The 115,343-nt window shown below is 60.8% G+C and carries 95 protein-coding genes and 4 pseudogenes; 46 read left to right on the forward strand and 53 right to left on the reverse strand.

What is annotated here, in order from left to right; genetic code table 11:
- The 4 genes from NMG70_RS26675 to NMG70_RS26685 form a co-directional block, all read right to left on the reverse strand.
- Positions 1-1,422: diguanylate cyclase domain-containing protein (locus NMG70_RS26675; RefSeq protein ID WP_254027269.1), on the reverse strand; the 1,422-nt coding region annotated here is incomplete at its 3' end.
- Between the two features lie 85 nt (positions 1,423-1,507).
- Entirely contained in the window at positions 1,508-1,726 is a 219-nt protein-coding gene (locus NMG70_RS33360) for a hypothetical protein (RefSeq protein ID WP_436798462.1), read from the reverse strand.
- 27 nt (positions 1,727-1,753) lie between these two features.
- Entirely contained in the window at positions 1,754-3,235 is a 1,482-nt protein-coding gene (locus NMG70_RS26680) for an ROK family protein (protein WP_254027270.1), read from the reverse strand.
- A 130-nt stretch (positions 3,236-3,365) separates the two neighbouring features.
- Positions 3,366-4,271 carry a tagatose-bisphosphate aldolase gene (locus NMG70_RS26685; RefSeq protein WP_254027271.1) on the reverse strand — a complete coding sequence of 302 codons (906 nt, stop codon included), beginning with the start codon at positions 4,269-4,271 and terminating at the stop codon, positions 3,366-3,368.
- Positions 4,272-4,555: 284 nt separating this feature from the next.
- On the opposite strand from NMG70_RS26685, the gene NMG70_RS26690 reads away from it, so the two are divergent.
- The 5 genes from NMG70_RS26690 (at position 4,556) to NMG70_RS26710 (ending at position 9,179) form a co-directional block, all read left to right on the forward strand.
- Positions 4,556-5,461: a sugar-binding transcriptional regulator gene (locus NMG70_RS26690; protein ID WP_254027272.1), complete on the forward strand. Its 906-nt coding sequence runs from the start codon at positions 4,556-4,558 to the stop codon at positions 5,459-5,461.
- 466 nt (positions 5,462-5,927) lie between these two features.
- Positions 5,928-6,908, forward strand: coding sequence for an ABC transporter substrate-binding protein (locus NMG70_RS26695; RefSeq protein WP_254027273.1), 981 nt, complete (start codon positions 5,928-5,930; stop codon positions 6,906-6,908).
- Positions 6,909-7,004: 96 nt separating this feature from the next.
- Positions 7,005-8,057: an ABC transporter permease subunit gene (locus NMG70_RS26700; protein ID WP_254027274.1), complete on the forward strand. Its 1,053-nt coding sequence runs from the start codon at positions 7,005-7,007 to the stop codon at positions 8,055-8,057.
- Positions 8,050-8,805 (forward strand): ATP-binding cassette domain-containing protein, encoded by a 756-nt coding sequence (locus NMG70_RS26705; protein ID WP_254027275.1) that lies wholly within the window; start codon positions 8,050-8,052, stop codon positions 8,803-8,805. Before NMG70_RS26700 ends, NMG70_RS26705 begins: the two co-directional genes overlap by 8 nt.
- Before the next feature lie 17 nt (positions 8,806-8,822).
- Positions 8,823-9,179 (forward strand): aldehyde dehydrogenase family protein, encoded by a 357-nt coding sequence (locus tag NMG70_RS26710; RefSeq protein WP_436798466.1) that lies wholly within the window; start codon positions 8,823-8,825, stop codon positions 9,177-9,179.
- Positions 9,180-9,275: 96 nt separating this feature from the next.
- Here NMG70_RS26710 and NMG70_RS26715 read toward each other — a convergent pair whose 3' ends face one another.
- From NMG70_RS26715 to NMG70_RS33060, 12 genes are all read right to left on the reverse strand, one after another.
- A complete protein-coding gene (locus NMG70_RS26715) occupies positions 9,276-9,686 on the reverse strand; it encodes a cupin domain-containing protein (RefSeq protein ID WP_254027276.1) in 411 nt (136 codons plus the stop codon).
- A 12-nt stretch (positions 9,687-9,698) separates the two neighbouring features.
- On the reverse strand, positions 9,699-11,096 hold the full coding sequence (locus NMG70_RS26720) for an NAD-dependent succinate-semialdehyde dehydrogenase (protein WP_254027277.1): 1,398 nt from the start codon (positions 11,094-11,096) through the stop codon (positions 9,699-9,701).
- Positions 11,097-11,153: 57 nt separating this feature from the next.
- On the reverse strand, positions 11,154-11,627 hold the full coding sequence (gene rraA / locus NMG70_RS26725) for a ribonuclease E activity regulator RraA (protein ID WP_254027278.1): 474 nt from the start codon (positions 11,625-11,627) through the stop codon (positions 11,154-11,156).
- A 7-nt stretch (positions 11,628-11,634) separates the two neighbouring features.
- Entirely contained in the window at positions 11,635-12,273 is a 639-nt protein-coding gene (gene otnC / locus NMG70_RS26730) for a 3-oxo-tetronate 4-phosphate decarboxylase (RefSeq protein ID WP_254027279.1), read from the reverse strand.
- Positions 12,270-13,541, reverse strand: coding sequence for a 3-oxo-tetronate kinase (gene otnK / locus NMG70_RS26735; protein ID WP_254027280.1), 1,272 nt, complete (start codon positions 13,539-13,541; stop codon positions 12,270-12,272). The genes otnC and otnK overlap by 4 nt, the downstream gene beginning before the upstream one ends.
- A 5-nt stretch (positions 13,542-13,546) precedes the next feature.
- Positions 13,547-14,170 carry an aspartate/glutamate racemase family protein gene (locus NMG70_RS26740; protein ID WP_436798463.1) on the reverse strand — a complete coding sequence of 208 codons (624 nt, stop codon included), beginning with the start codon at positions 14,168-14,170 and terminating at the stop codon, positions 13,547-13,549.
- Positions 14,171-14,304: 134 nt separating this feature from the next.
- A complete protein-coding gene (locus NMG70_RS26745) occupies positions 14,305-15,378 on the reverse strand; it encodes an ABC transporter ATP-binding protein (RefSeq protein WP_254027282.1) in 1,074 nt (357 codons plus the stop codon).
- Positions 15,371-17,056 carry an ABC transporter permease gene (locus NMG70_RS26750; protein WP_436798467.1) on the reverse strand — a complete coding sequence of 562 codons (1,686 nt, stop codon included), beginning with the start codon at positions 17,054-17,056 and terminating at the stop codon, positions 15,371-15,373. Before NMG70_RS26750 ends, NMG70_RS26745 begins: the two co-directional genes overlap by 8 nt.
- A 149-nt stretch (positions 17,057-17,205) precedes the next feature.
- Positions 17,206-18,291 carry an ABC transporter substrate-binding protein gene (locus NMG70_RS26755; protein ID WP_254027284.1) on the reverse strand — a complete coding sequence of 362 codons (1,086 nt, stop codon included), beginning with the start codon at positions 18,289-18,291 and terminating at the stop codon, positions 17,206-17,208.
- A 123-nt stretch (positions 18,292-18,414) separates the two neighbouring features.
- Positions 18,415-19,509 (reverse strand): isocitrate/isopropylmalate dehydrogenase family protein, encoded by a 1,095-nt coding sequence (locus tag NMG70_RS26760; RefSeq protein WP_254027285.1) that lies wholly within the window; start codon positions 19,507-19,509, stop codon positions 18,415-18,417.
- Positions 19,510-19,609: 100 nt separating this feature from the next.
- Entirely contained in the window at positions 19,610-20,527 is a 918-nt protein-coding gene (locus NMG70_RS26765; protein ID WP_254027286.1) for a GntR family transcriptional regulator, read from the reverse strand.
- A 510-nt stretch (positions 20,528-21,037) separates the two neighbouring features.
- Positions 21,038-21,223 carry a class I SAM-dependent methyltransferase gene (locus tag NMG70_RS33060; RefSeq protein WP_367185591.1) on the reverse strand — a complete coding sequence of 62 codons (186 nt, stop codon included), beginning with the start codon at positions 21,221-21,223 and terminating at the stop codon, positions 21,038-21,040.
- A 253-nt stretch (positions 21,224-21,476) separates the two neighbouring features.
- Between NMG70_RS33060 and acnA the strand changes: the two genes are divergently transcribed.
- A complete protein-coding gene (gene acnA, locus NMG70_RS26770) occupies positions 21,477-24,083 on the forward strand; it encodes an aconitate hydratase AcnA (RefSeq protein ID WP_254027287.1) in 2,607 nt (868 codons plus the stop codon).
- Between the two features lie 975 nt (positions 24,084-25,058).
- Complete coding sequence (locus tag NMG70_RS26775) at positions 25,059-25,298, forward strand: DUF768 domain-containing protein (protein WP_254027288.1); 240 nt, start codon at positions 25,059-25,061, stop codon at positions 25,296-25,298.
- Between the two features lie 92 nt (positions 25,299-25,390).
- Here NMG70_RS26775 and NMG70_RS26780 read toward each other — a convergent pair whose 3' ends face one another.
- Positions 25,391-26,524 (reverse strand): DmpA family aminopeptidase, encoded by a 1,134-nt coding sequence (locus tag NMG70_RS26780; protein ID WP_254027362.1) that lies wholly within the window; start codon positions 26,522-26,524, stop codon positions 25,391-25,393.
- Between the two features lie 9 nt (positions 26,525-26,533).
- Positions 26,534-28,099 carry an exodeoxyribonuclease VII large subunit gene (gene xseA / locus NMG70_RS26785; protein WP_254027289.1) on the reverse strand — a complete coding sequence of 522 codons (1,566 nt, stop codon included), beginning with the start codon at positions 28,097-28,099 and terminating at the stop codon, positions 26,534-26,536.
- 115 nt (positions 28,100-28,214) lie between these two features.
- On the opposite strand from xseA, the gene NMG70_RS26790 reads away from it, so the two are divergent.
- Positions 28,215-30,428, forward strand: coding sequence for a putative bifunctional diguanylate cyclase/phosphodiesterase (locus NMG70_RS26790; RefSeq protein ID WP_254027290.1), 2,214 nt, complete (start codon positions 28,215-28,217; stop codon positions 30,426-30,428).
- A gap of 3 nt (positions 30,429-30,431) precedes the next feature.
- Here NMG70_RS26790 and NMG70_RS26795 read toward each other — a convergent pair whose 3' ends face one another.
- Entirely contained in the window at positions 30,432-31,382 is a 951-nt protein-coding gene (locus NMG70_RS26795) for a LysR substrate-binding domain-containing protein (protein WP_254027291.1), read from the reverse strand.
- Between the two features lie 317 nt (positions 31,383-31,699).
- On the opposite strand from NMG70_RS26795, the gene NMG70_RS26800 reads away from it, so the two are divergent.
- A complete protein-coding gene (locus NMG70_RS26800) occupies positions 31,700-31,924 on the forward strand; it encodes a DUF1127 domain-containing protein (protein ID WP_254027292.1) in 225 nt (74 codons plus the stop codon).
- Between the two features lie 166 nt (positions 31,925-32,090).
- Here the strand turns inward: NMG70_RS26800 and NMG70_RS26805 are convergent, their stop codons facing one another.
- The 4 genes from NMG70_RS26805 to NMG70_RS26820 all read right to left on the reverse strand — a co-directional run bounded on the left by NMG70_RS26805 (position 32,091) and on the right by NMG70_RS26820 (position 36,070).
- Positions 32,091-32,969: a DUF937 domain-containing protein gene (locus NMG70_RS26805; protein ID WP_254027293.1), complete on the reverse strand. Its 879-nt coding sequence runs from the start codon at positions 32,967-32,969 to the stop codon at positions 32,091-32,093.
- A 119-nt stretch (positions 32,970-33,088) separates the two neighbouring features.
- Positions 33,089-34,462: a glutamate--cysteine ligase gene (locus NMG70_RS26810; RefSeq protein WP_254019352.1), complete on the reverse strand. Its 1,374-nt coding sequence runs from the start codon at positions 34,460-34,462 to the stop codon at positions 33,089-33,091.
- A gap of 149 nt (positions 34,463-34,611) precedes the next feature.
- On the reverse strand, positions 34,612-35,346 hold the full coding sequence (locus tag NMG70_RS26815) for a 16S rRNA (uracil(1498)-N(3))-methyltransferase (protein ID WP_254027294.1): 735 nt from the start codon (positions 35,344-35,346) through the stop codon (positions 34,612-34,614).
- Between the two features lie 31 nt (positions 35,347-35,377).
- A complete protein-coding gene (locus NMG70_RS26820; RefSeq protein ID WP_254027295.1) occupies positions 35,378-36,070 on the reverse strand; it encodes a hypothetical protein in 693 nt (230 codons plus the stop codon).
- Between the two features lie 87 nt (positions 36,071-36,157).
- On the opposite strand from NMG70_RS26820, the gene NMG70_RS26825 reads away from it, so the two are divergent.
- Together NMG70_RS26825 and NMG70_RS32715 are read left to right on the forward strand one after the other, a co-directional pair.
- A complete protein-coding gene (locus NMG70_RS26825; protein WP_254027363.1) occupies positions 36,158-36,856 on the forward strand; it encodes a type 1 glutamine amidotransferase in 699 nt (232 codons plus the stop codon).
- Between the two features lie 285 nt (positions 36,857-37,141).
- Positions 37,142-37,273 carry a hypothetical protein gene (locus tag NMG70_RS32715; RefSeq protein WP_280951093.1) on the forward strand — a complete coding sequence of 44 codons (132 nt, stop codon included), beginning with the start codon at positions 37,142-37,144 and terminating at the stop codon, positions 37,271-37,273.
- 26 nt (positions 37,274-37,299) lie between these two features.
- On the opposite strand, the gene NMG70_RS26830 is transcribed toward NMG70_RS32715, so the two are convergent.
- Genes NMG70_RS26830 through NMG70_RS26840 form a run of 3 tightly spaced genes read right to left on the reverse strand, consistent with a single transcriptional unit; the run spans position 37,300 to position 40,097 of the window.
- Positions 37,300-38,073 (reverse strand): metallophosphoesterase, encoded by a 774-nt coding sequence (locus NMG70_RS26830; RefSeq protein WP_254027364.1) that lies wholly within the window; start codon positions 38,071-38,073, stop codon positions 37,300-37,302.
- 28 nt (positions 38,074-38,101) lie between these two features.
- Positions 38,102-39,238 carry an alpha-hydroxy acid oxidase gene (locus tag NMG70_RS26835; protein WP_254027296.1) on the reverse strand — a complete coding sequence of 379 codons (1,137 nt, stop codon included), beginning with the start codon at positions 39,236-39,238 and terminating at the stop codon, positions 38,102-38,104.
- A 55-nt stretch (positions 39,239-39,293) separates the two neighbouring features.
- A complete protein-coding gene (locus NMG70_RS26840; RefSeq protein WP_254027297.1) occupies positions 39,294-40,097 on the reverse strand; it encodes a FadR/GntR family transcriptional regulator in 804 nt (267 codons plus the stop codon).
- 196 nt (positions 40,098-40,293) lie between these two features.
- Between NMG70_RS26840 and NMG70_RS26845 the strand changes: the two genes are divergently transcribed.
- From NMG70_RS26845 to glcF, 5 genes are all read left to right on the forward strand, one after another.
- Positions 40,294-41,616, forward strand: coding sequence for a DUF3422 family protein (locus NMG70_RS26845; protein WP_254027298.1), 1,323 nt, complete (start codon positions 40,294-40,296; stop codon positions 41,614-41,616).
- A 214-nt stretch (positions 41,617-41,830) separates the two neighbouring features.
- Positions 41,831-43,327, forward strand: a complete 1,497-nt coding sequence (locus NMG70_RS26850; RefSeq protein ID WP_254027299.1) for an FAD-linked oxidase C-terminal domain-containing protein — start codon at positions 41,831-41,833, stop codon at positions 43,325-43,327.
- 240 nt (positions 43,328-43,567) lie between these two features.
- Positions 43,568-44,824 (forward strand): FAD-binding protein, encoded by a 1,257-nt coding sequence (locus NMG70_RS26855; RefSeq protein ID WP_254027300.1) that lies wholly within the window; start codon positions 43,568-43,570, stop codon positions 44,822-44,824.
- Positions 44,821-45,222: a DUF4870 family protein gene (locus NMG70_RS26860; protein WP_254027301.1), complete on the forward strand. Its 402-nt coding sequence runs from the start codon at positions 44,821-44,823 to the stop codon at positions 45,220-45,222. The genes NMG70_RS26855 and NMG70_RS26860 overlap by 4 nt, the downstream gene beginning before the upstream one ends.
- A gap of 9 nt (positions 45,223-45,231) precedes the next feature.
- Positions 45,232-46,563 carry a glycolate oxidase subunit GlcF gene (gene glcF / locus NMG70_RS26865; RefSeq protein WP_254027302.1) on the forward strand — a complete coding sequence of 444 codons (1,332 nt, stop codon included), beginning with the start codon at positions 45,232-45,234 and terminating at the stop codon, positions 46,561-46,563.
- Positions 46,564-46,575: 12 nt separating this feature from the next.
- On the opposite strand, the gene NMG70_RS26870 is transcribed toward glcF, so the two are convergent.
- Together NMG70_RS26870 and NMG70_RS26875 are read right to left on the reverse strand one after the other, a co-directional pair.
- On the reverse strand, positions 46,576-47,496 hold the full coding sequence (locus NMG70_RS26870; RefSeq protein ID WP_254027303.1) for a bifunctional 5,10-methylenetetrahydrofolate dehydrogenase/5,10-methenyltetrahydrofolate cyclohydrolase: 921 nt from the start codon (positions 47,494-47,496) through the stop codon (positions 46,576-46,578).
- 265 nt (positions 47,497-47,761) lie between these two features.
- The gene (locus NMG70_RS26875; protein ID WP_254027304.1) at positions 47,762-48,508 is read right to left on the reverse strand and encodes a L,D-transpeptidase; all 747 of its coding nucleotides are present in this window, start codon (positions 48,506-48,508) and stop codon (positions 47,762-47,764) included.
- 211 nt (positions 48,509-48,719) lie between these two features.
- Here NMG70_RS26875 and NMG70_RS26880 point away from each other — a divergent pair, with 211 nt between their 5' ends.
- A complete protein-coding gene (locus NMG70_RS26880; protein WP_254027305.1) occupies positions 48,720-49,355 on the forward strand; it encodes a DNA-3-methyladenine glycosylase I in 636 nt (211 codons plus the stop codon).
- Between the two features lie 14 nt (positions 49,356-49,369).
- Here the strand turns inward: NMG70_RS26880 and NMG70_RS26885 are convergent, their stop codons facing one another.
- A complete protein-coding gene (locus tag NMG70_RS26885) occupies positions 49,370-49,624 on the reverse strand; it encodes a hypothetical protein (RefSeq protein ID WP_254027306.1) in 255 nt (84 codons plus the stop codon).
- Between the two features lie 445 nt (positions 49,625-50,069).
- Between NMG70_RS26885 and hisS the strand changes: the two genes are divergently transcribed.
- The 4 genes from hisS to NMG70_RS26905 all read left to right on the forward strand — a co-directional run bounded on the left by hisS (position 50,070) and on the right by NMG70_RS26905 (position 55,718).
- Entirely contained in the window at positions 50,070-51,650 is a 1,581-nt protein-coding gene (gene hisS, locus NMG70_RS26890; RefSeq protein ID WP_254027307.1) for a histidine--tRNA ligase, read from the forward strand.
- A 279-nt stretch (positions 51,651-51,929) separates the two neighbouring features.
- Entirely contained in the window at positions 51,930-53,051 is a 1,122-nt protein-coding gene (locus NMG70_RS26895; protein WP_254027308.1) for an ATP phosphoribosyltransferase regulatory subunit, read from the forward strand.
- Positions 53,048-53,749, forward strand: coding sequence for an ATP phosphoribosyltransferase (gene hisG, locus NMG70_RS26900; RefSeq protein ID WP_254027309.1), 702 nt, complete (start codon positions 53,048-53,050; stop codon positions 53,747-53,749). The genes NMG70_RS26895 and hisG overlap by 4 nt, the downstream gene beginning before the upstream one ends.
- A 196-nt stretch (positions 53,750-53,945) precedes the next feature.
- On the forward strand, positions 53,946-55,718 hold the full coding sequence (locus NMG70_RS26905) for an AMP-binding protein (RefSeq protein WP_254027310.1): 1,773 nt from the start codon (positions 53,946-53,948) through the stop codon (positions 55,716-55,718).
- Between the two features lie 255 nt (positions 55,719-55,973).
- On the opposite strand, the gene NMG70_RS26910 is transcribed toward NMG70_RS26905, so the two are convergent.
- The 4 genes from NMG70_RS26910 to NMG70_RS26925 form a co-directional block, all read right to left on the reverse strand.
- Positions 55,974-57,395 carry a TRAP transporter large permease gene (locus NMG70_RS26910; protein WP_254027311.1) on the reverse strand — a complete coding sequence of 474 codons (1,422 nt, stop codon included), beginning with the start codon at positions 57,393-57,395 and terminating at the stop codon, positions 55,974-55,976.
- Positions 57,392-58,039, reverse strand: coding sequence for a TRAP transporter small permease subunit (locus NMG70_RS26915; RefSeq protein WP_023800366.1), 648 nt, complete (start codon positions 58,037-58,039; stop codon positions 57,392-57,394). Before NMG70_RS26915 ends, NMG70_RS26910 begins: the two co-directional genes overlap by 4 nt.
- Before the next feature lie 69 nt (positions 58,040-58,108).
- A complete protein-coding gene (locus tag NMG70_RS26920; protein ID WP_077379547.1) occupies positions 58,109-59,239 on the reverse strand; it encodes a TRAP transporter substrate-binding protein in 1,131 nt (376 codons plus the stop codon).
- Between the two features lie 337 nt (positions 59,240-59,576).
- The gene (locus NMG70_RS26925) at positions 59,577-60,485 is read right to left on the reverse strand and encodes a hydrogen peroxide-inducible genes activator (protein WP_254027312.1); all 909 of its coding nucleotides are present in this window, start codon (positions 60,483-60,485) and stop codon (positions 59,577-59,579) included.
- A 161-nt stretch (positions 60,486-60,646) separates the two neighbouring features.
- Between NMG70_RS26925 and katG the strand changes: the two genes are divergently transcribed.
- Positions 60,647-62,842, forward strand: coding sequence for a catalase/peroxidase HPI (gene katG / locus NMG70_RS26930; RefSeq protein WP_254027313.1), 2,196 nt, complete (start codon positions 60,647-60,649; stop codon positions 62,840-62,842).
- A gap of 208 nt (positions 62,843-63,050) precedes the next feature.
- Here the strand turns inward: katG and NMG70_RS26935 are convergent, their stop codons facing one another.
- Positions 63,051-63,728 carry an MIP/aquaporin family protein gene (locus NMG70_RS26935; protein ID WP_254027314.1) on the reverse strand — a complete coding sequence of 226 codons (678 nt, stop codon included), beginning with the start codon at positions 63,726-63,728 and terminating at the stop codon, positions 63,051-63,053.
- Positions 63,729-64,020: 292 nt separating this feature from the next.
- Here NMG70_RS26935 and NMG70_RS26940 point away from each other — a divergent pair, with 292 nt between their 5' ends.
- The 5 genes from NMG70_RS26940 (at position 64,021) to NMG70_RS26960 (ending at position 69,724) form a co-directional block, all read left to right on the forward strand.
- Positions 64,021-65,310: an RsmB/NOP family class I SAM-dependent RNA methyltransferase gene (locus tag NMG70_RS26940; protein ID WP_254027315.1), complete on the forward strand. Its 1,290-nt coding sequence runs from the start codon at positions 64,021-64,023 to the stop codon at positions 65,308-65,310.
- Positions 65,311-65,407: 97 nt separating this feature from the next.
- Positions 65,408-65,866, forward strand: coding sequence for a PaaI family thioesterase (locus tag NMG70_RS26945; protein WP_254027316.1), 459 nt, complete (start codon positions 65,408-65,410; stop codon positions 65,864-65,866).
- Between the two features lie 4 nt (positions 65,867-65,870).
- Positions 65,871-66,536 (forward strand): 5'-methylthioadenosine/S-adenosylhomocysteine nucleosidase, encoded by a 666-nt coding sequence (locus NMG70_RS26950; RefSeq protein ID WP_254027317.1) that lies wholly within the window; start codon positions 65,871-65,873, stop codon positions 66,534-66,536.
- Between the two features lie 56 nt (positions 66,537-66,592).
- Positions 66,593-68,155 (forward strand): glutamine-hydrolyzing GMP synthase, encoded by a 1,563-nt coding sequence (guaA, locus tag NMG70_RS26955; protein WP_254027318.1) that lies wholly within the window; start codon positions 66,593-66,595, stop codon positions 68,153-68,155.
- A gap of 315 nt (positions 68,156-68,470) precedes the next feature.
- Positions 68,471-69,724, forward strand: a complete 1,254-nt coding sequence (locus NMG70_RS26960; RefSeq protein ID WP_254027319.1) for a tyrosine-type recombinase/integrase — start codon at positions 68,471-68,473, stop codon at positions 69,722-69,724.
- Here NMG70_RS26960 and NMG70_RS26965 read toward each other — a convergent pair.
- The 4 genes from NMG70_RS26965 to NMG70_RS26980 form a co-directional block, all read right to left on the reverse strand.
- Positions 69,705-70,055 (reverse strand): helix-turn-helix transcriptional regulator, encoded by a 351-nt coding sequence (locus tag NMG70_RS26965; protein ID WP_436798464.1) that lies wholly within the window; start codon positions 70,053-70,055, stop codon positions 69,705-69,707. The genes NMG70_RS26960 and NMG70_RS26965 overlap by 20 nt on opposite strands.
- 601 nt (positions 70,056-70,656) lie before the next feature.
- On the reverse strand, positions 70,657-70,725 hold the full coding sequence (locus NMG70_RS26970) for a hypothetical protein (RefSeq protein ID WP_254027366.1): 69 nt from the start codon (positions 70,723-70,725) through the stop codon (positions 70,657-70,659).
- A gap of 14 nt (positions 70,726-70,739) precedes the next feature.
- Positions 70,740-71,090 carry a hypothetical protein gene (locus NMG70_RS26975; protein ID WP_254027320.1) on the reverse strand — a complete coding sequence of 117 codons (351 nt, stop codon included), beginning with the start codon at positions 71,088-71,090 and terminating at the stop codon, positions 70,740-70,742.
- On the reverse strand, positions 71,084-71,347 hold the full coding sequence (locus tag NMG70_RS26980; RefSeq protein WP_254027321.1) for a hypothetical protein: 264 nt from the start codon (positions 71,345-71,347) through the stop codon (positions 71,084-71,086). The genes NMG70_RS26975 and NMG70_RS26980 overlap by 7 nt, the downstream gene beginning before the upstream one ends.
- Before the next feature lie 2 nt (positions 71,348-71,349).
- Here NMG70_RS26980 and NMG70_RS26985 point away from each other — a divergent pair.
- A pseudogene (locus tag NMG70_RS26985) lies at positions 71,350-71,523 on the forward strand (AAA family ATPase); the annotation flags it as partial.
- Between the two features lie 134 nt (positions 71,524-71,657).
- On the opposite strand, the gene NMG70_RS26990 reads toward NMG70_RS26985, so the two are convergent.
- Positions 71,658-72,413, reverse strand: a complete 756-nt coding sequence (locus NMG70_RS26990; protein ID WP_254027322.1) for a thermonuclease family protein — start codon at positions 72,411-72,413, stop codon at positions 71,658-71,660.
- Between the two features lie 1,098 nt (positions 72,414-73,511).
- Between NMG70_RS26990 and NMG70_RS26995 the strand changes: the two genes are divergently transcribed.
- The 3 genes from NMG70_RS26995 (at position 73,512) to NMG70_RS27005 (ending at position 76,855) form a co-directional block, all read left to right on the forward strand.
- Positions 73,512-73,895: a transposase gene (locus NMG70_RS26995; RefSeq protein ID WP_254027323.1), complete on the forward strand. Its 384-nt coding sequence runs from the start codon at positions 73,512-73,514 to the stop codon at positions 73,893-73,895.
- 78 nt (positions 73,896-73,973) lie between these two features.
- Positions 73,974-74,741, forward strand: a complete 768-nt coding sequence (locus NMG70_RS27000; protein WP_254027324.1) for a hypothetical protein — start codon at positions 73,974-73,976, stop codon at positions 74,739-74,741.
- On the forward strand, positions 74,738-76,855 hold the full coding sequence (locus NMG70_RS27005; protein WP_254027325.1) for a hypothetical protein: 2,118 nt from the start codon (positions 74,738-74,740) through the stop codon (positions 76,853-76,855). Before NMG70_RS27000 ends, NMG70_RS27005 begins: the two co-directional genes overlap by 4 nt.
- Before the next feature lie 138 nt (positions 76,856-76,993).
- Here NMG70_RS27005 and NMG70_RS27010 read toward each other — a convergent pair whose 3' ends face one another.
- The 4 genes and pseudogenes from NMG70_RS27010 to NMG70_RS33065 form a co-directional block, all read right to left on the reverse strand.
- Entirely contained in the window at positions 76,994-78,148 is a 1,155-nt protein-coding gene (locus NMG70_RS27010; protein ID WP_254027326.1) for a hypothetical protein, read from the reverse strand.
- Between the two features lie 29 nt (positions 78,149-78,177).
- Positions 78,178-79,233, reverse strand: coding sequence for a GNAT family N-acetyltransferase (locus NMG70_RS27015; RefSeq protein ID WP_254027327.1), 1,056 nt, complete (start codon positions 79,231-79,233; stop codon positions 78,178-78,180).
- Positions 79,234-79,346: 113 nt separating this feature from the next.
- A complete protein-coding gene (locus NMG70_RS27020) occupies positions 79,347-79,988 on the reverse strand; it encodes a hypothetical protein (protein ID WP_254027328.1) in 642 nt (213 codons plus the stop codon).
- Positions 79,989-80,000: 12 nt separating this feature from the next.
- A pseudogene (locus NMG70_RS33065) lies at positions 80,001-80,162 on the reverse strand (HNH endonuclease); the annotation flags it as partial.
- 122 nt (positions 80,163-80,284) lie between these two features.
- Between NMG70_RS33065 and NMG70_RS27025 the strand changes: the two are divergent.
- From NMG70_RS27025 to NMG70_RS27050, 6 genes are all read left to right on the forward strand, one after another.
- Entirely contained in the window at positions 80,285-81,076 is a 792-nt protein-coding gene (locus NMG70_RS27025) for a helix-turn-helix domain-containing protein (RefSeq protein ID WP_254027329.1), read from the forward strand.
- Entirely contained in the window at positions 81,051-82,589 is a 1,539-nt protein-coding gene (locus NMG70_RS27030) for a GNAT family N-acetyltransferase (protein WP_254027330.1), read from the forward strand. The genes NMG70_RS27025 and NMG70_RS27030 overlap by 26 nt, the downstream gene beginning before the upstream one ends.
- Before the next feature lie 1,004 nt (positions 82,590-83,593).
- Entirely contained in the window at positions 83,594-85,111 is a 1,518-nt protein-coding gene (locus NMG70_RS27035; protein WP_254027331.1) for a ComEC/Rec2 family competence protein, read from the forward strand.
- A gap of 1,322 nt (positions 85,112-86,433) precedes the next feature.
- The gene (locus NMG70_RS27040; protein WP_254027332.1) at positions 86,434-86,718 is read left to right on the forward strand and encodes a hypothetical protein; all 285 of its coding nucleotides are present in this window, start codon (positions 86,434-86,436) and stop codon (positions 86,716-86,718) included.
- 2,243 nt (positions 86,719-88,961) lie between these two features.
- Positions 88,962-89,981 (forward strand): 2-dehydropantoate 2-reductase, encoded by a 1,020-nt coding sequence (locus NMG70_RS27045; protein WP_254027333.1) that lies wholly within the window; start codon positions 88,962-88,964, stop codon positions 89,979-89,981.
- A gap of 167 nt (positions 89,982-90,148) precedes the next feature.
- Complete coding sequence (locus NMG70_RS27050; protein WP_254027334.1) at positions 90,149-90,922, forward strand: fumarylacetoacetate hydrolase family protein; 774 nt, start codon at positions 90,149-90,151, stop codon at positions 90,920-90,922.
- Positions 90,923-90,976: 54 nt separating this feature from the next.
- Here NMG70_RS27050 and sucD (NMG70_RS27055) read toward each other — a convergent pair whose 3' ends face one another.
- The 4 genes from sucD (NMG70_RS27055) to oxc form a co-directional block, all read right to left on the reverse strand.
- The gene (gene sucD, locus NMG70_RS27055) at positions 90,977-91,858 is read right to left on the reverse strand and encodes a succinate--CoA ligase subunit alpha (RefSeq protein WP_254020709.1); all 882 of its coding nucleotides are present in this window, start codon (positions 91,856-91,858) and stop codon (positions 90,977-90,979) included.
- Positions 91,855-93,036: an ADP-forming succinate--CoA ligase subunit beta gene (gene sucC, locus NMG70_RS27060; RefSeq protein ID WP_254027335.1), complete on the reverse strand. Its 1,182-nt coding sequence runs from the start codon at positions 93,034-93,036 to the stop codon at positions 91,855-91,857. Before sucC (NMG70_RS27060) ends, sucD (NMG70_RS27055) begins: the two co-directional genes overlap by 4 nt.
- A gap of 103 nt (positions 93,037-93,139) precedes the next feature.
- On the reverse strand, positions 93,140-94,414 hold the full coding sequence (gene frc / locus NMG70_RS27065) for a formyl-CoA transferase (RefSeq protein WP_254020711.1): 1,275 nt from the start codon (positions 94,412-94,414) through the stop codon (positions 93,140-93,142).
- An 11-nt stretch (positions 94,415-94,425) separates the two neighbouring features.
- Positions 94,426-96,165 carry an oxalyl-CoA decarboxylase gene (oxc, locus tag NMG70_RS27070; RefSeq protein ID WP_254027336.1) on the reverse strand — a complete coding sequence of 580 codons (1,740 nt, stop codon included), beginning with the start codon at positions 96,163-96,165 and terminating at the stop codon, positions 94,426-94,428.
- A 517-nt stretch (positions 96,166-96,682) separates the two neighbouring features.
- Here oxc and NMG70_RS27075 point away from each other — a divergent pair.
- The 8 genes from NMG70_RS27075 to NMG70_RS27110 all read left to right on the forward strand — a co-directional run bounded on the left by NMG70_RS27075 (position 96,683) and on the right by NMG70_RS27110 (position 105,921).
- Complete coding sequence (locus NMG70_RS27075) at positions 96,683-97,681, forward strand: Bug family tripartite tricarboxylate transporter substrate binding protein (protein ID WP_254027337.1); 999 nt, start codon at positions 96,683-96,685, stop codon at positions 97,679-97,681.
- Positions 97,682-97,766: 85 nt separating this feature from the next.
- Positions 97,767-98,324 carry a tripartite tricarboxylate transporter TctB family protein gene (locus tag NMG70_RS27080; RefSeq protein WP_254027338.1) on the forward strand — a complete coding sequence of 186 codons (558 nt, stop codon included), beginning with the start codon at positions 97,767-97,769 and terminating at the stop codon, positions 98,322-98,324.
- A gap of 40 nt (positions 98,325-98,364) precedes the next feature.
- Complete coding sequence (locus NMG70_RS27085) at positions 98,365-99,882, forward strand: tripartite tricarboxylate transporter permease (protein WP_254020715.1); 1,518 nt, start codon at positions 98,365-98,367, stop codon at positions 99,880-99,882.
- 3 nt (positions 99,883-99,885) lie between these two features.
- Complete coding sequence (locus tag NMG70_RS27090; RefSeq protein ID WP_254027339.1) at positions 99,886-100,590, forward strand: TerC family protein; 705 nt, start codon at positions 99,886-99,888, stop codon at positions 100,588-100,590.
- A gap of 131 nt (positions 100,591-100,721) precedes the next feature.
- Positions 100,722-102,848: an acetate--CoA ligase family protein gene (locus NMG70_RS27095; RefSeq protein ID WP_254027340.1), complete on the forward strand. Its 2,127-nt coding sequence runs from the start codon at positions 100,722-100,724 to the stop codon at positions 102,846-102,848.
- 88 nt (positions 102,849-102,936) lie between these two features.
- Complete coding sequence (gene sucC, locus NMG70_RS27100) at positions 102,937-104,136, forward strand: ADP-forming succinate--CoA ligase subunit beta (protein WP_254027341.1); 1,200 nt, start codon at positions 102,937-102,939, stop codon at positions 104,134-104,136.
- The gene (gene sucD, locus NMG70_RS27105) at positions 104,136-105,053 is read left to right on the forward strand and encodes a succinate--CoA ligase subunit alpha (protein WP_254027342.1); all 918 of its coding nucleotides are present in this window, start codon (positions 104,136-104,138) and stop codon (positions 105,051-105,053) included. Before sucC (NMG70_RS27100) ends, sucD (NMG70_RS27105) begins: the two co-directional genes overlap by 1 nt.
- Positions 105,054-105,186: 133 nt before the next feature.
- Positions 105,187-105,921 carry a GntR family transcriptional regulator gene (locus tag NMG70_RS27110; protein WP_254027343.1) on the forward strand — a complete coding sequence of 245 codons (735 nt, stop codon included), beginning with the start codon at positions 105,187-105,189 and terminating at the stop codon, positions 105,919-105,921.
- Between the two features lie 186 nt (positions 105,922-106,107).
- On the opposite strand, the gene NMG70_RS27115 is transcribed toward NMG70_RS27110, so the two are convergent.
- The 6 genes and pseudogenes from NMG70_RS27115 to NMG70_RS27140 form a co-directional block, all read right to left on the reverse strand.
- On the reverse strand, positions 106,108-106,464 hold the full coding sequence (locus NMG70_RS27115) for a hypothetical protein (RefSeq protein ID WP_254027344.1): 357 nt from the start codon (positions 106,462-106,464) through the stop codon (positions 106,108-106,110).
- Between the two features lie 55 nt (positions 106,465-106,519).
- Positions 106,520-107,272, reverse strand: a pseudogene (locus NMG70_RS27120) (tetratricopeptide repeat protein); the annotation flags it as partial.
- Between the two features lie 126 nt (positions 107,273-107,398).
- Positions 107,399-107,925 (reverse strand): annotated as a pseudogene (locus NMG70_RS27125) (cytochrome c).
- A gap of 47 nt (positions 107,926-107,972) precedes the next feature.
- Positions 107,973-109,718, reverse strand: coding sequence for an adenylate/guanylate cyclase domain-containing protein (locus tag NMG70_RS27130; protein WP_254027345.1), 1,746 nt, complete (start codon positions 109,716-109,718; stop codon positions 107,973-107,975).
- Between the two features lie 235 nt (positions 109,719-109,953).
- On the reverse strand, positions 109,954-111,237 hold the full coding sequence (locus tag NMG70_RS27135; RefSeq protein WP_254027346.1) for an adenylate/guanylate cyclase domain-containing protein: 1,284 nt from the start codon (positions 111,235-111,237) through the stop codon (positions 109,954-109,956).
- Between the two features lie 780 nt (positions 111,238-112,017).
- Entirely contained in the window at positions 112,018-113,577 is a 1,560-nt protein-coding gene (locus tag NMG70_RS27140; RefSeq protein ID WP_254027347.1) for a winged helix-turn-helix domain-containing tetratricopeptide repeat protein, read from the reverse strand.
- Between the two features lie 187 nt (positions 113,578-113,764).
- On the opposite strand from NMG70_RS27140, the gene NMG70_RS27145 reads away from it, so the two are divergent.
- A complete protein-coding gene (locus tag NMG70_RS27145; RefSeq protein ID WP_254027348.1) occupies positions 113,765-114,466 on the forward strand; it encodes an alpha/beta fold hydrolase in 702 nt (233 codons plus the stop codon).
- Positions 114,467-115,343: the final 877 nt, after the last annotated feature.

Here is a 115,343-nt window from a genome sequence, read left to right on the forward strand (position 1 = left end):
AGAAACATTCATTGCCACACGAACATCTCGACAGTCAGCTTTCACCAAGCCGTCGATAAGAGCACAACAGTCGGAGAATACCGTTTGAGTTAGCAGTTGAAGCATCCCGGTTTCGCGTGCGGCTGTCATGATTTCGGGTGGAGAGATGGAACCATGGATCGGGTGTGACCACCTGAGCAAGGCTTCAAAGCCGATCACGGCCTCGGTGTCGAGTCTTACGATGGACTGGAACCAAGGTGCCAACTTTCTCGCCTCTATTGCCGAATGAAGGTCGCGTTCGATGGACTGGCGACGGTGCAATTCCGTGTCGAGTTCGGCATCGAACAGGCGAAATTCGTTCCTGCCGCGACGCTTGGCCGTGTAAAGGGCGACATCCGCCCGCAGCAACATTTCTGTCAGCCCCGGCCGTTCAGCCAAGTATATTCCGATTGATGCACCGATCCGGACGGACGCGACCTCAGAATAGGGGCTGGCGACTTTGGCTATGATATTGGATGCGAGGTCACTGGGAGAAAGCGAACTCCTGAGTGAGGGAAAAAACAGCACGAACTCATCGCCGCCGATACGGGCGAGCGTTGAACCTGCCGGCGCTTCCTGCTCTATCCGGCGGGCGATCCTGACGAGCAGTTCATCACCGGTCCTGTGACCGTAGGTATCATTGACGGATTTGAAGCCGTCCAGATCAATCAGCATTGCAACAAAGGGGCCGTCTGTATTCTCGAGCTGATTGATCGCGTGTTCGAGGCCCCGTCTGTTGAGGAGGGCCGTTAGGTGGTCCTCCCTGGAATTGCGCTCCATTTCCGCCGCAAGCCGCTCCGCCTCATGTCTCAGGCGGCTGGCTTCGCGGAAGCGGGCTTGCCCTACAAACGAACCTCGAACCAAGCCGCCGATGAAGAGCAGAACCGCAAAAGCCAGAATGTAATCCTCAAAGTTGCCTTTCGCCGACAAGCAACCCACCGCGATCAGAAGCGGCGGTGTTATGAAGCTGGTCGCTGCCGCGGCATATGAACTGCCGTATGTAACCGCACCAGCTGAAATGCCGGCCAGAATAATCAGATGCAGCGGCGCTTGGGGTGTTGTGTAGCCAACAGTAAGGACGGCAAGAAAGGACCAGGCAAACCCTGCCAGAAGAGCAAGGATGCCAAACCAGCGAAGCCGCTGCGAAATCGCTGTTAAATCGTCCTGATGCGCCGTCTCCTTTAGCTGATAACGGGCGAGTGCGAGGCGGGCGGCATTTATCGCATTGACAACCAGGAACCAGATTGCGGCGGCAAAGCCTCCGCCAGAAAAGGCCTGCACCGTCAAAATCAGACCTGATAGCATCGTGCTTATCGGCATTGACACGAAGAGACCGGCCTTCAGATCAGCAAGCTGATCTTGAAGGATTCTGGCCTCCAGCGCGTGTTCTTTCTTGGGGGCCATAGACCAGTCAGTTCGCTTCCGATGCCGCTTCACAACGTAAGCTTATGCAAGCCCACTGAAGGACGGGTTAACTACTCGGCGGGTATCAGCCTTCTGCGACGCCTTTGTATGGGTCCTCTTCATTTTGCGTGGTGATAGAGACATGGATCGGCAGCATCCTGGCTCTCAGGAGTTCGGCGCCGGCTTGTTCATGCACGTCGCGCAAAAGCACACCCTCGGGGCTTGAACCGAGGGTGCGCAGCGGTTTTGCGATAACGACATGCATCAAACGAGAACTTAAAGTGCGTCGCATGAATCCGTTCAAACGCGACGCGCTTTAGGGTCGCGCAGCCTATCTGTCAGCCGCAATCGTCGCCTGCAGCCATTGCGCGATGGCGTCGAAAGCGATCGGTTTGGTCGTGTCGACGTCAAACAGCGATCCGCGCCGCAGCGGCTCGGCGCGATTGGCCAGTTCGACCAGTTCGGGGATGTAGGTCGCGCCGGGATGGCCGGCCGGACGCTGGTCGAGCCGTGCGCGATAGCGCTCGGCCAGAACCTCGCCGGGAGCATGGCACCAAATCTCGGCGGTCTGCTCGACGCCGGCCCTGCGCAGGTGATCCTCGAGCACCTGGCGCGGCTGGAAGCCGAACCAGGCGTCGACGACAAATATGGCGCCCGCCGGGGCCTCGCCGACGACTGACCAGATGGCCTGGTAACTGGCGCGTCCGAGCGTGCGGTTGAAGTCGCGATCGCCGCCGCCGAGCACTTCGAGGAACGGGTTCTTGATCGTATCGAGCGCGAGCAATGGCCAGCCCATGCGCTCGGCGATGCCGCGCGCGACCGTGCTTTTGCCGCTGGCGGGGATGCCGTTGACGAGCACGGCGCGTCGGCTGCGCACGGCGCGCCTGGTGCGATCGAGCCGGGCGGTCGGCAAGGACACTGGCGAGGCTTGCGCAACTGCCACTTGTGCAACTACCGGTTGCGAGGCGAGCGCTTGCAGACCGGCGCCGATGACCCCGGCGTCGTCGCCCAGTCGCGCCGCTTCCACCGGGCATTGGTACCAGGGAGCCAGGGCAGGAGCCCTGGCAAGCGCCCGATGGGCCGCCAGGCCAAGTCCGCCGCCGAGCAGCACCAGGTCGGGGTCGAACATGGCCACGGTCGTATCGATTGCCGCACGCAGCGGCCCGGCCCAGGCTTCAAGCACGCCGCGCGCCAACGGATCGCCGCTCGCATCGCGGGCAATAAGCTGATCGACCGAAACGTCCGGACCGAGGCCTGCCCGCGCGATGTGACGGCCGAGCGCAGTGCCGGAGCTGGTGGTCTCAACGCAGCCGCGCCGACCGCAGACACACGCTTCGCCTGACATGTCGACGGTGATGTGGCCGAGCTGCCCTGCCGTCGCCTTGCCGCGGACGATCCGCCGGTCCTGGACCACGGCACCGCCAATGCCGGTCCCGATCGTGAACATGACGATGCTTTCATGGCCTCTGGCGGCGCCGAGAGCCATCTCCGCGACCAGTGCCATGTTGCAGTCATTGTCGATCACCACCTTGCCCGCCAGACTTTCCAGTCGTTGCGCCAGCGAGACCGAGGCGAGGTTGACATAGCCTCCGGACAAGACCGCGCCAGCCCGCGCATCGACGCGTCCGGGGACGCCGATGCCGATGGCGGCGACTTCGGGAGAATCGAGCCGGCGCACCATTTCGGCGATCCGGGAGAGCACGAGTTCGGGGTCCGGCGCGCTTTTCTCGGAAATGCGGTCGAGGATTTCGCCGGTGCCGGAAACACGGGCGGCGCGCAGATTGGTGCCGCCGATATCGATTCCGATAGCCATCGAACTAGAGCCTGTTCCATTTCGACTAATTCGAAATGGGGCTCTATCTTGCTGTTTGACCATGATCTTCTCCGAAAACCGGTCCCCACTTTTCGGGATCATGGTCAGAGGCATGACGCCCTGTCATGTGCTAAGCGGCTTTCTGCCGGTAATTTCCGATCACCGCCTGAAGCTCGCGCAATCTCGACACCGCGATGGTCTTAAGCCTTTCACGCTGAATGTCACGGTCAAGCGAGATGCAGTCCTTCCACAGCGACCGGCCGGCGATGACGCCTGACGCGCCGTTCCTCATCGCGATCTCGACCTGGCCAAGGAAGGTTGCGTGGTTGACGCCGGCGGAGAGGACCGCCCATGGCACCTCGCTAGCCATGCTGCTGATCCTGGCGCAGGCTTCCGGCGTTCCGGGATAAGGAAGCTTGAGCACCTTTGCCCCGCATTCCAGCGAAATCCGGGTGCCCTCTTCGACGAGCCAGGGGATCTTGGCCGTATACTCTTCAAGGCTTTCCCCTTCGAGCTGATAGGTCAGGAACTCGACGACGAGCAGGAGGTCCTCTTGCGCAAAATCAGCGATGCATTGGCGCAGAATGGCGACATTGTGCTCGTTCGCCTCAGGCCTGTCGGCCCTGAGATAGACCATGATCTTGCCGCCGGTGCCGCCGAGCTCGCGGACCCGGCGCGCGCCGATTCCGGGAACGAGACGAGACAGGCGGTAGCCGGCAGGCGAGACGTCGAACCCCGAAGCGTCGAGGCCGATGAGCAGCGCCGTATCGCGGCTCAGCACCCCTTCATCGACGACCCGCGGCACTGCGCAGAGCGGGTCGAGCAGCACGCAGGATGCCTGGCTGGCGAGGTATCGCGTGATGTCCGACTTGGTGTCGCCCAGCATGTCGTTGGTGATCTTGGCCTGTTCTGCAGGGTCCGACGCAAGCAAGGTTCGCATGCCGCCGCGCTGGTCACAGGCGATGGCCATCATGGCCCCGTCCTTGCCGCATATCTGCTGGTAGCCGCGCAACTCTGCGGTCGTCATCTTTGTCATGGGTCTTCTGTCCGATGTTGGCGCCCATTCACCAGGGCGCAGATCCGTGGAAACAAGAAAGGTTCAGTTTTTACCTGCCTCTCGGCAGGCGGTTTTGCCGCTTTGCTGCGCTATCGGCCGAGAAATCTGGCCTTGGCCCGCAATTTGCCGTGGAACGAGCCCACGTTGCGAGTCAGCCGGATTTGCGCGATAACTCCCATCGGTCGACAGGTCTGTAACACATTGCTGAAAGGAATTGCAAGCTGCCTGCCCCTCCCGCACAAGATGCAGCCGCATCGCGGACGATGCTGCATACGGTCGCCAAACTGCACTATGAGGCGGACATGTCGCAGGTTGATATCGCGCGGCGGCTTGGCGTCTCCACCGCGACCATATCGCGCCTTCTGCAGCGGGCGAGAGCGGAGGGGATCGTGCGGATCGAGGTTCTCGATCTTGCAACCCCCGAAGGCATCACCACGCAACTGGTCGAGGCACTCGGGCTTCGTGACGCGGCGGTCATCGAAACGCCGGCAGCCGGTGCGCTGACGGCCCTGGCTGCGCCGCTCGGCGCCTTGCTCAAGCAAGCCGGACTGACGGCCGGCTCAGTCGTCGCCATTGGCTGGGGGCGAGCCATTCGCGAGGTGATCCAGGCAGGCCTGCCGCGCATTCCCGGCGCTCTTACCGTCGCAGCCACCGGCGGCATGCAGCAGCAGGCGGCGCATTTTCAGATCAACGAGTTTGTGCGGCTGGCCGCCGAAGAGTTGGGCGGGACGCCGCATTTCATCCATGCGCCCTATCTGCCGTCCTCCGAATTGCGTGACGTCTTCCTCGGCGATGCTGCCATCCGCGACAGCGTCGCCCTTTGGGACCGGACCGACGTTGCGATCGTCGGCATCGGCCTGCCCCATGCCATCAATCCGCCCGAAGCGAGCGCGGCGACGCTGAGCGAACAGGCCCTGTTTCATGCGGCGGGAGACGTCATCCGCCATTATTTCGACGCCGAAGGCACGCTCATCCCGTGGGAGGGGGAGGGCCGGATGATCGCAATGTCGCCGGCCCAGCTTCGAGCCGTCCCCCTGGTGATCGGCGTTGCCGCCTCGCCGGAGAAGGCGATGGCAATCATCGGTGCCGTCCGCGCCAGGCTTATCAATGCTGTTGTAACGGACTCGAAGACCGCCCAGGCCATCATCGAGGCTCTCTTGCCCCGGTAATTGTCGGCACGCCGATGCGTGACATCGGGCACGGCTGATCGATCCCAAACCGATCGACACCAAACCCGGCTCGCGAGCCCACCGCCCGAAATCATCAGTTGTGTCGTCAAAGCGTTGGGGCAATAGTCTGCGTGAGGGGCTCTGCGGAGCAGGCAGATGTTGTCCGATTTGAAGGTGGTTCGATCCCGGAAATAGAATGTTGCAATTTCTTTCAGCAAAGTGTTACAACCTTGCGGCTAGGAGTGCATACGCGCCGAGCGGCGCTGTTGCCTGCACCTTGCGGAGGCTAGTTACAGGACTGCCCATCAGGCTGGTCGGTTTCGACGGCCGATCTAACGACTTGGGGCGCTGGGGAGGAGGCTGCCGATAACAGCAAGCAGGCGAAACCCGCTTCTCGCCGCCAGCACTTCACATAGCCGGGACGAATCGCAACGGCAAAATCTGCCAACATAATGAGGAGGATGTCATGAAGAAGATTGTTGCCGCCCTGGCGGCTCTCGCCCTCTGCGCAGCGGCGCTGGTCACGCCCGCATTGGCGCAGGACAAAAAGTACACCATTGCGCTCATTCCGGGTCTTACCACCGACGGCTTTTACATCACCATGCGCAAGGGAGCCCAGGCGGCAGCCGATGCCCTTGGCGTGACTCTGGTTTTCCAGGGCGCCCCGGATTTCAATCCGGTAACGCAAGTCCCCGTGCTTGACGCGGTCATCGCCAAGAAGCCGGACGCCATCCTGATCGCGCCGACCGACAAGGTTCAATTGGTCGAACCCCTGCGCAAGGCCCATGACGCTGGCATTCCGGTGATCACCGTCGACACCTTCATCGGCAGCGGCGTCTACCAGACCGGCGCCGGCGAGGCGGATTTCCCGCTGTCCTATATCGCCTCGGACAACGTTCTCGGCGGCGAGATCGCCGCGCGGGCATTGGCCAAGGCCATAGGCGACAAGGGCAAGGTTTACGTTTCGAACGTCAAGCCTGGCATTTCGACCACCGACCAGCGTGAAGAGGGTTTTAAGAAGGAGATAGCGGCCAACCATCCCGGTATCACCGTTCTCGAAACCCAGTTCAACGACAACGATGCCAACAAGGCCGCCTCGCAACTGCAGGCTGTGTTCGCGCGCAATCCCGATCTCGTTGGGGTGTTCGGCGCAAACCTGTTCTCGGCGCTTGGCGCGGCGAATGGCGTCCAGCAGGCCGGGCAGACCGGCACCGTCAAGGTCGTGGCGTTCGACGCGCCGACCAGCATTGTCGATAACATCAACACTGGCCTTGTCGACGTAGCGATTGCCCAGCATCCCGCGGAAATCGGCTATTTCGGCGTCGTGTCAGCCTATGCCCATCTGACCGGCCAGTCGATCCCGGTTGCGATCGGCACCGGCTTTACGATCATGGACAAGGCCAACATCGCCGACCCGAACATCTCGAAGTACCTTTATTCCGAATAAGTCCAGCCAGTCTCCTTCCGGCCTGCCGGAAGGAGACCTGCGCCGGGTCGCTTTGACCCTGTTTGACGGAGGCCGCTCTGCGGATCGGAACCAATCATGACTTCAACATCGCCGACCGAAACGCATGTCGCTCCTCAGGCGGATCACGGTGATCCGGCCAGGAGCTGGCTCGCACGCGTCGCCGAAGGACGCGCCTGGCTGTTCCTCGCGGGCCTGATCATCTGTTTCGAGGTCTGGTCGAGGCTCTCCTTCGGCGCGACCTTCGTGCTCAACCCGTTCAACGTGCAGTCCATTGCGATATTTGCCGTGGCGCCGTTGCTGCTGGCGACCGGGCAGACCTTCGTCATCATTTCGGGAGGCATCGACCTCTCGCTGGGCTTCATCATGGGTCTCGCGGCCGTCGTCGCCGCCCACGCCACGAACATGGCTGGCGTCGCCATGCCGGTGCCTCTGGCCATGATGCTGGGCATTCTGGCGGCCGTGATCGTCGCCGGCGTGCCTGGCGTCATCAATGGCTTGCTGATCTCGCGCCTCAGAATTCCACCCTTCATCGGCACGCTTGGCATGTTTGGCGTGGCACGCGGCGCTGCCTTCCTGCTGGCCGGCGGCACGACAGTGCCGGTCCAGAATTCCTGGTTCGCGCTGCTTGGCAACGGCAGGTTCTACGGCGTGCCTTATCTCGTCATCATTGCCGCCGTCTTTGTCGTGGTGATGCACTACATCCTGAGCCAGACCCGGTTCGGCCAGCACAACTACGCCATCGGCGCCAATGTGCAGGCGGCGCGCCGCGCCGGCATCGACATCAGAGGCCACATCCTGCGGCTCTACGTGCTTTCGGCGATGTGCGCCGGCCTCGGTGGCGCGCTCTATGCAGCGCGCTTCACCGCCGGCGCCGCCCAGGCCGGCGAACCCTTGCTGCTCGACAGCGTCGCAGCCGTGGTGATCGGTGGCGCCAGCCTGTTCGGTGGCTCCGGCACCATCTTCGGGACGGTCGCCGGGGCCTTGGTCATCGCGGTCATTCAATACGGGCTGGTTTTCGTCAATGTCGAGCCGTTCTGGCAGTTCATTGCCGTCGGCCTCGTCATCATCATCTCCGTCCTTATCGACCAGGCGCAGCGCCGGTTCAGTGGAGCTCGCCAGGATGAATAGTTCCGAACAAACCGCCCCTCTTCTCGAAGTCCGCCGCCTTTCCAAGCATTTCGGTGCGGTGCAGGCGCTGAACGATTTCTCCATGGCCGTGCGGCCGGGCGAAGTGGTGGCGCTGGCCGGCGACAACGGCGCCGGCAAGACGACGCTGATCAAGGCGATATCGGGCGTCTTCCAGCCGACCGGCGGTGAAATTCTGCTGAGAGGGCAGCCGGTGACGTTCGCGACGCCGCAGGAGGCGCGCGAAAAAGGCATTGAGACCATCTATCAGGATCTCGCTCTCGCCGACAATTTGTCCATCGGCGCCAATATTTTCCTCGGCCGTGAACCCATGCGCAAGGCCTTCGGATTCTTGCCGGTGCTCGATCGCAAGGCGATGGCCGTCGCCGCCAAGCAGACGATGGGGCGGCTGGACTTCCATGTCAGCCGGCTCGACGCCCCGGTCAGCAATTTCTCCGGCGGTCAACGGCAGGCCGTTGCCATCGGCCGGGCCGTCTATTGGGACGCGCAGATCCTGATCATGGACGAACCGACGGCGGCCCTCGGCGTGCCGGAGCAGCGCAAGGTCATCTCGCTCATCCACCAGCTCAAGGCGCAAGGCCGGGGGGTGATCTTCATCTCGCACAATCTGCAGGACATTTTCGCCGTTTCCGACCGCATCGTCGTGCTGCGTCGCGGCATCCAGGCCGGCGAGCGCAAGATCTCGGAAACCAACCATGACGAAGTCGTCAAGCTCATGGTTGGCGGCTAATGCATTAGCCGCACAGCATCCAAATGCGCCCGGTAGGTTCCCCGCGAACTACAAATATGGCGCCCGCCAACCGCGAGGAGGTGTTCGGCCCGGTCGCATCTGTCATCCGCGTGCGCGACTATGAGGAAGCACTTCACGTCGCCAACGACACGCCGTTTGGCCTTGCGTTCATTTGCACCACCAGCTTGAAGCATGCCAGCCATTTCAGGCGTCACGCGCAGGCCGGGATGGTCATGGTCAATACCCCCACCGCCGGTGTCGACTACCACGTTCCTTTCGGAGGCACGAAGGGGTCGAGCCTCGGGCAGCGCGAACAGGACTCCTATGCGCGGGAGCTCTTCACAAATGTGAAGACGAGCTATGTCCGGCCATAAAGGGTAAGGGCCGCAACAAACGTGCCGCGGGCCGCTGAAGTCCTTGCCCGTAGATGGACCGGCGAACCGGCGACGCCCCTTCCTGTCGGCCCTACTTCAAGATTGCACGTGCTCGGCATCGATCGTTCGGGTATCGCCCGTAGCAATCATTGTTCGCGTTGCTTCGATCGAGGCATAAATCCAAAAAATCCGCATCGGCTCGGTATCGGACGCGTTGATGAAGCGATGCGGAATATCGGCGGGAATCCAAGTGGTGTCGTTTGGCCCTAGATGGTGGCGCACCCCGTCGATCTCGGCGACGGCATTGCCGTCGAGGACCATCACTGTTTCCTCGCAATTGTGCTTATGCAGTCCGATAGCCGCGCCAGGATCGAATGCGGTGATGCCATTGATCATGCTCGTCGAGCCAATCTTGCGGGTTACTAAAGGGGTCGTCCGAGCCCCACCTCCTCGCTCGTTGGCCTTTATCTCTTTCGGGCGCAGTATTCTGGCGGTTGCACCAACCATAAGGGCATTTCCCTATTCCCGAGGCGACGTGGTTGGCGGAGCTTTTGCAGGACCGACCCAGACCGTCTTGATGTTGACGAACTCACGTATTCCATAGACCCCAAGTTCGCGTCCATAGCCCGAACGTTTGATGCCCCCGAATGGATATCGCGGGTCTGACGCGACCATGCCATTGATGAAAACTGCACCGGCATCGATACGGCGCGCCAGTTTTCGAGCTGATTCAAGGTCGCGCGTCCAAAGCGCGGCGCCGAGTCCGAATTCAGTGTCATTGGCAAGCTCGATGGCTTCGTCCGCGTCTTTCGCACGTATTATCGCTGCTACAGGCCCGAATGTCTCTTCGCGAAATGCCGTCATCGACCGTGTGACATGGTCGAGAACTGTTGGCGGATAGTAATATCCTTGCCCCTCGGGTGGCTTGCCCCCGAGCCTCAGCGTTGCTCCCGCAGCAACGGTCATTTCAACCTGTCGGTGAAGCCCGTCGCGCAAATTCTCGCGAGCCATTGGGCCGATATTTGTGTCGCGATTGTTCGGATCGCCAAGCTTTAAGTTGGCAACCTCGGCGCAGAAGAGACCGACGAACTCGTCCGCGATGCTTTCCTCGATTATGAAACGTTTGGCGTTGACGCATGACTGTCCGACATTGATGTACCGCGCCTTGACAGCGATTGCCGCGGCCTCCTTCAGATCAGCGTCCGCAAGGACGATAAAGGGATCGGATCCCCCAAGTTCAAGGACCTGTTTTTTCAAAGCCTTGCCGGCTTGCGCGGCAACGATGGCTCCGACCTCTGTCGAGCCGGTCAGCGTGACAGCGGCAATCCTTTCGTCTGCGATGATCGAAGCGACCTTGGAAGGTTCAATGAGGAGAGTGGCGAACAGGCCGCGTGGGCAACCGGCCTGTTCCATGATCTCGGCAATGGCCATGGCGCATCGGGGCACGTTGTTGGCGTGCTTCAGGATTGCCCCGTTGCCGGCCGCAAACGCAGGCGCGGCGAACCGAAAGAACTGCCAAAATGGATAGTTCCAGGGCATGATGGCGAGCACGACGCCCAGGGGATCGAAGACGACTGAACTCTCACTTGCATTCGAGGCGACCGGTTCATCGGCAAGGTAATTCGATGCGTGGTCGGCATAGAAATCGCAATTCCATGCACATTTTTCGATCTCACCTTCAGATTCAACGATCGGCTTGCCCATTTCTTCGGTGACCAAGGCAGCGTAGCGGGCCTTGCCGGACCGCAGCACTCTCGCCATAGCGGTGAGGAGTTTCACGCGTTCTGAAACGGATTCCTGCCGCCATGATCTTTGCGCCGCAGCCGCAGCTTGAAGAGCGGATTCGATCACAGCGTCGTTGTGAGGCTCAAAGTGCACAACCTCGGCGCCTGTGGCCGGATTGATAGAGGTAATCATTTGCGTTGCTCCGCCGACATATGGTCGCGTCGCCTGCCAGACGCTTGGTGTGCGCCTTCAAGCAAAGCTTGTCTCCGATACGAGAAGCCCATCGCGATCAGCATAGGCGAACATGTTCAGTTTGAATTCGATACCGCCGAAATGGATCGTCACACCTGTCTTGCCGGCGGCATCCTTGGAGGATTTCTTCGGCGTGACCGCGAGGCAAAAAACGGCGACGTCCATGTCATCGAGCTCAGCGCTGTCGCGCACCGCACCGTTGATGACGATGCCGGCCCAGCTGTTCCTTTCCAGAAGCAATCCAATCTGGTCGCCAAGCAGGGCGACGCGAGTCGAGCCGCCGCCATCAACCACCATTACGCGGCCATTTCCCGGCTTTTCCAGCTCAGCCTTTAGCAACGCATTGTCTTCGAAGCATTTCACGGTAGCGACTGGCCCGAAGAACGCCTTGCGGCGGCCTAGCTTCATGAATGGCAGATTGCAAAATTTGACGGCTTCTCCGTGGGCGTCGACGAGATCGGCGGTTTTCATGTCCAACTCAATAATTTGCAAAAACAGTGAGGAGTTCGGTGACTTGATCGGGCGTGAGCAAAGTCGTCGGCAGGCCGCGTGTCAGGACGAGCAATTTGGCTGTCTCTTCAAGTTCCTCCGCCGCGTAAACGGCAGACGTGAGATCCTTTCCTGCGACGACCGGGCCATGGTTGGCGAGCAGAACAGCCGAATACGCACCACCCAAGTCTCGGATCAATTGCCCGAGGCTTTCGTCGCCAGGGCGCAGGTATCGAATGAGGCCGACCTTGCCGACGCGCATGACAACGTAAGGCGTCAGCGGCGGCACACAGTCGTTTGGATCAAGGTCGCTCAGACAGGAAAGGGCAGTGGCGAATGTGGAGTGCAGGTGTACGACTGCGCCCGTGCCAGGCCGCGTTTCGTAAAAGGCGCGATGCAAAAACACTTCCTTGGATGGCTTGTCACCGGCGATGTGGCGGCCCTCTTTGTCCAGCTTGGAGATACGGCCAGGGTCCAGAAAACCCAGGCACGAATTTGTCGGTGTTATCAGCAATCCACCTTCAACGGCGGCGCTGATGTTCCCGGCCGAACCCGCCGAGAAGCCTCGGTCGAACAGGGATTTTGAAAGGCGAGCAATGTTCTCGCGAATGTTCGCTTCAGTGGTCATCTACCCGCCATCCTATCCAAAGCTTTTACGAAGAAGTCGGGCGCACCAAAATTGCCTGACTTGAGCGCCATTGCAACCGGTGCCTGGCCGGTTGAGATGACAACGGGCACGCCCGGATCAATTTCAGGACCGATGGTCAGCGCACCGAGGTCGAGCGCGGTAACGACGGCTCCGGAGGTTTCGCCGCCGGCCACCACGAGCCTCCGGACGCCAGCGGACACAAGCTTCCGGGCCGTATCGGCGAAAAGCGCATCAAGCGTTTCTGCGATCGCGTCGCGTCCATACCGGCCTTGCAGTCGGCTCACCTCATCGGGCGAACCGGACGAAAAGACCAGTGGCGCCTTGCCGTGGTTGCCGAGAACGAAACTGACGAGATCGGAGGCGGTCGTGTCCCCCCGCATCACGGAATCCACATCGATCGCGAGGGTGGGGTGCTTTTGCTGGTGCCGTTCTACCTGACCACGCGTCGCGCCTGAGCAGCTGCCAGCCAGGATCGCTTCAGGACCGTCGACGCCGATGCCGAGCGAAGTTGAGCCGCGAGCCAATCCGGCGGCGATGAAGTTGGCCGGGAGACCCATCGCCACGCCGGAGCCCCCCGTAATAAGTTTCGCGCTCGCCCCGGCAGTTCCGATCGCGACAAGGTCGTCATCGCCAAGAGCATCTACGATCACCAGGCGCTGGCCAGACCCATGGGCTTTTCGAAGTCTTGCCGTAATCTCAGCCGGACCAGCCCGGACAGACGACCAAGTCACTAATCCGACGGGATAGCGCGACTGACGTGTCAGCCAGCGCCGAATGTCGGGGTCGGTCATCGGGTTGAGGGGATGGTCTTGCAAGCCGGACTCGTTGAGGAGCCGGTCGTGAACAAAGAGATGGCCCTGGTAGACGGTGCGACCAGCAGCAGGAAAAGCCGGGCAAGCGATGACGCCATGGGCATCGAGCGCCTCAGCCAATGCCTCGGCCACTGGCCCGATATTGCCAGTCGGGGTCGAATCAAAGGTCGAGCAGTATTTGAAGACGATCTGAGTACATCCTTGGCCGAGCAACCAATGCAGCGCCTCAAGAGACTGAGCGACGGCATCCGCTGCCGTGATCGAGCGGCTCTTGAGCGCGATCACGCCGGCTTCCATGTCGCTTATTGTATCACTGCGCGGAACGCCCAGAAATTGCGCGGTCCGTAAACCGCCTTGCCCCGGAAGGCCTTTGGCGATCGTGTTGGCGATATCGCTTGCACCAGTGAAGTCGTCGGCAATGACACCAAGCAGCATCGGAACTACCTCCTTGCGTGGTGGGAAGTGGTGGCCCCGGCACCAAGCAGAAAGCGCAGTTTTGCAACGGCCGCATCAGGACTTGTCAAAACCGGTGTTGTTGTCTTGGCCTCAACCGCAGATCTTGCACGCGCTGTCGAGAAATGCGCGAGCGTGATAGCATCGAAGCCCTCGATCCTTGTGGCGGCCTCTGCGACAAGACGATTGTGAGTGGCGACGTCATCGGCTCTTACAGCATCGATCGCACCTTCGACCAGGAAACTGGTCAATGTTGCCGATGGATTGATACGATCCGCCTCCTCGCGAAACTCCTGTTCCATCCCCGCGCGCGCCGGCGGAAAGGTGTATAGCATCGCGGTTCTGCCACCTTGCCGGATCGCGGCCTCGAACATGGCTTCGTTCGGCTTGAGCACCGGAACGGAAGCAAGCGACGCGGCCAGTTCGATCGCCGAAGAGAACGCCGAACAGGTAAACAGCACCGCCGCGCTGCCAATCGATTCCGCATAACGGGTAAGCGAAACGATCCGATCTGTCAGTGCGTCATTGATGCTGTCGACCTTCGCACGGTCGGGTGACAAACTGTCCTCGAGAATGTTGACCGGCTCGGCTTCAGCCCAATTCGCCGCCATGGCGTCGCGAATTGGGCCCATCGCGATCGGCGTAGCATGAACGAGGGTGATGCGGGGGCGTGCGGTCACTGCGTAACTCCAGGATGTCGGGAGGACCGGCGGCCGCCAGGAGGAGGGCAGCCGCCGGACGGCGCTTACTTCTGCGCCGGAAACACCCAAACAGCGTCGGAAGGAATCCAGGCCCAAACCTTGCCCGGGGCGATCTGCAGTGCGCCATTTGCCTTGGCAATCAACCCGCCGCGGTGCAGCCTGTATTCCCAACGATCGCCGAGATAGATGGAATCATCGAGATCCATCTCGATGCCCCCTTCCATGGCCTTGTCCGAAACTGAAATCTGCTCGACCCTGATGACGGCTGTCGCATCACTATTTCCGCTGACGCCTGCCGCATCACGGACGACGCCTGGCAGTGACCAACCTTCGCCGCCGATCGTCGCCTTGGCGCCATCGAGGGTCTGCACGCGGCCCTTGATGATGTTGTTGGCACCCAGGAAGTCCGCGGAATAGAAGCTGTTGGGATTTGAATAGATCTCCTGGGGCGTCCCCTGCTGCACGATGCGTCCATCCTGCAGCAGCAGGATGTTGTCGGCCGCGGCAAGTGCCTCGCTTTGATCGTGGGTGACCAGGATCGCACAAATCTCGAGGTCGAGAATGAGCTTCCGGATCCAGTAGCGTGCCTCCTCGCGCAGTTTCGCGTCGAGATTCGAAAGCGGCTCGTCGAGAAGCAGCACGCGAGGCTCATAGACCAGGGCCCGGCAGATGGCGACGCGCTGCTGCTGACCTCCCGACAATTGCGATGGGTATCGGTCGGCGAGGTGACCGAGGCCGAGCCGCTCGAGGATCGCCTGCACCCGGCTGCCGATCTCGGCCGAGGCGACGCCACGCAGTTTCAGACCGTAGCCCACATTTTCACGCACGGTGCGGTGCGGCCACAGGGCGTAAGATTGGAAAACCAGACCAATATTCCGCTGCTCCGGCGGCAGCGCAATTTTGCGTTCGCCGTCGAGCACAGTCCTGTCACCAATGACGATGCGCCCGATTTCGGGCTGCTCCAGCCCGGCAACGCAACGCAACAGCGTGGTCTTGCCGCTGCCGGACGCGCCCAGCAGGGCGACGATCGAGCCGCGCTCGGCGGTGAAGGAAGCGCCCTTCAAGATTTGCAGCCCACCTAACCATTTTTGGACGTTGTTGACGACAAGTTCAGTCATGGATGCGTGCTCCCAGTCGAAGCGCGAGCGCGAGGCCGGCGCCGGTCAAGACAATGCTGATGAGGGCGAGCGCGGCGATGGTGTTCATCGCGCCGGTGGTCAGCAGCGATACCATCAGCGAGCCGATCACTTCGGTGCCGGCGCCCATCAGATACACACCGGTCGCATATTCGCGCAGAAAGATAATCATGATCAGCGCCCAGGCGCCTGCGAGACCCGGTCGGACGATCGGAATGACGATGTCGCGCCAGGTGCGCCCAATCGTTGCACCGGTCGTGCGCGCCGACTCCTCCAGCTCCGGTGCGACCTGGATCAGCGTGCCCTGCAGCAAGCGCAGTCCATAGGACAGACCGACCACCACGTAAGCGATGAACAAGCTGAACAACGTCGGCCGCAACGGCGTCAGGAACGGCACGAACAGAAAGACCCAGAAGAAGGCCAGGCCGATCACCAGACCAGGCAAGGCACGGGGCAGGAGGACAATGTAGTCGAGCACCGTGTTGGACAAGCCGTGATTGCGGTGGCCGGCAAGCCCGACAAGCAGATAGATACCAACGGCTACCGCGCCTCCGACGACGGACAGGATAACGGTGTTGATCATGCCGCGGACGAGGCTTGGCACTTCAGTCAAACGGACGAAGTTTGCCAGGGTGAGCTGATCCAGCAGGTTGACGCCTTCTCCCCAGGCATCGACGAACGCTCTGACGGTAATCCCGCCAATCGGCAGAACCACGGAGACGAACAGCCACAGGCCGATAATGCCCAACGCGACGAGTTGGCCATTGCGACCCAGTTTTAGCGTGGCAACGCGCGCGCCTTTGCCACCGAGTGCGGCATAGCGCCTTGCATTGCGCAGCAGACGGCGCTGCATCCAGACAAGTGGCAGCGTGATGAGCAGGAGCACTACGGCCACCACAGCCATCAATTGATAGGTCGGCGTACCGAACAAAGTGGTTAGTTTGTAGATGTAGGTGGTCAGGACCATGATGCCGTTTGGATCGCCCAGGACCAGCGGAATACCAAAGGTCTCAAAACCGAGCAGAACATTAAGCGATGCGGCAAACACGATAGAGGGCAGCACCATCGGAAGCGTGACGTCACGTGACACCTGCCAAATGCTGGCGCCACTGGTGCGGGCAGCTTCCTCGAGGTCCGAAGGCAAACTTCTCATTGCCGAAGACACATAGAGATAGACGTGTGGAACGTGGCTCAGCCCGGCGATCACTATCATGCCTGTAAGGCTGTAGATGTTCCACGGGACGATCCCGATTATGTCGCGCATGGCAAGCGACAGGAACCCGGTAGGCCCGACCGATACGGTATAGCCGAAGGCCAGAACGATCGATGAAATGAACATCGGGACTAGTACGAGGATTTCCAGCAGCCGCTTGAAGCGAATGTCGGTTCTTGTGATCAAGAAAGAGAGCAGCCCCCCAAGAGGGACGGCGATCGCAACCATGCCAAACGCGGACACTGTCGTCGTGCCGAGGGCTTTGTAGAAATTCCGGTCGGTGAAAACATAGCTGTAAGCATCAAGCCCGAACGCAGCCCGCGGGCTGAAAAACGGGCCAGTTAGAAAGCTCTGATAGATGATCAGTCCAACGGGCGTTAGCACCGCCAAGGCCAACAGACCAATGACGACAATACGATAAAGGCGTGCGTTGCCTACGACCGGCATCTTCGCAGGATAGTGGTGCGCATGCGCCACTCCGACCGCGCTGAGGGCGGGATTTTGAGTCTGAACATTCATATCTGTGGCTTTCGCTGTCGGCTGAGGAGGGAGCAGTGCGGCGCGTGCACGTTGTCGCGCTGCAATGCGTAGTCCCATTAACGTCCGAGCGCGGCCTTCCAGTCGTTCAGGAACTGGACGCGCTTCGTCGGCTCCATGTAGTCGAGCAGGCCTTCGTCGACGGTAATAGGCTTCAGGCCTCCGCCGACCCGCTCGTTGAGCGTATCAATATTCAGGCCGCCAGTCGCGTCCTTGCGCACCGCCGGCAAGCCGCCTTCCGCTAGCGCCGACTGACCTTCCTGCGAGAGCAGAAAATCGACAAATAGCTTGGCAGCATTCGGATTCGGCGCATTATTGACGACTAGTGCCAAGCGGGAAAATGCTGGTGTGTAGTCGCTTGCGAAATGCACACCCAGGTTCGGGCTCTCCTTCACCCAATCGAGTGCATAGGAGCCGATAATGTTGATGGCCATCACGTTCTCGCCGGATACCACCGTCTCCTTCATGCCGCCGGAGCTTGAATAGATTTTGGCGCCGTCCTCGCCCAAGGCTTTCGCCAAATCCCAGAAATCCTTGCGCTGGCGGGCGTCGTTTGAATGATGCAAAAATCCCGATCCGCTCTTCTCTGGATCAAAGGTCGCGACCTTGCCCTGCAACTCGGTCTTATTGTTTTTCAAAAAGGTGATCATGTCGGCATAGGTCTTGGGAAGGCGATCTTCAGTCAGTGCCTTGGTATTGTAGATTACGCCGATTGGCTCGACGGTGGTGCCAAAGAGAATGTTCTTGTAGTTTGCCCATGCCGGGATGTTTGCAGCCTCGGGGGATGCGTATTCCTGAGCATAGCCGTCCTTAACCAGCGTCATCTGCAAGTCCATCGCTGAGCTCCAGACAACATCCGCCGTGACTTGTCCGGCCGCGGCTTCCGAGATCACTTGGTTGTAGGCACCATTGGTACCAAGATCATTGTAGGCAATCGCAATGCCATACCTTTTCGTAAACGCATCCTGAAGCTTTTGCGACTGCGCACTGTCGGTGGAGGTATACACCGACACTGTACCTTCTTTCTTAGCAGCCTCGATAAGTGCCGCGTCTTGGGCCAGAACCGGCGACAGCGGCAGCGTCACTGCGACAAGAGCGGTGAACCCTGAAAGCAAGCGGGCATAGCGGATATTTGAGTTCGTCATTCTGGTTCTCCCTAGGTTGCGCCCGTGCACGATGCTCCGCCGGGCACTAGTCCGAGCCGCTCGGGCGCCTCAGACAATTGGCGAAATTGGTTTTAAAAGACTACAAATGCACACGGTTCATTATCAGACGCGCACCGCCTTGCGTGCCGGCGGCGCTGCGATCGCCTTGGCAACGGCCGATCCGAACGCATCAGTGTTGGTGGTGCCGCCGAGATCCCTGGTGCGCGTCTGCGGATTGGCGAGAACCTCGTCTACGGCACGCTCTATCTCAGCCCCCGCCGCTTCGAAATTGGCGAGACCGCGCCTCTCGCCAATCCAGGAGAGCATCATGGCGGCAGAGAGGATGAGTGACGTCGGATTGGCGATGTTCTGGTTCTGGATGTCGGGCGCCGACCCGTGCTGCGCCTGCGCGCAGACAAGACCGAGTTCAGCATTTGCATTGATCGAACCGGCCAGCCCAAGACTTCCGGATAGCTCGCTGGCAAGATCGGAAAGGATGTCGGCGTAGAAGTTGGTCGTAACGATCACGTCGAAACGGGAGGGGCTCCGCACCAGATGCGCTGTCATGGCGTCGATGATGAAATCGTCGAGGCGCACCTCGGGAAACTCGGCCGCGACCTTGCGCACCTGCGTCATGAACAGGCCATCGGTAAGGTGAAAACAATTGGCCTTGTGCACGGCCGTTACGTGCTTATGCCGCTTCATCGCCAGTTCGAAGCCAGCGCGAGCGATACGTTCGCAGGCATGTGCAGTGATCTTGCGGACCGACAGCGCTACATCAGGCGTCGGCATGAACTCGCCTGTCCCGGCGAACATGTTTCGATCCGAATAGAAGCCTTCGGTTGCCTCTCGCATGATAACGAGGTCCATCTGTTTGGCGGTGCTATCCAAGAACGGACGTACGCGGGCCGGGCGGACGTTTGCATAAAGATCGAGCTTGACGCGGAAGCCGGCCGAGACGTTCACACCGCCCTTGTCGCGGGCTGGATAGTCCATATGGGACTGCGTACCCAGGATGATGCCGTCGTATCCGCGAGCCCGCTCGAGTGTCTCATCGCGAAGGGTCGTCCCGTACTTCTCCAGACTGGTGAAGCCGGTGTCCTCATAGTCGTACTCGAGCCCGAGACCAAACGCCTGGTTGACGGACTCAACAACCTCCATCGTTGCGGCTGTGATTTCCGGCCCGATGCCGTCGCACGGCGTGACCATGATTCTCATCGAACGTCTCCCTAAGCGCGACGGGAAGACCCCGCCAAAATGCCTCATAGGAGACTTATTGGCTTTTTACAAAGCAAAATGCAATCGAAAAAATGCGACGCTAGGATTTTTCTTGCGCCTGGTGCGACCACGACCAGGCAATCGGCGACTTGCGGGACAACGCGCCGCCCAAATGCCTCCGCATCGCGTAGGAGGCATCGGCGACTTCGCCGCGCTCCAAAAGGTCGAGAATTGCGAGATGATCCTGGCATTGAACCACAAGGCGATCGCGGTCGACTCGAGAACGATATTCCAGGAGACGGCGCATTTGGTTGACGCGGACGAGAGAGAGATGAAAGAACGGGTTGTTCGACATCTTGATCAGTTCCTCGTGGAACAACGAGCCGTTATGCAGGAGCCGTTCAGCGGGAAGACGCGCAATATCGGTCTCTAGCATCCTTGTTTGTATCCGGCGTTGCTCGTGGATGATGCGGCGGTCGAGGATGAACCCAGGTTCCAGCATAGCCGCCGGCTCAATGAGCATTCGGAATCGGTAAATCTGTTCGAATGCCTCTGGTGTCTTAGCCACCGGCAAGAAGCGCCAGCCATAGCCTTGCTTGCGCTCTGCCCAGCCCTCACGCAAAGCGCGCATCAGCATATCGCTCAACTGAGCCTTCGTGACGTGGTAGCGATCGCGTAGCGCGCCCTCGGTCATCTCGGCCGGTATGCGATCCATCAGCCAATCTTCAGCCAGACGCTGGTAATCATTTTCGACCTCGAATGGCTTCGCTTCGTCGCTGACGGGCTCGACAATTTGCGACTCGGGAAGCTCCTTCACAAAGAAGCCCCGATTTTCCTTTTGTTCCAGTAATCCTTGCTCCGAAAGAACTTGCATGGCTTCGCGCACGGGTGAGCGTGACACGCCGAACCTGTCGGCCAAATGCTGTGTTCGCACATGATCGCCGGCGACGAGTTCGCCCGTGGTGACGAGCAGCGTTATCTGACTGGCGATGTTTCGTGCCAAGGCGCTTGCTGGCATAATGGGCTCCGAACTGCTGTTGGCCGTGGAGGTCGGCGTTGAATCCGCTCAGCGGCCAAGATGATTCCCGCTGCTTCGCGGAGAAGTTTGCACGACACTTTCTAAAAAAGCCAATCCTTATCGCGTCGCTATCATGAAGACGCGTGGGAATGGCAACAGCACCGTCCCGTCATCAAAAACCGAATAGTGCTTCGCCAGCAAGGTTCGGTAGGCGTCGAGATACTGTCCTTTCTGATCACGCTCCAGCGGGCAGGAGTCCCGTGCTACTAAACCACTCGATAATTCCCTCCAAGCCTTTAAGAGGATGGTGGTAGGTCGTGCGCGACACCTCCACTTGGCGGCAATGCGCTTTCAATATCCTAAAGTAAGCGGGGGCCGTCTCAATCGAGGCGCGCTCCGAGTCAGCGCTCGCGACACGCTGAGACCATCTGGCGTCCCGCGCCACCTCTCGCATGCACACATGGGTCGGCTCATTCAACTTGTCCGGCATTTGAATCGCCAGCGTTCCTTTCATTTCCAATGCGTTGAGGAGAGGGGTAGCAAGCTGCCATGGTCCGGGAGCCACTGCAGAACGGCATTGGCGAAGATGACGTCTTGTCTCTTAGCAGGCACCCAACGCTCAATTCGAGAAACGCTGAAATCAATCGAGGGGAGTCGCTTCCGCGCGGCTTCGATCATCTGGGGTGATGAGTCCATTCCCGCTGACAGTGGCGGCCGGGAAGCGGGCGACAAGAAGTTCCGTTGAGTTGCCCGGGCCGCAGCCGAGGTCAGTGACTTGTGCCGGATCCTGGTTGGGGACCATGGCCAGAAGGTCGATCGCGGGGCTCGTGCGGTGATCGGCGAATGTGAGGTAGTGCGCAGGCGACCATGATGATGATATTGCCTGTCCTTGACATTTCATTTTGATTGGCTTTCTAGGATGACAAAGCCAAAATGACAAGGAGCATAGATGCATACCCAAATCGTTCGGGCTGCGGGGCGCAAATTTAGAATCCTCGATCTCGGCAAGGCTTTTGGTCCCGACCTGGAAAGGCTTCCCTATGTTCTGCGGATCCTCTTGGAGAACAATCTCCGAAATGCTGGGGACGGGGACGCAATGGCCGGCCTCTTTCGCGATTGGCTCCGCACCGGCCGCAGCGAGGCTGAAGTACCCTTCGCGCCAAGCCGTGTGCTCATGCATGACACCACCTGCGTGCCCGCTTTGGTGGACATCGCCGCAATGCGTGATGCCATTGCGGAGTCTGGCGGCGATCCCACCTCCCTCTCACCTGTCATTCCCGTTGATGTCTCGGTCGACCACAGCATAGCCGTTGACCGATTTGCGGCGGCCGATGCGTTCCCCTTCAACATGGCCAAAGAGGTCCAGCGAAACGCGGAACGCTACCGGCTGATGAAATGGGCGACAAAGGCGTTACCGGGATTTCGCGTTCATCCGCCGGGAACCGGCATTATGCACACGATCAATCTGGAGCAGCTTGCCAGCGTCATCGCTGTCGTGATGCGCGATGGCGAAGAGTGGGCAGTGCCTGACACTCTGCTGGGCACCGACAGTCACACTCCTATGATAAACGGCATCGGCGTGCTCGCCTGGGGCGTAGGTGGACTGGAAGCCGAGAGCGCGATTTTTGGCATGCCGGTTACTTTGAGGCTCCCCGACGTTTTGGGCGTATATCTCAGCGGACGGTTACCGGCCGGCACTTTGTCAACCGATCTTGCGCTCGCGGTCACAAGCAGGCTTCGCAGTTACGGCGTGTCTGGGCAGTTCGTTGAGTTTTTCGGCCCGGGCGTTTCCACGCTCACCGCAGGGGATCGCGCCGTTGTCGCAAACATGGCTCCGGAGTATGGCGCATCTACTGGGTATTTTCCCATTGATGAAAACACAGTTCGCTACCTTGCGGCGACCGGCCGCCCGAAGGAACTGACCGCGCGCATTGAAGCGATAGCCAAGGCGATGATGCTTTGGTTCGACCCCGCGGCTCGCCCTCGCTACACCGACATCCTGCAATTGGAATTATCGCAAATACGTACCACTCTCGCTGGGCCGCGCCGGCCGCAAGATCTCGTTCGGCCGGGCGATCTCCCGCGTGTCCTCAAGCAGTTGGCCGGGAAGGCGCCGCCCTATTTGGCAGCGTCCGGCATTCCCGAGGGCGCGGTGGCCATCGCCGCCGTTACCAGTTGCACCAATACCTCCGATCCATCGCTCTTAGTCGCCGCTGGACTGGTTGCTCGTAAGGCGCGCAAGCTGGGGATGAAGCCACCGTGTTGGGTGAAAACGTCTCTTGCGCCGGGTTCGCCGGCCGCCCAACGCTACCTTGCCCGATCCGGGCTACTTGAGGATTTCGAGGCTGTCGGCTTCGGCATCGTCGGCTTTGGATGCACGACTTGCATTGGCAATTCCGGCCCTCTTCCGCCCGAGATGGAGGCAGCAATAACGAGCGGCCTTAACGCCGTCGCCGTGCTCTCGGGCAACCGCAACTTTCCAGGCCGCATTCACCCACACCTGCGGAATGGATTTCTTGCCTCTCCGCCGATGGTCGTTGCCTATGCGCTCGCAGGCGATGTGATGCGCGATATTTCGTGCGATCCTGTGGGACAGAGCGATGGCGGCCGCCAGATCTATCTGAGTGACCTCTGGCCGGATCCTTCTGAGGTCGACGCTGTCCTCGCTGCAAACGCGGACAGCACCGACTATGGGAAAGCGTTTCACGATGCCAGGCAAAACGCGGCGTGGGCAAACCTCGTCGCACCTGATGCGCCGCAATTCCCTTGGGACGTCTCGTCGACCTACATCCGCCGCCCGCCTTTTGCATCGGCTAATCAACCGAATCGCCTGGGAGCGTATGAGGCTTACCCGCTCTTGGTTCTCGGCGACGACATGACCACGGACCACGTATCGCCGGCTGGACAAATCACGCAAGACAGCATCGCAGGTAAACATCTGACCGCGCGGAGCGTTTCTGCAGACGATCTTAATGTGCTCGCCGCGAGGCGGGGGAATTGGGAAGTGATGGTGCGCGGCCTGTTCGACAACCGTGACGCGCTCAATTATCTCGCGCCGCAGGCGCCTCCGGGCTATACAATCCACATCCCGAGTGGAGAGATAGCGCCACTTTGGGACGTCGCGTGCCGTTATCGGGACGCACAGGCGAGCACGATAATCATCGCTGGGGAACGCTACGGGACCGGGTCATCGCGCGATTGGGCTGCTAAAGGTGTCGCGCTGATGGGCGTTCGCGCTGTCCTTGCGCTAAGCTTTGAGCGCATTCACAGAACAAATCTCGTCGGCATGGGCATCCTGCCCATTATTCTGCCGAAGGAAGCGACAGCAGGGCGATTTACCTACGAGCCTGGCAATCGGATTTTCATCGACGCGACCGCTGTGCGTCCGCGATCTGAAATTCATATCCGAATCGAACGCAACGACGGAAGCGAGCTTTCTTTCCGCGGTTTGATCGCGATCGAAACCGAACTCGAGTTGATGATGATGGAAGCAGGGGGGGTGATCCCCCTGATTCTTTCCCGAGCCGTTGCCGGAACCGGCCGTTCACGCCGGTGACTGGGATCTTTGCCGCGGAAAAGCGAGGTCGAGAACCGTCTCGCTCACGCTCGCGGCTCCCTGGGTCACACCGTCGTTTCACAGCTCGTTCAAGTGCTGCTGGAGCCAGTCAGTACGCAAGTCATGGAAATGAAGGTCTTGGATGCTTAGGTCGGCGCACCCGGCGAAAAGCTGTGTCGACTTACTTGCCGCTGAAAGGAAAAATCCGATCGTCGCCGTGACTCCGGAATGATCGTTGCTGTTCGACAATTGCCCATGCGACGTAGCCAGATGCAGCGGACAGCAGAATCCGCTGGTTGTTTCCCTCCTTCTGTCGAGGGCCCTTACGATCACGGATGAGAAGCATCCGGGTGCGGCTTTCCAGGTCGACTAACTCACCTGCAGATCTCCTCCTGGGCCGAGCCAGCAGGTTGAATCAAATTCCTCTGATTTGGGAATCCCTACTCGACTCAGCTTAAAGTCATCCCGCGCCTAGCCGCTCGGCATCTCAATGCGCCCGCCCGATTTCCGGCGAACTATGCTCGCCTGATGATGACCACGTGCCATCCAGATACGCTCGGCGCGGCGGAAAGAAGCAGGATGGCGAGCAGAGTCGACATTGCCTGAGCATGTCACTATATAGCGGCGGCTTTGGCCGTGTACCCTGGGTCGCGCAGCGAATGGCGCCCCAGACGTGCCACGTATGTGACACTTTTTGTCATACAAATTGACTGGAATACCGGAAAATAACAAGTAGAAACAAAGGCGCGATCCGGGACATGATCCCAGCCAACGGTGCCAGTCTCTTCAGGAAAATAGAATCTCCTCAAGAATTAGAATGTGCTCCTTGAACCTTCGATGCCCGTCAGCCCTGTGGAGCTTGGGCAAGATCGGCTTGCCGGGTGACGACGACTCGGTTGGAATAGGAGCGTGCATCTTTTCGGGGATGCCGGCGTTTATGATTACCAACCGGCGCAGTCGCCAGGGAACAGCAGCATGAGCGAACACGCGATCGAGTTCTTGCAGGAGTGGATCGGCGAAAAGGTCCACTGCCAGTCCTCGCCGGACAGGATCGAGAAGCAGGCCGAAACCCTCGCCAGGGAATGCGCCGCCAAGGCGGCTGAGGCCGGCATACCGCTGGAGGATATCCAGGAAGAGGTCGGCGATATCGAGGAGCTTATCGCAACGAAGCTGGAAGAGGCGGCTGAGGAAGGAACGAATTCGTCTGCCGAGTGAAATGCCGAACCCGGCCGACGGCCGGGAGGCTACTATTTGCAGTCTCAGCCAATCCTAAGCCCTATGCGATGCGTGTGACGCGCCACGCAGCCTTATGGCTCCTGACTTGCACCGAATTTGCCCTTGAGCCATGCCTTCGGCAGCGCCGGCACGAAATTGCCGTCGCGCCCGGTCATGTCGTCATTGGCGACCAGCGCATTGAAGATCGCTTCCTCCACACTTTCGATCACGGCGTCGAAGAACGGATCGATGTCGGTATCCGGGATAAAATCGGCGCTGGCGATGCGGCCTGACGGCGCCAGCGCCGTCTCGCGGTTGGCGGTCGAAAAGGCGAGGAAAATATCGCCCGAGCTATGATAGCCGAAGCCGCCGGTCATGGCGACGCCGAGCGGCGCCCGGCGCGCCAGCCGCTTCATCTGATGCGGCAGCAATGGCGCATCGGTGGCGACGACCCCAATGATCGAACCTTTCTCGGCGCGCGGCGTGCTTTCGCGGATCGCCGGTTCCACGAGATCTGGCCCGGCGCGCAAGCCGCGAATGATAAAATTGCTCCGCTTGCCGAAATTCGCCTGCACGAACGCGCCGACCGTGTAGCGCCGGCCGTGCCATTCGACGATGCGCGATGCCGTGCCGGAGCCTGCCTTGAAACCGAAGGCGATCATGCCGGTGCCGCCGCCGACGCTGCCTTCCTCGATCGATCCGCCGATCGCGCCATCGAGTGCCGCGGCGACATGCTCGAACCTGAGATGGTGGCCGTTGATGTCGTTCAGGAAGCCGTCATAGGTTTCCGCCGCCACCGGCAGGCCCCAGCCGCTGTCGAGCGCGGCCGGCAGGACGCGCTGCATCCAGCGCAGTGTTCCGTCGCGTGAAACGCCGCAGGAATGCGTGTTAGTGATGGTGATCGGAAAATTGAAGGCACCGATTTCTTCGATGATGTGCGAGCCGGTCAATTCGCCATTGCCGTTCTGGCTGAAAATGCCGGCAAACACTGGCGTGGCCAGTTCGGCGCGCGGTCTGGGCAGGATGGCGGTCACGCCGGTGCGCACCGGGCCCTTGCCGACCACCAGCGCACCTTCGCCCGAAATCAGCGTCGAATAACCGATTGCAACGCCAGCCACATCGGTGATGGCGTTGAACGGTCCGGGTGTGCCGTCAAAACTAATGCCGAAGGCTCGCGCGCGCGGCTTGCCGGAAGGCGTCGTCTGGTGATGTGGATTGTCGGAAATCATGGGCACTCAAAACAGCGAGCCTTGGTTGCCGGGCTCCTTGGTTTTGGCGCCCGGCTTTGCAATTGTTTTCGGCCGTGCCGCACCGCTGGTCGCAACCGCATCGGCGGTTCCGTCGGCGAACTCCAGCGAAAGTGCCATACCTGGCACCACTTCCGCCGCTTGCTTGATCACCGCGCCGTCGGCGTCTTTCACCAAGGCGAAGCCTCGCGCCAGCACCGCCTTGTGCGACAGCGTCGCCAGCAGCCGGTCGGCCTGGGTCAGTTTCCCGCGCAAGCGTTCGAGCCGCACCGAAATCAGCCGGTCCTGTCGCCGCGACAGCGCCGCCAAAGTATCTGCCTGCAATTTCTGCCGCCTTGCGATCGGCGCGGGCGACAGCCGCGCCGCGGTTCGCGACAACCGCGTTCGCCGCTCGCGCACGATGGCGAAGAACGCCGCTTGCGCACGGGCGAGGTCGCGGCCGGCCAGCGTGCGGGCCTCGTTCATGCGGCGCGACAGAGTGGCCGGCGTCAGCCGCTGCGCCTGAAGCCTGGCTCGCTTGCGCTGGACGCTGACGGACAGCGCCCGGCCAAGCCGGCTCGTCGCCTCGTCGAAGCGCCGGCGCGGCAGCGCCAGCAACTGGTCAGGCGAGGGCAGCGCCCGGGCGGCGGCACGCACCGCCTGGCGCTTGCGCTCGAAATTGCGTGACACCGCGGCCTTGAGCCGCGCGCCAAGACCGGCAAGCGTCACTTCGAGGTCGGCGCGCACGGGCACGGCGATTTCGGCGGCACCCGTCGGTGTCGGCGCTCGCACATCCGCCGCCAGGTCGATCAGCGTCCAGTCCGTTTCATGGCCGACGGCGGAGATCACCGGAATGCGCGAGGCGGCGACGGCGCGGGCCAGCGCCTCGTCATTGAACCCCCAAAGATCCTCGAGGCTGCCGCCGCCGCGCGCCACGATCAGCAGGTCGGGCTGCGGAATGGCGCCATCCAGCGCCAGCGTGTTGAAGCCGTTGACGGCGGCGGTCACTTCGGCGCCTGCCGTTTCGCCCTGCACCCGCACCGGCCAGACCAGCACATGCAGCGGAAACCGGTCCTTGATCCGGTGGATAATGTCGCGGATGACAGAGCCTGTCGGCGAGGTGACGACGCCGATGACGCGCGGCATGAACGGCAGCAAGCGCTTGCGGCCGGCATCGAACAGGCCTTCGGCCTGCAGCCGGCGCTTGCGCTCTTCCAGCAGTGCCATCAGCGCCCCGGCGCCGGCCGGCTCCAGATTGTCGATGACGATCTGGTAGGTGGACTTTCCGGGATAGGTGGTGAGCCGGCCGGTGGCGATCACCTCCATGCCTTCTTCGGGGCGGAATTTCAGCCGGCCCATCGTGGTCTTCCAGACCACGGCGTCGAGCCGTGCACGGTCGTCCTTGAGGCAGAAATAGGCATGGCCGGAGGAGTGCGGTCCGCGATAGCCTGATATTTCGCCGCGCACCCGCACATTGCCGAAGACGTCCTCGACCGTGCGCTTCAGCGCGCCGGAAATCTCGCTGACCGTGTATTCGGTGGCGTTGGTACGTGATTCGGATGCTGCGTCGCTCATTGGCCGATTGGGGGGCGGTTGTTGGCCGGCGTCAAGGCCGTCGCTCATAGCCGACGTCATAACCCGATCTTAACCGGATCTGATGACTGTGCGGAAAAGAGAGTGGCCAGGACGCATGAGCCGTCGCCTTCAACGCAGCCCATTAACGTTTCAGGTCACGCTGACGGTGATGGCGCTTGCCATTTTCGCGCTGGCTATGGTCGTCGGCTTTGGCTTTTACGCCACTGTGCAGGCCGATAGCGTCTCCCTCGAGCGGCAGAAAATCCTTTTCGCCAACGGCATGCGGGACCGGATCGCGGCGGTGGATCGCGAGCAGGAAAGCATCGCCATCTGGGACGATTCCGTCATCAATGCCAAGGCCGGCAACGTGGCCTGGATGATCGATAACATCAGCGTCTGGATGTATTCCTACTATGGGCATGATCGGGTCTATGTACTGGATGCCGCCGATCGTCCGATCCATGCGATGCGTGAAGGAAACGTGCTGGCGCCGGCGAGTTACCGCGAGGATGAACCGGTTCTGTTGCCCACAGTCGAAAGGGTGCGCCGGTTGATCCGTGAGCCGGCGCAAGAAAACCAGGCCGACGGTCCGGTCAAATTGGCCGCAGGGGATCTGGTGGAGCTTGGCGGAAAACCTGCCATCCTCAGCATCATGCCGCTGCTACCGAGTTCCGACCGCGTCATCCAGGCGCCTGGCAGCGAATACCTTCATATCTCGGTGGACTTCATCACCGACGCGCTGCTGGCCAAGATCGCCGGGCAATATCTGTTGGCGGGCGCGCGCCTGCTGCCGTTGTCGCAGCCGGTCGGGGAGGCTGCCATTCCGCTGGCCGACTCACGCGGCGTCATCCTGGCTTATGCCGGCTGGAATCAGGAGCGGCCCGGCAGCGCGCTGGTGCGCGAGGCAGGCCCGGCCCTGATCGGTGGCGCGCTGCTCGCGGCAGGTGTCCTGGCGTTCCTGCTGCGCCGCCTCCGCCGTGCATCGTCGGCGCTGCAGACCAGTCAGGCCGAGGCGCAGTATCTCGCCTTCCACGACACGCTTACCGGCCTTCCCAACCGGGCGCTGTTCGAGGACCGGCTCCGGCGCGCTTTGCTCACGGCCAGTCACGAAACAGCCAAAGTGGCACTGATTTATCTCGACCTCGACCGTTTCAAGCACGTCAACGACACGCTTGGCCATCCTGCCGGCGACGAGCTTGTCCGCCAGACCGCCGCGAGGCTCCAGCAGGCAATCCGGGAGGTCGACACGGTGGCACGGCTCGGCGGCGATGAATTCGCCATGATCCTCATCGATGTTAACGACATCCGAGGCGCCGAAGATGTTTCGGAGGGTCTGCTTCAAAAGCTGCAGGAGCCGTTCAAGCTGGCCGACGACCAGGTTTTTGTCAGCGCCAGCATCGGCATAGCATTGTCGACCGGTCCCGATGCCGATGCGGACGACTTGCTGCGCAAGGCCGATATCGCGCTTTACGAAGCCAAGAAGAACGGCCGCGGCCGTTACCAGGTCTTTGCCGGCGACATGGACGACCTCCTGTTGCGCAAGCGCCAGGTTGAGAGCGAACTCCGGCATGCCCTGAATGGCGGAACTGGGATCAAGCTGGCGTATCAGCCGATCTTTGCGGCGGACGGCAGCACGATCCTCGGTGCCGAGGCGCTGATCCGCTGGGGACATGAGGTCCATGGTGGCTTGCCGCCAGCACAATTCATCGCCATCGCCGAAGAACGTGGCATGATCGGCCAGCTTGGCAAATGGGTGCTGCGAGAGGCTTGCCGCTTCGCTGTCGGCACCGAATTGCCCTGGGTGGCCGTCAACGTGTCGCCGCTGCAACTGCGCGACGCCGGTTTCGCCGAGCAGCTTGCGGCGGTTCTCGCGGAGACCGGATTGGCGCCGGGGCGCCTGCAGCTCGAGATCACCGAGGGCGTGCTGTTGGACAACAACGATACGACCAGGGCGGCGCTGGCTGCCTTGCGCCGGTCGGGGATCGCCATAGTGCTCGACGATTCCGGCACCGGCTATTCGTCGCTGAACTATTTGCGCCGCCACGCCATCGACAAGCTCAAGATCGACCGCTCCTTCGTGAACCTCCTCGGCCGCGACGAGAGTTCGGAGGCGATCGTCAGGGCACTGGTCGATCTTGCCGACGCTCTTAACGTCGGCGTCACTGCGGAAGGCGTGGAGACCGAGGAGCAAAAGGCGCTGCTCGTCGCCATGGGCTGCCGAGAGTTTCAAGGCCATCTGCTGTCGCTGCCGCTGGAGCCGGCGCAATTGTTGCGCCTGGCCGGCCTTTTGCCTGGCAAAGACAGCACGCCGGCAGCAGTTTCCGCCTGATCCTTACCAGCCCGGCACGATCTGGTTCGGCTTGGTCCGCTTCATCTTCGAAAAGGCTGCGAAGTCGAAGCTTCCCGTCTCTTCGCCGAGCGGCACGGAAATATTGTCGAGGCTTTCCGAAATGTGACGGGCCAGCGCGTCGACGATCTCCGGCCGCGACGTCTGGCCGCGCATGATGCCGATGCGGCAATCGGGCAGGGCGCCGAACCCGTCGGCATCGCCCAACACCCGCATGCCGGGGCGTAGCGCGCATTCCGGCAGCACCGAGATCGCCAGGCCGGAAAGCACCGCGGCGGTGATGACGGTTGCCGAGAAGCTGGTGAACAGGATGCGGTAATCGCGGTTCTGCCGGTCGAGCACGTCGACCGCGGCCCGCCGCCAGATGCAGTTCGGCCGGCCGAAGGCCATCGGCAGAACTTCCTGTTCATGCGTCGCATGGTTGGCCGACGTCACCCACAGCAGCGGTTCGCGCCGCACCACTTCCGACTGGCCGTGCGCGTCACTATGCGTCACTAGCGCCAGATCGAGATTGCCGCGCTTGATGTGCTCGACCAGCCCCGGCGTCGGCTCGCAGATGACGGTCAGTTCGACGCGTGGATTGGAACGGGCGAAGCGGGCCATGATCTCGGGCAGGAAGCGGTCGGCATAGTCGTCCGGCGTGCCGATGCGGATTGTGCCTTCGAGCCGCCGGTCGTCGAAGGCGGCCAGCGTTTCCCGATTGAGGAACAGTAACCGTCTTGCGTAGGAGAGCAGCCTGTCGCCTTCCTCGGTCAACCTGTTGGTGCGCCCGTCCTTTTCGAACAGCGGCTTGCCGATCCGTTCCTCCAGCCGGCGCATCTGCATGGACACCGCCGACTGGGTCCGATGCACCGCTTCCGCCGCGCGGGTGAAGCTGCCGGTGTCAACGATTGAGACGAAGGTGTGCAATTGATCGAGATCGAGTGGCGCTTTCATCGGTCCAATCCATCACTGATGTTGATGCTAAAGATTAGAAACATTCGTTGGATAAATCAATCCAACGGTGGCAAATTCTCCATTGTCCACATGAAGGCAATGCCTGTCGCCTAAAAGTTTGCCCTCGGGATCGCCGAGGTGGTCACCGATTTTAGGGCAACGACATGCATCTTTAAGTGGATCGGGACTGGAAGGGCCGCTGTCGCCAGCGCCGATCACCTGTCTTCGCCCGTCTGAATGAAGGAGACTGACATGGCTACGTTGATTTCGCCACCGAGACTTCGCGCATCACGTCGCGTCCGGCTATTGCGACGCGCGTGGTCAACACCATCTCCAACGTATATCGCGCCTGGAAAAACCGCCGCGCCTTCTATCGCCTTGGCGAGATGTCGGACGCCGAACTTGCCGACATCGGCTTGACGCGGGCCGATCTCCACGTCGCCATCGACGTGCCGTTTGGCCGCGATCCAACCGAGAGGCTACGCCTTATCGCGGCTGATCGCACAGACACGATCGAGGATATTGCACGCAAGGTGACCTGATCGCGCGGGTGGCGCGCCCTTGGCGCGCGCGGCGCTATAGGATTTCGCAGGCTCCCACTCCCTGCCGGTTTCCCCGCCGGCCCGCCTGCACACTGCCCGGTCCTCCCAAGGATCGGGCATTTTTCTTTGGGCGGCGCTCAGGTCAAGTTGCGGCCGCCTCGTCGGTTTAGCGCCGATCCATGCCTCGCTTGAACTGATCGAAGATCGATTCCATGCCCTTCTGGTAATCGTCACGCTGCTGCGCGCCCGCCTCGAACATCTTGCCGAACAAATCGTCGAACGGATTGCGTGGCCTGCCGCTCGGATTGGTCTGCGGCTGCGGCGCTTCGCGCTGCTGTGGCGCCTGACGCGGCTGCGGCTGCTGCGCACCACCGCCGAACATGTCCTGCAGCACCTTGCCGAGCGGATTGTCGCCATAGGGATTGGGCGCCTGCTGCGGCTGCTGCGCGCCGCCGAACATGTCCTGCAGCACCTTGCCGAACGGATTGTCCATCGGGCCGGGCTGCGGAGCCTGGTGCTGCTGTGGTGCCGGCGCCTGTGCGCCGCCGGCCTGCCGCATCATCTGCTCGATGATCTCGCCGAGCGGATTGCTGCCGCCGCCGAATCCGCCTGCTGCCTGCATCTGATTTGTGGTCTGCTTGAACAGGCCGCCCATCATCATCGAAGCCACGACCGGCAGCATCTGCTGCAAGATCTGCTGGCTGACGCCGCTCGCCTGCGCAGCTTGGCTGGCAACGGCGCGGGACAGCTCTTTTGAGCCGAACAAATGGCCAAGAATGCCGTTGCCTTCATCGACGCCCTGCGGCGAGAAGGCCCGGCCTGCGTCCTCGAAATATTTGGCGTGCTGGCCGCTGGCCATTGCCGTCATGAACGCGCCGAGCCCGTAAGGGTCGGAGGTGCTGCGCTTCAGCCCCTGTGAAAAGGCCGGCAGCAGCGCCTCGACCGCCGATTGTGCTTGCTGCTGCGAAAGCCCGAACTGTTGGGCCAGGGCCTGCATGCCGTTACCGTTCTGCGCCTGCGCCAGAATGTCGAACAAGGAAGGCATTGGTTTTCTCCTCCGGGAAATCCTCGTAGGAGCGAGCCTATCGCATCGGCCCGAAAATCGGAATCGATTTTCGGAAAGCGCTTTTTTCCTGAGCTGTCGGCCAAGCCGATAGCAAACGGCTAATACGCATACTCCATGAACACCGGCTCGATCGAGCCGCCCCAGCGCGTATGATAGGCGGAGAGCAACTCCTCGGCGCTGGTGGTGCCGCGCGCGACGACTTCGTCCAGCGTGCTGAGGAACGAAGTTTCGTCGTAGCCGTCGCGGTTCTTGCGGCCGCGGTTCTTCAGCCCCATGCGCGAGATGACGAGCACGTCGCGGGCGATCTCGCGCAGTGTCGTGTTGCGGAACGGCGCCGAAATGCCTTGTTCCGGCACGGCGTTGCGCATCGCCAGCACTTCTTCATAGCTCCAGCTTGAGGTCAGCGCCTCGGCCGCGTCGAGCGCCGCCGCGTCATAGAGCAGCCCGACCCAGAAGGCCGGCAGCGCGCAGATGCGCCGCCACGGTCCGCCATCGGCGCCGCGCATTTCAAGGAAACGCTTCAGTCGCACGTCGGGGAACAGCGTTGACAAATGGTTCGCCCAATCGCCCATCGTCGGCAGCCCGTCAGAAATCTCGTTGCGGGCCGCACCGGCCATGAACTGGCGGAAAGTAACGTGCGTCATGTCGTGGTAGTGGCCGTCGCGGATAACGAAGTACATCGGCACGTCGAGCGCCCATTCGACATAATCAGCGAAGCCGAAATCGGGCGAGAAGCAGAAGTCGAGCAGGCCCGAGCGCTGGTTGTCGGTGTCGCGCCAGATGTCGCCGCGCCAGCTCTGAAATCCGTTGGGCCGGCCTTCGGTGAACGGCGAGTTGGCGAACAGCGCCGTCGACAGCGGCTGCAGTTTCAGCGACACCTGCATCTTGCGGCGCATGTCGGCCTCGCTCTCGAAGTCGAGATTCACCTGAATGGTGCAGGTGCGGTACATCATGTCGAGGCCCTTGGTGCCGACCTTGGGCATATAGCGCGTCATGATCTCGTAGCGCGACTTTGGCATTTTCGGCGTCTCGGCCAATGACCATTTCGGGCTGCCGCCGAGGCCGAGGAAGCGGATGCCCATCGGCTCGGCGATCTCGCGCACCTGCGCCAGATGCGCATTGCCCTCGCGGCAAGTCTGGTGGATCGTCTCCAGCGGCGCGCCGGACAGTTCGAACTGGCCGCCTGGTTCCAGCGAAATCGCGCCCCGGCCGGTCGGCTCGACCAGGCCGATGATGCGGCCAGCATCCATGATCGGATCCCAGCCGAGTTTTTCCTGCATGCCTTCGAGAATGGCGCGGATGCCGTGCTCGCCGCCATAGGGGACCGGCGCATTGCCGTCGACATAGAACGGGAATTTCTCGTGTTCGGTGCCGATGCGCCATTTGTCGCGCGGTTTGTTGCCTTCAGCCAGGTGCTCGACAAGCTCGTCGACGCCTTCGATCGGCCGGAAATCGGTTGTGTCGCGCGCCATAACAAGTCCTCTGCAGCGGTCGGGCGACCGCCGGCGCTAGATGGACGAAATGTCAGTAGGCGATCAAGCGAAAAATCCTGAGCCACAGGGTAACTGGAATTGATTGACGCTGCATCTTCCTTCTCCCACAAGGGGGTAAGGAAAGAGCCTCACCAATCCCCGATTGTGGCCTGTATCACCGCCAGTGCCGCCACCGCAGCCGTATCGGCGCGCAGGATGCGCGGACCGAGCGGAATGGCGGTGACGAAAGGCAGCGTCCTCAGCATCCTTCGTTCCTCGTCGGAAAACCCGCCCTCGGGCCCGACCAGCAGCCCGAGCCTCTTCTCCCGCACCGCCTGCAGCGCCGGCAGCGGATTGTTCGTGGAAGCATCCTCGTCGCAGAAGATCAACCGCCGCTCCTTGTCCCAGCCGGCCAGCAGGCGGTCGAATTTTTCCGCTTCGCGCACCTCCGGCACCGCCAGGATGCCGCATTGTTCGGCGGCCTCGACGACATTGGCGCGCAGGCGTTCGATGCCGGGCTTTGCCACTTGCGTGTGCTGGGTAACAACCGGCTGCAGGACGCCGGCGCCCATCTCGACCGCCTTCTGCACCAGATAATCGAGCCGCCCCTGCTTTATCGGCGCAAAGCAGTAGACGAGATCGGGCAGCGGCGGCTGCGGCCGCTGCAAGGCCAGCACCTTCAGCCGTGCCGCCTTCTTGGATGTGGCGGCGATTGCCGCCGACCATTCGCCGTCGCGGCCGTTGAACACCAGGATTTCCGCGCCTTCGCCGAGCCGCAGCACATGCATCAGGTAGTGGCCCTGCTGCGGGCTCGCCTTGAACTCGATATCCGGTCCGAGGTGGTCCGGCACGAATAGCCGTTGCATCTTGTAATTGGCGCGCATCGCCGAGGAATGGGCGAGCCGGCTCTTGGCGTCAAGTCTCGGCCGAGGGATGCCAGACCGGTTCGTAGCCTTGCCTCAGCACGGCAACGGTGGTCGCCGGCGTAAGCAGGCGGATTCGACGGCCGGCGAAACCGCCGAACCCGACCGGATCGACCCCCACACCACCGCCGTAACCTGCGAACGACCAGCGCAGTGCCTTGCCGCCACGCATCGCATAGGCATTGCCGCCGTCCGCAACCATGGCGCCGTCCGGCAACTCGGCAAGGTCTCCTGTGGATAATACCGGCGCCTGCCCGCCCGACGCCAGCCGCTCCGTATGCAGCCGCTTGTCGACCTGCGGTGCGCGCGGCTCGGCAATGCCGAAGGCAATGCCGAAGCGCCGGACGAAATCCTTGGCCCGCTCGCGGCGGCAGAAGAAGCAGGGCCGATGCCCGGCCGCGAGCGCGGTCAGCTCGTCCAGGAAAAACAATTCGGTCCAGCCGGCCTTGCCACCCGACTGCTTGCCACCTGACTGGTCGTCGCTTTGCCTGTTGCGGCCCATCGGCTCACGCCGCACATCGCGGAATTCGCAGACGCAGATGATCCAGGCCTGCAGCGCCCAGCGCTTTTTCAGCAGCGTCTTCGTTTCGGGGTCATGGATGATGCCGCGATTGCCCATGAACAGGCCGCGCTCCGGCACCGCGTGGATGGCGCCGAACGGGTCGACCCGATTCTGCAGTGGCATAGTTTTCTCCCCGAATACGTCTCTTGGCCGGAATGACGGCGGCATGATATCGCTCGTCGCATCGTTTTCATGTCAGCAGGTTTTTCGATGCGGGTGCTGGTGGTCCAGAATTTCGACAGTGAGGGCCTTGGCCAGATCGGCGCGGCGCTTGTCGAGGCGGGCGCCGATATCGATCTGCGCCGGCCCTATTGTGGCGAGATGCTGCCGCACGACAGCGATGCGCACGCCGCCATGGTTGTGCTCGGCGGCGCCCAGAATGCGCTGGACGACGAGATTTGTCCGTATTTTCCTGAGTTGCTCGACCTGACGCGCGATTTCGCCGGCAAGGATCGCGCCGTGCTCGGTATCTGCCTTGGCAGCCAACTGGTCGCGCGCGCCTTCGGCGGCGAGAACCGGATCGGCGGCGCCTCGGAATTCGGCTGGCACAAGGTCTCGCTCACGCCGGCGGCGAAGGCCGATCCGGTGCTCGGCGCGCTGCCCGAACATTTCCCCATCTTCGAGTGGCACGACGACACTTTTGTCTTGCCCGAAAACGCCGTGCGGCTTGCCGGCAACGAAGTCGCCGAGAACCAGGCCTTTCGCATCGGCCGCGCCGTCTATGGCTTTCAGTTCCATTTCGAGGCGGACCGGCCGATGGTCCGCGACTGGAGCACATCCTTCGCATCGCTTATCGCCGAACGGCACCCGGACTGGGGCGACCGGCTCGACGACGAAATCGCCCGCCACGGGGCGGATGCCGATGCCGCCGGGCTGGCCATCGCCCGCGCCTGGGTGGCGACGGTCTGACGGCAGTCAGTACCGACGTTGCATTTTTGGCACGCCGGTAAAAATCCGCTGTGGACAGCATGTTTCGTCCTTGGCTTGTGGCCGCCCGCCACCCTAGAAGGCACCCGCTCTGCATCGTCCGTGCAACGCGATGAACCTTTTGGGTCACTCGCGCGACACATCGCCGATACAGAACATGCCTAAAAGCAGCGAAATCGTCGAAACTTTGAGACGCATTTTCCGTTTCAACCCATTCGTAACCAGCCTCGTGCACAGATGCAGAAAGCTCAACAAGAGATGACGTCCGTGAAAGCAGCGCTTCTGTCCTTTGTTATGTTGTCGGCCATCGTCTTGTGCGGCCTCGGCACCTATGCCGGCGACGCAGCCAACAACCACAACGCCGTCGACGGCTACGGTGTCACCGCCGCGCTTCGCTAAGGCAAAGACTTGAAACGGGACGCGCTTTAAGCCCTCTCACCTGACACCACCAGGATACGCTTGTCCGTTCCGTCGACGACGAGCGCGCTGAGGTTTCCCGTCTGGTAGGCGAGCGTGTCGATATTGACGCGGTTGACCATCACTTCCGCCTCCGGCACCGGCGTGTGGCCATGCACCACGATTTTTGGATGCAGGCCGGAATGATTGTGGAAGACATCGCGGATCCAGGTCAGGTCCTGCGCGCTCTGACTTTCCAGCGCAATGCCTGGCCGGATGCCGGCATGGCAGAAGAAGAAGTCGCCGAACGTCAGTGAAAACGGCAGCGACTGCAGGAACTCGATATGGCTTTTCGGCACCGCCTCGACAAGTGCTGCATGGCCTTGCCGCAGCGCCGCCTCGGACCTGCCAAACCATGCGCCGCCGCCTTCATTGAGCACCACGCCATAGGATTGCGCGGTCTGGATGCCGCCATAGCGCATGAAAAGCCCGTCTGCATCGGGGGCATCGAGGAAGTCGAGGAAGCCGATGTCGTGGTTGCCGGCGAGCATCAGGTTGCGCGGGTCGCGTTTTCGCACTTCGGTCAGGAAATCGAGAACGCCCTTGGAGTCCGGGCCGCGGTCGACATAGTCGCCGAGATGGATGATCCGCCAGTCGACCGGCCGCGCCTGGCGGATCTCGGCCGCGATCCGGCGGTACATGGCGGCGAGCAGGTCGAGCCGGCCATGCACGTCGCCGACCGCATAGATGCGCATGCCTTCCGGTCCGCGCGCGTCGAGGAAGTGGATGCCGGGGGCAGTCAAAGCGTCCATCTCCGTGATCATGCCGTCATTAACGCCGAAGCTGATCCTTGCCCATCTCGGTTACCAGACGCTTTCCGCACAGTGCCAGCGTTATGTCCATCTCTTTGCGGATGATTTCCAAGGCTTTGGTAACCCCATCCTTGCCGAGTGCGCCGAGGCCGTAGAGGAAAGGCCGGCCGATATAGGTGCCCTTGGCGCCGAGACACAGCGCCTTCAGCACGTCCTGGCCAGAGCGGATGCCGCCATCCATATGCACTTCGATCGTGTCGCCGACCGCATCGGCAATCTCTTCCAGCACTGAGATTGACGACGGCGCGCCGTCGAGCTGGCGTCCGCCATGATTGGAGACGATGATCGCGTCGGCGCCGGTCTTGGCCGCCATCAGCGCGTCCTCCTTGTCGAGGATGCCCTTCAGGATCAGCTTGCCGCCCCAGCGCTCCTTGATCCAGGCGACGTCCTTCCACGACAGATGCGGATCGAATTGCTCCGTCGTCCACGACGACAGCGAGGTGAGGTCGCCGACGCCCTTGGCGTGGCCGACAATGTTGCGAAAGGTCCGGCGTTTGGTGCCTGCCATGCCAATGCACCAGCCCGGCCTGGTCGCCACCTGCCAGACATGCTTCGGCGTGAAGCGCGGCGGCGCCGAAAGTCCGTTGCGGATGTCCTTGTGGCGCTGGCCGAGGATCTGCAGGTCGAGCGTCAGCACCAGCGCCGAGCACTTCGCCGCCTTCGCCCTGTCGATGAGACTGAGGACGAAATCCTTGTCGCGCAGCACATAGAGCTGGAACCAGAACGGCTTCTTGGTCACGGAGGCGACATCCTCGATCGAGCAGATGCTCATCGTCGACAGCGTGAACGGCACGCCGAATTCCTCCGCCGCCTGCGCCGCCAGCATCTCGCCGTCGGGGTGCTGCATGCCGGTCATGCCGGTCGGCGCCAGCGCCACCGGCATCGCCACCTTCTCGCCGATCATGGTCGATTCCAGCGAGCGGTTGCTCATGTCGACCAGTACGCGCTGGCGGAACTTGATCTTGTGGAAATCCTCCTCGTTGGCCCGGTAGGTGCTTTCGGTCCATCCACCGGAATCAGCATAGTCGAAGAACATCTTCGGCACGCGGCGGCGCGCCAGGTCCTTGAGATCGGCGATGGTGAGGATCATGCTCATGGGCTTCCCGCTGGTTATCAGCTAATTCGTCGTCGTTGATTGTGTTGGCCGGTGCTCAAAAGCGTTTTCTTGCCGGCTCGCTGTCGCCGGCTTCGGAGCGCTGCATCAGCCGCAGCCGCGACACGCGTTGCCAGTCGCCGCTGCGCTCGGCCTCCGCCATGGTGCGTTCGACATGGGTAATGTGGTCCATCGCCGCCTGCCGCGCGGCCGCCGGATCGCCGGCCTTGACTGCTTCGTAGATCGCCCGGTGCTGCGAGAGCAGCGCTTCGCGCGCGCCCGGCACGTTGAACACCAGGAGCCGGTTCTGGAAGACGCCCTCCGACAGCAGCCGGTAGCACGAGCGCAGCGTGTGCAGGAGGATGATGTTGTGCGCGCATTCGCAGATCGCGTGGTGGAACTCGACGTCGATTTCCGCCTCGTCGTCGAAGTTGCTGGTCCGGTGCGCCTCGTCCATGCGCGCCATGATGCGGTCGAGCAACGCCAGATCGTCGGATGTGGCGCGCCGCGCCGCGTACTCGGCCGCCACCGCTTCGATCTCGCGGCGGTATTCCAGATAGTCGGTCGCCGCCTTGCGGTGCATGGAGATCAAGTCCGTCACCGGCTTGGTGAACAGCTGGCCGATGACGTCGGCGACATGGGTGCCGCCGCCGGGCCGCGTCGTCAGCAGCCCGCGTCCTTCCAGCGCCTTCAGCGCGTCGCGCAGGATCGGCCGCGACACCTCGAACCGGCGTGCCAGCTCCCGCTCGCCCGGTAGCCTGTCGCCGGTGCGCAGAACGCCTTCGAGGATCAGGCTCTCGATCTGCTGCACCACCTCGTCGGCGGTGCGGGAATGCTCGATCCTGGAGAAAATGTCGCTCAACGGAGATGCCTGGGATTGAACCGGTGTCGCGCAGGATAAAGCCAGTGTCGGCAACTGGTCAAATTATTTATCCAGTTCGCCCGCTTGGCCGGGTCCGACGTCGTCCCGGCATATCGCTTTCGGCTAATTTGTCGTTTGCGTGCCCCGGCAATTGGCTCTAGAGGGACGCGAGTGCACCAGGCCCGGGGGACCAGCCGTGGCAGATGACCCGTCCAATCTCGAATTCCAGCCGCGCGTCGAGGGCAGCGTCATGGGCTTTCCCGCGCATGAGGGACGGCCTGGCGCGCTCGGCGAGGTTCACGCCCGTCCGCATCCGCTGGTCGAGAAACCGCGCGTGCTGGTGCAGCTTTCGTTCATGACCGAAGCTGGGTCCGGCGTCGACCAGGCGGTGCTTTCCGAATTGTCGCGGCGCCTCGGCATCGCCGCGCCTGACCCTCATGCCCGCCACCACGCGATGAAGTGGGGCAATGGCTCGCTGCGCTGGGAACGGCATACGGAATTCTCCACCTATCTATGGGAAGGACCACTCTCCGAGAGCGGCCAGCGCCAGGAAGGTTCGCCTTTCGGCAACGGCTTTTCGCCGCCGGGAACGGTGATTTCCGGCATCAGGCTCGAAATCCGCAAATGGACGCAGGCGAGCGAAAGGCTGATCGCCGGCTTCGACCCGACCAGCCTGTGCTATTCGCTGGTCGAGCGCGGCAACGCCGCCATCGTCACCGATTTTCGCCAGGACGGTGACGGCATGACCCGCATGTTGGTGCTCGACCGCGGCCTGACGCCGGCACGCACCGGCGCGCTGGCGCAACGGCTGATCGATATCGAAACCTACCGCACGCTGGCCATGCTTGGCCTGCCGCTGGCGCTGATGCTGTCCGGTCGCGCCCGCCGGATCGAAGACAGGCTGGCGCAGACCACGCTGGAAATGAAGGTCGCCGAAACCCGCGACAACCAGACGCTGCTTGCCGATCTGACCGAGCTTGCCGCCGAGTTGGAGGCCGATGCAGCCTCCAGCCTCTATCGCTTCGGCGCCAGCCGCGCCTATGACGGCATCGTCCGCGAACGGCTGGAGGCCCTGGAGGAAGAGGCGGTGCCCGGCTACGACACCTGGGGCGGCTTCCTGCAGCGCCGCGTTGCCCCCGCCATGCGCACCTGCCGTTCGGTCGAGGAGCGTCAGGCCAATCTGTCGACCAAGCTCACCCGCGCCACCACGCTGCTGCGCACCTGGGTTGACGTCGAGGTCGAGAAGCAGAACCGCGATCTGCTGGCGTCGATGAACAACCGCGCCCGTCTGCAATTGCGGCTGCAGCAGACGGTGGAGGGTCTCTCGGTCGCGGCCGTCTCCTACTACGTCGTCGGCCTCATCGGCTACGTCGCCAAGGGCGCCTCGATCTTCGGCCGTGCCTTCGCGCCCGAGGTCGTCACCGCCGCCTCGGTGCCGCTCGCCATCCTGCTGGTCTGGTGGGGCGTGCGCCGAGTGCGCCGCCTGCACTCCGAACCCGCCAGGCAGGCGAGCGAGTAAAACCTTACCCTGCCCCATGTGGGGAGGGTCGGCTCATGATCGCAGCGTAGCGAAGATCGTGAGACGGGGTGGGGGTGCTCATAAAGCGCTTCCCTCTCGCCGACCCGCACAAGTCCGTACCGGTATCGGCTTCCGATTTCGGCCAAAGCAGGATTTGCAACAAGCGCCTACCGCTGGTAAAAGATTTTTACCAGTCGATCGAAGGAGACTGTTGATGTCCGGCCTGCTGATGCCGAAGCCAGACGACGCCACGATGCGCCGGCGCGACGAGATCGTCGCCGATATGCGCATCATCGTGCCGGGCGAGGGCGTCGTCGACGCTGCCAACGCAATGCGCGCCTTCGAGAGCGACGGCCTCACCGCCTATCGGCAGTTGCCGCTGGTCGTGGTGCTGCCAGAAACGGTGGCGCAGGTCTCGCGCGTGCTGAAATATTGCAACGACCGCAACATTCGCGTCGTGCCGCGCGGCTCCGGCACCTCGCTGTCCGGCGGCGCGCTGCCGCTCGAAGACGCCGTGCTGCTGGTGATGAGCAGGTTCAACCGCATTCTCGAGATCGATTTTCCCAACCGCATCGTCGTCGCCCAGCCGGGCGTCACCAATCTCGGCATCACTACCGCCGTCGAGCAGGAGGGCTTTTATTACGCGCCCGATCCATCCTCCCAGATCGCCTGCTCGATTGGCGGCAACGTCGCGGAGAATTCCGGCGGCGTGCATTGCCTGAAATACGGTCTTACCGCCAACAATGTGCTCGGTATCGAGATGGTGCTGATGAACGGCGAGGTGGTGCGGCTCGGCGGCAAGCATCTCGACGCGGAAGGCTACGACCTGCTCGGGGTGATGACCGGTTCCGAAGGGCTGCTCGGCGTCGTCACCGAGGTCATCGTGCGCATCCTGAAGAAGCCGGAGACGGCGCGCGCGCTGCTGATCGGTTTCCCGACCAGCGAGCAGGGCGGCCAATGCGTTGCCGACATCATCGGCGCCGGCATCATCCCGGGCGGCATGGAGATGATGGACCGCCCGGCGATCCATGCGGCCGAGGATTTCGTCCATGCCGGCTATCCCTTGGACGTCGAGGCGCTGCTGATCGTCGAGCTCGACGGGCCGGGCGTCGAGGTCGACCATTTGATCGGCCTGGTTGAGGCAATCGCCTATAGGAACGGCTCGACCACGTGCCGCATCTCGCAATCGGAGCAGGAGCGGCTGAGTTTCTGGGCCGGCCGCAAGGCGGCCTTTCCGGCGGTCGGTCGCATCTCGCCAGACTATTACTGCATGGACGGCACCATCCCGCGCAAGGAACTGCCGCGCGTCCTGCACGGCATGCGCGAACTTTCCGAAAAATACGGGCTCGGCGTCGCCAATGTTTTCCATGCCGGCGACGGCAATCTGCATCCGCTGATCCTCTATGACGCCAACGTGCCGGGCGAGCTCGACAATGCGGAAAGTTTCGGCGCCGACATCCTGCGGCTTTGCGTCAAGGTCGGCGGCGTGCTGACCGGCGAGCACGGCGTCGGCGTCGAGAAGCGCGACCTGATGCCGGAAATGTTCAACCAGATCGACCTCGACCAGCAGATGCGGGTCAAATGCGCTTTCGACCCCAACCATCTGCTCAACCCGGGCAAGGTGTTTCCGCAGCTGCGCCGCTGCGCCGAGCTCGGACGCATGCACGTGCATCGCGGCCAGACGGCGTTTCCGGACATTCCGAGGTTTTGAAGTGATCGGGGCTCGCCTCACTAACGCCGCGATCCTTCGCGCCCCCCTCTGTCCTGCCGGACATCTCCCCCATGAGGGGGGAGATTGGCCGTCATTTTCGCTTTCGCCAATCGCCAACGTTGCAGGACGAGTGCCGTCCACGAAGCTGCCAATCTCCCCCCTTGTGGGGGAGATGTCCGGCAGGACAGAGGGGGGTGCGACAGAACTCGACTTATCGTCCTTCGAGGTGGTTATGTCGCCATGACCACCTTCACCCCCGCCACCGCCGCCGAAACCCTCGCCACCGTCCAATGGGCCGCGGCTGAAGAGTCGCCGCTTGAAATCCTCGGCCACGGCTCGAAGCGCGGTATCGGCCGTCCGCTGCAGACCGAGCACACGCTCGATCTGTCGAAACTGTCCGGTGTCACGCTCTACGAGCCGGCCGAACTGGTGCTGTCGGCAAAGGCCGGCACGCCGCTGGCCGAGATCGAAAAATTACTTGCCGAGAATGGCCAGCAGCTGGCCTTCGAACCGCTGGATTATGGCCCGCTGCTCGGCGGCGAGAAGGGAAAAGGCACGATCGGCGGCGTGCTGGCCGCGAATCTTTGCGGTCCGCGTCGGCTGAGGGCCGGGGCGGCGCGCGATCATATTCTTGGCATAGCGGCGGTTTCGGGTCGCGGCGAGGCCTTCAAGTCGGGCGGCCGCGTGGTCAAGAACGTCACCGGCTACGACCTGTCCAAGCTCATGGCCAACAGCTGGGGCACGCTTGCCGTCCTCACCGACGTCACCTTCAAGGTGCTTCCCGCTGCCGAAACCGAAGTCACGCTCGCCCTGCGCGGCCTGCTCGACGATCATGCCGCCGCCGCCATGGCGCTGGCGCTCGGCTCCAGCGCCGAAGTGTCGAGTGCGGCCCATCTTCCCGAACGCGTCGCCGCACGGGTCGCCGGCGGCAGTCTCGGCAGCACTGCCGCGACATTGCTGCGCGTCGAGGGGTTCGGCCCGTCGGTCGCCTACCGCATCGCCGCGCTGAAAGACCTGCTCGGAAATGCCGGCCCGCTCGAGGAAATTTCGGGCGAGATCTCGCTTTCCGTCTGGCGCGATATCAGAGATTGCGCGCCGTTTGCCGACGGCCTTGAAAAGCCGGTGTGGCGCGTGTCGATGGCGCCTGCGCAAGGTCACCAGATGCTGCTGGCGTTGCGCATGCAGGCGGCCGTCGATGCCTTCTATGACTGGCAGGGCGGACTGATCTGGCTGCGCATGGAGCAAGGCGATCCCGAAGCCGATCTTTTGCGCGGACTGGTGCGACAGTATGGCGGCGGTCATGCGACGCTGGTGCGCGCCGCCCCTTCGCATCGCGCCGCTGTGCCGGTGTTCGAGCCGCAGGCGCCGCAGCTGGCAGCATTGTCGGCCAGGCTCAAAGCCGAATTCGATCCGAAGAATATCCTCAATCCCGGCCGTATGGCGCCGGCTGCAGGCTCTGCTACTCTTGGCCCGGCAACTGAGGGAGCAGCATCATGAGCGACACCAATCCAGGCCCGGTTGATTCAAATAGGCCCGCACCGCGCCAGACCGACCGCTGGCTGGAGCCGGGTTCGACCAACGCACTGGTCATCTACATCCTTTATCTCGCCAGCCTCGTCATCGGCGTCACCGGTATTGTCGGCATCGTTCTGGCCTATATCAACCGCGGCAAGGCTGGCGGCTTCGTCGAGAGCCACTACACATTCCTGATCCGCACCTTCTGGATCGGTCTGCTCTATGCGCTGATCTCGGCTGGGCTGATGATGGTGGCGATAGGCTTCGTGCTGATGTTCGCCGTCGCCGTGTGGTTCATCGCCCGCTGCATTCTCGGCCTGCAGGCGCTGCAGCGTGGCGAGCCGGTCAAAGACCCGGAAAGCTGGTTCCTCGGATTATAGGTTTTTTGCGTGCAGACCAATTTCTCAGCTGCCCAGCTTGCCGATCCGCATGTCGCGGAATCGGAAAAGATCCTGCGCAAATGCGTGCATTGCGGCTTCTGCACGGCCACCTGTCCGACCTATGTGACATTAGGCAACGAGCTGGATTCGCCGCGCGGGCGGATCTATCTGATCAAGGACATGCTGGAGAACGGCCGCCCCGCCGACAAGGAGATCGTCACTCATATCGACCGCTGCCTGTCCTGCCTCGCCTGCATGACCACCTGCCCGTCTGGCGTCAACTACATGCATCTGGTCGACCATGCCCGCGCCCATATCGAGGAAACCTACAGGCGGCCGCTGCCTGATCGGCTGACGCGCGCCATGCTGGCCTTGGTCCTGCCTTATCCCTCGCGGTTTCGCGCTGCGCTCAAGCTGGCGAGGCTCGCGCAGCCATTCGCCGGTCTGTTGGAAAAGATCCCGGCGCTGAAGCCGCTGGGCGCGATGCTCAAGCTCGCCCCGGCGTCGGTTCCCGCGGCCTCGCCAATGGCTTCCCCGGGCATCCATGCCGGGCAGGGCACGAGGAAAAAAGGCCGCGTCGCCATCCTCACCGGCTGCGCGCAGTCCGTGCTCGATCCCGCCATCAACGACACGACGATCGCGCTGCTGACGCGGCTGGGCGTCGAGGTCGTAGTTCCCGAGGGCGAGGGCTGCTGCGGCGCGCTGGTACATCATATGGGCCGCGAGGCGGCAGCGCTTGCCTCGGCCAGGCGCAATGTCGACGCCTGGACGCGCGCCATCGAGCAAGGCGGCCTGGACGCCATCGTCATCACCGCGTCGGGCTGCGGCACCACCATCAAGGATTATGGTTTCATGCTGCGCCTCGATCCCGCCTATGCCGACAAGGCGGCGCGGGTGTCGGCGCTGGCCAGGGACATCACCGAATATCTGGTGGAACTCGAGCTGCCCGAGCCGGTGCGCCAGCCCGGCACCATCGTCGCCTATCACTCCGCCTGCTCGATGCAGCACGGCCAGAAAATCACCCGCCAGCCGAAGGAGCTTCTGGCAAGGGCCGGCTTCGTCGTGCGCGAGCCGCGCGAGGGGCATTTGTGCTGCGGCTCGGCCGGCACCTACAACATCCTGCAATCCGAGATTTCGGCTCAACTGCGAGACCGCAAAGTCAGGAGTATCGAGGCAACCGGTGCTGAAATCGTCGCCACCGGCAACATCGGCTGCATCACCCAGATTGCGTCCGCCGCGAAGATGCCGGTGGTGCACACGATAAAGCTGCTCGACTGGGCCTATGGTGGGCCGCAGCCGGAGGGCGTTCCGGACGGCGGGGCAGTCGTGGCTGCGGAGTGAGGCGCTGCCTGCCTACTCCGCCGCGAGCTTGTCCACCACGCCGTAAGTAGCCTGGTAACGCGCGCGCTGGCGGCTGAGCGCCACCATCGTGTTGCGCAAAAGAATCGCCACGGTGATCGGGCCGACGCCGCCGGGCACCGGCGTGATCCAGGACGCCACATGCCTGACGCTCTCGGCGTCGACGTCGCCGACGATACGGCTCTCCCCGTCCGGTCCGATCTCGGCATTGATGCCGATGTCGATGACGGCCGCACCGGGCTTGACCATGTCGGCCTTGATCAGCCGCGGCTTGCCGACGGCGACGAACAGCGCATCGGCGCGGCGCGCATGCGCTGCCACCGAGCGCGTCATGTGATGGCACACCGTCACCGTCGCGCCCTCGCTCATCAGCAGGAAGGCGATCGGCTTGCCGACGATCTCGGAATGGCCGACGATGACTACCTCGAGCCCCTTGAGATCGAGACCTGTCTCCTTGAGCAGTTCGACCGAGGCGGCCGCCGTGCAGGGTGCGAGGTCGAGCTGGTTGTAGACGATGTTGCCGATCGAGGTCGGATGCATGCCCTCGACATCCTTGAGCGGATGCACTGCTGCCTGCAGCGTCTTGATCGGGATATGCACCGGCACCGGCCGCTGGATGATGATGCCGGTGACGCGCGGATCGGCGTTCAGGCCATGGATCGCCGCTTCGAGTTCGCCGGCGGTAATATCGGCGGCGAACCGCCTTTCCTCGAAGCCGATACCGGCCAATGCCGCCTTGGCGCGCTGGTTGCGCACATAGACATCGACTGCAGCGGTGTCGCCGACGGTGATCGATATCAGTTTGGGCGGAAAACCTTCGGCGGTGGCGATCGCCGCATCTTCACGCACCGAGGCGATGATGCGTTCGGCAACCGGGCCGCCCCGGAGATAGCGGCTGTCATCGGACAGGGACATTGAGATGGGCCTTTGTCAGGAAACGTTTCAGCCGACATAGCAAAATACCGAGGAGAATGGCAGCGAGAATGCGAACCGCCATGCCGCGGGCGCGACGTACCACCCGACCCTGCCAAACTATCCTATCGCGTCCTGGAAACAGAAAGGGCAGCACGGTTTGCCGCGCTGCCCTTTCGTGATTGACCGTATCCCCACACGGCCCGTCCCCCGTATTCCGATGATCCAGAGTCTTCTGGACAGACTCGGCAACAAAATCAACCGCAGATTACATCACCACAACCGTCGCGCCAACATCGACGCGCTCATAGAGGTCGACGACGTCCTCGTTGCGCATGCGAATGCAGCCCGACGACACGGCGCCGCCGATCGTCCATGGCTGGTTGGTGCCGTGGATGCGGTAGAGCGTCGAGCCGAGATAAAGCGCGCGCGCGCCGAGCGGGTTCTCGACGCCGCCAGCGACATAGGTCGGCAGATAACGGCCTTTGGCGGCCTCACGCGAAATCATCACCGCCGGCGGCCGCCATTCGGGCCAGACCTTCTTCTGCGAGATCTTGTGCTTGCCGGCCCATTCGAAGCCCGGCTTGCCGGTGCCGACGCCATAGCGCCGCGCCTTGCCGTTGCTCTCAACCAGATAGAGGAAATTCTCCCGCGTATCGATGACGATCGTGCCCGGTTTCTCCGGACCGTCATAGGTGACTTCCTGCGGTAGATAGATCGGGTTGATTTGCGGCCGTGCGACCAAGCGCTTCTTGGCCGGCGCCTGCATCGCGGCCGTGTGCAGCTGAGCCGGTTGCGCCTGCCGTTGAGAACGGCGCTGCGGCTTTTGCATCTCTTGCCGGTTCTGGCGGACGATGCCCGGCGCGCGGCCAAGCTGCAGCACCCAGGGCGCCGAAAGGTCGGGACTGACCATCACCGGCGGCCTGTCTGCATAACGGTCATTGGCGCTGGAGGATGTAGCGGCAGTGGCCAGCACGGCTGCGGCGCCAAGCAGCGGGAACAAAAATGTCTTCATCGGAACGCACCTTGATCGTCGAACACGCCGGGGCAAAAGCGTCCCCGATTGCGCGGACATTGAACGCGGAGCGGCAACCGAAACGTGAATCGGAATGCGTAAAATGCTGCATTGTCAGTAAACCTTTCGGTGTGGTTACCGGCCGGTTCAGGAATCTGGTAAAGCCGCGGTAAAGGCAGCGCTGAGGCGCATTAACCAATGGAATTCCGCCATGGATGAGAAGACAGGCCTGCTCGCCGGACCCGATGGGTTCGCACGCTGCTTCTGGCACGGCAATCTGCCGGATTATCTGCACTACCACGATCACGAATGGGGCCGGCCGGTCACCGACGACCGCAGGCTGTTCGAAAAGCTCTGTCTCGAAGGCTTTCAGTCGGGCCTGTCCTGGCTGACCATATTGCGCAAGCGCGAGAACTTTCGCGAGGCGTTCGCCGGCTTCGATATCGACAAGATCGCCGCCTTCACCGAACAGGATGTCGAGCGCCTGCTCGGCAATGCCGGCATCATTCGCCACCGCGGCAAGATCGTCTCGACCATCAACAACGCCAAGCGCGCGCGGGAATTGGCCGACGAGGCCGGCTCGCTGGCGGCCTGGTTCTGGAAGTTCGAACCCGGCCCGGACGAACGGCCCGAAATCGTCGATCTCGCCCATCTGCGCGCCAATCCGACCACGGTAGTCTCGGTGCGGATTTCGAAGGAGCTGAAGAAGCGCGGCTGGAGCTTTGTCGGCCCGACCACCGTCTACGCCTTCATGCAGGCCATGGGCCTGGTCAACGACCACCTCGAGGGCTGCGTCTGCCGCGAGCAGGTCGAGGCGGAGCGCAAGGCGTTCAAAAGGCCGAAGTAGGGGCGCTCAAAAACTCAAGCGCCGCCGGCGCCGGCCAAAAAAAGTCCGGCGACGATGGCCGCCACCGTGGCGAGGGCTGGGTAGATCACCAGCAGGCCGGTCACCAGCGCATCGCGCATGGTCGGTCCTGTGCGCTCGTCCGCCGCCACCTCGAATGGTCCTGCCATTTGGGCTGCAGGCCTCGGTGCATGGTGATCGGCCGGCCGCAACTGGGCGGGCAACTCGCGGGGGCCGCTGTCGATGATGTTGAATTGCCGTGCCGTGGTCATGCCCCGAACCCTTTGTTTCGGCGCGCTTTATCAGCTGCGATTGTGTCGGCACGATGCCGCGCTTATGGCGGAATTGTTTCGTTTTGGCCCGGTTTGTTTCAGGAATAGTCCGGCTGGCGGCCACGATAGGTACCAGTGTCTGATCGGTTTGCGCCGTCCCTCATCTGGCTGCCGCCATCTTCTCCCCGTAAACGGGGAGAAGGACGCCCTATAGAAGATTTCGCCAATTGCTAGCGTTGCAGGAAGGCCGCCGAGGGTGCGGCCAGCGAGCTTCTCCCCGTTTACGGGGAGAAGCTGCCGGCAGGCGGATGAGGGGCAGCGCGGCATTATCGGAACTGTTCCTCACGGCGAGACAGGTTGCAAACCCTTGCCGCGCCAAGCCCCATCGGTTAGGACACGCCCACTCCAAATAAGTCAGCTTTTACCTAGCAAAAAGACCCATGCCATGGCCGACAAATCGGAAAAGATGAAAGCGCGGCTGCCGCGCGGGCTTGTCGACCGCGGCGCCGAGGATATCCGCGCCGTCGAGAAGATGATGGCGACGATCCGCTCGGTCTATGAGCTGTACGGCTTCGAGCCGGTCGACCAGCCGCTGATCGAATACACCGACGCGCTGGGCAAGTTCCTGCCCGACCAGGATCGGCCGAACGAAGGCGTGTTTTCCTTCCAGGACGACGACGACCAGTGGCTGTCGCTGCGCTACGATCTGACCGCGCCGATGGCCCGTTTTGTCGCTGAAAACTTTGAGCGCCTGCCAAAACCCTATCGCAGCTACCGCTCCGGCTGGGTGTTCCGAAACGAGAAGCCTGGCCCCGGCCGCTTCCGTCAGTTCATGCAGTTCGACGCCGACACGGTCGGCACGCCGGGCGTCGCCGCGGACGCCGAGATGGCGATGATGATGGCCGACGTGATGGAAGCGCTCGGCATCAAGCGCGGCGACTACGTCATTAGGGTCAACAATCGCAAGGTACTCGACGGCGTGCTCGAGGCGATCGGCCTTGGCGGCGACGAGAATGCGGGGCGTAGGCTGACGGTGCTGCGGGCGATCGACAAGCTGGACAAGCTGGGCGTCGAGGGCGTGCGCTTGCTATTGGGTGCAGGGCGCAAGGACGAAAGCGGTGATTTCACCAAGGGCGCGGGCCTGGACGAGGATCAGCAAACTTTCGTTCTTTCCGCGACTGCACAGGCATTCGAACTGTCCGAAACGTCACCGGTCGGTACACGAGATCTATCGGATATGGCCGTCACAGATGATGGCAGGCTGTTCTATGACAATATTGTCGGAGCGAAGATTTCATGGAGCGTGGCGCGAAACGAAACGGGTAAAGCCGGGGCTCAGGAGCTTTTGGAAATTGCCACGCTTTGCGAAGCCGCAGGATATGGCTCGAAGCGCATAAAGATCGACCCCGCCGTCGTCCGCGGCCTCGAATATTACACCGGCCCGGTCTACGAAGCCGAACTGCTGGCCGAAATTCCCAATGAAGAGGGAAAAATCGTGCGCTTTGGCTCGGTCGGCGGCGGTGGCCGCTATGACGGGTTGGTCTCGCGCTTCCGTGGCGAGCCGGTTCCGGCGACCGGCTTTTCCATCGGCGTCTCCAGGTTGATGACGGCGCTGAAGAACCTCGGCAAGCTCGATACGTCAGATGTGATCGCGCCGGTCGTCGTGCTCACCATGGACAAGGACACGGAAAGTCTCGGCCGCTACCAGAAGATGGTGGCCGAGCTGCGCGCCGCCGGCATCCGTTCCGAAATGTATCTCGGCGGCGCCGGCATGAAGGCGCAGCTCAAATATGCCGACCGCCGCGGCAGCCCGGTTGCCATCATCCAGGGCGGCGACGAGCGGGCGAAAGGCGAGGTGCAGATCAAGGACCTGATCGAGGGCGCCCGCATGTCGGCGGAGATTGCGGACAACGCTGAATGGCGCGCGGCGCGGCCAGCTCAGGTGACCGTAGCGGAAAGCGAGCTGGTTGGCGAGGTAAGGAAGATACTGGCGGCGCAGGCGGAGGAGCGGGCGCGTGGCAAGTAGAGGTCGCGTTTCGTCGCGCCCCCCTCTGTCCTGCCGGACATCTCCCCCACACGGGGGGAGATCGGCCGTCGTCATCGTTTTCGCCAATCACCGACGCTGGAAGGCTGGAGCTGCCATTGAAGCTGCCGATCTCCCCCCAAGTGGGGGAGATGTCCGGCAGGACAGAGGGGGGCGCCGTGGAGCGCCGACCTCCGCGCTCCGTCCAGCACCCCTCATCCGTCTTGGCGCTGCGCGCCAATCCACCTTCTCCCACAAGGGGAGAAGGGAAGGGCGCCTGCCATGACCTCCCGCTACCCCGCCATCGCATCAGACATCACAAAGCTCTTCGCCGCGCGAAACACGCATGCGGTCGAGGTGGCGGTGCTGCAGCCGGCCGACCCGTTCCTCGATATGGCCGGCGAGGATTTGCGCCGGCGTATTTTCCTCACCGAAAGCGAGACCGGACAGACGCTTTGCCTGCGGCCGGAGTTCACCATCCCGGTCTGCCTCGACCACATCGCCAGCCAGGCCGGCACGCCGCGCCGCTATTCCTATCTCGGCGAGGTGTTTCGCCAGCGCCGCGAGGGGGGAAACGAGTTTTTCCAGGCCGGCATCGAGGATCTCGGCGACGGCGACATCGCACAGGCCGATGCCCGATCGCTGGCCGATGCGCATGCGCTGCTTTCGCTGGTGCTGCCGGGCCAGGAACTAGCGATGACGCTCGGCGACCAGACTGTTTTCGAGGCGGTTCTCGCCGCACTCGGCCTGCCGCGCGGCTGGCGCATGCGGCTGGCCCGCGCCTTCGGTTCGGCGGCGATGCTGGAGGCAGCGCTTGCCGACCTCGCCAACCCGCCGCGCAACGGCCAACTCGCCGGCGCGGTCGCAGCCCTTGTCCTCGACTGCAATCTGGAAGCGCTTTCCTCGCATATCGCCGGCGGCATGGAGCAGGCGGGTCTGTCGGCGTCCGCCGGCCGGTCGCCGACAGAGATTGCGCGGCGCTTGATCGAAAAGGCCGAGCTGCGCAGCGTGCGGCTGTCGAACGAGGCGTTTTCGGCGCTGAAGGATTTTCTGGCGATCGATGTGGGGCTCGACGGCGCCGCTCAGGCACTCGAGACTTTCGCGGCCGGCGCCGGGCTTTCGCTGGGCGCGGCACTGGAGAATTTTTCAGCGCGCGCCAAGGCGATTGAAGCTCTTGGCCTGCCCACGGCAAAAATCCGCTACGACGCCGCTTTCGGCCGCCCGCTCGATTACTACACCGGCCTGGTCTTTGAGATCGCGGCGGAAGACGGCGAGCGGCCGTTGGCCGGCGGCGGCCGCTACGATCGGCTGCTGACGCTGCTCGGCGCAAAAACGCCGATCCCCGGCGTCGGCTTTTCCGTCTGGCTCGACCGCATCGAAGCACTGCGGGAGAAGGCGAAATGATCACGCTGGCGATCCCGTCGAAGGGCCGGCTCAAGCAGCAGGCGCTGGAGGTGCTGGCCAAGGCCGGGCTTGCCGTCAGCCTGTCCGGCGACGAGCGCAAATACCGCGCCCGCATCGAAGGCGTGGAAGCGGTCGAGGTGGGGTTCCTGTCGGCGTCAGAAATCGCAGGCGAAATCGGCCAGGGCTCGGTCGACCTCGGCATCACCGGCGAGGATCTGTTGCGCGAAAACCTCGCCGACTGGGAGGTGCGCGCGGAGATCGTCGCCCGCCTCGGTTTCGGCAATGCCGATGTCGTGGTGGCGGTGCCCGACATCTGGCTCGACGTCGATACGATGGCCGACCTCGACGATGTCGCCGCCGATTTCCGCCAACGCCACGGCCGGCGGCTCAGGATCGCCACAAAATATTGGCGGCTGACGCAACAGTTCTTTTCGCAAAAGCACGGCATCCAGGTCTATCGCATCGTCGAGAGCCTCGGCGCCACCGAAGGCGCGCCGGCGGCGGGATTGGCCGATGTCGTCGTCGACATCACCACGTCAGGCTCGACGCTGCGCGCCAATCATCTGAAGGTTTTGGCGGACGGCGTCATCCTGCGGTCGCAGGCCTGCCTGGTTGCATCGCGGAAGCCGCGCGCGGCGGCCGACGAGACTGTTCTGCGCGACATCGCGGCGAAGATGGGTGCCTTCCCTCCCCATTGAGCGAGGGTGCCTCGCGAAGCGAGGCGGGTGGGGTCGTCTCGCGTCGAGCACTGCCGCAACGACCCCACCCGTCCATCCGCCTTCGGCGGCTGTCCACCCTCCCCTCAAGGGGGAGGGATGGCGCTCCTTAACCATCAACGGCATTTCCACCACCCTGGCAGGCTGATAGACTCGATCGCCTGCGGAGGAGACGGCGATGCCGATCAATCTCGACGAGTTGAAGAATGCCACCGACCTGCGTGGCCGCCGCCCGCGCAATGACGCCACGTTTGTCGCGCCGGTCGACGGCCGGGCGCATGTGTCGGGCGAGCGCACCACGCCGCTGCTGCAACAGACCATCCCGGCACTGCTTTCCGATACCGTCAGCAAATACGGTACGCTCGATGCCGCCGTCTTTGTCGACCAGGACAAGCGCTTCACCTGGAGCGAACTTTCAGACACGGTGGACGCGCTGGCGGCAGGCTTCCTGGCGCTCGGCCTGGCAAAGGGCGACCGCGTCGGCATCTGGTCGCCCAACCGCTGGGAATGGCTGGTGACGCAATTCGCCACCGCGCGCATCGGCCTGATCCTGGTCAACATCAACCCGGCCTACCGGCTGACCGAGCTGGACTACGCGCTGAATAAGGTCGCCTGCCGAGCGCTGGTCACAGCCGTCAAATTCAAGAGCTCCGACTATCTCGGCATGATCGAGACACTGGCGCCGGAGATCGCGACTGCGACACCGGGCAAACTTGAGGCGAAAAAGTTGCCGGCGCTAAAAATCGTCATCCGCATGGGCGAGGAGAACTCGCCCGGCATGTTCAATTTCGCCGACGTGCTGGCGATGGCCGGGCGCGACGAGCATGACAGCCTCGACCGGATCTCCGAGGGGCTGAAGCCCGGCGACGCCATCAACATCCAGTTCACGTCAGGCACGACAGGCGCCCCCAAGGGCGCGACGCTGACCCACAACAACATCGTCAACAACGGCAATTTCGTCACCTCGGCGATCAGGCTCACCGTCAACGACCGGCTGTGCATCCCGGTGCCGCTCTATCACTGCTTCGGCATGTCGATGGGCACGATCGGCTGCGTCACCAAGGGCGCAACGATGGTTTTCCCGGGCGAGGGGTTCGATGCCGGCGCCACGCTGAAAGCGATGGCAGCAGAGCGCTGCACCGCTCTCTACGGTGTGCCGACCATGTTCGTCGGCCTGCTCGATCACCCGGATTTCCAGTCCTTCGATCTCACCAGCCTGCGCACTGGCATCATGGCCGGCTCGCCGTGCCCGATCGAGGTGATGAAGAAGGTGGTGTCGCTGATGCACATGGCGGAGGTGACAATCGCCTATGGCATGACCGAGACCAGCCCGGTATCGTTCCAGAGCAGCGTCGACGACCCGCTGGAAAAGCGCGTCTCGACCGTCGGCCGCGTCCATCCCCATGTCGAGGTCAAGGCGATCGATGCCGACGGCGCGACTGTTGCGGTCGGCGCGCCGGGCGAACTCTGCACGCGCGGCTATTCGGTGATGAAGGGCTATTGGGACGACGAGGAAAAAACCCGCGAGGCGATCGACCGCGACGGCTGGATGCACACCGGCGACCTCGCCACTATCGACGCCGAGGGTTATTGCAACATCGTCGGCCGGGTCAAGGATATGGTCATCCGCGGCGGCGAGAACGTCTATCCACGCGAGGTCGAGGAATTTCTCTACCGCCACCCCAAGATCAGGGAAGTGCAGGTGTTCGGCATCCCCGATCCGAAATTTGGCGAGGAGCTTTGTGCCTGGATCGTGCTCAAGCCGGGCCAGACCGCCACAGAGCCGGAGATCAAGGCCTTCTGCGCCGGCCAGATCGCCCACTACAAGATCCCGCGCTACGTCCGCTTCCGCAGCGAATTGCCGATGACGGTGACCGGCAAGCCGCAGAAGTTTCTCATGCGCGAGGCGATGATTGACGAACTGGGGCTGGTGACGCCGAAGACGGCTTGAAGCGCCCTGATCGACGCTGCAGCCATGCAGCTTTCCGCGACCGACCCAATCCGGCTGTTACCTCGCGCGAGACCTCAATTGGCTCCATAGATCGTAGCCCGCAAGGAGGACGCCGATGCCGACCGCAACGCCTAGATCCGGATGCGGGACGAACCGGATTACGACACCGAAAAACGCCAGAAAGACAACAAACGCCAAGACGGCCAGGAAGCGGCTCAAATTCATCTGTTGTCCTCTCGCCGCAGCATCGCCCTCTCAGCCCCCGTAAATCAGGTTGGGCAGCCCGTACACGATCTGCGGGAAGATGTAGATGATGACCATGCACAGGATGACGATCAACATATAGGGCATCATTCCGCGGAAAATATCCGAAAGCTGAACATGCGGCGGCGAAATGCCCTTGAGGTAGTAGGCCGACATCGCCATGGGCGGCGACAGAAAGGCCGTCTGAAGGTTGACCGCGACGAGCACGCCGAAAAACAGCGGATCGATCTCGAAATGCGCCAACAGCGGCAGGAAGATCGGAACGAAGATCACGATAATCTCCGTCCATTCCAGCGGCCAGCCCAGGATGAAGATGATGATCTGGGCGACGATCAGAAACATCAGCGGCGACATGTCGAGGCCGGTGACGAAATCGCTGATCAATTGCTGGCCTCCCAGATAGGCAAAGACCGAGGCGAAGGTCGCGGAGCCGACGAACAGCCAGCACACCATCGCGGTCGTGCGCGCCGTCAAATAGACGGACTCCTTCAGGCGTTGCCACGTCAGGGCCCGGTAGGCGGCGGCCAGCACGACGCCGCCGAGCGCGCCGATGGCGGCAGCCTCGGAAGGCGTGGCAAGGCCGAACAGGATAGCGCCGAGCACCGCGAGGATCAGGACCGCCAGAGGGACGAAGGAAGTCAGCAGCATCCAGCTGATTTGCAGGGCCGAATAGTGCCCTACCTCGTCTCGGGTCGGTTTCGGCGCCACCTGCGGCTGCAGCACCGCCTTCGCCACCACATAGATCAGATAGAGGCCGGCAAGCAGCAGTCCTGGAAGCAGGGCTGCAGCATACATACGGACCACCGAAACACCCGCCGTCGCGCCATAGACGATGAGCAGAATGGACGGCGGAATGAGGATGCCGAGGGTTCCGCCAGCGCAGATCACTCCCGAGGCATAGCTGATGTCGTACCGCGCCTTCAGCATGGCGGGAAACGCCAGCAGGCCCATGAGTGTGACGACCGCGCCGACGATGCCTGTGGCCGTGGCGAAAAGGGTGCAGGTGATGAGGGCGGCGACGGCCATGGAGCCGGGAACGCGCCGGGTGGCGATATAGAGGGTGCCGAAAAGGCGCTCGATGATATTGGACCGCTCGACTATGTAGCCCATGAAAAGGAACAGCGGGATGGCGGTCAGCACGTCGTTCGAGATCACAGAATATGTCTGATTCACAAACAGATCGAAAATTCGGTTGTTGAAGAAGCCGCCGATCCAATGCTCCGTAAGCGTCCAGCCGTCGGCGCCATCCTCAACCGCCCGTTCGTAGGCGCGCCACATCCGTCCCGGATTTAAATAAGCGTAGTAGCCAAAGGCGACCCCAAGCGCCATCAAAGTGAACGCAACCGGGAAGCCAAGGAAGATCGCCAGAACCAGAATGAGCAGCATCGCGACGGCGACCTGAGGATCGCTCATCTGTCTTCTCCGTCGCGGTCTGGTTGATTGTCGGGGTGGAGGAATGGGAGGTCGACTGCTTCCGAACCGTGATGCAGAACATCGAGCGTCTTGGCTTCCATCAGCACTTTCTCGGTCTCTTCCACGTCTTCAGCCGCGCGCGGCCATGTTCCGGTTCGTAGACAGACGACGCAGCGGAACACCTGTGCAATCCCCTGCACGAAGAGCAGGATGCCTGCCGCCACGATGACGGCCTTGAACTGGAAGATCGGAATCCCGGCCGGGCTGTTCGAGCTTACTTCGAGATAGCGGAAGCTGCGTGCGGCATACTTCCAGCCGGCCAGAATCAGCGCCGTGACGCCCGGGAAGAAGAAAATGAAGTAGAGGACAAGTTCGACCGCCGCTTGCACGCGCGGCCTCCACAGACGGTAGATGAAATCGCCGCGCACATGCCCGTCTCGCGACAAGGTGTAAGCGCCGGCCATCATGAACATGGTGCCGTAGAGCATGTAGCTGAGGTCGAATGCCCACGCAGTCGGCGCGCTGAACAAGTATCGCACGACGACCTCATAGCTCACGCCGAGCGTCATGACGACGACGCTCCAGGCGAATACCTTTCCAAACCATGCCGAAAGTTCATCGGCGAACGCAATGTAACGGAGCATCTACTGGGTTCCGTCAGATACAATCCGGTGGTCCGCAAGACCGCCGGATTTGCCGAAGCGGAGGCACGATTAGAGCTTCAGCTTGCCGGGGAAGTAATGTTCGTATGCCAGTGTCAGGTCGGCTGAATTCATAAGCTCGTAGTAGACAACGCGTTCGACCCATTGGCGCTGGCTATCGAGCACCCGCTTCATGAACTCATCTGCCTCCAGCGTCGGGATGATCTTGTCCCAAGCCTGGAGTTGTGCGTCGAGAATCTCCTTCGAGGTGCGGTGCACAGTGACACCGTGCTCGGTCTGCAGTTTCTGCAAGTCGGCCGAATAGTTGTCGAGGGCAACTGCGGTGGTCGCGGTGCTGGCCGCCTCCACGCCATATTCGAGAATGGCCTTCAAATCGTCGTCGAGGTCGTCGAATACGTCCTTGTTGAACAGGAATTCGAACGACTCGCTCGCCTGATGATAGGACGACAGGATATAGTTCTTGGCGACGTCCTGCGAACCGAAGCGAAGGTCGGATGACGGATTGTTGAATTCGAAGGCGTCGATAACCCCGCGCTCCATGGCCGGCACGATTTCACCGCCGGGCAACTGCGCCACGCTGAGGCCGAGGTTTTGCATGAGATCGGCGGCAAGACCCACCGTCCGATATTTGAATCCCTGCAGTTCGGCGGGGGTCGTGACAGGATTCTTGAACCAGCCGAACGGCTGCGCCGGCATCGGGAAGCCATAGAAGCCGACCACGTTGAGGCCCATGATCTCCTGCGTCAGCTCGCGGTAGAGATCCTTGCCGCCGCCCTGATGGAACCAGGCGAGCATGGTGGTGGCGCTGCCGCCAAACACAGGGCCAGTTCCGAAAAGCGACGCGGCCTTGTGCTTGCCGTACCAGTAGACGGGGACGGTATGCGCGGCGTCGATGACGCCGTCATTGACGCCATCCAGCACCTGGAACGCGCCTACAACCGCACCCGCGGGCAGGAGCTCGAACTTCAGCCGGCCGCCCGACATCTTTTCGACGCGCTCTATGTATAGCCGCGCGAAATCCATCCAGATGTCCGAAGCAGGCCAGGAGGTCTGCATCTTGATGGTCACGGGCGCCTGCGCCAGTACGGCCGGGGCCGAGAGCGTCGTCGCTGCAGCCGCGCCGGCTGTGATGGCGGTGGACTTCTCCAGGAACCCGCGACGCGAGATTTTCTTGTCGGACATTTACTCCTCCCATTTGTTGTAAACGCTTCTGCCACAACCAGAATATGCGAACTCGCCCCTTGCGCAACCAGTTTCGCTGCCGGTGACATCGGGCATCGGGCGCTCGGTCTGGCACAAGCGCCAACATGTTTCCGCATTCGACGATTTTTTGTAGTCGGCGCTTATCCTGTTCTGGCCTCCATAACGAATGTAGGACTGCTGCGCCGCATGCCAAGTCGGTCGTAACGACGGGTTGGCCGTCCGCGGAAGGACCCTGTTTATGGAGGCATCGGCCCCTTGCTCGCAGCTTGATAACGAGATTGAGGTCAATCGGACTCTCTGACCAACATCCTCCACCTCAGGCCGCCAGCACCGCCTGATCCAGCCCGCGGATGATCTTGGCCAGTTCGACGCACTCGTCATGCCGGACCTTGTTGCGCCGCCAGGCGAGGCAGATCGTGCGCTGCGGCATCGGCTCCTGGAACGGAACGATCTTCAGATCGGGGATAGTGCTGGCCGGCCCTGCCGCCATTTCCGGAATGAGCGTGACGCCGAGCCCGTGCGCCACCATCTGCAGCAGCGTCGTCAGGCTGGTCGCGCCATAGCTCGCCATTGCCACTGGCCGCACGCTGCCGCACACGGCAAGCGCCTGCTCGCGCAGGCAGTGGCCTTCCTCCAGCAGCATCAGCCTTTCCAAGGCCGGGCTTTCCGGCGGCACCGGCGGCGAGGCGAATGCCGGATCGCCGGCCGGCACGGCAAGGAAGAAGCGGTCGGAGAAAAGCGCCTCGGCGATCAGGCCGGGCTGATCGAGGGGAAGGGCCGCGATGAAGGCGTCGAGCTTTCCCAGGGCGGTGTCCTCGACCAGCGACGCGGTCACCGCTTCACGCAATTCGAGCTGCAAGGCCGGGAAATGCCGTTTCAGTTCCGGCAGCACATGCGGCAGCAGATAGGGGGCGACCGTCGGGATAATGCCGAGCCGGAAGCGACCCTCCATCGCGGGGCGGCCGCGCCGCGCCGTTGTCTCGATCTCGCGGATGTCGGCAAGAATGCGCTCGATACGCGGCAGCATGGCCAATGCCTCGTCGGTCATCCGAACCGATTTGCCGCCGCGCTCGAACAGCCGGCAATTCAGCCGCAACTCCATCTCGGCGATCTGCGAGGACAGCGCCGGCTGGCTGACGCCGGCGAGCTTCGCGGCGCGGCCGAAATGCCGCGTCTGTGCCAGCGCCTCGAAATACTGCATCTGCCGGACGGTTAGACCTATCATAAGCAAAACCTATCGCAACAAACAGGAAAGGCAATTTGTTTTTATCGGAAATGGAGTCTAGTCTGGAACCATTCCAGAATGGCGTGGCTCAGGGCCCGCCGGGAAATCAACAAATCCCCGGAAAATCAACAATCCCGGAAAACGACAAATCGGAGAGAACGATGGACGCAAAGACCGATGACACCAGCGCGGGAAAATGCCCGGTCGTGCACGCAACCGCTGCCAGGGCCAATCGCGATTGGTGGCCGAACCAGCTGAATGTGCAGGTACTTCACCAGCAGTCCGCACTGTCCGATCCGATGGGCGAGGCATTCGATTACGCCAAGGAGTTCAAAAGTCTCGACCTGAACGCCGTGATCAAGGACTTGCATGCCCTGATGACAGACTCGCAGGGGTGGTGGCCGGCCGACTTTGGCCATTACGGGCCGCTGTTCATCCGCATGGCCTGGCACAGCGCCGGCACCTACCGCATTGGCGACGGCCGCGGCGGTGCCGGAGCCGGCCAGCAGCGCTTCGCGCCGCTCAACAGCTGGCCGGATAACGTCAATCTCGACAAGGCCCGCCGGCTGCTGTGGCCGATCAAGCAGAAATACGGCCGCAAGATCTCCTGGGCCGACCTGATGATTCTCACCGGCAACGTCGCCCTGGAATCGATGGGCTTCAAGACCTTCGGTTTCGCCGGCGGGCGCGCCGACGTCTGGGAGCCCGAACAGGACATCTACTGGGGCCCCGAAGGCAAGTGGCTGGCCGACGAGCGCTACAGCGGCGACCGTGATCTGCAAAACCCTCTCGCCGCCGTGCAGATGGGTCTGATCTACGTCAACCCGGAAGGGCCGAACGGCAATCCTGATCCACTGGCCGCGGCGCGCGATATTCGCGAGACCTTCGCGCGCATGGCCATGAACGACGAGGAGACCGTCGCGCTCATCGCCGGCGGACACACCTTCGGCAAGACCCACGGCGCGGGCGATGCGACGCTGGTTGGCCCCGAGCCGGAGGCCGCCGGCATCGAAGAGCAGGGGCTCGGCTGGGCGAGCACTTTTGGCACCGGCAAAGGCGGTGATGCGATCGGCAGCGGCCTGGAAGTGACGTGGACCACGACGCCGACGAAATGGGGCAACAACTTCTTCGACAATTTGTTTGGCTTCGAATGGGAGCTGACCAAGAGCCCGGCCGGCGCGCACCAGTGGACGCCGAAGGGCGGCGCCGGCGCGGGCACTGTGCCCGATGCGCATAACCCGGCAAAGCGTCATGCGCCATCGATGCTGACCACCGACCTCGCTCTGCGGTTCGATCCTGCCTACGAAAAGATCTCCAGGCGCTTCCATCAGAATCCGGACCAGTTCGCTGATGCCTTCGCCCGCGCGTGGTACAAACTGACCCACCGCGACATGGGCCCGATCGTGCGCTATCTCGGCCCGCTCGTTCCCAAGGAAGAGCTGCCGTGGCAGGATCCTATCCCTGCAGTCGATCATGTGCTGGTCGACGAGCTGGACGTGGCCGCCCTGAAGGCGAAGATTCTCGCCTCCGGCCTTTCGGTGCCGCAGCTGGTCTCAACGGCCTGGGCGTCCGCCTCGACCTTCCGTGGCTCCGACAAGCGCGGCGGCGCCAACGGCGCGCGCATTCGCCTCGCGCCACAGAAGGACTGGGACGTCAATCAGCCGGCTCAACTGGCGAAGGTGCTGGAGAAGCTCGAAGCGATCCAGAAGGAGTTCAATGCCTCGCAGTCCGGCGACAAGAAAGTCTCGCTTGCCGACCTGATCGTCATTGGCGGCGCCGCCGCCATCGAAAAGGCTGCGAAGGACGCCGGCAACGACGTCAAGGTTCCGTTCACGCCGGGGCGCATGGATGCCTCGCAGGAGCAGACCGACGTCGACTCCTTTGCCCCGCTCGAACCGATCGCCGACGGTTTCCGCAACTATCAGCGCGGCCCGCAGCGTTTGTCCCCCGAGGAGGCGCTGGTCGACCGGGCGCAATTGCTGACGCTGACCGCGCCGGAGATGACAGTCCTCGTCGGCGGGCTGCGCGTGCTCGGCGCAAACGCCGACCAGTCTAGCCACGGCGTCTTCACCAGTCGGCCTGAGACGCTGACCAACGACTTCTTCATCAACCTGCTCGACATGGGTACGGTGTGGAAGTCGACATCGGAGGCCAAGGAATTGTTCGAAGGACGCGACCGGGCGACAGGCGCGCTCAAGTGGAGCGGGACCCGCGTCGACCTCATCTTCGGTTCGCATTCCCAGCTGCGCGCCCTGGCGGAAGTCTATGCGACCGCGGACGCGAAGGAGAAATTTGCCAATGACTTCGTGGTGGCGTGGAACAAGGTGATGAACGCCGATCGCTTCGAACTCGCCTGATCCAGGAGCGTGATCCCGAAAGTGGAATCCGGTTTTCGGAAAAGATCATGCTCAAACAAAACGACAGAGCCCCATCTCGATTCCATCTGGATGGGGCTCTAGCGCCAAAGTCCGGAGCGGGTATCGGTCCGCCTGCGTTAAGTTTTTCGAGTCTCAACAAGAAAGGCGCGGGCCAGGCCCGCGCCTTTCTGATTCAGCCCTTCGGCCTTCAGTCCTTCTCGAAGATGCGCGTCTTGGCGACCACTCCGGCGATGGCGCCGCCGATCAGCGGTGCGACGATGAACAGCCAGAGCTGGCCGATCGCCGCACTTCCCGAAAACAGCGCCGGGCCGATCGAGCGGGCCGGATTGAGCGACGTGCCGGTCACCGGAATGATGGCGAAATGCAGTCCCGTCAGCGTCAGGCCGATGACGAGGCCGGCAAAGGCCGTCGCGTGGCTAACGCTGGTGACGCCGAGGATCACCGTGACGAAGGTGAAGGTTCCGATCAACTCCCACAGGAACGCCGAGCTGACACCCCACTTTGTCGCATCCCAGCCATTGGCGCCGAAGCCGCCGGTGTGGCCGCCGACCTGTCCGGAGACGATGATCCACAGCGCCAGCGACGCAATGATGGCGCCGATGGTCTGTGCGATCCAGTACGGGATGACGTCCTTGGCCTGCATCCGGCCGGCAAGGAAGACGCCGAGCGTCACCGCCGGGTTGAGATGCGCGCCCGAGATCGGGCCGATCGCATAGGCCGCCGCGATCAGGCCGATGCCGAATGCCAGTCCGATGCCTTCCTGGCCGAGCGGCAGCGCGCCGCCGAAGCCGCCCGTCACCACCGAAGCCGTGCCGATGAACACCAGTAGAAATGTGCCTAGAACTTCCGCCAGATAAGTCTTCATCGCCCTCTCCTTGTAATTTCCCGTAGATTCGCTTGCAGTTCTTGGCGAATCACGCAGCGGAAGACTATCGCAACTTCAAAAGTTTGAAAGCATAGCAATGCGAGGGTCGCCGATGCCAACAGAGCTGCGTTCGATCTGGCATTCTCACGGGGGTGAGGGTGAGGGCGGCACAAGCCTGAAGCGAGTGCTCTCTGCCTCTAAGATTTCTCTAGGACTCTCACCGCTTGTGCGCGCCGGCCGCGCGCTTTAGAGCAGGACCCCGGAATTGATTTGCTGAGTAACGGATACCAAGATGCGACTGGGCGGACGGCTGGCAGCGGCCATCGAAGTGCTGGAAGATATCGGCCGGCGGCACCGGCCGGTGGCCGATGCGCTGAAGGATTGGGGCCTGTCGCACCGCTTCGCCGGCGGCGGCGATCGCGCCGCGATCGGCAACATTGTCTACGACGCGCTGCGCCGAAAGCGCTCGGCCGGCTGGCTGTTGGGCGAAGATGCGCCGCGCGCCATCGGTTTTGGCGCGCTGCTGCTTGAATGGAACCAGACGGCGCAGTCGCTGAATGAAGCGCTCTACGGTGACAAGTTTGCGCCGCCGCCGTTGAACGAAGATGAACTGAAGGCCATCGCTGACCGCCGGGTCGACGATGCCCCGCCGGCGGTGCGGGCCGATATTCCGGATTGGTGCGAACCGCTTTTCGAGCAGGCCTTCGGCGCCAGCTGGGTCGACGAAGGTGCGGCGCTGGCGACCCGCCCGCCGCTGGACCTCAGGGTCAACACGCTGAAGGCCGATCGCAACAAGGTGCTCGCCGAACTGGCCGAGACCGGCGCCAGGGCTGCACGAATTGCGCCGCACGGCATCCGCATCCCGCCGATCGCGGGCGACGGCAGGCACCCGAACGTGCAGGCCGAACCGGCTTTCCAGAAAGGCTGGTTCGAGGTTCAGGACGAAGGCTCGCAGATCGCCGCCACGCTGGCTGGCGCCGAGGCCGGGATGCAGGTCCTCGACTTTTGCGCAGGAGCCGGCGGCAAGACGCTGGCCCTGTCGGCGGCGATGGACAATCGCGGCCAGGTGTTTGCCCATGATGCCGAAAAGGCGCGGCTGGCGCCGATCTTCGACCGCATCCGCCGCTCCGAAAACCGCAACGTGCAAATCGTCACCAAGCCGGCGGAACTCAGCGCCCTCTCTGGCCACATGGAAATCGTCCTGGTCGACGCGCCCTGCACCGGCAGCGGCACCTGGCGGCGCCGGCCCGATGCCAAATGGCGGCTGACGCAGAAGCAGCTCGATGCACGCAAGGGCGAGCAATCGGCGATCCTCGATGCCGCCAAAGCCTTCGTCAAACCCGGCGGGCTGCTGGTCTACATCACCTGCTCGGTGTTCGACGAGGAGAATGGCGAGCAGGTCGCTGCCTTCCGGGAGCGTAACAGCGGCTTTGTCCCGATTGATCATCGCCGGCTCTGGGACAGCCGCTTTCCCGGCCACGAGGCGGCCGCGCGTGTCGGCGCCGCAGGCGGCATTTCGCTGTCGCCGGCGCTGAGCGGTACCGACGGGTTTTATGTCTGTGCGCTGCGCAAGGGCGGCTGAACATACCCGGCGAGCTTGATTGCTGCAGTGCAGCAATAGCGATTGCCTGTCGCTCATGCCTCTGCAATAAGCTTTTCTGACAGGAGCGTGACAAGCCATGGCAGCAGAGATCGTACCCGCCCCCAACTATGAGGATCGCGTCAGGGCTTCCTTCGCGCGCCAGAACGCCATGACGACCATCGGCGCCGAGTTGACGCTGGTGACGCCGGGCATCATCGAGATCGAGATGCCGTATTCGGTGGCGCTGACCCAGCAGCATGGCTTTCTCCATGCCGGCGTCATTTCGACGGCGCTGGACTCGGCCTGCGGCTATGCCGCGTTCTCGCTGATGCCGGAAAGCTCCAGTGTCCTGACCATCGAGTTCAAGGTCAATCTGCTGGCGCCGGGCCGGGGCGAGCGCTTCCTGTTCCGCGGCTCGGTGACGAAGCCCGGCCGCACCATCATCGTCGCCGACGGCCAGGCCTATGCCTTCGCTGTCGACGGCGAGGCCAAGCTGATCGCCACGATGACCGGAACGATGATGACGGTGGTCGGTCGCGATGGCATCGAAGGCTGATCCGATGCGCAAGGCCGTCAGAATTGCCGGCAGGGACGTCCTCTTCGTGATGGCGGCGCAGGCCGAATACGGGCCGCATCTGCAGCGGCTGTTCACGCCTGTAATGACAGGGGTGGGGCCGGTCGAGGCCGGCGTCAGACTGGGCGCCGAACTGTCATGGCTCAAATCTGAAAAGGCGCTGCCGGATCTCGTCGTGTCGCTCGGCTCGGCCGGCAGTCGGACACTGGAACAGACGCAAATCTACCAGGCCGTTTCGGTTGCCTACCGCGACATCGACGCCTCGCCTTTGGGTTTCGAGAAGGGCGCGACGCCGTTTCTCAACCTGCCGGTGACCGTGCCGCTGCCGTTCAGGATTCCAGGCATAAACGAGGCGACGCTGTCGACCGGCGCGGCGATCATCTCCGGCAGCGCCTATGATGCAATTGGCGAGGACATGGTCGATATGGAGACTTTTGCCTGCCTGCGAGCCTGCCAATTGTTTGGCGTGCCGCTCGTCGGCCTGCGCGGTATTTCCGACGGGGCTGCCGATCTCAGGCATGTCGGCGACTGGAAGGAGTATCTCCATGTCATCGACGAGAAGCTGGCGGATGCGGTGACGCGGCTCGAACAGGCGATCGGGACAGGCGTCCTGGAACTCGGACCATCGCATGAAGACGCGGAATCGGATTGAGACAGACGTCCTCGCAACCCATTGCGCCGACTCGTTTCTTTCTCTAAACGCTCGCCATGAAGATAGCCAATCATCCCGACACCGTCCTGATTGTCGATTTCGGCAGCCAGTTCACGCAGCTCATCGCCAGGCGTATCCGCGAGGCCGGCGTCTTTTCCGAGATCGTGCCGTTCCAGTCGGCCGAAGCCGCGTTCAGGCGCATCAATCCGAAGGCGGTGATCCTCTCCGGCGGCCCGGCCTCGACCGGCGACATCGGCAGCCCGCGCGCGCCGCAGATCGTCTTCGACGCCGGCGTGCCGGTGCTCGGCATCTGCTACGGCCAGATGGCCATGTGTGTGCAGATGGGCGGCATCGCCGAAAGCTCCGACCATCGCGAATTCGGCCGCGCCTTCGTCGAGATCCAGAAGGACAGCCCGCTGTTCGAGGGCCTGTGGGCGCCCGGCCAGCGCCACCAGGTGTGGATGAGCCATGGCGACCGCGTCATCTCCCTGCCCAAGGGATTTGAGGTGTTCGGCAAATCGGAAGGCTCGCCCTTCGCCATCTTCGGCAATGTCGAGCGCAAGATGTACGGCATCATGTTCCACCCCGAAGTGGTGCACACGCCGGACGGCGCCCGGCTGCTGCAAAACTTCGTCCACAAGATCGCCGGCATCGAGGGCGACTGGACGATGCGCGCCTACCGCGAGCACGCCGTCGAGACGATCCGCAAGCAGGTCGGCAAGGGCAAGGTCATCTGCGCGCTTTCGGGTGGCGTCGATTCCTCGGTCGCCGCACTGCTGATCCACGAGGCGGTCGGCGACCAGCTCACCTGCATCCTTGTCGACCATGGGCTGATGCGCAAGGACGAGGCATCAGGCGTGGTGGAGATGTTTCGCCAGCACTACAATCTGCCGCTCATCCTGGTCGACGCCTCGGACCGCTTTATTGGCGCGCTCGAGGGCGAGTCGGACCCGGAAAAGAAGCGCAAGACCATCGGCCGGCTGTTCATCGAGGTGTTCGAGGAAGAGGCCGAGAAGCTCGGCGGCGCCGATTTCCTGGCGCAGGGCACGCTCTATCCCGACGTCATCGAAAGCGTCTCCTTCACCGGCGGCCCGTCGGTGACGATCAAGTCGCACCACAATGTCGGCGGCCTGCCCGAGCGCATGAACATGCAGCTGGTCGAGCCGCTGCGCGAACTTTTCAAGGACGAGGTCAGGGTGCTCGGCAAGGAGCTCGGCCTGCCCGACAGCTTCATCGGCCGGCACCCGTTTCCCGGACCCGGTCTTGCCATCCGCTGCCCGGGCGGCATCACCCGCGAAAAGCTGGAGATCCTGCGCGAGGCCGATGCCATCTATCTCGACGAGATCCGCAAGGCCGGCCTCTACGACGCCATCTGGCAGGCCTTTGCCGTGCTGCTGCCGGTGCAGACCGTCGGCGTGATGGGCGACGGCCGCACCTATGAATTCGTCTGCGCGCTGCGCGCCGTCACCTCGGTCGACGGCATGACGGCGGATTTCTACCACTACGACATGGCGTTCCTCGGCGCCGCCGCCACCCGCATCATCAACGAGGTGCGCGGCATCAACCGCGTCGTCTACGACGTGACGAGCAAGCCGCCGGGAACAATCGAGTGGGAATAAAGCTCGGTCGTTCGCCAGCATTTGGTGGCTATCGGCTGCATACAGTTAACTCGTTGAATTAGAATCGTTTTACTCTCTTTGCCTATCGCTGACTATCGCCCACAAGCGGAATCATTTGGCGGTAAGCCTGACGGCATCCCTTCTCTCATCATCCTCCCTTGAAGCTAGTACCGTCACGACCTCGCTTCCTAGTACTTTAGTTAATCTTCAGGTAAGCCATTGAATTTTCGACGATATGGTCGGGCCTTGACGGTAAAATCGATGACGGTAAAATCCGGCGCTGGTATGTGGAAACGCACTTAGTTTGTCCTCGCCATGCTCACTGACATTGCACTTAAGAAGCTGAAACCAAAAGACAAAATTTACAAGGTCGCTGATCGTGACGGTATGTACGCCACGGTGTCCCCCGCAGGACAGATCTCGTTCCGATACGACTACCGAATGAATGGTCGGCGAGAGACAGTCACGCTGGGCCGCTATGGTGAGGGTGGCATCTCGCTAGCAGAGGCGCGCGACCGCTGCATTGCCGCTCGGAAAATGGTGGCAGCCGGACAATCGCCGGCGCATGAAAAGCAGCGTGAAAAGCGGCGCCTGTCTGCAATGGCCACCTTCGGCGATGCCGGCCGGGGCTGGTTTAAGGAGGCCAAGATGGCGGATAGCACGCGCTCAATGCGCAAGGCCATCTTCGATCGAGACATCTTGTCCATATGGGACAAAAGGCTCCTCACAGAAATAACAGCTGACGACTTGCGGGCGCTCTGCGCAAAGGTGCGCGACCGCGGCGCGCCGGCAACAGCCATCCATGTCCGGGAGATTGTTAAGCAGATCTATGGTCATGCCATTCTGCACGGCGGGAAGATTCCCAATCCAGCGGACGAGGTAGGGCCGGCCTCGATTGCCACGTTCGAGGCAAAAGACCGAGCATTGTCCCCCGCAGAAATCCGAATCATGCTGAACGAGTTGGAAAATGTGCCAACGTTGCCGACGATACGGCTCGGCCTAAAGCTGATCCTGCTCACGATGGTTCGAAAGGGTGAGCTGCTGGACGCGACGTGGGACGAGGTCGATTTTGAGAACGCTGTTTGGAGCATTCCCAAAGAGCGAATGAAACGGAAAAAGCCGCATAACGTCTACCTGTCCCGCCAATCCCTCGATATCCTGATTGCGCTCAAGACTTGCGCAGCGAACTCGCGATACGTGCTGCCATCTCGCTATGACGCCGACGAACCCATGTCGCGCGCCACCTTCAATCGGGTCACCATGGCCATTGTCGACCGCGCAAAAAAACAAGTATTGCCGCTTGCGCCCTTTACAGTGCACGACCTACGGCGGACCGGCTCGACACTCCTAAACGAGATCGGATTCAATCGCGACTGGATCGAAAAATGCCTTGCCCACGAAGACAGCCGTACCTCGCGCGGTGTTTATAACAAGGCTGAATATGAGCCGCAGCGTCGTCATATACTGCAGGAATGGGCGGACATGGTTGAGGCATGGGCGGCGGGCAAGAAGCACACGCCCGTACTCCAGCCGGCTGCCGGGGCGGCGATCATCCTCGATCCGATTTGACAGGTCTCGTCTTTCGCGACCGCACGTCTGGACCTGGGGCAATTTCGATCGTGCCGGCAGTCGACGCGTTTCGCCTTGCCTGAACCCAGGCCTCGACCTCTGCTAGATCCCAAACAACACAGCGAGGGGTTAGATTGAAGCGTCGTGGGAACTCGCCACGTTGCTCCATCTCGTAAATGGTCGTGTCCGATAAAGGGACAATTTCTCGCAGCTGTGACCGGCGAACAGTTCGCACGACCCGACGCGACCCAATGTGTGGCAGAACCGCCAATGGGCTAGGCTGCTCAATTTTGAATTTATCCACCTCTGGAGACTGCTGCGGTTTGACCATTTCGTACCCGGGAGGGTTGCCTTGCTGGCCAAACTTCGCGCAACTTTCCGGGATCGCGTACAGCCATCACTTGCGACCACATCTCCTCACCTACGAACGAGGGAAACTCAAAGGCGCGCCCCATTAGAGATAGTGTCTGGAACGACTGGAATCGGTTGTATGCGTCAAGTTCTTGTGTGGATGCCAGCCGTTTTGCAAGGAAGAACCTGAAGCATTGGGCATGTGATCGAGTGCGGTCATGTGTCAGGCCTTGATTTGCGGCCGTTCCATATGCCGCGGGCCGGTATGGTGATGCGCGGATCAAGTCCAAATCAGCAAAGCGACCTTGCGTGGGCTCTCAACTTGACTCTGGTTTTCCTGACCCCGATCTGATCGATCATTTGCCCATGCAGTTCGTGCCTTCCTCACATCGCCGACGTCCCGGTCTCAGGTGCGTTGTTGCAAATCACGCAGGCACCGTCGCCGGATCCCGGTAGTCCTCTGTTTCGTCAGCATGGCCCAGATGCCACGCGCCATCTTGTTGGCCCAGCGCGATTGCTACCAGCATACGCGGTTTCTTCAACATCAAGCGGTCACGCCAGGGACCGTCGGACGCGCGCCTTCAAGATGCCCATCGAACCACGGCCATGGCGCCGATGATGAGCAACCGCCGAATATCGCGCTGGCCCATCTTCGATAGCTTCCCTAGTCGTTGCTTGCCGCCGCTCGGAAATCGCGACCGCACTTGAAGGCCTCCATCGGCGGCGCAAAGGTTTCAACGGCAAGGGCAGCGATAGGGCCGACACCGGGCATGGTTTGCAAGCGCCGAGATGTTGCAGCTTGCTTGGACAGCGTGTCGATCGTCTTCTTCAATGCCGCGAGCCGACTGCTCAACTGTTCGATCTGGTCAAGGAGAGCGCTGCAAATGTAGCGGACCAGATCCGGCAGGTCTGCGCTCTCGTCCTCGACGATCTCTGCCAGACGTGGCAGGTGGCCGATGCCTTGGGGAGCAACATAACCGAACTCATAGAGGTGCGCGCGCAACGCATTCACCAATTCGGTTCTCTGATCACGAACTGCTCTCTAGTGCGAAACACGATAGCCCGGGACTGCTGCTCCTTGGTCTTCGGTTCGACAAAGCGCATTGTCGGTCGTTGCGCTGCTTCGACGATCGCCTCCGCATCTGCGACGTTGTTCTTCTGCCGCTTGACGAACGGTTTGACATAGGCGGGGGCAATCAGTCTTGGCTCATGGCCAAGCCGAGCCATCTGACGGGCCCAGTAGTGGGAGCTGCCGCACGCTTCCATCGCCACGACACATGCCGGTTGTCGTCCAGATCGAAGGATCGAGCTATCGGCTCCGCCAGCACGCCGAGCTCATGCCCGAACACCTGCGATCAAAAGCCTCCATCACGCCGCCGACGCTAAATCCACCATCGCGGCCGCGCGGCCGGCCACCGAAAAATGGACACCCCTCCGCGATAGCCTGAGCGGCGAAACTGGGAGAATTTTACTTCGGCACTTTTGGGGAAAATTCAAGCGGCATTGACACGATACTCACTGGCGAGCCGCAAAAGGTCGCTAGCTTTGGCATTTTCTCCTGGGTACGATGCATCCATGGTCGTTACCGTTTTGATCGTCGCCAGCCGGCCGCGCGCGCCTCGGCCTCGCTGCAGAACCAGCGCTCGCCTTTGCTCGGCGTGATCACTGTCTCGTCGAAATACTCTTGGCCCGGCAGATGGTAGATATGCTCACCCGAGTTCACGCTGATGTTGCCTTTGACTTTGCAACCGGAGCCGAGAAGACCGAAGCCGGTCGATTGCTCGCTGACGGTCTCGACTCTGTCGGGGTTCGCAGCCCGCCAGTCCCACGGAGGATCGAATCTACCTTGCCACACGCCGCGATGCGCGACCTTGGCTGAGACTTGCTCAGCGGCGAATGCCCCGTTCGAATAGCGAGGCCAATCTAGAGCGAGGCCTACTTCAACGAGCCATTTCTGAACGCTTCGGCCGTCGGCGCGATTGCAGTTCCCGACAAGACGCCCGTACCGATCACGATCGACAAAACTGCAATGCAGTGGTCGCGAAGCTGCCAGGAACTCGTCCAAGGCTTGGGCAGCGCGGCGCCCGCATGGATAATCGAAGCCCTTCGCGTCGTCGCAGTATTGCCGGCTCTCTGGCGCATCGATGCCATTGAAGCGAATGCGCTGGCCTGCAATCTCTACCGTGTCGCCATCAATCACGGAGGCGTGGCCTTCCATCGAACCAGGCAGCGGCTCTGTCCAGTTTGTTACCCTGGTCTGGAGGCTTGCGGTGCTCCGTATTACGAATTGGGTGACTGCGGCGGCAAGCGTGGCGACGCCGAGGAAGATCAGCCCCAAGAGCGGTCGCGGCAGCTTCCGTGACGGCATTCTACTGCCGACGCGCCTTCGCCACCGGTTAGCCTGATTGGCACCCTGATATCGGTGGCCTTTGCCCACGCCCCCTTCTCCCGAAAGAAAGAATGCTTCCATTGCGGGCGAGAGTCCAGCCTGCGCGGGGGCTTTACCGCAGAGGCTCGGTCGTCAATGGCAGTGGACGCTACCGGCGCTGTTGTCCATATGGCAGCACTGGCCAGGCGGAGAACTTTTCCGACAGCCTCCGCCATGCGCGTAAGAGAATACCGCTCCCGCCAGAATGGCGAGCGCAACAACGCAGATGGTTGTGAACGTTTTCATGGCCCCTCCCCAGGTGACGCCTAAACAAAGCACTTCTCAGGCGCTTTGAATAGGGGCATCTCATGAATGCTCCTAAGCGCCCTGAAGCGTGCCTCGGGGCGGCGGGTGATCTGGAGAGACGAATCATAGACCGCGCCAACATTTGCCGTCGAGCGTTCGCAATGGGGGCGGAATATCAGAACTTCGTGCAGTTCACCGTGTTGCCGAAGCGGTTGCAAGTCGTTCTTTTCGGCTGACTGTTTTGCATGTTGGCTAAAGCGGCATTCGTTCTGGCAGAAGCTCTGCCGCGAGAGGTAACGGACTCGTGCTGAATGCATTGGGCCATGGCTGGGGTTCCTGGCTCAAAGCCGTAAGAGACGCATCGGTTCCGGAAATAGGTTGCCTGTTCCGCCTGCGGTGTCGTGGCAAACCAGGCCGGCGAACCCGGCATCCCAAGGCCCGAACCGGAGCAGCCGCTGAAAAAGAGGATCGCGGTCCCCGCCGTCGCGAACATCTACGCATCGTGCTTTCCGAAAATCGATTCCGATTTTCGGGCCTGTAAATCCTCGGCACAAGACCAAATTCCAAAATCAACAGGTGCAAAGCAGGGGGCTGGCCGCCAGCGCAGATCGTGTCGCTTATCCTGCGGATAAGCTGAGAGAGGGTAAACGGCGTTTTGACCGCACTTCACCTTCCGGATCAGTGGGTTATTGCAACCCAAACGAGGGCTTGGACAGATGTCGATTTCGCAGCTTACGCATAAAGTCCAGCGATGAACGGCCGGTGCGTCTGCTCGAGGTTTTCACGGGCAGCGGCCGACGGCGTGAGTGGAGCGACGAGCGTAAGGCTGAGATCGCCGCTGAGAGTTACGAGTCAGGCGAAGCGGTCTACGCTGTCGCGCCGCGTCACGAATTGACTCCGCAGCAATTATTCACTTGGCGTCGGCTTGTTCGCGAGCCGGGGTTGCGGGAGATAACGGGAGGGAGGTTTCGCGCGTGGGGGATTCTCTCGGTGCCAAATTGCCAGTCTACGAGCCCACGAAAACAGGCCCAGTGGGATGGCTTGAGAGGAAGGGACAGTCTCCATTCGCCACAGCAAGTCTTCGATGAGCAGGATACCGGCCACCGCAGTTCAAAGTGGTTGCGAAGCTGGCGAGTGGGCATCTAAGAAAAAGGGGCCGATCCCGTCTGTTGTTGAATTCAAGCGATGTTATGGTCGGCCAAAATTGGAGAGCGAAAGCCAAGAATGCCTGTCTCGATCAGCGACTTCATCCACAAGGCAAAACCTGCAGGTCCAGACATGCATTTAATGCACTGCACAACCGCATTGTCCACGATGAAGGCGCTCGAGGAGCGAACTCTTGGGACAACCCAGTGCCCTATCTACAAAACGGATCTCCTTTACATGTTTTACGGTCGGCCCGCCTATAAGCCGGCAACCGGGATCGGCCCCAGTGGAATGATTGAGTTGGCCCCTGTGTGTCTTATACTGGAGCCCTCGCTGTTAGCTTCAGCTGCTCGGGTGCTTCCTTTTGACAGTGGAGGATTCGACCGCTACAGGCCGCTGCTCGGACCGGGTTTGAAGCTCGACGAGTTTGAGTTGGGCAGCTCGGCACTCGCACCTATGCAACTCGTTGGCGCATTCTATGATACAAATCGAAACTACTATGAGCAGCAACCCACGCTGAACGAGCGTAGCATTCCAATAACGAGGGTCACTTCGCGAGCCTACGCGAGATTGATCGCGGATCCGTCGATCCGATCTGTTGATGACCGCTGCGGAACTATTGAGTTGCAGTTTTCGAAAGGGGTGTCTTTGAAGACGGCTCTCAAGGCAATAGTCGGGCCGTCCGCGCTCTTAAGCGATCCAGAGATCCAGGAAGCGTTGCAAGACTGCTCTAATGCGGTCCCTTTGCCGTACAAGACATACGGACGAAGTGACCCGTTGTCGTTTGCCCAGGCATTATATGAGCGTGTCGAGACATTTTTGACCGATCAAGGACAGTTCGCATGATCGACTTGATCAACGATTGCGAGCTAGTTGGTGTCGCTGATCCGCTGGGAAAGAAGACGGGCTTCTTGATTCCGGTCTTCTTCAGTCCGGCTTCAAACGCTCTGTTGGTTGAAGAGCGATCAAGCAATGGCCGTGTTGCTGGATATAGTCCTTTGCATCCGCAAGAGACCGAGATCTTGCCGACATTAAGAGGGCAGAGCCGTGTCGGGGATCGGCCGCATTGGGCATTTGGGCTCGGAGATGGTGTTCTGGTAGGACGAGGAACACAGCGGCGCGAAGAGTTGAAAAATGCCTTAAGGGGACCCTTCCTAATGGCGAGGCCGATGCTTGCCCTCGAGGTCACTGACTTCCTTGGCCTGAAAGAGGACCGGAACAATCTCGCCGCGAAGATTTTTGCAGATCTGAGGCGGAAGAACGCTGAAGTTGCTCGACGATGGCGAGATATCGCAATCCTCATCCCAGATATAAAGGCAGCATGGTTGAACCAACAATCGGATCTCACGGCGGGACGCAAGCGCGGTGCGATACCAACCTTGGCCGCTCAGGTTAGAGAGCCGGAAGTTGCCATACGATTTAGCTCTTCGGCGAACTTCAGTGGGGGGACTTTTCGGGTCCATTTGGAAAGGATCGTCCGGAATTGTTTGGCAGAGCTTCCGGATCTGTACGAAGAGCCGAACGGCGATTGGATATTTCGCTTTCAAGAAGCTCGCGACACCCGCGACGCGCTGGACGCATCGCCACAAGCCCGCGCACTCATTTATTTAGCGGACGACGCGCTTCCATTCTCCGAGCCTAATCGATCTGGCGGGTATGATTCTATTGGAATTTATCCGCAAGATAAATCGCGCGAATTCATTGGCGACGTTTTGGCATCAGAGACTCCTTCGTACGTCACCTTTTTGCTTGATGATGCATATGGTGCTATCCTCGATGGCGCTCCGGAGCTTCACCACAGGCGACCGTTAGGATTGGGCGTTAGAGCAGGACGTTCGAAGGATCTTTCACGCTCAGAGGTGCAGGCTCTTTCACGTTACCCGCATCCCACCGTCGTTATCACACAACAAAGTCCGCCGGGCTTTCTCCGCGACACGTTTTCGGGAGAACTCCGGGACGCCGTAAACCTAATGTCTCCGAGTTGGTACGGAGACAGCCAATGGATTTTCCCATCCAGAGCCTGCGCATTCATGCGTGCGCGAGGCCTCGGTCCCCAGAAAATGCTTGATGCCTTAGCCCAACTTTACGAACGTTGCCGCCAGCTGAAATTAGACACTACTGTTGGAGTAGCGTTTCTTGCCATGGAAACAGCCCCCTCAATGAGGGCTTATGAATTTGCCAGGGTGCTCTTTCCACAACTCGATTGGAAAGATCTACCTAAGGAGCCTCGGGTGAAGCAGCCGATCGACGCCGCTTTGCTTGCGGCGATCGATAGTAACGTCGACGATGAATACCGCTGGCAGTCCCATTGCAAAATTATCGAAACTATCTTGCGTAAACGTGGATGGGAAACTGTGGTTGCGGTCGAAACCAACCATGAAAAACGTCTCAACTTGCATGCGTCAGCAATGGATGTGGAGCTGAAGATCCTCCGTGACAAACCACGTGGCGGACGGACTTCCTATAATCAGCCTCTGGACCTCAATATTGAAAACATCGACAAGCTGGCACTTGTCGAGGATGCAAATGCCGGGATGGTGCTTTCACGACTTGAACGGTACGGCGATCTTTTGGTCACACCCCGAGACCTGTGCTGTTTCGACCCGGCCGCTGATTCCGTCTGGTCGCTTCACGCGTTACAACTGAAACGCATGTCGCATTGGATGGTCAGCAAAAGTCGAACACTGCACGTCGCTCTCATCTGCCGCGTCGCTATGGAAAGGGGCATGGCGGAGGTGGATGACGCCGAACGCCTGTTTACTGCATTGAAGGATCCGGGATTAGGGCAGATTGCCTTTCTGGCGAGCTCAAGGTTGAAAACCTCTGAGCTGGGGTGTGAGCTAAAACTCAGGTTAGTTTCGAGAGGATCTAACATTCCGCTTCCTGATCAATTCAGCAAACTTGGATCGTTTATCTTAAGGGTTGATCAAAATGGGCCAGCGATGTTCTCGGAAGAATAATTAAACTTCTTGAAATCCTAAGTGAGGAGTTGTCGCTGAGGTAGCCGGCACGGCTTCAAGCAGATGGTTGCATATCCGCAAGATACACTTTGGAATTAAGTAGTACTATTAAAAGAAATAAGGCAGGGCGCTTGATCCTTATTGCATTAGGCGTTTTGCCGATTTAGTGCAGATCCGCCAAAGCCAACTGGCTCGTCCTTCAAGCCATCCCCAAACACCGCTTCGTGCAACTAACCATAGCAGAGCCAGCCCTCCGCACCAATATGGTAGACTTGTTACCGTAACACCCCAATAGATTTTGCCCCAGTCATTTAGCGCACTTCCGATTGCACCGAGAAAGATGACCCCTATCATATAAAAAAGGAGGCCCGGGGCGCTTGCCTGGAAACTTGCGAATGCTGTGAAGTCCTGAATTGGCTCCTCTTTCGAGCCTTCTCGCCAATGATAGATTATCAGCCGAGAAAGAAGCCGCTCCTCTTCGGCTGCGTCTCGGGCGGCAATCTCGCGACCGCGCAGGTAAGAGGCCCATAGTTTTGCTTCAAGCCTGCGCACCTTTCGGAGTGGGGCATGCTGCGTAACAAGTGCATGGCCGAGCTCACGTATAAGGAAATAATGCACACGGGCGATCTTAAATGGATTGGCAGAGGCCCGCTTGGCGATCGAATGCGGGAAGCTACGCTGTTCGTTCAGTCTGAGTTCCGTCAACTCCAGTCGTTGTGACGAACTGACAAATATCTTTTCTTGCCCAACGATCTCCTGGGTGAATAGCGATGTGGATTTACCTGTTAGGTGTAGCCGGAGCCGGATATACTGTGACCTGGACCCAGCCGCCCGCAGGCGCTTGCACATATTCTCGGTGAGTGTGATGGTGGAACCAGGCCCTTTTAAGCCGTCTTCGACTGGCGTAAGTATAAGATCGTCCCCGACCTTCACTTTGTGAACGGTCACGAACGGTTCGCCATTGGTTGTCGTCTCGTACCGCAGATCAGTCTTGCTCCCGACCTCGACGACCATGTTGAAAACCGCGTCCAGCGTCTGCCCGTAGGCCATGACATCGCTCAGATCTTGAAACTGTTCGATTTGAAGCGCTACAGGAAAATACAGGTAGATGCGTTTGACCAAATCGATATCCGATAACCGAAGGCCGATGTCGAGAAAATTGGTCTTTGAAGGGTTGTCTCGCCAGAGATTGAAGTGAATCTCTAGGTTTGGGGGCTGTGGCTCGGCATCAATTAGCGGGGAGGAATTACCATTCTCATCCGGTTCGTACCAAATCGCCAAAGTGCCGTTCATCTCGCATCAGACCTTTTATAGCGCAGAGCTTAATTGACGATGAGACCTTCTTCGACCTTGCCCAAATCTAGTATGCTTGAAAATTGAGCGTCGGTAAGCGCCCGCAGATCCCACTTGGGCTGGGTGGTGATGCCTACAATATCCAGCAGAGCCGCACGATTTGGGCGTTTCACGAAAGCGGCGTTGTAGGTAAGCTTCGCAACATACAACGGCTTCCCATTCGCATATCGGTCCCTGAGCTGTTGTTCGCTGAACACACTATGGTCCTTCGCGAATGCCACGAATGCATCTGCGTCCTTGAAATGTTTGCGTGAGTAGGTTTCCTCGACCACGCACACGGACGTTGCTACAGACCGGTAATATGCCTTCCCTTGGATATCAGTGGTTCGATAAATGACGACGAGGTCGCCTCGCTTCATACGGTTGAGAGAGAGGCCGGCGATATAAACTTTGTGAATCGAGTTGGTATGAGGAACATCAGCTTCCGAAGCTGGATCTTCTGTCTTTAGGATCGAGTCCGGCAGTAGATCAGTATGGAATTCGGGTTTTATGGCCAGCAACCATTTCGATTTTCCGGCCGTCTGCATGAGGGGATAATCTTTGACGATGTCGTTCGCCAAGGTGTCGAATGAGCGGAGTAGAACGAGCTCTTCCCCATTGGGCGTGGCTTTTACGCCCCTTTGTTCAAAACCGAATCGCTTGAAAAGGTTGATAAGAGAGACGTGAGTATCGAAAACGGTCACGTAAACCTCAGACACCTCTTCGAGGATGGCGTGATCAAAGATGCGCTTAATGATCCTTTCACCAAGCTTCGTACCCTTGGCGTTTACTTTAAGAGTTCCAACTTTGAGTCGGCGCTTGGCAGGCAGAGACGGTTGAACGTCTGTGATCTCCCCCGTCTCGACCTTGATATAGAGGAAACCCCGAACTCCCTGTCCGCCGTCACCGTCAATGACATACACCGGTTCAGCAGCTTTTCTAATGAACCAGTCTGAAAATTCCTTATATTGCGCCTTCAAACTGTCGAAGAACTTGTCGTTCAGATCCACGTCTTTGAATTTCGTCGGGCGTAAAGTCTGCCCCATGCGCCTTCCCCCGAATCGTACGAAATAGAGCATACCAACGCAGCGAATAAATCAGTACGCGGACACAATTTGAAGTGGAGAATAATATTCTCAAAGGGAGCTGAAGCCTCCACCTATCTATTGGGGCAAACCGGGTAGAGAGGGCTCACTCCGTTTTGCTCTTGCAGATAGGTCTCATAGGACTGTATCTCAGGGTTGCCCATGTCAATCGCAAACTCTTCGCCAAATATTGCCATCACAAAAAACAGTAGCTTTTGGTCAGTATAGACGAAGTCATACTCATGTAGCGTTTCGAAGACATTCGTTCCATCACGAAACCGCTGATCAAAGCGATAGACGTTACGGCGGCAGAATTGCCACTCTTTGGGCTTCTCTCCGACGCGAACGAATCTTCTCAAAGGCTCTAAGCCTTCGTTCGAGAGCAATTCCTCACGCCACCCTTCGACGTGCATGACTCTTAGCGCAAGGGCTTCGATCGCAACTTTTCCGATGAAGCGGGACATGAGATGCGGCTCAAGCTGCGTCTTTTCCGGAAAGGGTACGAACAAAGTGCCTTGGGGGCGTTCAAGCAGAGAACGCACAAACTCACCCGCGCGACCGCTATCCTTCGGCTCGACGAAAATCGCGGATGTGTCCATCCATACGTTCACTGGCATTTTCAAATGGGATACAAAACCGCTCATCGGCGGGATACGGCCGCGCTTATTCCCGATCGCCATCACGCTACGCAGATGACGGAAATGTTCCGTCTCCAAGAGCGGACCTTCGATCTTACGTGCAAAGTAATTATTGCAGCGGTCACATACGATGCCAGGTGGCAGCGTGTGGTCAATGTTACCAAGTGATTCGGGGATTATGTGCTCGACCGAGCGGGAATTCGTCGCATCCCCACGACAAAATAGACATTGGATGAAGTTAGTTACCCCCATAAAGTGACACGAAGTTCTCACGAAATCGCAGCCTAAATCCAATTGGCAGAGCGTGCAACGAGAATATTCCTTGCAAGGAATATCTGTTCGAGCTAGCACTCCGCAACACGGAGTAGCATGGTATGGACAAACTAGCAGGAAAAATTATCGAAGCCTCGGCCGCGACCGAACCGCGCCAAGAGCCTGCTGGCGGTGTCGATCTGCGTCGACTTCGCCTTCTATCGGGATTGACGCAGGCCGAAATGGCTGCCCGCATGAACGTCCAGCAAGCTGCCATTTCAAAACTGGAAAAAGGTGGCGAGATGTACTTGTCCACGGTCGAACGCTACGTGGAAGCTCTCGGCGCGTCGTTGCGCGTAGATGCCGTTTTTCCTGCAGACGCTCGCCTCGTTCTACGCGTAAAAGAGACTTTTGACATTGAATACGGTAACGACGACCAACTCGTCTTTCCGCTACTGGCAGATGAGCCGTTTCGCCCGCAACGAGATGTTGTGCTTTCCATTCGTCCGCAATATTCGGACAAAATTATGGAAGGACGCAAAACTGTCGAGCTTCGCCGGCGATTCCCGGTTTCGGCGCCCGGTGGGACCGTGGCCTATATTTATTCCACGTCGCCAGTTAGAGCGATGGTCGGAATTGCAGAGATTAAGGATGTCTTGAAACTGCCCGTACAGCAAATCTGGTCCGAGTTTGAAGACACTGCATTTATCGAGCGAAGTGATTTCAATAACTATTTTCAGGGCTTAGAGTTTGGATTCGCTCTGCTTTTTGAAGGTGTTAGGCCGTTCTCCCGCTCCGTTCCACTGACCGAACTGCGTGAGAAATTTGGTTTCGAGCCACCACAGTCATTCCTGTACGCGAGCCGCGATCTGCGAAAGGCCCTGAGAGATGAGGCAACAGTCGTATCTCATTGATACGAACATTCTGATCGGTCTGGAAGACTACCGCGCTGTCGAAGCCGCATACGCTAAATTCTCAAGTCTTGCTGCGGCCCACAAGATCACGATTTTCGTCCACGAGGCCGCCCGCGACGACATTTCCCGCGACAAGAATGTGGAACGTCGCCGAATCTCCCTTAGCAAAATCTCAAAATACCGGGTCTTGGGCAAGCAACGCGGCCTGAGCCAAGCCAATCTTGAAGTTGAATTCGGCCCTTTGAAGCGGCCCAGTGACATAGTCGACGCCACCCTCCTCCATGCTTTGAAAAGTGACGCGGTCGATTTTCTTGTCACGCAGGACAAAGGCCTTCACGAGCGCGCATTCAAACATTCGGCCGAGCTTGGCCGACGTGTCCTGTTTGTTGGGGACGCGGTCGATCTTCTCACTCAGACATACGAGCCTAAGCAGGTCCCTATCAGGCATGTTGCGGAGGTCGAAGCTCACACCATCAACCACAAAGACAGGTTCTTCGATAGCCTCCGTGAGGGATATCCGGAGTTCGACGATTGGTGGCGCGAGAAGTGTGTTCGCCAGCACCGCCCTTGTTGGGTCGTTTACGATGATGACGAATTGGCAGGCCTGATTGTCCGAAAGGACGAGAGCGCGACGGATACCGATGCGGTGACGAAAGCCAATAAAATTTTGAAAGTTTGCACCTTCAAAGTGGCGCCGGACAAGCGCGGTGTCAAACTCGGTGAGCTGCTCTTGAAGCAGGTCCTTTGGTACGCTCAGTGCAATAGATATGACTTGGCGTATCTGACGACATTCGAAGACCAGGCGGCTCTGATGAACCTCTTGGAGTTCTACGGCTTTATCCATGCCGGCACGAAAGACAACGGTGAACTCATTTACGAGCGGGCATTTTCGTCCGCAAAGCTAGTTGATGATCCCTCGATGTCGGTTTTCGAAGCCGCCAGGAGAAATTACCCCCGCTTTCTTGTGACGGATCAAGTTCGCGGCTTCGGAATTCCTATCAAGGAAGACTATCACGACACCTTATACCCTGATCTATGGAAGCCTAAGCAGCCGGACTTTTTCGTCGGCGCTTCTCGGGCCGACCGTCCGACGCGGCCGGGGAACACGATCCGGAAAGTCTACCTGTGCCGAGCACCATCAAACCTCGGCGATGCGGGCTCCCTGCTGTTCTTCTACAAGGGGGCGTCAAAGGAACGTCCTTCGCAAGCCATGACGACGTTAGGCATTTTGGAGAGCGTCACATTCGCGAGCTCTACCAGAGAGTTGATGCAATTGACGGGCGGTCGATCCGTCTACAGTGAGCAGCAACTTGAGCAGTGGCAGGCTACGACGGCAAAGCCGGTAAAGGTCATAAACTATCTTTTGGCCGCCTACATAGATCCCGTGGTCGGGCTGGATGAATTACGAGATTTGGGTATAGTGAACAGTAACCCGCAACAGTCGATCTATGAAATTCGGTCTGACGTCCTCCCGCGGCTTCTCAATCGTGCCAATTTGGAGTTCGAGGTATGAAGCAGCGGATGATCGCGTTCGTTGGCATCTCTGGGGTCGGCTGCACGGTGCAGACGAGAAGGAGGTTTCGCTCATCCAAGCGCGGAGTTCGAATCCCTCGCTCTCCGCCAAATAACTGTTGTTGTGCACTTTTCGGAAGAGCCTTCCGGCTGGCTGCACCATTGGCTGCATCTTTAGGCGGCTCCTTCGGGCAAGCACCCGCCTGGGCCGCCATCTGTTGAGCCGCCATTAGCCATCAAGAAACTCAGCACTGAGACTGCCCTGATAGGCTTCCAGCCACGCCTTGGACGCCTCGAAATCGGGCACGACAGTCCGGAGGAAATCCCAGAACGCAGGTCCGTGCGAGGGGCCTGGTCTGGAAGGTTTTCCGCATCGCAACACCTCCGTTCCGTCCACCTGTCTCGGCCACCGCACTCTCATCTTGCGCGTGACCGTTGGTTGGCCCGTTTGCAACGATACTTAGCGCATCCACTTCAAAGCCGAAATGCCTATGACACGCGCGTGCGGCAAAGGCGTGCAGCGGGGTGCTAACAGGACGGTTTCCTCCGGATCCTCGGCCCGCGGGCATTGCGGCCTTCTAACCCGATCCCGTCAAGAACCTCCGGCATGGCCGGGTCTGAGGCCTGGAATGGCGAGGATCGCCTATTCCGATCACGGGCATGTAGGCAGCTGGAAACGGACTTTCGACACCTCATACCTGCTTTCATCTGAAGCTGTCATCGGAAGGCCCATTATGGGCCGAATGAACATGTTCGTGGAGCTAACCGACTAAATACTAGTTGCGTACAATGAGCGGTCTTCCTGTCGTAGAGCTGTTGGCTACCTTCTAACCCGTAATGTGACTTCGTTGGCGCGTTTCAAGCGCCACTAGCTCGAAAGGAATCCGATCCAGGATGTCGCTCCAAAATGTTCATGAATATTTGCGAAAAATACTCGTTGAGATCATTTACATCGACCCGGTTTTTGGGGTGTGATGCTATTACTTTGATGGTGGAGCGTATCCAATGGTTGACGTGAATTTCGACCGGTTCATCGGCGCGAACTCTACGCCGCTGTATGTTGAGTCGTCAGGTGAGAAGACCAAGGGCTTCTTGCTTTGGGGCGATGGCGTGCATCTTCTTGGTCAGCAGGAAGGTGGACGCCTACCTGTTCGGGCGAGAGGCCGCGAGCGAAACGGTTGGATCGATGCTGAAGCCCTTGAGGGTGGAAAATCTCTGCTCGAGGTCTATTTTATCGATGTTGGGCAAGGGGATGGAATGCTGATTAAGACTCCCGACTTTCGACATATCATGATCGACGGCGGCCACCCAAGAGGTTCCCAGAACACTGGAAAGAGCGCCGCCGATTTCGTTGATTGGAAATTCTTCGAGGATTATGGCCTCGACCATGTCCGACTCGACGCTATGATATCCTCTCACAATGACTTCGATCACTACGGAGGCCTGGCTGACCTTCTGGACGCAGAGCAAGAGGACGAGCTTGATGTAGCGGGAACGACCGTAGAGGCGTTCTATCATGCCGGCATCTCGTGGTGGACGAAACCAGATGGTTCCGATCGTACCCTTGGCGAGACCGAACGAGAGAATGGCCGGACTTTCCATGTCGACCTTCTCGACGACCGCGGGTCCGCCGAACACGGGATTGACCCGGCTAGCCGCCCGAAACTTCAGGGCGCCTGGGGGAACTTCATTGCAAAGGTAGTTTCGACCAGAAGGGCTGACGGAGAACCGACACCCGTCACTCGCCTGAGCGATCGTTCTGAGTATTTGCCAACCTTTGGGCCGGGTTCCGATGTGAGAATTCACATTCTGGGCCCGGTTGAATTTTCGGTTGGTGAAAGGCCCGGCCTGCTAAAGCTAGGCGCAGATTCCAGGACAACCAACGGAAACAGTGTGCTCGCCCGTCTGGATTATGGGCGAGCCCGCATCCTTCTCACCGGTGACCTCAACAAAGCGAGCCAGCAGGCCTTGCTAGATGCCTACGAGGGGCGGCGACTGGAGTTTCAGTGCGATGTTGCCAAGGCCTGCCACCACGGCAGCGAAGACGTATCGTACACATTCCTGCAGGCGATTAAGCCAGCTGTGACGGTCATCAGTTCCGGGGACGCGGAAGGCCATGATCATCCAAAACCCCGTATCGTTGCCGCCAGCGGCGCGACCGGGTATCTGACGATCGAAGAGGATGAGATTGTTACGCCACTCGTCTATTCGACCGAACTCGCGCGGTCGATATCTCTCGGGCATCCGCGGACATTAGAGATTGACCGCCAGATAACCGGCACGCCCGAAAACCTGCAAGTCGACCCTGAACAGCTGCAGAATGTCACTATCACATATCATGAAACTAAACCCGGAGGTCTTAGACCCGCCGAGAAAAGCAAGCGCCTCTCGCAGATACGGCTTGTCGGCGGGCTGATCTATGGCCTCGTCAATGTTCGAACGGACGGCGACAAGATCTTAACTGCGACGATGAACGAGGGGGATGGGTCCTGGACTGTCAAGACATTCCGATCTCGCTTTTGACCCGACGCCTTCCCGGTGTTCCTGCTTCTTTGGCTGGCTGGTTCATTACCGTCTCACCTGGGTCACCTGGGGGGCAATGGGTCGCGATCGCAGCTGATTCATAGCGGCGGTAGTGTTCGTGGCTGAGGCGGGGACTACTTTTAGCTTTTTACATCAGATTTCTGCGTGGCTTGCGGCCGCGGTCTTGGAGCTGTTGGTCTCAGCTTCAGTTTTGTTTACATGCAAACGCGACGATAAAGCGGGCGTTTCGTTGCAAGTGTGAACAATGCAGTCTTCGCGAAGAGGAGCTACAGGGCGGGTGGAAGAATAAGAATTATTGGCATCGCTACCGATGCTTAATTTTTGGGATAGTGGCGGGTCCATATTGATCCGACAAGGAAGTGCCGGTGAAATCGAAGCGGTCGATGTACCAACGAAATGACATCTGTCGTATCGGGATAGACGCGCTTTTGTCTGAAGATCACCCAAATTACAAAATTTTGTTAGATCCCTTATGGAAAGATTCCCCAGAGGTAAGTGCGATATCGATGTCATTCGCGCGACTGCGAAGAGTTCCTGGTATTTTCGTTTCGGTAAAACTTAGGTAGCGTCTGGCATTTCATATATCCAAATAGAGATTTTGTTGCATACTATCTTGATTGAAGATAAGTGAAGTCTTTCTTTGAAAGTATCTACGCCATGCTGAAGAAGACGGTGGAGGACTACCAGTGACTGACGCGATCTATGTGACATATGGATTCATCCCTGGCAAGTATTCCGGGTATCATCTCGCCGTGCACTACGTCACTGGAGTGGGCACCCCTGGAGCCATTGACCATATCTTTCAGGCAGGCCTGCCAATGGACAACGATAAGAGGCCGGCCGCCGCATCTTGGTCGGCGACACCGAGTTCGAGGCGGCATGGAACAAGAGCGATTCGCCAAGGGCAACGACTATTTCTCTGTCAAGCTAAATAACCCCTCGTCCCGGCCCCGATCTACGCGAGTCTGATCGAGAGCGACGGCGAGGATCTGAAGCTGATCTTGTGGCGCGGCAGCATTCCCGAGTAAGACCAGCCGGCGGGGCCCGCGAATGTGGAGCTTGGCATGGTAATGTGCGCCTTTGTTGCCTCGACGTCTTTGATCGGCGACGATGGGATTCTCATCGCACCTCGCGGGGTGCCTCTTACGCAAGGCAATATTCATGAAAATGAAGTCGATATTCGCTACTGGCCGTAGTTGTAAGACGCGGAATGCGACGCATCTAAGGCTATAAGTCGGCAGCGGAGTACTACTCGATGAGCCATCAGATTATCTGGCTATCCTTTGATCTCGGCATTCGGGGTGACTACGAAGGTCTATACGCTTGGCTTGACGATCACAATGCCAAAGGAATGTGGTGACGCATTGGCGGCTATTAGCTACGAACACGATGGGGATACCCTGCCGAACAAGCTAAAGGCCGACCTCAAAAAAAGGGTCAAGTTCGACAAGCGCTCTCGGATATACGTGATTTACCGTCATCCAAATACGGGGCTGAACAAAGGTCGATTTGTGGTTGGCACACGCAAGGCAGCACCGTGGACGGGCTACTCACCGGACGGCGATGTAACCGACGAAGAAGAGTAATGCCGAACACCATTGTTGATACGTGCATCTGGCTTGCGTTTGCGGACGATCGAGAGGCACACGATCGTCGTGGTGACGTGGACGCGATCTATAACCTCATCCACGACCATTCTATAGTCATGCCTTGGCCGGTCGCATACGAGACAATCCGAACGAGACTAGCGAGGCGTCACATTGCTCTATCGCGAGTTGAGATCGAACTTAAATCTCCGCGCATTGGCTGGATCGATGACGCACCCTATCGGCAGCGGGCGCTAGAATTGGCCTTTCAGGCTGGGGTTCGAGAACATCGGCCCCTAAGCATGGTCGATTGCCTCATACGGCTAATGTTGGACGACCGCAATCTCAAGATCAACTATCTCGCAACATGGAACGAAGGCGACTTCGATGACGTCTGCCGAAAAAGGCGCATCGAGATTATCGGGTAGCGCCCAAATCAACGCTCAGACGAATCCTATGGACCGTACGCGTCGCTCAGGCTGCACCGTTTTTGTTCTAAGCCGCTGCGATTCACCGGTTAATCCTGGGGACCAAGGGAGCTTGCGGCGTCGCATGCTTAACGACGGCCAGGATCACGATACCGATCATCGACGGTGTGGGATCTCGTAGACGATCCGCCTGTAACTCGGGGCTCTTCGTTGCGGTCCTCAGCAAATTTGCACACCGCGCGGGCCAGCTAGCTTGAACCGCAGACAGCAAAAACACCGCGGCTATCTTGGCGCGCAGCCACCGCCCTACAACGCAAATCGTGGGCCTAGCTGGCGCAACACAGATCTGGCTCGAAGCGCAGCTTTCGCCGCTGTCGGGGACGCAGTACGCTTGTCGATAGTTGGTTTCGAACGGCTACACCAGGATGCAGGCCAGTGCGCGGGCAATTGACCGCCAACGTCCCACTTCAACTGCGTGGAGTTCGCCGATCTGGCAAGTCTTCCATCGCGATTGGCACGTTGGTGGCCCGCGCCACTTCATAGAACTTGCGGCGGGTGTGCGCGCTACAGGAGCGAGAGCGATGTTCCCCTCGCGGTGAGATGCTCGAAGCCGGCATAGCCAGCGACAGGCAGGACGCCTTTGAAGTGGTCGACATGCGAGGCCGGGCGTTCCGCTCTGCGGTCCGGTCGCGGCGGGTGATAATCGCGGAACCATACGGAATGATACGGGACGATTTTTGATTTGAGCCCACGAAAAGGCCAATAAAATCAAATGTTATCATGCGCCCTCCGGGCCCACCAAAGCCATTTGATTTCATTGCGAAAAAGCCGCCTCGGCCCAAAACGTTTTGAGCCCATTATGGGCCCAACAAAAAGTGCGGCGCTGCGTCGCCCTGTGCCTGATCGGAGTGAGGTCAGTCATTTGATGAGGCGGAGGGGTGTCCGCTGCTTCGCAAAGCCGCCCTTTGCCGGACCCGAGGCCGGGCGCTATCTGCGAGGCAATCTGCCCTAGGACGACTTGAGGTGTTTGAACCGCATCGGATCGATGCCAAGCAGGCGTAGATCGCCCGGACGCGGCCGGCGGCCAGTTTCCACGGCGGCCGCAGCATTCATCGCGCTGCCCATCATGGCGAAGAATTCACCAGTTTTCCGAATTATCCTGCCCATCGCCTGACCCCGAAATTGTGCGGTGCAACAATTATGGTGGTTCTTTGAGCTTTTAGCGAGGGACCCCAATGCATAAGAGCCATGCGTGCGGCGCAAAGCTTGAGCCGCTACTCGCCCGCAGGCGCGACGGCGCCGATACGTCGACGCTTTAAAAGTGGTGCCGGGCGCATGAGGCGGAGAACCGCCACGTGGTAGAGAGCTCACGCTCCCGACTGGGACGGGCACCAACCCCACACTGACCATCATGGCCAGGGCTTGGCGCGTCGCCGACAGGATTATCGCCCAAATGGGGCAGCCAATTCGAACTCCCAAGTGGAGACACTGGCGCAATGGCGCCGAGTGTCTCGAACATCGGAATGCTAGCGTAAGCCACTACCACGGTACTAAGAGCATCCCCAGCCAAGGACCGATCACTCGCAGGTCTAAACGAATAGCATCGCCCTACGGCGGCAGACGGGGGATTGATACTTTGTACTTTCTGGAATAATGTATACCAGAGTTGGTAGGCATGATAATCCGAAGCGCGGGTGGAACGGGTCTTGGGGGAGCGCTGCCGACAGCTTACCCAAAAGACGTCGAAGGGGAATGAATCCGCCTGTTTCATGCTCGTAGGCTGAGACCGTGAGTGTCAGGGATGGAGGAGGAAGGATGAAGATCTGTATCTATGGGGCAGGGGCCATCGGGGGCTATTTGGCGGTGATGCTGAAAGCCGGTGGCGCTGAGGTTTCGCTGATTGCCCGCGGCCCTCATCTGAGGGCAATCCAGCAGAACGGTCTCCGGCTTGTCAAGGAAGGCGAGGAGATCGTGCAGCATATGGCCGCTTCCAGCGATCCGCGCGAATTCGGCCCCCAGGACTATGTCATCGTCGCGCTCAAGGCGCATCAGGCCTGGGAGGCGGCCGAGCAGATGGTGCCGTTGCTTGGTCCCCATACCGCTGTCGTGACCGCGCAGAACGGCATTCCCTGGTGGTACTTCTACGGTCTCGGGTCGAAGTTCGACGATATGCGGCTCGAGAGCGTAGACCCCGGCGGCCGGCAGTGGAACGTCATCGGTCCCCAGCGTGCGATCGGGGCTACTGTTTATCCCGCAACCGAAATTACCGAGCCTGGCGTCGTCAGGCATATCTACGGCAATCAGTTCGGCCTCGGCGAGCCGGATCGCAGCGACAGCGAGCGCGTGAAGCGGCTCGCGGCGGCAATGGAGGCCGGCGGCCTCACGCCGCGCTTCTATGACGACATTCGCAACGACATCTGGATCAAGCTCTGGGGCAATCTCTGCTTCAATCCGATCTCGGCGCTGACCGGGGCGACGCTGGATGTTGTTGCCACCGATCCGGGCACCCGCGCTCTGGCGCGAAACATGATGCTAGAGGCGCAGGGGATTGGCGAGAAGTTCGGCGCAACTTTCCGTGTCGATGTGGAGCGTCGGATCAGTGGCGCGGCCGGTGTCGGCGCTCACCGTACCTCCATGCTGCAGGATGTGGACAAGGGCCGCCCCATCGAGCTCGACGCGCTCCTTACCTCTGTGCAGGAAATGGGGAGGCTTGCCGGCATCGAGACACCTTTCATCGACAGCGTCCTTGGGCTTGCCCAGCAGATGGGGAGGGTGAAAGGGCTCTACCCGACCTTTCCCAAAGAACATCCGGCCAAACAGCGGATGGCTTCCTGAGTTCTTTTGCCGCCTGGGCGAGAGCCCTCTGCGGCTTCGCCGCACAAGGTCCATCATGATGCTCTTGGCCGGCGCTAAGAAGTCGACCAAGAAATCACCAAGGCTGTTGGATCACTGAGATCGCGCAAAGGTGCGCGGGAGCATGTGGCCAGGCTAGGGAGGGAAAGATGTCGCAGTGGGTCCGGTTTGAGGATGACGGCGAGGAGCGCTTCGGCTGCCTTATGGGCGAGGACATTTTGGTCCACACCGGAACGATGTTCGACGACCCACAGCCAACGTACGTGCGCCGCCCGCTCACCGCGGTGCGGCTGCTGCCGCCCTGCCAGCCCTCTAAAATCATTGCGCTCTGGAACAATTTCCGGCAACTCGTTGCCAAGCTCTCTGTGCCAGAACCGGTGGAGCCGCTTTACCTCCTGAAGGCGGTTTCAAGCGTTGCGGCACCCGGCGCCGTCATCAGCCGGCCGGCGTCATATGCCGAACGCATCGTCTTCGAAGGTGAACTCGGCATTGTGATCGGCTGCATCTGCGCGAACGCTTCCGACGAGGCGGCGGCCGCGGCAATCTTCGGCTACACCTGCGTCAATGATCTCACTGCAAGCGACATCATCGCGCGCGACAAGAACTTCGCGCAGTGGGCGCGCGCCAAGAGTTTCGACGGTTTCGGGCCTTTCGGCCCTATTATCGCCACTGATCTCGACCTGAGCGGGCTCAGCGTGCGGACCGAAGTCAACGGTGTGGAGCGGCAGAACTATCCGCTCGACGACATGATCTTTCGGCCTGAGCGTCTCGTCAGCGCTCTTTCGAAAGACATGACCCTTCTGCCGGGCGACCTGATCTGCTGTGGCACCTCGCTCGGCGTCGGTTCGCTGAAGGACGCGGCAAGTACCGTCTCGGTGACGATCGAGGGAATAGGTACGCTGTGCAATACAATTGTTCAGTGACGGCGTGCTTGAGGCATGTGCCTTTCGGGGGCAGTTCCAGCGGGAGGGGAGACCTCAGGCGGTGACGAACAACGCTTCGCGCATCGTCGCGCCAACCAAGTGCGGGCTCTCCGCTATGATGACGCCCGCGGCCTGAAGCGCACGAATCTTGCTCTCGGCGTCCCCGGCCAAACCCTGCGCGATGGCACCTGCATGCCCCATGCGGTGTTCGATCGGTGCATAACGGCCGACGATGAGCGCGACCACCGGAATCCGGGGCTTAACTGCTGCGACGAAATCTGCCAGCTCCTCTTCCTCCGAGCCGCCGATCTCGCCGATAACGACCACGCCGCGCGTGTCCTGATCTGCGAGAAAAAGTTCCAGACATTCGCGCATGCCTAGTCCGTGGATGGCGTCGCCGCCGATGCCTACGGTGGTCGACTGGCCAAGACCGGCATCGCTCACTTGTGCGATCACTTCACTGGTCAGCGAGGCGGAGCGCGACATGATGCCGATGGTGCCTCTGCGCGCCCGGCCGGTCGTCATCACGCCGATCTTGCAGACGTCTGGAGCCAGGACGCCTTGCGAGTTCGGCCCAACCAAAATGGTCGCACCCTGTTTAAGGGCATCGCGCACGCGAATCATGTCCCGCACAGGAACACGCTCAGTCAACGCCACGACCAATGGCATGCCCGCCTCGATCGCCTCGATCATGGCTGCCGCTGCGTTGCTTGGCGGCACGAACACCATGCTGGCATTTGCGTCCGTTTCGGCCATCCCTGCAGCAACGGTGTCGAAGATCGGCAGGTTCAAGTGACGGGTGCCGGCCTTGCCTGGCCTCACGCCACCGACGATGCGAGTGCCGTATTCGAGCATCGCGGCGGAATAGTGCGTTCCGGCCCAGCCGGTCATGCCCTGACAGATAACACGCGTATCGTGGTCGACGAGAATGGTCATGGCTGGCTCTCTCCGGATTGTGCAGCACTGACAGCACGCGTCACCGCTGTCCACATATCCGGGCAGTCGATCACCTTGCAGCCGAAATTGGCAAAACGGAACCTTGCGTACTCGGCATTGTTGCCGGCCAAGCGCACGACGATGGGCAATGAGCGCCTGTTCCGGCGCATGGCGATGCCGAGGCCGTCCGCGATCGTGTCGCAAGGTTGCATGCCGCCGCCATGGACATTGACCAGAATCGATCGCACCGCTGGATTGCCGAGTAGCAGAGCAAAGCCATGGGCCACGTCAAGACTGGTGGCGGTGGTGCGGATGTCCATGAAATTCGCTGGCCTGCCGTTGGCTGCTCGTACCATGTCGAGCGTCGCGAGACCAAGCCCCGCGCCATTGACTACAAGCCCGATATCGCCATCGAGAGCTAGATAGTTGAGGTTGCGGTTTTGCGCCGCAACCTCAACCGCGTCGCTCTCGGACTCTTCCCGCAACGCCATCAGGTCGGGATGCCGAAACAGTGCATTGTCGTCGATCGTGATCTTGGCATCCACCGCCACGAAACGGCCTGGTTCGACCACAGCAAGAGGGTTGATCTCGATCAAGGTGGCATCCAGTTCCAAAAAGGCGTCCCGCAGTTGCCCGAGAAGCTCGACGAACGGCGGAATCAAGCCTGCGGCGAGGCCCAGACGAGCGCCCAGCCCGGCCGCCGCCGTTTTGTCGAGCGTCTGTTCCGCGCCAAGGGCGAGCCGCTCGAACCGGGTTTGCCCGTTCTGAATCCTCTGCTCAATATCGTCGCCCCCTTCACACGCTGCGAGAAGGACGATTTCGGCGGTTGCGGCACCGATAAAAAGCGAAAGATAGAGGCTTTGCAGGGGCTCTACGGCGGTTTCGACCAGGACCTTGCGCACGAGGTGGCCAGTTGGCGCCGTCTGTTCGGTAGCGAGACGTCGACCAAGCAGATCGCCTGCCGCAGCCATCGCCTCTTCCGGCAAGGAGACGAGACGCACGCCGCCGGCACGGCCGCGCGCGCCAGCCCGGATTTGCGCTTTGACTGCAAAGCCCGCTGCCTTGAGGTCACGCGCTGTATCCCGTGCCTCCTCTTTCGTCGATACAGCCTTCCCCTCGGGCACGTGCACGCCGCGGGACGACAGCAGGATCTTGGACTGGAACTCGTGCAGGTTCACGGCCGCCTCTCCCTTATTCCGTTTGCTGTCGACACGTTGGAAGCTCAGCCTGCGTCGGCCAGCTTCAATCGGTGGCAAGCGCCATCCATTTTAGCCGCAAGAATTACTCGGCCGCGATCTGCCGCGGCATGCCGAGCGCTCCGGAATCGTTCAATTCGGCTATCCCCTTATCGTCATAACCGAGCACTTGGCTGAGGATTTCTTCGGTATGCTCGCCGAGAAGCGGCGAGCGTTTCACCTCCGAGGGGCTGTCCGACAATTTGATCGGATTGCCCACGGACAGATATTTTCCGCGCGTCGGGTGATCGACCTCGACCACTGTGCCGGTGGCGCGCAACGACTGATCCTCGGCAAGCTCTTTCATGGAAAGGATCGGGCCAACCGGGATGTCGACGGCGTTGCAGATCTCCATCACCTCGAACTTGGTCTTGGTCATCGTCCATTGTTCGATGCGCGCGAAGATCGCGTTCAGCTTCGGCAGGCGCGCTGGCGGCGTCGCGTACTCCGGATCGGTCTTCCAGGTGGGCTCGCCGATGATGTCGCAGATTTTCTCCCACACCGGCGCCTGCGTGATGAAATAAATGTAGGCGTCGGGATCCTGTTCCCAACCGTTGCACTTCAGGATGCGGCCGGGCTGGCCGCCGCCTGAATCGTTGCCGGCACGCGGCACGGCGGCGCCGAATGGGACCCCTTCGCCGAACTGGCTGTATTCCTTCAGCGGTCCGTGCGCGAGGCGCTGCTGGTCGCGCAATTTGACGCGCGCGAGGTTCAGCACGCCGTCCTGCATCGCGCAGGTGACGCGCTGGCCCTTGCCGGAGTGGGTGCGCTGATAAAGCGCGGTGACGATGCCGAGCGCGAGATGCAGCCCGGTACCGGAATCGCCGATCTGTGCTCCGGTGACCAGGGGCGGACCGTCGCGGAAGCCGGTGGTCGAGGCCGCGCCGCCTGTGCATTGCGCCACATTCTCATAGACCTTGCAGTCTTCGTAGGGGCCGGGGCCGAAGCCCTTGATCGAAGCGACGATCATCTTCGGGTTGAGCTTGTTGATTGTTTCCCAGGGAAAGCCCATGCGGTCGAGCACGCCTGGCCCGAAGTTTTCGACCAGTACGTCGCATTCCTTGATGAGCCGCTCGAGCACTTCCTTGCCCTTGGGGTTCTTGGTGTCGAGGGTGACCGAGCGCTTGTTGTGGTTCAGCATGGTGAAATACAGGCTGTCCACCTTGGGGATGTCCTGCAATTGTCCGCGCGTGATGTCGCCCGTTCCCGGGCGCTCGATCTTGATCACGTCGGCGCCAAACCATGCGAGGAGCTGCGTACAGGTCGGGCCGGACTGCACATGAGTGAAGTCGAGGATGCGAACGCCTTCAAGCGCTTTCATGGGCATGCTCCTTATTTCTTTTTCAATATGCTCTGCGGATTGAGATTGCCGATCCGGCCACTCTCGCTGCCGGCGGCCGGGTCGATCGCCGCGTTGATAAGCGTCGGCTTGCCGGAGTCGATCGCCGTGTCGACGGCGCGCTTCAGTTCATCGGGTGTCGTCACGTGGACGCCAACTCCGCCAAACGCCTCCATCATCTTGTCGTAGCGCGCGTCCTTGACGAACACCGTGGTCGCTGCGTCGGTACCGCCCGTGGGGTTGGCGTCGGTGCCGCGATAGATGCCGTTGTTGTTGAAGACCACCACGCAGACCGGCAGATTGTACCGGCAGATGGTTTCGACCTCCATGCCGGAGAAGCCGAAGGCCGAGTCGCCTTCCACCGCGAGCACCGGATTTCCGGTCTCGATGGCGGCGGCCACGGCGAAGCCCATGCCGATGCCCATGACACCCCAGGTGCCGACATCCAGCCGCTTGCGCGGTCGATACATGTCGATGATGCCGCGCGCCAGATCGAGCGTGTTGGCGCCTTCATTGACGAGGATCGCGTCCGGCCGCTCCCGGATAACGGTCCGCAGCACGCCGAGCGCGCCGTGGAAATCCATCGGGGCCGAATTCTTCATCAGCCGTGGCGCCATCTTGGCGATGTTTTCTTCCCGCTTCGAATTGACGGCGTCGATCCAGTCCGAAGGGGGAGCCTGCCATGTGTCGCCAATGCCCTCAAGAAGCGCCGACACGCAGGAGCCGATATCGCCGACCAGCGGCGCGGCGATCTCGACGTTGGAGTCCATCTCCTTCGGCTCGATATCGATCTGGATGAATTTTTTCGGCGCATCGCCCCAGGTCTTGCCCTTGCCGTGCGACAGCAGCCAGTTGAGGCGGGCGCCGATCAGCATGACCACGTCGCTGTCCTTCAGCACCGTGGAACGGGCGGCGCCCGCGCACTGCGGATGCGTGTCGGGCAGAAGGCCCTTGGCCATGCTCATCGGCAGGAACGGAACGCCGCTCTTTTCGATCAGGGCGCGGATCTGGTCATCCGCCTGCGCGTAGGCGGCGCCCTTGCCAAGAATGATCAGCGGCCGCTTGGCGCCCTTCAGCACATCGAGGGCCCGTTTCACGGCGCCCGGAGCTGGAAGCTGGGCCGGGGCCGGATCGATGACCTCGACGAGCGAGTTGGCCCCAGCCTCGGCGTCCATCACCTGGCCGAAAAGCTTGGCGGGCAGATCGAGGTAGACGCCTCCAGGACGTCCGGAAACGGCGGCCCGGATCGCGCGCGCCACGCCGATGCCGATGTCGGCGGCATGCAGCACGCGGAAGGCTGCCTTGCAGAGCGGCTTAGCGATGGCCAACTGGTCCATCTCCTCGTAGTCGCCCTGCTGCAGGTCGACGATCTCGCGCTCGGACGAGCCCGAGATCAGGATCATTGGAAAGCAGTTGGTGGTGGCATTGGCCAGCGCCGTCAGGCCGTTGAGGAAGCCCGGGGCCGACACCGTCAGACAGATGCCGGGCTTTTTCGTCAGGAAACCGGCGATCGCCGCCGCGTTGCCGGCATGCTGTTCGTGCCGGAACGAGATGACGCGGATGCCTTCAGCCTGCGCCATGCGGCCGAAATCTGTGATCGGGATGCCGGGCACTCCGTAGATCGTCTTGACGCCGTTGAGCTTGAGCGCATCGATGATGAGATGGAAGCCGTCGGTGAGCTCATGCTCGGCGCCGGCTGTATTCGCGTCTATGCTTTGTATCATCGCGGACATTCCGCTCTCTCCCAGATCTTTCGCTGTATCAATTTCCGCCATGTTCCCTGGAGCGCGGACAACGGTCCGCACCTGGCGCGGTCCTCATCCCGCGTCGAAGCGACCGTCAACGATGTCTATGATGTGGCTGTCGCGCGGGATGACGTCGTCGCCTCCCAATCGTGCTTGTTCAACTTTGGCGACGAGCACCATAAGTCCTCCCTTGCCCTTTCGTCTCAGGCGCTTGGCGACGTGGCACCCCACGAGAAGCGCCAGACCCCTTTTCTGCGGATCGGGTGTTAGTGATCTCTGGCATAATAAATACCAAAAGTCAAACCCGCGAAATCGGCCAAAAACTGGGCTTGATTCGCGGCTGATGTCTGTTACAGTTCGTTTCCTTGGCATTCAGTATACCAACTGAGGAGGAATTTAGCCCCGTCGAGAGTTGGGCTTTGGGCAACGGGAGGCTCTACTTAACAGCGGCACGGAAAAAATAACGGGCGGCCGTGGCCATTCAGCAACCTGGGAGGAAGCTAACATGAAACTTGCAAAGACGCTGGCGACGGCGCTGACGACGGTGGCTATTTTTGGTTTTGCGGCGGCAGGCCCGTCCTGGGCGGAGTGGAAACCGAAGAAAACCGTCGAGTTCATCATTCCTGCTGGTACCGGCGGCGGCGCCGATCAGATGGCGCGAATGATCCAGGGCGTCATTCAGAAGCACCAGCTTATGGATCAGCCCATGGTAGTCATCAACAAATCCGGCGGCGCCGGCGCCGAGGGCTTCATGGATGTCAAGGGCTCGGCCGGCAACGAGCACAAGATCATCATCACGCTATCCAACCTGTTCACGACACCGCTCGCCACCGGCGTGCCATTCAGCTGGGAAGACTTGACGCCGGTCTCCATGCTGGCGCTCGACAACTTCGTCCTGTGGGTGAATTCGAGCTCGCCCTACCAATCCGCCAAAGACTATGTCGATGCCGTGAAGGCGGGCGCCGACAGCCAGTTCAAGATGGCCGGCACCGGTTCGAAGCAGGAGGATCAGATCGTCACCGTGGCGATCGAGCAGGTCGCCGGCAAGAAGCTCACCTATGTGCCGTTCAAGGGCGGCGGCGACGTCGCCAAGCAGCTGGTCGGCGGGCACATCGATTCAACGGTCAACAACCCGATCGAGGCTGTTTCTTTCTGGCAAGCCGGTAACCTGCGGCCGCTCTGTGTCTTCGCCGCCTCGCGTATCGAGGCACAAGGTACGGCGAAATGGCAGGATATCCCGACCTGCAAGGAAGCTGGCGTCGGCATCGAATACCAGATGCTGCGCGGCATCTTCATGTCTCCGGGCGTCAGCCAGGAAGCGGTCGACTACTATGTCGGGCTGTTCCAAAAGGTACGCGAAACCCAGGAATGGAAAGACTTCATGGCGAAGGGCGCGTTTACTCAGACCTTCCTGAGCGGGGATGAATACAAAAAGTGGGTTGCTGATGCAGCCGTGTTGCACAAGGACCTGATGACCAAAGCGGGTTTTATCGCCGCCAACTGAAGGCGCCACCGGTCCGGGGCCGGCAAAGCCTCGGACCGCCCGCCCGATATCGCAACAGCACCTTCTATAGGAGGCACGGATGTTCATGGAGCGCGAGCAGAACCTCGTTCCCGAAAGCTTGCCCGGCGACGGGGAAAAGACCACCCCGGTCAGCGACGCGGGGCTTACGGTTACAATGAAAACGATGGAACTCGTCGTTGCCGGCCTCTTGATGCTGGTCGCTGCGATCGTCATGTATGACAGCGTCCGCGTGGGTGCAGGCTGGGCCTTTGACGGTCCGCAGGCCGGCTACTTTCCCTTCTTCATCGGCTTGATCCTGCTTGCGGCTAGTGCAGTGACTTTCGGCATCAACCTGTTCAGTCGCACGGCCGATCTTTCCAATTTCGTGACCAAGCCGGCCCTTCTGCTGGTGGCCAAGGTACTCGCGCCAACGGTCATGTATCTCATTGTGATGTACTACGTAGGCATCTACATCGCCTCCGCTCTCTACATCTGTTTCTTCATGATGTGGTTGGGCAAATATTCGATCCGCAAGGCTGCGCCCGTCGCAATCGCGATCCCCCTCGTTCTCTTCTGGCTGTTCGAGATCGCCTTTCTGATCCCGTTGCCCAAAGGTCCGCTGGAGGCTGCACTCGGCTTCTGAGAATTCGGGCCCTAGACCAAGATTCGAGGACGAAATCCCCATGGATGCATTCCTTTCGCTCATTCACGGCTTTGGCGTTCTCGCCGACCCCATGAATATCGTCTACATGTGCGTTGGCGTTGTGCTCGGCGTGCTGATCGGCGTATTGCCGGGGCTTGGTGGCGCAAACGGCGTTGCCATACTCCTGCCGCTCACCTTTTCGATGTCGCCCACCGCGGCGATCATCATGCTCTCCTCGATTTACTGGGGCGCGCTGTTCGGTGGCGCGATCACCTCCGTCCTGTTCAACATTCCCGGGGAGCCGTGGTCGGTAGCCACCACCTTCGACGGCCATCCCATGGCCCAGCAGGGCAAGGCCGACGAGGCGCTGACCGCCGCGTTTACCTCATCCTTCATCGGCGCGCTGCTTGCCGTGATAGTGATCACCTTCCTCGCGCCGGTGGTAGCCGGCTTTGCGTTGCGCTTCGGACCCGCCGAGTTCTTCGCCGTACAACTTCTCACGTTCTGCAGTTTCGTCGGCATGGGTCGCGAGTCGCCGTTCAAGGTGCTGGCCGCCATGACGCTCGGCTTTGCGCTGGCGGCCGTGGGACTAGACTCGGTCACCGGACAACTGCGCATGACGTTCGGCACGGTCGAGCTCATGCGTGGCTTCGATTTCCTGATCGCGGTCATCGGCCTCTTCGGAATCGGCGAGATCCTACTCACCATGGAGGAAGGACTGTCATTTCGAGGCAAGAGCACCACCATCACGCTGCGTTCGGTGATGAATACCTGGATTCGCTTGCCGCGTTTCTGGGTTACCTATCTGCGGTCAGCGGCCGTGGGCTGCTGGCTTGGCATCACTCCAGGTGGCGCAACGCCAGCTTCGTTCATGAGCTACGGGCTCGCCCGCCGCTTTTCGAAGGACCCGGGCAATTTTGGCAAGGGCGAGATCGAAGGCGTGGTGGCGCCAGAGACGGCGGCTCATGCCGCAGGCACAAGCGCGCTGCTCCCGATGCTGACGCTCGGCATCCCCGGCTCGCCCACCGCGGCGGTGATGCTGGGCGGCTTGCTTATCTGGGGCCTGCAGCCCGGTCCCATGTTGTTCATAGAGCAAAAGGATTTTGTATGGGGCCTCATCGCCTCGATGTATCTTTCCAACGTCATCGGCTTCCTGATCGTCCTGACGACTGTGCCGCTCTGGGCGTCGATCCTGCGCATTCCGTTCTCGATCATTGCGCCAGTGATCATCGTGCTCTGCTGCATCGGCGCCTACACCGTCCACAACGCCTTTCTCGATGTCGTCATCATGCTGTTCTTCGGCGTCATCGGCTACGTGTTCAAGAAGCTTCATTACCCGCTGGCGCCGCTGGTGCTCGCGCTCGTACTGGGTGACATGGCGGAAAGCTCGTTCCGGCAATCAATGCTGATCTCGCAAGGAGACATGTCCATCTTCTGGTCCAACTGGCTCGTGGGCTCGATCTGCTCCCTGGCCCTGGCCATGCTGTTCTGGCCGCTCATTGCCCTCATGCTCGACAAGTTGCGGGGCGGAGGGCGCTTCTCGCCTGGTGGAGCCTGAGCCATGGAATTCGGCACGCCAGCTTTCGGGGCAGGACTACTGCAGATTATCGGCATCGATATCGTCCTGTCGGGCGACAATGCCCTCGTCATCGCGCTCGCCTGCCGATCGTTGCCGACAAACCAACGGAAATGGGGCATCCTGCTCGGCACGGGGGCGGCGATCGCCTTGCGCATCGCCTTTGCCGCCGCCATCGTCTATGTGCTCGAGATTCCGCTTCTCAAGTTTGCGGGCGCGTTGCTGCTGGTGTGGGTCGCGATCAAACTCGTCGTCTCGGAACAGGACGGAACGGCGTCGGCCTCCGGAAAGCACGAGGCGACCACTCTCTGGGAGGCGGTCCGCATTGTCGCCATCGCCGATGCGGTGATGAGCCTGGACAATGTCCTCGCGGTCGCCGCCGCGGCCAAAGGCAGCGTGATGCTGCTTGCGCTTGGCATCGCCATCTCCATCCCGCTGATGGTTGTGGGCAGCGCCATGATGCTGTGGCTGCTGGATCGCGTTCCGTTGCTTGCTGTCGCCGGATCAGGGCTCCTCGGCTGGATCGCCGGCGGGCTCGCAGCACATGACCCGATTGTCGGCCCATGGATTGCCGCGCAAGTTTCGTGGCTTCCTGTGGCGCTTCCATATCTGACCTGCATCGGCGTGATGGCTTTCGGCCTAGTGCTGCGCCGACGCGCGGCGATAGTAACCGCGGGACAAACGCCCTGAACAGGAAAGGCTTGACAGCTTTCTTCTGGTATACAAAATGCCAAAGCAACGACACGGCTTCCGTCTAAGTGCTGCCGGTAGCTCGAATTCGACGATACCGCCCACCACCGGCGATCATCATGGAGGATATCATGCTCGACAAAGTCGCTGTCCGTAACGTGCTGGACAAGGTGAAGGCCGAGGAGCGCCAGGCGCTCACCGCGCCGGAAGGCAAACTGCTATGCGATGTCTATGGCATCAAGGTTCCGCAGGAGGGTGTCGCCGGCAGCGCGGAGGAAGCAGCCAAGCTGGCGTCCGGCATGGGCTTCCCGGTGGTCATGAAGATCGTTTCGCCGGACATCCTCCACAAGACGGAAGCCGGTGGTGTCATCGTCGGCGTCAAATCGGCCGACGAGGCGCGGACCGCCCATGAGAAGATCATCGCTAACGCAAAGGCCTACAAGGCCAATGCCCAGATCTCCGGCGTACAGGTCCAGCAGATGCTGACCGGCGGCCAGGAGGTCATCATCGGCGCCGTCACCGACGGCTCCTTCGGCAAACTTGTCGCCTTTGGCCTCGGGGGTGTGCTGGTCGAAGTCTTGAAGGACATCACGTTCCGCCTTGCGCCGGTAACGCGCGAGGAGGCGCTTTCGATGCTCGACGGCATCCAGGCGGCGGAGATGTTGAAAGGCGTTCGCGGGGGCGATCCGGTCAATCGCGACGCCCTTGCCGACATGATCGTGAGCGTTTCGCAGCTCGTGAACGACTACCCGGAAATTTCCGAACTCGACCTCAATCCGGTTTTCGCTACCAAGGACGGCGCGATTGCCGCGGATGTGCGCATTGTGGTCGATTACAACCAGCCTGCACCGCGCCCGCGTCACAGCCAAGACGACATCATCAAGGCAATGAACCGCATCATGCGGCCGCAGGCCGTTGCCGTGATCGGCGCCTCCGCCGAGGACGGCAAGATCGGCAATTCGGTAATGAAGAACCTCATCAATGGTGGCTACAAGGGCGAGATCTATCCGATCCACCCCAAGGCCGAAGAAATCCTGGGCTACAAGGCCTATCGCAGCGTCAAGGATGTGCCCGGCACGATCGATACGGCGGTTTTCGCCATTCCGGCCAAGTTCGTCGCCGGCGCGCTCACCGAGTGCGGCGAAAAGAGCATTCCGGGCGCGGTGCTGATCCCATCCGGGTTTGCGGAAGCCGGCGCGCCGGAACTGCAGGAAGAGATCGTCGAGATAGGCCGCAAGTACAATGTCCGGCTCATGGGGCCGAACATTTACGGCTTCTATTACACGCCCGCCAATCTCTGCGCCACTTTCTGTACCGCCTATGACGTGAAGGGTTCGGCGGCGCTGTCGTCGCAATCGGGCGGCATCGGCATGGCCATCATCGGCTTCTCGCGGTCGGCGAAGATGGGCGTTTCGGCAATCGTCGGCCTCGGCAACAAGTCGGACATAGACGAGGACGACCTGCTCGCCTTCTTCGAGCAGGACGAACATACCAGCATCATCGCCCAGCACTGCGAGGACCTGAAGGACGGTCGCGCCTTTGCCGAGGCGGCCAAGCGTGTGTCCAAGAAGAAGCCCATCGTCGTCCTGAAGGCGGGGCGCACTTCGGCCGGCGCGAAGGCGGCGTCGTCGCATACCGGGGCCCTGGCGGGCAACGACAAGATCTACGAGGACGTCTTTAAGCAGTCCGGCGTCATTCGCGCGCGCTCGTTGCGGCAGTTGCTCGAGTTCGCGCGCGGAGTGCCGGTGCTGCCGACGCCGAAGGGCGAGAATGTCGTCATCATCACGGGTGCGGGCGGTTCCGGTGTGCTGCTGTCGGATTCCTGCGTGGACAACGGGCTGAGCCTGATGTCGATGCCGGCCGACCTGGATACCGCATTCCGCAAATTCATTCCGCCCTTCGGTGCTGCCGGCAACCCCGTCGACATTACCGGCGGCGAGCCGCCGCAGACCTACAAAAACACCGTCAAGCTAGGGCTTGAGGACGACCGTATTCACGCGCTGATCCTCGGCTACTGGCACACGATCGTGACGCCGCCGATGGTCTTTGCAAAACTGATGGTCGAGGTGAAGGAAGAGATGGCGGCCAAGGGTATTGAAAAGCCGATGGTCGCATCGCTGGCCGGCGACGTGGAGGTCGAGGAGGCGGCTGAATACCTCTACCAGCATGGCATTCCAGCCTACGCCTATTCGACCGAACTTCCCGTCGAGGTGCTCGGCGCCAAGTACAAATGGGCACGGGGTGCAGGCCTGCTCTGATCTGAAACCGGATCTCGGCGCATCATCGCTCCCCGGCGCGTCGCGCCGGGCCATTCGAAATGTGCAAATCTTTCAGGGGTTTTCCTCGATGAACATCCATGAATACCAGGCCAAGGAGGTGTTGCGGTCCTTCGGCGTACCGGTTCCGCAAGGCTTTGCTGCCACAACCATCGAAGAAGCCGCCGAGGCCGCGGGCAAGCTGCCCGGTCGCGTATATGTCGTGAAGGCACAGATTCATGCTGGCGGGCGCGGCAAGGGCAAGTTCAAGGAGCTTTCCGCCGACGCCAAGGGCGGCGTTCGCCTTGCCAAATCCTTTGTAGACGTCCGCGCCGACGCGGCCGAGATGATTGGCAACACGCTGGTGACCCTTCAGACCGGTCCGTCCGGCAAGCACGTCAACCGCATCTATGTCGAGGAGGGCTCCGAAATAGAGCAGGAGTTCTATCTGTCGCTTCTCATCGACCGCGTCACCAGCCGCGTCTCCTTTGTGGTGTCCACCGAGGGTGGCATGGACATCGAGCAGGTCGCGCGCGACACGCCTGAGAAAATCGTCACCTTCCCGGTCGATCCAGCCACCGGCGTCATGCCGCATCACGGTCGCGCGGTGGCCAAGGCGCTCCGGCTTGACGGCGACCTGGCCAAACAGGCGCAGGCGCTAGCCGAAAGCCTGTACGCGGCCTTCACCGCAAATGACATGGAGATGCTGGAGATCAATCCGCTGATCGTCTCGAAGGACGGGAAATTGCGCTGCCTCGACGCCAAGGTTGGCTTTGACTCCAACGCGCTTGCGCGTCATCCCGACATCGCGGCTCTGCGCGACGAGACGGAGGAAGATGCCAAGGAGATCGAGGCCTCCAAATATGATCTCTCCTATGTCACGCTCGATGGCAATATCGGCTGCATGGTGAACGGCGCGGGCCTCGCAATGGCAACCATGGACATCATCAAATTCTACGGCGCCGAGCCGGCGAACTTTCTCGATGTCGGCGGCGGCGCGACGACCGAGAAGGTGGCGGCCGCCTTCAAGATCATCACCGCCGATCCCAATGTGAAGGGTATCCTCGTCAACATATTCGGCGGCATTATGCGATGCGACGTGATCGCGGAAGGCGTCGTGACGGCGGCGAGGGAAGTGGGCCTCCAGGTGCCGCTGGTGGTGCGGCTCGAAGGCACCAATGTCGAACTCGGCAAACAGATCCTCAAGCAGAGCGGGCTCAACGTCATTCCCGCCGACGATCTCGATGACGCCGCCCAGAAAATCGTGAGTGCCGTCGGAGGGCTTAACTGATGTCCATTCTCATCGACAGGAACACCCGCGTACTCTGCCAGGGGTTCACCGGCAAGACCGGCACCTTCCACAGCGAGCAGGCGATCAAGTACGGTACGAAGATGGTCGGCGGCGTCTCGCCGGGGAAGGGCGGCTCGAGCCATCTCGGGCTCCCGGTCTTCGACACGGTGATGGAGGCGCGCGAAGCAACGGGTGCGGATGCGACAGTCATTTATGTGCCGCCCTTCGGTGCGGCCGACGCGATTTGCGAAGCGATCCAGGCCGAAATTCCGCTCATAGTCTGCATCACCGAGGGCATCCCCGTGCTCGACATGCAAAAGGTGAAGCGCGCGCTCTCCGGCTCGAAGTCGCGGCTGATCGGGCCGAACTGCCCGGGCCTGATCACTGCGGGCGAATGCAAGATTGGCATCATGCCCGGCTCGATCTTCGAGCAGGGCTCCGTCGGCATCGTCTCGCGCTCCGGCACGCTCACCTATGAGGCCGTCTTCCAGACCTCGAAGCAGGGCTTCGGTCAGACCACGGCGGTCGGCATTGGCGGCGATCCGATCAAGGGAACGGAATTCATCGAAGTGCTCGAACTGTTCCTTGCCGATCCCGCCACCGAATCCGTTGTTATGATCGGCGAAATCGGCGGCTCGGCCGAGGAGGAGGCCGCGCAGTTCCTGCGTGACGAAGCCCGGCGCGGGCGCTCCAAGCCGACGGTCGGCTTTATCGCCGGCCGCACCGCCCCTCCCGGACGCCGTATGGGCCATGCCGGCGCGATCATTTCCGGCGGCAAGGGCGGCGCCGAAAACAAGATCGCGGCGATGGAGGCGGCAGGAATCCGTATCTCGCCCACACCAGCGCGCCTCGGTACGACGCTGGCCGAACTGCTGGGGGGGCCGGCGCGTCAGCCGATTCTTTCCAAGGCCGGCTGACCGCCTGGTTGGGGAGGCAAGCGATAACGCTGGACAACTCGTTTCATCCTTGAGAATGACCGTACCTCAACAGATATGGCATTATACATGCCAGATACATGCCAGTTCGACTTCAAACGAGAGGTGCCTTGTCATGAGTGGGAGAAGCCAAACGCGTTGGCCGCTTGCCGAAGAAGCGACTCCCGGACTCGTATTGGGGCCGTTGGCCGCCGAGCCCAATTTCAAGAGACGTATTTACGCGACGCTGAAGGAAGCGATCGCCAATATGGATGTTTATGGCACCACCGAGGACACGTGGCTCGACGAGCGTCAACTCGCGGAGCGCCTAGGGGTGAGCCGAACGCCAATCCGCGAGGCGATCGCGATGCTTGAGCAGCAGGGCTTTGTTAAGTCGATATCTCGCCGCGGCATCGTAGTGCTGCGTAAGACCAAACAGGAAGTGATCGAAATGATCCAGGTTTGGGCGGCTCTCGAAGGAATGGCCGCGCGATTGATTTCGCTCAACGCAAGCCGCAAGGAGATTGAGCAGCTTCGCAAGATTTTCGAGAAGTTCCATGACGGTCACAAACCGGCGGACTATCTCAGTGAATACTCGGAAGCCAACATCCAGTTTCACCAGACGCTGATCAAGATGACCGGCTCGAAGATCCTGCAGGAAATGACGGAGAACATCCTTCTGCATGTGCGCGGTATCCGCAAGATCACAATCGGCCGTGACGATCGGGCAAGCCAATCCATCAAAGATCACCTGGCGATCATTGACGCGCTGGAAAAGCGAGACACTGAACTGGCAGAGCAGCTTTGCCGCGACCATACGCTGGGTCTTGCGGCCTATGTCGAAAAGCACAGCGAGGGCATTTGGACCTAGGATTGTGTTGCAAAGTTTAGCCTGACGGTCGTATGTCGGCCCGCGTCTTTTGCGACTGGAACCGTCGAAGATCTTCTGCCGTCGCCGAGTCGGGCGAGCGGCTGATGAAGGCCCCAAGCGCCTTCATGCAACGCGTGGAGTCACGGCGCGTATCCTCGGTGAAGCCACGCACGGATATGTCTTCGATCATGCGCTCACGCAGCGCTCTGCCGGATGCGAAGGACGGTTATGGAATGCTGGTTGATCCTTCATGCTCAGAAGTGGATCGCCACCTGTCGCTCCTGATCTTCCACGCCATCGACGCTCACCGTCTAGCCAATCGCGAAACCGCGCGAGCGGGTGCCCCGCATGTTCGAACCGCCTGGGGTGAAGGTCCCCTAGCCAAGTATCGGTGGTTTTCAATATGGTCGGGCCGTCGGTGGCGGGAGGATACGGGAAGGCTTTTGATTTTGGCCCCGCGAAAAAGACAATGAAATCAATATCAAATGAAATGATTTGGGTCTCTTCGTCAATGTTCTCCGACTTGTTGATGGCATCTGTCACACGTAGCTCAAGCCCCCGGATCTCGAAAGGGTCCCCGGAGATGCGGGCGGTGATCGGCGGCAACGAAGCGGCCCAAATGGCCGTAGCTCGCCGCCAGGAGCGCACGTGATACGTCGGTGCCAGGGTTCCGCACAAGTCGCCGCTTCAGGATGCCGATTGCCTCTTGGTACCTGCGCAACTGGAACATCGCTTGTGCCTGGAAGTGGAGGTATACGTCCGGATAATACGGGTTCAAGGCCATTGCCCGGTCGAAACACGCGAGTGCCTCCGCCGACCTGCCGGAATAATGCAGTGCATAGCCGAGATTTTCGTGCCCCTGGGCAAGATTGGGAGCGAGGGCGATCAAGCGTTTAGCCTCGCGGATGGCCACGTCGTGCCGTCGCGAAAACACTTCGACGATGCCCAGCGCCCAATGCGCCCAAGGATATCCATCGTCGAGCGCTACTGCCCGTGTCGCAAACTTTTCCGCTTGCGCCAATGCTGTTGGCCACGACGGGCTCCACTGATTTCTGTAGTCCAGCATGTTTGCGAAGGCGAGGAACGCATAGCCGGGAGTGAATTTCGGGTCGAGTTCGATGGCCCGCTGCAACAGTTCCCGGCCCTGGATGTTTTCCGCCTTCGTGAACCGCCACACCTGCTCTCGGCCATGCAGAAAGCAGTCATACGCCTCCAGGTTGTCGGTTTGCTCGGTCGCAAGCCGTTGCTGGTCGCCCTCCGTCAGGTTGAGTGCGAGCGCGTCGACAATTTGCTGTGTGACGTCGTCCTGCACGGCAAAAATGTCGGTCAGGTCGCGATCGAACCACTCCGCCCGCCCGTTCACAACTTCGACGGTGACAGGGACGCCGCCGACGCGCATGTCTGGGCAATGACTGCCCTGCCACACCCTCGGATTCGAGACCGTGACGCCGAATTTCGTTGCTGGTCGGACCCGGGCCTATTTCGGCGCCGCGGCTGCGGTTTCGCCCGGCGGCATGATCCGGAACATGAAGCTCGAGACCTTTTCCCCCGGTTTGAACGGGCCCGGGACCTGGTTGCCCACCGGCTTCACGCTTTGAAGGAACGCTGCGATCGCCGTTGCGTCATCGGCCGTCATATGCGCAAAAGCGTGCCAAGGCATAATCGGCGCAAGGATGCGGCCGTCCGGCCGTTCGCCCGTCTGAATCGCGGCAACGATCTGCTCGGGGGTCCAACTGCCAATCCCGGTCTCCTTGTCTGGCGTGATGTTGCGGCCGACAAAAACACCCTGACCAGGAATCTCGAAGCCTACGTCCGAGCCGCCAAGAAGCGCGACATGTCGGGCTTTCCGAAGAAGTAACCCGGCGTGTGGCAGTCATTGCATCCGCCGATCGTGACGAGGTATTCGCCGCGCTTAATCTGCGCGTCGTCGGCAATGGCTGTGACCAAAGAAAGCGCAGCTAACAACGCGGTCAAGAACGCGAGGCGAACTGGTGTCCGAAGCATCGTTCCTCCCTTTCATTATCGCAACGCGGCCGGGCTTTGTGGCGTCATTACTGCACTAGCCCCGCTTTGCGCAGGCCAACGGTAAACTTCTCGGCATCCGAGGGATCCCTGAACGGCAAACGGCCGATATGCTCGACGGGGGAGTACCTCGTATTGATTTCCTTGAGTTCGCGCCAAACTTCGCCGGCCTCGTCCAATTTGCCAAGGTGGCCCAATGCTGAGGCGAGGAACGCGCGCGACAAGTCCGTGGTGGGATTGAGCGCGATACGATCCCTGAACAAAGCCGCCGCAGTCTCGTAATCGCCGGCTACGAAATAAGCGGTGCCCAGGAAGTGTACGTGCTGCTGTCGTGAAATCGGATCGAGGCGTATCGCCCGTTCAATCATGGGAATGGCTTTCGCCGGCTCTCCCGTATAAATGTGAACGGTGCCCCGCATGTTGAGCGCGGGAGCGTAGTTGGGATTTAGCAACAACGCCCGGTCGGCCTCATGGGCCCATCGCTCATAGTCCCTCATGAACATGGCCACCATTGCGGCGACATAATGGGCGAAGGGGTCCTGCTCGTCCCTGGCGATCGCTTGGGCTGTGAAGCGATCGGCTTGATCAAGTGACCTCTCGGGCGCGTCGGTCCAATGGTTCTGATAATCTAGGATATAGGCCATGCCCAGACCCGCATAAGCGGCGGCGTAGGACGGATCGATCTCGATCGCCCGACGGAAACAGGTGGTCGATTGATCGAACATCTCACGATCTCTCTTGAGCCCAAGGATCAGCTCGCGACCCCTCAAAAAGAGATCGTGGGCGTTCACGTCTTTCGTGCCGCCCTCGACAATCAAGGATTTCTCCGCCTCGCTGAGCCTGACCTTCAGCGCAGCAACGATTTGTTGCGTGATGTCGTCCTGGACTTCGAAAATGTCAGTGAGGTCACGGTCGTAGCGCTCGGCCCAGAGATGTCCGCCGCTTGTGCCATCGATCAGCTGGGCGGTGACGCGAACCCGGTCGCCGGCCTTTCGAATACTGCCTTCGACAGCGAACTTGACGCCGAGTTCGCGGCATACGTGAGGGACACTGAATGTCTTTTCTTTGTAGACGAAAGCCGAGTTGCGCGCGACGACGAACAGGCCGGATGCCTTGCTGAGATCGGTGATGATATCCTCAGTGATGCCGTCACTGAAGTATTCTTGCTCGGGATCGCGGCTCATGTTGTTGAAGGGAAGGACCACGATCGATGGTCGTTCCGGGAGCGGCATCTGATCAACACTGGGCGACGACGCCACGGTGTCACGAACCCAGCGCCAGATGCGCACCGGCCGGTCGATATTCTTGACCCGCTGTTCCCCCAGATCCTCGAACGGCAACTCAATGCGATCGCGCACCTGGTCATAGACTGCCGCCGATACGCAAACACCGCCCGGTTCCGCCAATCCCTCCAAACGGGCAGCGACGTTGACACCATCTCCGTGGATGTCGTCGCCATCGATCACCACGTCGCCCAGATTTACGCCGACGCGGAACTCGATACGTTGCCCTTTCGGTAAGACTTCATTGCGTTCAGCTAGAGCCTGCTGCATCTCGGCGGCGGCTCTCACCGCCTCCACGACACTGGCGAACTCTGCCAACACCCCATCACCCATGAACTTGACGACGCGCCCATGATGTTCCGCGATTTTCGGCCCAATGAGGTCAGTAAGCAGAGATTTGAGCGCCGCGAGCGTGCCATCCTCATCGGACCGGATCAGACGCGAATAGCCGACCACGTCAGCGTCCATAATGGCGGCGAGGCGGCGTTCCATGCCCCGATTTCCTCCCGTCACAGAGAGTAGAGCATTCTTAGCCAACAATCTATGACGGTGCTGGGGCTGGAATTCTAATGTCGAACATTGCGCCCCATCGGCGCATCGCAGCCAAAGGTTAGATCCCAACCAGCCGGTTCTTTGACGCTTTCGCCGATGCGCACGTCGCCTCGAGCGCGCCAATAGCTCTTTTTGATGGCGTACTCTGCCAACGGCTCATTCGGTTGTTCTCTTCCTAGCCGGGAAAGCCGCTGAGCAGTCGGTTGCATTCAGTGACAAATTTTTCGCTTGGCATGCGGCCATCCGCATCGCGCGAATACTCCGGCTTCAGGCGGTTAAGGAAGAACATGTCGAGCCTGCGCCCATGCTTGGTCTCAATGACGCCTCGCGGCTCCAGTTCGAATAGCGTTTTGACATTTCCCGCCACGGTTTCCGAAACATTGATCCGTCCGGGAGCACCATTCGCTTCCATGAGCGCCGCCGTGTTCACCGCATCGCCCCAGATATCGAAGGTGAACTTCCGCCGGCCGACGACTCCCGATATGACCGGCCCAGTATGGATCCCGACACGCAACTCCAGTGCCGGCAACCGCATCTTCTCGCGCTGCGCCTTCATGCGCGCCGTGACCGCGTGAATTTCCAGCGCCGCGAGGCAAGTATCGATTGGGTGCAGGCGATTGGCCGTAGGCACGCCGGCAACGGCCATATAAGCATCGCCGATCGTCTTGAGCTTTTCCAGCCCATGGCGCATTACGATCTCATCAAAAGCTGTGAAATACTGGTCCAGGAGCCCGATGAGCGCGGCCGGCTCCATGCGTTCGGCCAGTAGAGTAAAGCCCTTGAAGTCCGCAAATAGGATCGTCGCCGAAGGCTCATATTTCGGCTGCACCTTGCCGCTCTTCTTGAGCTCTTCGGCAATCGACACTGGAAGGATGTTGATGAGCAGCTCTTCGGTACGCGCCTTCTCGGCGACCAAGTCCACATGCGCGTGATCCAGCTCTTTCAATGCTTGGTCGAACTCGATGAGTTTGCGGCGCAACTCCAATTGGGCCAGCACCTGGCGCGAAAGGCGGCGTAGTGCCTCACCCTGTTCAAAGGTCAGCTGACGCGGCACGAAATCCATCACGCAAAGTGTCCCCAACGCATAACCTGCTTCGGTCACAAGCGGAATGCCGCAATAGAACTTGAAGTGCGGTTCGCCCGTAACAAAGGGGATTTGATTGAATCGGGCATCCATGAGCAGATCGGGCGCTACGACCATCTCGGTGCCGCAAACAGTCGTTGCGCAGAATGCGATTTCGCGCGGACACTGGTTAAAGTTCGGCGGAAGACCGTACTTGGCCTTTAGCCAGAGGCGGTCGTCGTCCATTAAGCTGACATAGGCTACGGGGCAATGGCAAATCTGCGCAGCCAGTTCGCCAATGTCGTCATAAGCGATCTCCGGCGCGGTATCGAGGATATTGAGCGCTCGAACCGCAACAAGCCGCTCCGCCTCGTTGGCAGGCGTTGAGTATAGCATCGCAGCGCCTCGGTCAGAATTCTGGGCAGCCTAGCCCATGTGTGCTTAGATGCGCAGCTTGGAGCATATCAAACTTAGGAATTGAGGCTAGCGACCCATGCTGACTCTCTGCAAATGACCGCGCACCACACTCCTTGCCGACCTCCGTCTTGACCATCGCCGACGTCCGGTCCGGGTCAGTTCACGTCGATGCACGCAGCCCGCCTGAAGGTCCGCTTCTGACATTCCGAGCCTCGAAGCCGCAAGTCTGGTAACGGCCCCATTTTAGTCGTTCGAAACGCGCCCGAATGGCTAGTCATGGCGGCGCTAAGGAGACATAGGAGCCGAAATTCGATTTTGCAGCAGTCGCGGAACCATACGGAACGATACGGGAAGCCTTCTGATTTTGGCCCACGAAAAAGTGCCAACGAAATCAAAGATTTGAATACGTCATCCGGGCCCACCAAAATATTGAGCTGTTGATTTTGTTTTGTTTTTCGAGTCGCTTTGCTCTTGCGTTTTGGACTCGAACCCCTCCTTCCGCAGTCGAAAGGTCCGCTACACTCCCATGGTGAGGTTTGTGATCCATAGTAGTACCGGCCTCCGCACGGCTTGCATGGCGTGGCGGCGCAACTCCACCGACCGCCGCGCAGCGCCCTGCGAAACCGGAACCGTTCCAGACATCCAATCGGAATTGTCTCGTCGCGATGGACTTGCGCAGGGTCGCCGCGAGGCTCTTTCTTTCGTCAAGGAGGCGACCGAAGTGCGCTGTTTAGGCATGCGCCCCTTTACCGGCTATGGCTATGCCGGCAAACCTGCCATACGCATGGCGTCGGTGACGTCATCGATGATATCAGGCGCAATTCCTACGGCAGCGGACCAGCGCCCGATGGTGAAGTGCGGGTCGAGCGAGAGCAGCCGCCCAGCCGAGGCTTTTGCCTCGTCGAGCTGCCCGAGCCTGGCTAGCGGTGCCGCCAGCCATCCGTGCAGGATGCTGAAGCCGGGGTTCAGTTCCACCGCCCGCCGGCCTGCTATGACGGCTTGCTCGTGTCGGCCGGACAGGAAATTGCCGAAGCCGATGATGCCTTGCGGCACGCAGCTCATCGTGTCGAGGGGGCTTAGCCGCATCGCCTGCTCGCCCCAGTCGATCGCCCGCGCCGCGTCGCCGCCATAGGCCACCGGCACGCAGCCTAAGGCATAGACGAAGGCGCAGGATGCGCTGAGCGCCAGGGCTGCCGCGAACGCCTCGTCGGCCAGCCTGCGGTCATGCTCCACCAGGCCGATGGTGAACCCGGCCAGAGCGAGAGCCATCGCGTCGCCCGAACCGTGCTCGATCGCCGCATGGGCATGGCGGGCCGCCTTCTCGCGGTGCTCCGCTTGCATGCCGCCGCGTATGAACAGCGTCTGATGCGCCCAGGCGGCAAAGCCGTGGGCAAGGGCATAGGTCGGCTCGATGGCTAAAGCCTGGTCGAGCAGGGGCAGACACTTGGACGCCCCCTGCGGCATGAAGGTGTAGACATCGGACAGCGCACGAAGCAGAAGATCATAAGCATCGAGACTGTCGGGGCGCCGGCGCCGGACGCGTTCGATCTCGGCCCGGCGCAAATTGGGCTCTATTGCCGCGACCACGCTGACGGTGATCTCGTCCTGCAGCGCGAACACGTCGGTCAGGTCGCGGTCGTAGCGTTCGGCCCACAGATGGCTGCCGTCCTCGGCGTCGATAAGCTGGCCGGCGATGCGCACACGGGTTTCCACCTTGCGCACGCTGCCCTCCAGAACGTAGCGCACGCCGAGCTCGCGCCCGACCTGCTTCACGTCGACCGCGCGGCCCTTGTAGGTGAAGGAGGAATTTCGCGCGATGACGAAGAGCCACCGGATCCGCGACAGCCCGGTAATGATGTCCTCGACCATGCCATCGGCAAAATAGTCCTGATCCGGATCGCCGCTCAGATTCACGAAGGGCAGCACCGCGATCGATGGACGGGCGGGAATGCCAGAGCCAGGCTTCGGTTGCTCCATCGAGGCGATCGCCCCTGCTTCCGACATCTGGACCTCCTCGCGGACAGTGCCGACAAAGCGAAAGCCCCTGCGCAGGATGGTGCGGATGAGGCGTTGCTCCTCGCCGCTGTCGCCAAGCGCATTGCGGGCGGCATTGATGCGGCTGGCGAGCGTGGCGTCAGAAATGATGCGCCCCTGCCAGACAGCATCGACCAGATCGTCCTTGCTCACCACCCGCTCGCGATTGCGGATCAGGTATTGCAACAGGTCGAACACCTGCGGCTCGACGGAGACCAGGTCGTTGCCGCGACGCAGTTCGCGCCGATCGCCGTCCAGAGCAAACTCCTCAAAATGATATGGCAAAATCAATCGCTCCAGACCGCGCGGCAGTTATGCCAACACTGTAGCCGCGTCTTGGACGCAAAATCAAAGCGATCTCAATGCAAAATCAAGAAGCCCTGAAGGCCGCCTCAAAGCGCTTTCCTCAGCCCTGCCGCATAGTCCTCCTGCAACAAACGCTTCAACCAACGTTCTGAAAAGGAGAACTCACATGTCGAACACTGCAGCAAAGTCCGTCGTCCTCGTGCATGGCGGCTTCGTCGATGGCTCCGGCTGGGACGGCGTCTACCAGATCCTCAAGAAGGACGGCTATGACGTCACCATCGTCCAGAACCCGACCGCCTCGCTCGCCGACGATGTCGCCGTCACCAAACGCGCCATCGCCGCCGCTCCGGGCAAGGTCATCCTGGTCGGTCACTCCTATGGCGGCGTCGTGGTGTCGGAAGCCGGCACCGATCCCAAGGTCGCGGCCGTCGTCTATATCGCGGCCTTCGCGCCGGATGCCGGCGAGTCGGTCTCGAGCCTGATCGCCAACCCGCCGCCCGGAGCGCCGGTGCCGCCGATCCTGCCGCCCGTCGACGGCTTCCTGATGCTCGACAAGGAAAAGTTCGCCGCCGCGTTCGCCGCCGATGTCCGTCCCTCGCTCGCCTCCTTCATGGCGGATTCGCAGGTGCCGTGGGGTGTGGCGGCACTCGAAGGCAAGATCACCGCTCCGGCCTGGAAGGCAAAGCCCAGCTGGTATCTTGTCGCCACCGACGACAAGATGATCCCTCCGCCGGCGCAGCGCCAGATGGCCAGCCGCGCCAAGGCAACCACCGTGGAAGTGCCCGGCAGCCACGCCGTCTACGTCTCCGATCCTGCTGCTGTCGCCAATCTCATCAAGCAGGCGGCCGCCGATGTCGGCAGGAAGTGAACCGGCCATGATGGGCTGCCTGGGCGCTCGGCGGCGCCCAGTCCCTTTTTTCTCGCTCTGAACGTATCGTCTCCGGCTGACCAGTCTAACCAAGCGCAGAAGCATACGGAGCGATACGGGAAAATTTCTGATTCTGGCGCACGAAAAAGCCAATGAAATCAACAATCTTAATACGTCCTCGGGGCCCACCAAAGTCGTTCAATATCAATGACTTATGACCAACGTCTATCTAAAGTGGGCCACTTGAGCTCCGCTATGCCCGCCGTATTCAGATTGAATGTTGTCGCCTGAACACGATCCAAGGGCAGGGGAAGCGATCTGTGCCCGTCTCTACCGTCTATTTCTGCTCCTGTTCATCCGTCGGATTGCGTGCCGCCACACATAGCGCAGCTATTTCAACGCTGGAAAGCTCTTTGGTCGATTTGTGCGGCAAAAGGCGTGCGAATGGGATGGTTTCGAGCGCCTGATCGAGAATGTCGCGGCGGCACGTATCGTCAAAGGGGCATCGACCGCACGCAAGGCAACATTTGACTAGGAGCTGCACGCTCCGAAGCTCACGATGCGCTGCCCTCAATGCTCCTGTTGGCGCTCCCTCCGGGTCTGGGGACCTCCGTAGTTCTCGTACTGCGGGAAATTTGTACGGTTTGCAGCCATTTTAGAACACAAGTTCATATTGACTAAATAGTCGTTTTGACGATAGTGTGCGCTGGCGTGCCGACGACCGCTCCTTCCAGTGTATCGGGGCGGGTCGTTTCTCGGTGATGAGCACCGCGTTGGAGCACTTACAGAATAGGACGGATCCAACAATGCCAGCCTGTGCCTGTCGATGTCAGTCGGGGGACCGAAGAAGCTCTCGCTTGGTGCTTGCGATTTTACT

Source organism: Mesorhizobium ventifaucium (genome assembly GCF_935822925.1).
Lineage (GTDB): Bacteria > Pseudomonadota > Alphaproteobacteria > Rhizobiales > Rhizobiaceae > Mesorhizobium > Mesorhizobium ventifaucium.

What these genes read in the sequence shown, in the direction of transcription:
- NMG70_RS26680 (WP_254027270.1), bottom strand. Translation starts at nt 3,235, where the DNA reads ATGGCTATCGGAATCGATATCGGCGGCACCAATCTGCGCGCCGCCCGT.
- NMG70_RS26685 (WP_254027271.1), bottom strand. Translation starts at nt 4,271, where the DNA reads ATGACAAAGATGACGACCGCAGAGTTGCGCGGCTACCAGCAGATATGC.
- NMG70_RS26690 (WP_254027272.1), top strand. Translation starts at nt 4,556, where the DNA reads ATGCTGCATACGGTCGCCAAACTGCACTATGAGGCGGACATGTCGCAG.
- NMG70_RS26695 (WP_254027273.1), top strand. Translation starts at nt 5,928, where the DNA reads ATGAAGAAGATTGTTGCCGCCCTGGCGGCTCTCGCCCTCTGCGCAGCG.
- NMG70_RS26700 (WP_254027274.1), top strand. Translation starts at nt 7,005, where the DNA reads ATGACTTCAACATCGCCGACCGAAACGCATGTCGCTCCTCAGGCGGAT.
- NMG70_RS26705 (WP_254027275.1), top strand. Translation starts at nt 8,050, where the DNA reads ATGAATAGTTCCGAACAAACCGCCCCTCTTCTCGAAGTCCGCCGCCTT.
- NMG70_RS26715 (WP_254027276.1), bottom strand. Translation starts at nt 9,686, where the DNA reads ATGGTTGGTGCAACCGCCAGAATACTGCGCCCGAAAGAGATAAAGGCC.
- NMG70_RS26720 (WP_254027277.1), bottom strand. Translation starts at nt 11,096, where the DNA reads ATGATTACCTCTATCAATCCGGCCACAGGCGCCGAGGTTGTGCACTTT.
- rraA (WP_254027278.1), bottom strand. Translation starts at nt 11,627, where the DNA reads ATGAAAACCGCCGATCTCGTCGACGCCCACGGAGAAGCCGTCAAATTT.
- otnC (WP_254027279.1), bottom strand. Translation starts at nt 12,273, where the DNA reads ATGACCACTGAAGCGAACATTCGCGAGAACATTGCTCGCCTTTCAAAA.
- otnK (WP_254027280.1), bottom strand. Translation starts at nt 13,541, where the DNA reads ATGCTGCTTGGTGTCATTGCCGACGACTTCACTGGTGCAAGCGATATC.
- NMG70_RS26740 (WP_436798463.1), bottom strand. Translation starts at nt 14,170, where the DNA reads ATGGCGGCGAATTGGGCTGAAGCCGAGCCGGTCAACATTCTCGAGGAC.
- NMG70_RS26745 (WP_254027282.1), bottom strand. Translation starts at nt 15,378, where the DNA reads ATGACTGAACTTGTCGTCAACAACGTCCAAAAATGGTTAGGTGGGCTG.
- NMG70_RS26750 (WP_436798467.1), bottom strand. Translation starts at nt 17,056, where the DNA reads ATGCCGGTCGTAGGCAACGCACGCCTTTATCGTATTGTCGTCATTGGT.
- NMG70_RS26755 (WP_254027284.1), bottom strand. Translation starts at nt 18,291, where the DNA reads ATGACGAACTCAAATATCCGCTATGCCCGCTTGCTTTCAGGGTTCACC.
- NMG70_RS26760 (WP_254027285.1), bottom strand. Translation starts at nt 19,509, where the DNA reads ATGAGAATCATGGTCACGCCGTGCGACGGCATCGGGCCGGAAATCACA.
- NMG70_RS26765 (WP_254027286.1), bottom strand. Translation starts at nt 20,527, where the DNA reads ATGCCAGCAAGCGCCTTGGCACGAAACATCGCCAGTCAGATAACGCTG.
- NMG70_RS33060 (WP_367185591.1), bottom strand. Translation starts at nt 21,223, where the DNA reads ATGGACTCATCACCCCAGATGATCGAAGCCGCGCGGAAGCGACTCCCC.
- acnA (WP_254027287.1), top strand. Translation starts at nt 21,477, where the DNA reads ATGCATACCCAAATCGTTCGGGCTGCGGGGCGCAAATTTAGAATCCTC.
- NMG70_RS26775 (WP_254027288.1), top strand. Translation starts at nt 25,059, where the DNA reads ATGAGCGAACACGCGATCGAGTTCTTGCAGGAGTGGATCGGCGAAAAG.
- xseA (WP_254027289.1), bottom strand. Translation starts at nt 28,099, where the DNA reads ATGAGCGACGCAGCATCCGAATCACGTACCAACGCCACCGAATACACG.
- NMG70_RS26790 (WP_254027290.1), top strand. Translation starts at nt 28,215, where the DNA reads ATGAGCCGTCGCCTTCAACGCAGCCCATTAACGTTTCAGGTCACGCTG.
- NMG70_RS26795 (WP_254027291.1), bottom strand. Translation starts at nt 31,382, where the DNA reads ATGAAAGCGCCACTCGATCTCGATCAATTGCACACCTTCGTCTCAATC.
- NMG70_RS26805 (WP_254027293.1), bottom strand. Translation starts at nt 32,969, where the DNA reads ATGCCTTCCTTGTTCGACATTCTGGCGCAGGCGCAGAACGGTAACGGC.
- NMG70_RS26810 (WP_254019352.1), bottom strand. Translation starts at nt 34,462, where the DNA reads ATGGCGCGCGACACAACCGATTTCCGGCCGATCGAAGGCGTCGACGAG.
- NMG70_RS26815 (WP_254027294.1), bottom strand. Translation starts at nt 35,346, where the DNA reads ATGCGCGCCAATTACAAGATGCAACGGCTATTCGTGCCGGACCACCTC.
- NMG70_RS26820 (WP_254027295.1), bottom strand. Translation starts at nt 36,070, where the DNA reads ATGCCACTGCAGAATCGGGTCGACCCGTTCGGCGCCATCCACGCGGTG.
- NMG70_RS26825 (WP_254027363.1), top strand. Translation starts at nt 36,158, where the DNA reads ATGCGGGTGCTGGTGGTCCAGAATTTCGACAGTGAGGGCCTTGGCCAG.
- NMG70_RS26835 (WP_254027296.1), bottom strand. Translation starts at nt 39,238, where the DNA reads ATGAGCATGATCCTCACCATCGCCGATCTCAAGGACCTGGCGCGCCGC.
- NMG70_RS26850 (WP_254027299.1), top strand. Translation starts at nt 41,831, where the DNA reads ATGTCCGGCCTGCTGATGCCGAAGCCAGACGACGCCACGATGCGCCGG.
- NMG70_RS26855 (WP_254027300.1), top strand. Translation starts at nt 43,568, where the DNA reads ATGACCACCTTCACCCCCGCCACCGCCGCCGAAACCCTCGCCACCGTC.
- NMG70_RS26860 (WP_254027301.1), top strand. Translation starts at nt 44,821, where the DNA reads ATGAGCGACACCAATCCAGGCCCGGTTGATTCAAATAGGCCCGCACCG.
- NMG70_RS26870 (WP_254027303.1), bottom strand. Translation starts at nt 47,496, where the DNA reads ATGTCCCTGTCCGATGACAGCCGCTATCTCCGGGGCGGCCCGGTTGCC.
- NMG70_RS26875 (WP_254027304.1), bottom strand. Translation starts at nt 48,508, where the DNA reads ATGAAGACATTTTTGTTCCCGCTGCTTGGCGCCGCAGCCGTGCTGGCC.
- NMG70_RS26880 (WP_254027305.1), top strand. Translation starts at nt 48,720, where the DNA reads ATGGATGAGAAGACAGGCCTGCTCGCCGGACCCGATGGGTTCGCACGC.
- NMG70_RS26885 (WP_254027306.1), bottom strand. Translation starts at nt 49,624, where the DNA reads ATGACCACGGCACGGCAATTCAACATCATCGACAGCGGCCCCCGCGAG.
- hisS (WP_254027307.1), top strand. Translation starts at nt 50,070, where the DNA reads ATGGCCGACAAATCGGAAAAGATGAAAGCGCGGCTGCCGCGCGGGCTT.
- NMG70_RS26895 (WP_254027308.1), top strand. Translation starts at nt 51,930, where the DNA reads ATGACCTCCCGCTACCCCGCCATCGCATCAGACATCACAAAGCTCTTC.
- hisG (WP_254027309.1), top strand. Translation starts at nt 53,048, where the DNA reads ATGATCACGCTGGCGATCCCGTCGAAGGGCCGGCTCAAGCAGCAGGCG.
- NMG70_RS26905 (WP_254027310.1), top strand. Translation starts at nt 53,946, where the DNA reads ATGCCGATCAATCTCGACGAGTTGAAGAATGCCACCGACCTGCGTGGC.
- NMG70_RS26910 (WP_254027311.1), bottom strand. Translation starts at nt 57,395, where the DNA reads ATGAGCGATCCTCAGGTCGCCGTCGCGATGCTGCTCATTCTGGTTCTG.
- NMG70_RS26915 (WP_023800366.1), bottom strand. Translation starts at nt 58,039, where the DNA reads ATGCTCCGTTACATTGCGTTCGCCGATGAACTTTCGGCATGGTTTGGA.
- NMG70_RS26920 (WP_077379547.1), bottom strand. Translation starts at nt 59,239, where the DNA reads ATGTCCGACAAGAAAATCTCGCGTCGCGGGTTCCTGGAGAAGTCCACC.
- NMG70_RS26925 (WP_254027312.1), bottom strand. Translation starts at nt 60,485, where the DNA reads ATGATAGGTCTAACCGTCCGGCAGATGCAGTATTTCGAGGCGCTGGCA.
- katG (WP_254027313.1), top strand. Translation starts at nt 60,647, where the DNA reads ATGGACGCAAAGACCGATGACACCAGCGCGGGAAAATGCCCGGTCGTG.
- NMG70_RS26935 (WP_254027314.1), bottom strand. Translation starts at nt 63,728, where the DNA reads ATGAAGACTTATCTGGCGGAAGTTCTAGGCACATTTCTACTGGTGTTC.
- NMG70_RS26940 (WP_254027315.1), top strand. Translation starts at nt 64,021, where the DNA reads ATGCGACTGGGCGGACGGCTGGCAGCGGCCATCGAAGTGCTGGAAGAT.
- NMG70_RS26945 (WP_254027316.1), top strand. Translation starts at nt 65,408, where the DNA reads ATGGCAGCAGAGATCGTACCCGCCCCCAACTATGAGGATCGCGTCAGG.
- NMG70_RS26950 (WP_254027317.1), top strand. Translation starts at nt 65,871, where the DNA reads ATGCGCAAGGCCGTCAGAATTGCCGGCAGGGACGTCCTCTTCGTGATG.
- guaA (WP_254027318.1), top strand. Translation starts at nt 66,593, where the DNA reads ATGAAGATAGCCAATCATCCCGACACCGTCCTGATTGTCGATTTCGGC.
- NMG70_RS26960 (WP_254027319.1), top strand. Translation starts at nt 68,471, where the DNA reads ATGCTCACTGACATTGCACTTAAGAAGCTGAAACCAAAAGACAAAATT.
- NMG70_RS26965 (WP_436798464.1), bottom strand. Translation starts at nt 70,055, where the DNA reads ATGGTCAAACCGCAGCAGTCTCCAGAGGTGGATAAATTCAAAATTGAG.
- NMG70_RS27000 (WP_254027324.1), top strand. Translation starts at nt 73,974, where the DNA reads ATGCCTGTCTCGATCAGCGACTTCATCCACAAGGCAAAACCTGCAGGT.
- NMG70_RS27005 (WP_254027325.1), top strand. Translation starts at nt 74,738, where the DNA reads ATGATCGACTTGATCAACGATTGCGAGCTAGTTGGTGTCGCTGATCCG.
- NMG70_RS27010 (WP_254027326.1), bottom strand. Translation starts at nt 78,148, where the DNA reads ATGAACGGCACTTTGGCGATTTGGTACGAACCGGATGAGAATGGTAAT.
- NMG70_RS27015 (WP_254027327.1), bottom strand. Translation starts at nt 79,233, where the DNA reads ATGGGGCAGACTTTACGCCCGACGAAATTCAAAGACGTGGATCTGAAC.
- NMG70_RS27025 (WP_254027329.1), top strand. Translation starts at nt 80,285, where the DNA reads ATGGACAAACTAGCAGGAAAAATTATCGAAGCCTCGGCCGCGACCGAA.
- NMG70_RS27030 (WP_254027330.1), top strand. Translation starts at nt 81,051, where the DNA reads ATGAGGCAACAGTCGTATCTCATTGATACGAACATTCTGATCGGTCTG.
- NMG70_RS27035 (WP_254027331.1), top strand. Translation starts at nt 83,594, where the DNA reads ATGGTTGACGTGAATTTCGACCGGTTCATCGGCGCGAACTCTACGCCG.
- NMG70_RS27045 (WP_254027333.1), top strand. Translation starts at nt 88,962, where the DNA reads ATGAAGATCTGTATCTATGGGGCAGGGGCCATCGGGGGCTATTTGGCG.
- NMG70_RS27050 (WP_254027334.1), top strand. Translation starts at nt 90,149, where the DNA reads ATGTCGCAGTGGGTCCGGTTTGAGGATGACGGCGAGGAGCGCTTCGGC.
- sucD (WP_254020709.1), bottom strand. Translation starts at nt 91,858, where the DNA reads ATGACCATTCTCGTCGACCACGATACGCGTGTTATCTGTCAGGGCATG.
- frc (WP_254020711.1), bottom strand. Translation starts at nt 94,414, where the DNA reads ATGAAAGCGCTTGAAGGCGTTCGCATCCTCGACTTCACTCATGTGCAG.
- oxc (WP_254027336.1), bottom strand. Translation starts at nt 96,165, where the DNA reads ATGTCCGCGATGATACAAAGCATAGACGCGAATACAGCCGGCGCCGAG.
- NMG70_RS27075 (WP_254027337.1), top strand. Translation starts at nt 96,683, where the DNA reads ATGAAACTTGCAAAGACGCTGGCGACGGCGCTGACGACGGTGGCTATT.
- NMG70_RS27080 (WP_254027338.1), top strand. Translation starts at nt 97,767, where the DNA reads ATGGAGCGCGAGCAGAACCTCGTTCCCGAAAGCTTGCCCGGCGACGGG.
- NMG70_RS27085 (WP_254020715.1), top strand. Translation starts at nt 98,365, where the DNA reads ATGGATGCATTCCTTTCGCTCATTCACGGCTTTGGCGTTCTCGCCGAC.
- NMG70_RS27090 (WP_254027339.1), top strand. Translation starts at nt 99,886, where the DNA reads ATGGAATTCGGCACGCCAGCTTTCGGGGCAGGACTACTGCAGATTATC.
- NMG70_RS27095 (WP_254027340.1), top strand. Translation starts at nt 100,722, where the DNA reads ATGCTCGACAAAGTCGCTGTCCGTAACGTGCTGGACAAGGTGAAGGCC.
- sucC (WP_254027341.1), top strand. Translation starts at nt 102,937, where the DNA reads ATGAACATCCATGAATACCAGGCCAAGGAGGTGTTGCGGTCCTTCGGC.
- sucD (WP_254027342.1), top strand. Translation starts at nt 104,136, where the DNA reads ATGTCCATTCTCATCGACAGGAACACCCGCGTACTCTGCCAGGGGTTC.
- NMG70_RS27110 (WP_254027343.1), top strand. Translation starts at nt 105,187, where the DNA reads ATGAGTGGGAGAAGCCAAACGCGTTGGCCGCTTGCCGAAGAAGCGACT.
- NMG70_RS27130 (WP_254027345.1), bottom strand. Translation starts at nt 109,718, where the DNA reads ATGGAACGCCGCCTCGCCGCCATTATGGACGCTGACGTGGTCGGCTAT.
- NMG70_RS27135 (WP_254027346.1), bottom strand. Translation starts at nt 111,237, where the DNA reads ATGCTATACTCAACGCCTGCCAACGAGGCGGAGCGGCTTGTTGCGGTT.
- NMG70_RS27145 (WP_254027348.1), top strand. Translation starts at nt 113,765, where the DNA reads ATGTCGAACACTGCAGCAAAGTCCGTCGTCCTCGTGCATGGCGGCTTC.